The sequence below is a fragment of the Bacillus sp. FSL R5-0820 genome, from assembly GCF_038593385.1.
Taxonomy (GTDB): domain Bacteria; phylum Bacillota; class Bacilli; order Bacillales; family Bacillaceae; genus Bacillus; species Bacillus altitudinis.
This window is the reverse complement of the sequence record NZ_CP151991.1, coordinates 3,121,129-3,236,471: the sequence shown is the minus strand read 5'-3', so window position 1 is coordinate 3,236,471 and position 115,343 is coordinate 3,121,129. Positions and strand designations below refer to the sequence as shown.

Annotated in this window: 101 protein-coding genes and 1 other annotated feature (2 of these 102 only partly in view); of the genes, 77 read left to right on the top strand and 24 right to left on the bottom strand. The window is 40.6% G+C overall.

Annotated elements, in window-relative coordinates; all coding sequences use genetic code 11:
* Window positions 1–797: the 3' portion of a sugar porter family MFS transporter gene (locus tag NST15_RS16725; protein WP_100218329.1), read on the top strand. 568 nt of this gene lie to the left of the window's left edge; the window shows 797 of its 1,365 coding nt (coding positions 569–1,365); its start codon lies off the left edge, out of view; the stop codon is at window positions 795–797.
* Window positions 798–1,087: 290 nt separating this feature from the next.
* Window positions 1,088–2,485 (top strand): bifunctional glycosyltransferase family 2 protein/class I SAM-dependent methyltransferase, encoded by a 1,398-nt coding sequence (locus NST15_RS16720; protein ID WP_342498683.1) that lies wholly within the window; start codon window positions 1,088–1,090, stop codon window positions 2,483–2,485.
* 204 nt (window positions 2,486–2,689) lie between these two features.
* On the opposite strand, the gene NST15_RS16715 is transcribed toward NST15_RS16720, so the two are convergent.
* From NST15_RS16715 to kduI, 5 genes are all read right to left on the bottom strand, one after another.
* Window positions 2,690–3,835 carry a Ger(x)C family spore germination protein gene (locus tag NST15_RS16715; RefSeq protein WP_342498682.1) on the bottom strand — a complete coding sequence of 382 codons (1,146 nt, stop codon included), beginning with the start codon at window positions 3,833–3,835 and terminating at the stop codon, window positions 2,690–2,692.
* On the bottom strand, window positions 3,832–4,932 hold the full coding sequence (locus NST15_RS16710) for a GerAB/ArcD/ProY family transporter (RefSeq protein ID WP_007499883.1): 1,101 nt from the start codon (window positions 4,930–4,932) through the stop codon (window positions 3,832–3,834). The genes NST15_RS16715 and NST15_RS16710 overlap by 4 nt, the downstream gene beginning before the upstream one ends.
* 3 nt (window positions 4,933–4,935) lie before the next feature.
* Window positions 4,936–6,402 (bottom strand): spore germination protein, encoded by a 1,467-nt coding sequence (locus NST15_RS16705; protein WP_035389723.1) that lies wholly within the window; start codon window positions 6,400–6,402, stop codon window positions 4,936–4,938.
* 104 nt (window positions 6,403–6,506) lie between these two features.
* On the bottom strand, window positions 6,507–7,280 hold the full coding sequence (gene kduD / locus NST15_RS16700; RefSeq protein ID WP_008343242.1) for a 2-dehydro-3-deoxy-D-gluconate 5-dehydrogenase KduD: 774 nt from the start codon (window positions 7,278–7,280) through the stop codon (window positions 6,507–6,509).
* 4 nt (window positions 7,281–7,284) lie between these two features.
* Entirely contained in the window at window positions 7,285–8,112 is an 828-nt protein-coding gene (gene kduI / locus NST15_RS16695) for a 5-dehydro-4-deoxy-D-glucuronate isomerase (RefSeq protein ID WP_008343239.1), read from the bottom strand.
* Between the two features lie 257 nt (window positions 8,113–8,369).
* Here kduI and NST15_RS16690 point away from each other — a divergent pair, with 257 nt between their 5' ends.
* The 12 genes from NST15_RS16690 to NST15_RS16635 all read left to right on the top strand — a co-directional run bounded on the left by NST15_RS16690 (window position 8,370) and on the right by NST15_RS16635 (window position 22,620).
* Window positions 8,370–9,380, top strand: a complete 1,011-nt coding sequence (locus NST15_RS16690) for a LacI family DNA-binding transcriptional regulator (protein ID WP_008343236.1) — start codon at window positions 8,370–8,372, stop codon at window positions 9,378–9,380.
* Between the two features lie 86 nt (window positions 9,381–9,466).
* Entirely contained in the window at window positions 9,467–10,483 is a 1,017-nt protein-coding gene (locus NST15_RS16685) for a sugar kinase (protein WP_342498681.1), read from the top strand.
* Complete coding sequence (locus tag NST15_RS16680) at window positions 10,455–11,063, top strand: bifunctional 4-hydroxy-2-oxoglutarate aldolase/2-dehydro-3-deoxy-phosphogluconate aldolase (protein ID WP_342498680.1); 609 nt, start codon at window positions 10,455–10,457, stop codon at window positions 11,061–11,063. The genes NST15_RS16685 and NST15_RS16680 overlap by 29 nt, the downstream gene beginning before the upstream one ends.
* A gap of 109 nt (window positions 11,064–11,172) precedes the next feature.
* Window positions 11,173–11,628 carry a GNAT family N-acetyltransferase gene (locus NST15_RS16675; RefSeq protein WP_203143766.1) on the top strand — a complete coding sequence of 152 codons (456 nt, stop codon included), beginning with the start codon at window positions 11,173–11,175 and terminating at the stop codon, window positions 11,626–11,628.
* A 70-nt stretch (window positions 11,629–11,698) separates the two neighbouring features.
* Window positions 11,699–12,700 carry a sugar-binding protein gene (locus tag NST15_RS16670; protein WP_255234106.1) on the top strand — a complete coding sequence of 334 codons (1,002 nt, stop codon included), beginning with the start codon at window positions 11,699–11,701 and terminating at the stop codon, window positions 12,698–12,700.
* On the top strand, window positions 12,697–14,139 hold the full coding sequence (locus NST15_RS16665) for a sensor histidine kinase (protein WP_342498679.1): 1,443 nt from the start codon (window positions 12,697–12,699) through the stop codon (window positions 14,137–14,139). Before NST15_RS16670 ends, NST15_RS16665 begins: the two co-directional genes overlap by 4 nt.
* Window positions 14,133–15,554: a response regulator gene (locus NST15_RS16660; protein WP_342498678.1), complete on the top strand. Its 1,422-nt coding sequence runs from the start codon at window positions 14,133–14,135 to the stop codon at window positions 15,552–15,554. Before NST15_RS16665 ends, NST15_RS16660 begins: the two co-directional genes overlap by 7 nt.
* A gap of 99 nt (window positions 15,555–15,653) precedes the next feature.
* Window positions 15,654–16,922 (top strand): ABC transporter substrate-binding protein, encoded by a 1,269-nt coding sequence (locus tag NST15_RS16655; protein ID WP_342498677.1) that lies wholly within the window; start codon window positions 15,654–15,656, stop codon window positions 16,920–16,922.
* A 57-nt stretch (window positions 16,923–16,979) separates the two neighbouring features.
* Window positions 16,980–17,951 (top strand): sugar ABC transporter permease, encoded by a 972-nt coding sequence (locus NST15_RS16650; protein ID WP_192895873.1) that lies wholly within the window; start codon window positions 16,980–16,982, stop codon window positions 17,949–17,951.
* A complete protein-coding gene (locus tag NST15_RS16645; protein WP_039165373.1) occupies window positions 17,948–18,769 on the top strand; it encodes a carbohydrate ABC transporter permease in 822 nt (273 codons plus the stop codon). The genes NST15_RS16650 and NST15_RS16645 overlap by 4 nt, the downstream gene beginning before the upstream one ends.
* A 146-nt stretch (window positions 18,770–18,915) precedes the next feature.
* On the top strand, window positions 18,916–19,866 hold the full coding sequence (manA, locus tag NST15_RS16640) for a mannose-6-phosphate isomerase, class I (RefSeq protein WP_007499909.1): 951 nt from the start codon (window positions 18,916–18,918) through the stop codon (window positions 19,864–19,866).
* A gap of 123 nt (window positions 19,867–19,989) precedes the next feature.
* Entirely contained in the window at window positions 19,990–22,620 is a 2,631-nt protein-coding gene (locus NST15_RS16635; RefSeq protein WP_255234104.1) for an N-acetylglucosaminidase, read from the top strand.
* 17 nt (window positions 22,621–22,637) lie between these two features.
* Here the strand turns inward: NST15_RS16635 and NST15_RS16630 are convergent, their stop codons facing one another.
* On the bottom strand, window positions 22,638–23,825 hold the full coding sequence (locus tag NST15_RS16630) for a CDP-glycerol glycerophosphotransferase family protein (protein WP_342498676.1): 1,188 nt from the start codon (window positions 23,823–23,825) through the stop codon (window positions 22,638–22,640).
* A gap of 11 nt (window positions 23,826–23,836) precedes the next feature.
* On the bottom strand, window positions 23,837–24,607 hold the full coding sequence (locus NST15_RS16625) for a WecB/TagA/CpsF family glycosyltransferase (protein WP_108611029.1): 771 nt from the start codon (window positions 24,605–24,607) through the stop codon (window positions 23,837–23,839).
* A gap of 368 nt (window positions 24,608–24,975) precedes the next feature.
* On the opposite strand from NST15_RS16625, the gene tagD reads away from it, so the two are divergent.
* From tagD to NST15_RS16610, 3 genes are all read left to right on the top strand, one after another.
* Entirely contained in the window at window positions 24,976–25,365 is a 390-nt protein-coding gene (gene tagD, locus NST15_RS16620) for a glycerol-3-phosphate cytidylyltransferase (RefSeq protein WP_008343212.1), read from the top strand.
* Window positions 25,366–25,460: 95 nt separating this feature from the next.
* Window positions 25,461–26,930, top strand: coding sequence for an alpha-glucosyltransferase N-terminal domain-containing protein (locus NST15_RS16615; RefSeq protein WP_058213538.1), 1,470 nt, complete (start codon window positions 25,461–25,463; stop codon window positions 26,928–26,930).
* Window positions 26,931–26,977: 47 nt separating this feature from the next.
* Window positions 26,978–29,254, top strand: a complete 2,277-nt coding sequence (locus NST15_RS16610; protein ID WP_342498675.1) for a CDP-glycerol glycerophosphotransferase family protein — start codon at window positions 26,978–26,980, stop codon at window positions 29,252–29,254.
* Window positions 29,255–29,363: 109 nt separating this feature from the next.
* On the opposite strand, the gene NST15_RS16605 is transcribed toward NST15_RS16610, so the two are convergent.
* Window positions 29,364–31,901, bottom strand: coding sequence for a glycosyltransferase (locus tag NST15_RS16605; RefSeq protein WP_342498674.1), 2,538 nt, complete (start codon window positions 31,899–31,901; stop codon window positions 29,364–29,366).
* 291 nt (window positions 31,902–32,192) lie between these two features.
* On the opposite strand from NST15_RS16605, the gene NST15_RS16600 reads away from it, so the two are divergent.
* Complete coding sequence (locus tag NST15_RS16600) at window positions 32,193–33,020, top strand: ABC transporter permease (RefSeq protein ID WP_017368154.1); 828 nt, start codon at window positions 32,193–32,195, stop codon at window positions 33,018–33,020.
* A gap of 19 nt (window positions 33,021–33,039) precedes the next feature.
* Window positions 33,040–34,644 carry a teichoic acids export ABC transporter ATP-binding subunit TagH gene (tagH, locus tag NST15_RS16595; RefSeq protein ID WP_017368153.1) on the top strand — a complete coding sequence of 535 codons (1,605 nt, stop codon included), beginning with the start codon at window positions 33,040–33,042 and terminating at the stop codon, window positions 34,642–34,644.
* A gap of 27 nt (window positions 34,645–34,671) precedes the next feature.
* On the opposite strand, the gene galU is transcribed toward tagH, so the two are convergent.
* Window positions 34,672–35,553 carry a UTP--glucose-1-phosphate uridylyltransferase GalU gene (gene galU, locus NST15_RS16590; RefSeq protein ID WP_008343198.1) on the bottom strand — a complete coding sequence of 294 codons (882 nt, stop codon included), beginning with the start codon at window positions 35,551–35,553 and terminating at the stop codon, window positions 34,672–34,674.
* A 263-nt stretch (window positions 35,554–35,816) separates the two neighbouring features.
* Between galU and wecB the strand changes: the two genes are divergently transcribed.
* On the top strand, window positions 35,817–36,956 hold the full coding sequence (wecB, locus tag NST15_RS16585; protein WP_342498673.1) for a UDP-N-acetylglucosamine 2-epimerase (non-hydrolyzing): 1,140 nt from the start codon (window positions 35,817–35,819) through the stop codon (window positions 36,954–36,956).
* Window positions 36,957–36,989: 33 nt separating this feature from the next.
* Here wecB and NST15_RS16580 read toward each other — a convergent pair whose 3' ends face one another.
* Entirely contained in the window at window positions 36,990–37,910 is a 921-nt protein-coding gene (locus tag NST15_RS16580; protein ID WP_342498672.1) for a LytR family transcriptional regulator, read from the bottom strand.
* Window positions 37,911–38,092: 182 nt separating this feature from the next.
* Here NST15_RS16580 and NST15_RS16575 point away from each other — a divergent pair, with 182 nt between their 5' ends.
* The 15 genes from NST15_RS16575 to NST15_RS16505 all read left to right on the top strand — a co-directional run bounded on the left by NST15_RS16575 (window position 38,093) and on the right by NST15_RS16505 (window position 55,720).
* Entirely contained in the window at window positions 38,093–38,416 is a 324-nt protein-coding gene (locus NST15_RS16575) for a hypothetical protein (protein WP_017357851.1), read from the top strand.
* A gap of 25 nt (window positions 38,417–38,441) precedes the next feature.
* Window positions 38,442–40,550 (top strand): SpoIID/LytB domain-containing protein, encoded by a 2,109-nt coding sequence (locus NST15_RS16570; protein WP_342498671.1) that lies wholly within the window; start codon window positions 38,442–38,444, stop codon window positions 40,548–40,550.
* Between the two features lie 22 nt (window positions 40,551–40,572).
* The gene (locus NST15_RS16565) at window positions 40,573–42,063 is read left to right on the top strand and encodes an N-acetylmuramoyl-L-alanine amidase (protein ID WP_008348299.1); all 1,491 of its coding nucleotides are present in this window, start codon (window positions 40,573–40,575) and stop codon (window positions 42,061–42,063) included.
* Window positions 42,064–42,204: 141 nt separating this feature from the next.
* A complete protein-coding gene (locus tag NST15_RS16560) occupies window positions 42,205–43,695 on the top strand; it encodes an N-acetylmuramoyl-L-alanine amidase (RefSeq protein WP_048002910.1) in 1,491 nt (496 codons plus the stop codon).
* Between the two features lie 144 nt (window positions 43,696–43,839).
* Complete coding sequence (locus NST15_RS16555; RefSeq protein ID WP_200831194.1) at window positions 43,840–44,412, top strand: hypothetical protein; 573 nt, start codon at window positions 43,840–43,842, stop codon at window positions 44,410–44,412.
* Window positions 44,413–44,609: 197 nt separating this feature from the next.
* Window positions 44,610–45,269, top strand: a complete 660-nt coding sequence (locus tag NST15_RS16550) for an exopolysaccharide biosynthesis polyprenyl glycosylphosphotransferase (RefSeq protein WP_008348294.1) — start codon at window positions 44,610–44,612, stop codon at window positions 45,267–45,269.
* An 18-nt stretch (window positions 45,270–45,287) separates the two neighbouring features.
* Window positions 45,288–46,739, top strand: a complete 1,452-nt coding sequence (locus NST15_RS16545) for an MOP flippase family protein (RefSeq protein ID WP_342498670.1) — start codon at window positions 45,288–45,290, stop codon at window positions 46,737–46,739.
* The gene (locus NST15_RS16540) at window positions 46,736–47,920 is read left to right on the top strand and encodes a glycosyltransferase (protein ID WP_268390700.1); all 1,185 of its coding nucleotides are present in this window, start codon (window positions 46,736–46,738) and stop codon (window positions 47,918–47,920) included. Before NST15_RS16545 ends, NST15_RS16540 begins: the two co-directional genes overlap by 4 nt.
* 75 nt (window positions 47,921–47,995) lie before the next feature.
* A complete protein-coding gene (locus NST15_RS16535) occupies window positions 47,996–49,333 on the top strand; it encodes a UDP-glucose/GDP-mannose dehydrogenase family protein (protein WP_046344599.1) in 1,338 nt (445 codons plus the stop codon).
* A gap of 14 nt (window positions 49,334–49,347) precedes the next feature.
* On the top strand, window positions 49,348–50,277 hold the full coding sequence (locus NST15_RS16530) for an NAD-dependent epimerase/dehydratase family protein (protein ID WP_017368146.1): 930 nt from the start codon (window positions 49,348–49,350) through the stop codon (window positions 50,275–50,277).
* A gap of 39 nt (window positions 50,278–50,316) precedes the next feature.
* Window positions 50,317–51,783 (top strand): O-antigen ligase family protein, encoded by a 1,467-nt coding sequence (locus NST15_RS16525; RefSeq protein WP_058213546.1) that lies wholly within the window; start codon window positions 50,317–50,319, stop codon window positions 51,781–51,783.
* A gap of 61 nt (window positions 51,784–51,844) precedes the next feature.
* Window positions 51,845–52,522, top strand: a complete 678-nt coding sequence (locus NST15_RS16520; protein WP_212338527.1) for a hypothetical protein — start codon at window positions 51,845–51,847, stop codon at window positions 52,520–52,522.
* 24 nt (window positions 52,523–52,546) lie between these two features.
* Entirely contained in the window at window positions 52,547–53,302 is a 756-nt protein-coding gene (locus tag NST15_RS16515) for a glycosyltransferase family 2 protein (protein WP_342498669.1), read from the top strand.
* The gene (locus tag NST15_RS16510) at window positions 53,271–54,518 is read left to right on the top strand and encodes a glycosyltransferase (RefSeq protein WP_056702935.1); all 1,248 of its coding nucleotides are present in this window, start codon (window positions 53,271–53,273) and stop codon (window positions 54,516–54,518) included. Before NST15_RS16515 ends, NST15_RS16510 begins: the two co-directional genes overlap by 32 nt.
* A 134-nt stretch (window positions 54,519–54,652) precedes the next feature.
* On the top strand, window positions 54,653–55,720 hold the full coding sequence (locus tag NST15_RS16505) for an MraY family glycosyltransferase (protein WP_007499956.1): 1,068 nt from the start codon (window positions 54,653–54,655) through the stop codon (window positions 55,718–55,720).
* Between the two features lie 36 nt (window positions 55,721–55,756).
* Here NST15_RS16505 and NST15_RS16500 read toward each other — a convergent pair whose 3' ends face one another.
* Window positions 55,757–56,848, bottom strand: coding sequence for an LCP family protein (locus NST15_RS16500; RefSeq protein ID WP_025208065.1), 1,092 nt, complete (start codon window positions 56,846–56,848; stop codon window positions 55,757–55,759).
* Window positions 56,833–57,501 carry a YigZ family protein gene (locus NST15_RS16495; protein ID WP_017357860.1) on the bottom strand — a complete coding sequence of 223 codons (669 nt, stop codon included), beginning with the start codon at window positions 57,499–57,501 and terminating at the stop codon, window positions 56,833–56,835. Before NST15_RS16495 ends, NST15_RS16500 begins: the two co-directional genes overlap by 16 nt.
* A 221-nt stretch (window positions 57,502–57,722) precedes the next feature.
* Here NST15_RS16495 and NST15_RS16490 point away from each other — a divergent pair, with 221 nt between their 5' ends.
* The 24 genes from NST15_RS16490 (at window position 57,723) to NST15_RS16375 (ending at window position 79,807) form a co-directional block, all read left to right on the top strand.
* The gene (locus tag NST15_RS16490) at window positions 57,723–58,898 is read left to right on the top strand and encodes a sensor histidine kinase (RefSeq protein WP_035389673.1); all 1,176 of its coding nucleotides are present in this window, start codon (window positions 57,723–57,725) and stop codon (window positions 58,896–58,898) included.
* Between the two features lie 64 nt (window positions 58,899–58,962).
* Entirely contained in the window at window positions 58,963–59,652 is a 690-nt protein-coding gene (gene degU, locus NST15_RS16485; RefSeq protein ID WP_008348273.1) for a two-component system response regulator DegU, read from the top strand.
* 211 nt (window positions 59,653–59,863) lie between these two features.
* Window positions 59,864–60,706 (top strand): DegV family protein, encoded by an 843-nt coding sequence (locus tag NST15_RS16480; protein ID WP_024719242.1) that lies wholly within the window; start codon window positions 59,864–59,866, stop codon window positions 60,704–60,706.
* Window positions 60,707–60,825: 119 nt separating this feature from the next.
* Window positions 60,826–62,205: a DEAD/DEAH box helicase gene (locus NST15_RS16475; RefSeq protein WP_342499065.1), complete on the top strand. Its 1,380-nt coding sequence runs from the start codon at window positions 60,826–60,828 to the stop codon at window positions 62,203–62,205.
* Between the two features lie 64 nt (window positions 62,206–62,269).
* Window positions 62,270–62,563, top strand: coding sequence for a competence protein ComFB (locus NST15_RS16470; RefSeq protein ID WP_035701582.1), 294 nt, complete (start codon window positions 62,270–62,272; stop codon window positions 62,561–62,563).
* Window positions 62,564–62,664: 101 nt separating this feature from the next.
* Entirely contained in the window at window positions 62,665–63,246 is a 582-nt protein-coding gene (locus NST15_RS16465; protein WP_227820606.1) for a ComF family protein, read from the top strand.
* A 56-nt stretch (window positions 63,247–63,302) separates the two neighbouring features.
* Window positions 63,303–63,722 (top strand): TIGR03826 family flagellar region protein, encoded by a 420-nt coding sequence (locus NST15_RS16460; protein ID WP_017357864.1) that lies wholly within the window; start codon window positions 63,303–63,305, stop codon window positions 63,720–63,722.
* Window positions 63,723–63,801: 79 nt separating this feature from the next.
* Window positions 63,802–64,065 (top strand): flagellar biosynthesis anti-sigma factor FlgM, encoded by a 264-nt coding sequence (flgM, locus tag NST15_RS16455; protein ID WP_003213252.1) that lies wholly within the window; start codon window positions 63,802–63,804, stop codon window positions 64,063–64,065.
* Between the two features lie 18 nt (window positions 64,066–64,083).
* Complete coding sequence (locus NST15_RS16450) at window positions 64,084–64,566, top strand: flagellar protein FlgN (protein WP_007499977.1); 483 nt, start codon at window positions 64,084–64,086, stop codon at window positions 64,564–64,566.
* A gap of 15 nt (window positions 64,567–64,581) precedes the next feature.
* The gene (flgK, locus tag NST15_RS16445) at window positions 64,582–66,102 is read left to right on the top strand and encodes a flagellar hook-associated protein FlgK (RefSeq protein WP_017368142.1); all 1,521 of its coding nucleotides are present in this window, start codon (window positions 64,582–64,584) and stop codon (window positions 66,100–66,102) included.
* An 8-nt stretch (window positions 66,103–66,110) separates the two neighbouring features.
* Window positions 66,111–67,022, top strand: a complete 912-nt coding sequence (flgL, locus tag NST15_RS16440) for a flagellar hook-associated protein FlgL (RefSeq protein WP_017368141.1) — start codon at window positions 66,111–66,113, stop codon at window positions 67,020–67,022.
* A 46-nt stretch (window positions 67,023–67,068) separates the two neighbouring features.
* Complete coding sequence (locus NST15_RS16435; protein ID WP_035701576.1) at window positions 67,069–67,647, top strand: DUF6470 family protein; 579 nt, start codon at window positions 67,069–67,071, stop codon at window positions 67,645–67,647.
* Window positions 67,648–67,675: 28 nt separating this feature from the next.
* Window positions 67,676–68,110 carry a flagellar assembly protein FliW gene (fliW, locus tag NST15_RS16430; protein ID WP_007499985.1) on the top strand — a complete coding sequence of 145 codons (435 nt, stop codon included), beginning with the start codon at window positions 67,676–67,678 and terminating at the stop codon, window positions 68,108–68,110.
* Window positions 68,104–68,328 carry a carbon storage regulator CsrA gene (gene csrA, locus NST15_RS16425; RefSeq protein ID WP_008348252.1) on the top strand — a complete coding sequence of 75 codons (225 nt, stop codon included), beginning with the start codon at window positions 68,104–68,106 and terminating at the stop codon, window positions 68,326–68,328. Before fliW ends, csrA begins: the two co-directional genes overlap by 7 nt.
* Before the next feature lie 153 nt (window positions 68,329–68,481).
* The gene (gene flaG / locus NST15_RS16420) at window positions 68,482–68,823 is read left to right on the top strand and encodes a flagellar protein FlaG (RefSeq protein WP_007499987.1); all 342 of its coding nucleotides are present in this window, start codon (window positions 68,482–68,484) and stop codon (window positions 68,821–68,823) included.
* Window positions 68,824–68,843: 20 nt separating this feature from the next.
* Window positions 68,844–70,370: a flagellar hook-associated protein 2 gene (locus NST15_RS16415; RefSeq protein ID WP_017357869.1), complete on the top strand. Its 1,527-nt coding sequence runs from the start codon at window positions 68,844–68,846 to the stop codon at window positions 70,368–70,370.
* A gap of 17 nt (window positions 70,371–70,387) precedes the next feature.
* Window positions 70,388–70,792 (top strand): flagellar export chaperone FliS, encoded by a 405-nt coding sequence (gene fliS / locus NST15_RS16410; protein WP_008348247.1) that lies wholly within the window; start codon window positions 70,388–70,390, stop codon window positions 70,790–70,792.
* Window positions 70,789–71,130: a flagellar protein FliT gene (locus tag NST15_RS16405; RefSeq protein WP_008348246.1), complete on the top strand. Its 342-nt coding sequence runs from the start codon at window positions 70,789–70,791 to the stop codon at window positions 71,128–71,130. Before fliS ends, NST15_RS16405 begins: the two co-directional genes overlap by 4 nt.
* Window positions 71,131–71,143: 13 nt before the next feature.
* A complete protein-coding gene (locus NST15_RS16400; RefSeq protein ID WP_008348244.1) occupies window positions 71,144–71,524 on the top strand; it encodes a hypothetical protein in 381 nt (126 codons plus the stop codon).
* A 33-nt stretch (window positions 71,525–71,557) separates the two neighbouring features.
* On the top strand, window positions 71,558–73,243 hold the full coding sequence (locus tag NST15_RS16395) for a methyl-accepting chemotaxis protein (RefSeq protein ID WP_058213549.1): 1,686 nt from the start codon (window positions 71,558–71,560) through the stop codon (window positions 73,241–73,243).
* Between the two features lie 189 nt (window positions 73,244–73,432).
* Window positions 73,433–73,996 (top strand): ribosome-associated translation inhibitor RaiA, encoded by a 564-nt coding sequence (gene raiA / locus NST15_RS16390; protein WP_007499992.1) that lies wholly within the window; start codon window positions 73,433–73,435, stop codon window positions 73,994–73,996.
* A 198-nt stretch (window positions 73,997–74,194) separates the two neighbouring features.
* Window positions 74,195–76,720: a preprotein translocase subunit SecA gene (gene secA / locus NST15_RS16385; RefSeq protein WP_035701569.1), complete on the top strand. Its 2,526-nt coding sequence runs from the start codon at window positions 74,195–74,197 to the stop codon at window positions 76,718–76,720.
* A 67-nt stretch (window positions 76,721–76,787) separates the two neighbouring features.
* A protein-coding gene (gene prfB / locus NST15_RS16380; protein WP_098680723.1) for a peptide chain release factor 2 occupies window positions 76,788–77,889 on the top strand; the annotation gives its coding sequence in 2 pieces (ribosomal slippage) (window positions 76,788–76,859 and window positions 76,861–77,889; 1,101 coding nt in all).
* A gap of 124 nt (window positions 77,890–78,013) precedes the next feature.
* Complete coding sequence (locus NST15_RS16375; protein WP_035701566.1) at window positions 78,014–79,807, top strand: M3 family oligoendopeptidase; 1,794 nt, start codon at window positions 78,014–78,016, stop codon at window positions 79,805–79,807.
* 214 nt (window positions 79,808–80,021) lie between these two features.
* On the opposite strand, the gene NST15_RS16370 is transcribed toward NST15_RS16375, so the two are convergent.
* Window positions 80,022–80,756: an alpha/beta family hydrolase gene (locus NST15_RS16370; RefSeq protein ID WP_019743415.1), complete on the bottom strand. Its 735-nt coding sequence runs from the start codon at window positions 80,754–80,756 to the stop codon at window positions 80,022–80,024.
* A gap of 189 nt (window positions 80,757–80,945) precedes the next feature.
* Here NST15_RS16370 and NST15_RS16365 point away from each other — a divergent pair, with 189 nt between their 5' ends.
* The 5 genes from NST15_RS16365 (at window position 80,946) to NST15_RS16345 (ending at window position 85,501) form a co-directional block, all read left to right on the top strand.
* Window positions 80,946–81,794 (top strand): YitT family protein, encoded by an 849-nt coding sequence (locus tag NST15_RS16365; RefSeq protein WP_017368132.1) that lies wholly within the window; start codon window positions 80,946–80,948, stop codon window positions 81,792–81,794.
* 48 nt (window positions 81,795–81,842) lie between these two features.
* Entirely contained in the window at window positions 81,843–82,172 is a 330-nt protein-coding gene (gene cccB, locus NST15_RS16360; RefSeq protein WP_007500002.1) for a cytochrome c551, read from the top strand.
* Between the two features lie 382 nt (window positions 82,173–82,554).
* Window positions 82,555–83,241, top strand: a complete 687-nt coding sequence (gene ftsE / locus NST15_RS16355; protein WP_008348229.1) for a cell division ATP-binding protein FtsE — start codon at window positions 82,555–82,557, stop codon at window positions 83,239–83,241.
* Window positions 83,234–84,124, top strand: a complete 891-nt coding sequence (ftsX, locus tag NST15_RS16350; RefSeq protein ID WP_017368131.1) for a permease-like cell division protein FtsX — start codon at window positions 83,234–83,236, stop codon at window positions 84,122–84,124. Before ftsE ends, ftsX begins: the two co-directional genes overlap by 8 nt.
* Before the next feature lie 114 nt (window positions 84,125–84,238).
* Window positions 84,239–85,501 (top strand): M23 family metallopeptidase, encoded by a 1,263-nt coding sequence (locus tag NST15_RS16345; protein ID WP_008348225.1) that lies wholly within the window; start codon window positions 84,239–84,241, stop codon window positions 85,499–85,501.
* Between the two features lie 48 nt (window positions 85,502–85,549).
* Here NST15_RS16345 and NST15_RS16340 read toward each other — a convergent pair whose 3' ends face one another.
* Complete coding sequence (locus NST15_RS16340) at window positions 85,550–86,290, bottom strand: sulfite exporter TauE/SafE family protein (RefSeq protein ID WP_017368130.1); 741 nt, start codon at window positions 86,288–86,290, stop codon at window positions 85,550–85,552.
* A gap of 153 nt (window positions 86,291–86,443) precedes the next feature.
* Here NST15_RS16340 and NST15_RS16335 point away from each other — a divergent pair, with 153 nt between their 5' ends.
* The 3 genes from NST15_RS16335 to NST15_RS16325 all read left to right on the top strand — a co-directional run bounded on the left by NST15_RS16335 (window position 86,444) and on the right by NST15_RS16325 (window position 89,846).
* Window positions 86,444–87,892, top strand: coding sequence for a S41 family peptidase (locus NST15_RS16335; RefSeq protein ID WP_046344575.1), 1,449 nt, complete (start codon window positions 86,444–86,446; stop codon window positions 87,890–87,892).
* Window positions 87,893–88,236: 344 nt separating this feature from the next.
* Window positions 88,237–88,590, top strand: a complete 354-nt coding sequence (locus NST15_RS16330; RefSeq protein ID WP_007500014.1) for a swarming motility protein SwrAA — start codon at window positions 88,237–88,239, stop codon at window positions 88,588–88,590.
* Between the two features lie 83 nt (window positions 88,591–88,673).
* The gene (locus NST15_RS16325; protein ID WP_108611020.1) at window positions 88,674–89,846 is read left to right on the top strand and encodes a PDZ domain-containing protein; all 1,173 of its coding nucleotides are present in this window, start codon (window positions 88,674–88,676) and stop codon (window positions 89,844–89,846) included.
* 8 nt (window positions 89,847–89,854) lie between these two features.
* On the opposite strand, the gene NST15_RS16320 is transcribed toward NST15_RS16325, so the two are convergent.
* Window positions 89,855–90,220 carry a winged helix-turn-helix transcriptional regulator gene (locus NST15_RS16320; RefSeq protein WP_017357877.1) on the bottom strand — a complete coding sequence of 122 codons (366 nt, stop codon included), beginning with the start codon at window positions 90,218–90,220 and terminating at the stop codon, window positions 89,855–89,857.
* Window positions 90,221–90,441: 221 nt separating this feature from the next.
* On the opposite strand from NST15_RS16320, the gene NST15_RS16315 reads away from it, so the two are divergent.
* Both NST15_RS16315 and NST15_RS16310 read left to right on the top strand, forming a co-directional pair.
* The gene (locus NST15_RS16315) at window positions 90,442–91,116 is read left to right on the top strand and encodes an NAD(P)H-dependent oxidoreductase (protein WP_008348217.1); all 675 of its coding nucleotides are present in this window, start codon (window positions 90,442–90,444) and stop codon (window positions 91,114–91,116) included.
* Window positions 91,117–91,207: 91 nt separating this feature from the next.
* Window positions 91,208–91,432 (top strand) — a binding site (T-box leader).
* 75 nt (window positions 91,433–91,507) lie between these two features.
* Window positions 91,508–92,857, top strand: coding sequence for an amino acid permease (locus NST15_RS16310; RefSeq protein WP_008348215.1), 1,350 nt, complete (start codon window positions 91,508–91,510; stop codon window positions 92,855–92,857).
* A gap of 48 nt (window positions 92,858–92,905) precedes the next feature.
* On the opposite strand, the gene NST15_RS16305 is transcribed toward NST15_RS16310, so the two are convergent.
* The 8 genes from NST15_RS16305 to NST15_RS16270 all read right to left on the bottom strand — a co-directional run bounded on the left by NST15_RS16305 (window position 92,906) and on the right by NST15_RS16270 (window position 104,112).
* Window positions 92,906–93,898, bottom strand: coding sequence for a glycosyltransferase family 2 protein (locus tag NST15_RS16305; protein ID WP_017368127.1), 993 nt, complete (start codon window positions 93,896–93,898; stop codon window positions 92,906–92,908).
* 31 nt (window positions 93,899–93,929) lie between these two features.
* Window positions 93,930–96,044, bottom strand: coding sequence for a glycosyltransferase family 39 protein (locus NST15_RS16300; protein WP_046526816.1), 2,115 nt, complete (start codon window positions 96,042–96,044; stop codon window positions 93,930–93,932).
* A gap of 148 nt (window positions 96,045–96,192) precedes the next feature.
* On the bottom strand, window positions 96,193–97,611 hold the full coding sequence (locus NST15_RS16295) for an ATP-binding protein (RefSeq protein WP_046526817.1): 1,419 nt from the start codon (window positions 97,609–97,611) through the stop codon (window positions 96,193–96,195).
* Window positions 97,608–98,294: a response regulator transcription factor gene (locus NST15_RS16290; RefSeq protein WP_024719907.1), complete on the bottom strand. Its 687-nt coding sequence runs from the start codon at window positions 98,292–98,294 to the stop codon at window positions 97,608–97,610. Before NST15_RS16290 ends, NST15_RS16295 begins: the two co-directional genes overlap by 4 nt.
* Window positions 98,291–99,274: a YncE family protein gene (locus NST15_RS16285; RefSeq protein ID WP_050826649.1), complete on the bottom strand. Its 984-nt coding sequence runs from the start codon at window positions 99,272–99,274 to the stop codon at window positions 98,291–98,293. The genes NST15_RS16290 and NST15_RS16285 overlap by 4 nt, the downstream gene beginning before the upstream one ends.
* Window positions 99,275–99,542: 268 nt before the next feature.
* Window positions 99,543–100,877, bottom strand: coding sequence for an MFS transporter (locus tag NST15_RS16280; protein WP_019743411.1), 1,335 nt, complete (start codon window positions 100,875–100,877; stop codon window positions 99,543–99,545).
* Window positions 100,878–100,917: 40 nt separating this feature from the next.
* Window positions 100,918–101,490, bottom strand: coding sequence for a TetR/AcrR family transcriptional regulator (locus NST15_RS16275; RefSeq protein ID WP_025208046.1), 573 nt, complete (start codon window positions 101,488–101,490; stop codon window positions 100,918–100,920).
* A gap of 90 nt (window positions 101,491–101,580) precedes the next feature.
* Window positions 101,581–104,112 carry a PEP/pyruvate-binding domain-containing protein gene (locus NST15_RS16270; RefSeq protein ID WP_342498668.1) on the bottom strand — a complete coding sequence of 844 codons (2,532 nt, stop codon included), beginning with the start codon at window positions 104,110–104,112 and terminating at the stop codon, window positions 101,581–101,583.
* A 285-nt stretch (window positions 104,113–104,397) separates the two neighbouring features.
* On the opposite strand from NST15_RS16270, the gene NST15_RS16265 reads away from it, so the two are divergent.
* The 3 genes from NST15_RS16265 to uvrA all read left to right on the top strand — a co-directional run bounded on the left by NST15_RS16265 (window position 104,398) and on the right by uvrA (window position 109,803).
* Window positions 104,398–104,643, top strand: coding sequence for a CsbA family protein (locus NST15_RS16265; RefSeq protein WP_008348197.1), 246 nt, complete (start codon window positions 104,398–104,400; stop codon window positions 104,641–104,643).
* A 290-nt stretch (window positions 104,644–104,933) separates the two neighbouring features.
* On the top strand, window positions 104,934–106,919 hold the full coding sequence (gene uvrB, locus NST15_RS16260) for an excinuclease ABC subunit UvrB (RefSeq protein WP_017357886.1): 1,986 nt from the start codon (window positions 104,934–104,936) through the stop codon (window positions 106,917–106,919).
* Window positions 106,920–106,926: 7 nt separating this feature from the next.
* Window positions 106,927–109,803 carry an excinuclease ABC subunit UvrA gene (gene uvrA, locus NST15_RS16255; RefSeq protein WP_050826647.1) on the top strand — a complete coding sequence of 959 codons (2,877 nt, stop codon included), beginning with the start codon at window positions 106,927–106,929 and terminating at the stop codon, window positions 109,801–109,803.
* Between the two features lie 33 nt (window positions 109,804–109,836).
* Here the strand turns inward: uvrA and NST15_RS16250 are convergent, their stop codons facing one another.
* Complete coding sequence (locus NST15_RS16250) at window positions 109,837–110,067, bottom strand: hypothetical protein (RefSeq protein ID WP_008348188.1); 231 nt, start codon at window positions 110,065–110,067, stop codon at window positions 109,837–109,839.
* 197 nt (window positions 110,068–110,264) lie between these two features.
* Here NST15_RS16250 and NST15_RS16245 point away from each other — a divergent pair, with 197 nt between their 5' ends.
* From NST15_RS16245 to NST15_RS16225, 5 genes are all read left to right on the top strand, one after another.
* Entirely contained in the window at window positions 110,265–110,600 is a 336-nt protein-coding gene (locus tag NST15_RS16245) for a hypothetical protein (protein ID WP_024719900.1), read from the top strand.
* A gap of 11 nt (window positions 110,601–110,611) precedes the next feature.
* Window positions 110,612–111,703 carry a DUF4097 domain-containing protein gene (locus NST15_RS16240; protein WP_007500040.1) on the top strand — a complete coding sequence of 364 codons (1,092 nt, stop codon included), beginning with the start codon at window positions 110,612–110,614 and terminating at the stop codon, window positions 111,701–111,703.
* A 6-nt stretch (window positions 111,704–111,709) separates the two neighbouring features.
* On the top strand, window positions 111,710–111,904 hold the full coding sequence (locus tag NST15_RS16235; RefSeq protein ID WP_008348183.1) for a PspC domain-containing protein: 195 nt from the start codon (window positions 111,710–111,712) through the stop codon (window positions 111,902–111,904).
* Window positions 111,905–112,291 carry a phage holin family protein gene (locus tag NST15_RS16230; RefSeq protein ID WP_007500042.1) on the top strand — a complete coding sequence of 129 codons (387 nt, stop codon included), beginning with the start codon at window positions 111,905–111,907 and terminating at the stop codon, window positions 112,289–112,291.
* Window positions 112,292–112,385: 94 nt separating this feature from the next.
* Window positions 112,386–115,343, top strand: the 5' portion of a protein-coding gene (locus NST15_RS16225; protein WP_342498667.1) for a metallophosphoesterase. 897 nt of this gene lie beyond the right edge of the window; only the first 2,958 of its 3,855 coding nucleotides appear in the window; its start codon is at window positions 112,386–112,388; its stop codon lies beyond the right edge, outside the window.

The following is a 115,343-nucleotide window of genomic DNA, read 5'->3' as shown; positions in this document are numbered from 1 at the left end:
TCCAAGGACAGGCGGACCGGGCGAAAGAAATATTGTCAAAACTTAGACAAAGTAAGCAAGAAGTTGAAGACGAGATTGCGGATATTCAAAAAGCAGAAAGTGAAGAAAAGGGCGGTCTTAAGGAATTACTCGAACCATGGGTGCGCCCAGCTTTAATTGCTGGTGTCGGTTTAGCCTTTTTACAGCAGTTTATTGGGACAAATACGATCATTTATTATGCACCAAAAACATTCACAAGTGTCGGCTTTGGCGATTCAGCAGCCATTTTAGGAACTGTAGGAATTGGTGCAGTCAATGTTGTCATGACGTTTGTTGCGATTAAAATCATTGATCGTGTCGGGCGGAAAGCGTTACTCCTATTTGGAAATGTAGGGATGGTTCTTAGTTTGATAGTTCTAGCAGTGGTCAATCGTTTTTTCGAGGGATCAACAGCTGCAGGGTGGACGACGATTATATGTTTAGGACTTTTCATCGTCATTTTTGCTGTCAGCTGGGGCCCGGTCGTATGGGTGATGCTGCCGGAGCTGTTCCCAGTACATGTCCGGGGAATCGGTACGGGGGTATCGACCTTCCTACTGCATACAGGGAATTTGATCATCTCGCTCACATTCCCAGCCTTGTTAAGTGCAATTGGCATCAGTAACCTTTTCCTTATTTATGCAGCCATCGGCATAGGTGCCTTCTTATTTGTGAAATATTTAGTCACAGAAACGAAAGGGAAAAGTCTTGAAGAGATTGAAGAAGATTTAAAAAAGAGAAACCGTGCCGTCGTGAATGACGAAGGGGAAACGGTATGAAAAAAGACCAGCTGCATGAGGCAGCTGGTCTCAGCGTGTAGACAAACCCTCGCATTCGGTGTCAGTCCTGTGTGTCGGTGCTCACGAATCTCTCATTCGCTCCGCTCCGATACTCGTCCTTCCTAGACTGCAAAGGTTTTCTATCACGCTGAAAAGAAGACAAAGGGCTAAAAAATTCATTTTAGCCCTTTGTTAAACAAACGTTTAATCAAGAAAGGACAATCACTCATCTTCTGAACGTGCAGCCTATGACATACATATGGAACAGGCGGGCGAAAGGTGGAAATGAGATGAAAGGAAAAACGAGCATCGTGATGCTGACGTACAATGAACTGCACCTAACGAAAAAATGTATCGACAGTATCAAGAAGCATACTCGGCGTGATGAATATGAACTCATTATCGTGGATAATGCTTCATCAGACGGAACAAAGGAATATGTGAGACAACTGGAAGATGTCGTGTTGATTGACAACGAGAAGAATCAAGGCTTTGCTAAGGGCTGTAACCAAGGGGCGAAAAAAGCAACAGGAGATAGTATTCTTTTTTTAAATAACGACACGATTGTTACCGAAAACTGGCTTTTACCATTAAAAGAAGCCCTTTTTGCATCAGATCGTATTGGTATGGTAGGCCCTGTTTCCAATTATGTGAGTGGTCCTCAGCTCGTTCAGCCATCTTACACAGATGTGAAGGAGCTTCCTGCCTTTGCGAAGGCATATACGGCTTCGAGAAAAGGCCAAAGGACATATGTGCATAGACTTGTTGGTTTTTGTTTGCTGGTCAAAAGAGAGCTGATCGAGGATGTCGGGTTATTTGATGAGCGGTTTGTATATGGATCATTTGAGGATGATGACCTTTGTCTGCGTTCGTTGCTGAAGGGATACCAGCTGCAAATCGTCCATGATTCATTTGTACATCATCACGGTCATGCCACATTCAATGCCAATGAAGAAACGAATATCTCTACATTGTTTGCGGAGAACAGGCTTCGATTTTTAGATAAATGGGGTATTGATTTAAACCTGATCTCCCCCCATCCATATTTTGCAGCACTGCTCCCTGAGGATGCCAGATGTGTGCTGGATGTTGGCTGCGGTGCTGGGGCGACAGGGCTTGAACTGATCAACCGGCAGTCCGCTGACATGTACGGAGTAGAGGCGGATGCATTAAAAGCAGAGATAGCAAAGGCGTATTACAAAGAAGTGATTGAGACAAAAGCGGATGAGTATCCTTGGTCAGAGAAAGAAGCTTTTTTTGATGCTGTGATCTTTTCTGATGTGTTAGAGCATGTGTCAGATCCATGGCAGATGATTGCTCAAGCGCATGCGTCTTTAAAACCAGGTGGCGTGATCATTTGCTGCTTACCTAATATGATGCATGCGGAAGTACTGCTGCCTTTAATGGCAGGTGATTTTACGTATCAAGATGTGGGGATTTTAGATCGAACACATATGAGATTTTTCACACCAAATACAATGCGGGCGCTCTTTCCAGACCATTTGTTTCATCGCGTGATTGAACAGCCGATCAATGTGCCAATTGATCAAAACGTTCAATTGTTTTTTGACGAAGTGGCGAGAGTAGGAGAGTCACTTGGATTTCAAACAAAAGCATTATCTGATCAAGTGACGCTTTATCAGCTTTTGATCGTTGCACGTAAAAAAGGCGGTTCCCCCTCCGGGTAATCCACCTCAGCGTGTAGGCAAACCCTCGCATTTTTTGTCAGTCCTCTGCACCGGTGCTCGCGAATCCTTCATTCGCTCTGCTCCGGTACTCGTCCTTCCTAGACTGCAAAGGTTTTCTATCACGCTGAAAAGAAGACAAAGGGCTAAAGCAAAGTTCATTTTAGCCCTTTGTCAGCCATCTAAGGCGGATGACCGCCTTTTGTGCTACCATTTAAAGCTTTTCGTTGCGCCTTCTGCACCAAAATTCAAAATGCTGACTTTTACGTCATATGCAATGTCTACTTCTTGAAATAGTGTATCCCATTCGTTGCGGTGCTGATCCCAAAAGTCTGGATACTTGATGCGCACCTGCCGATTTAAAAGGATCGGGTCAACACCAACTTCTTTTTGCATGTGGTGGACAGCTTTTTGAATGCGCTCTTTGATTTTGCGTTCAAAAATGCGCTCAAATCGTTTGATGTATTGCTCATCGTATGAGTTTTCAGGGGGATATTGATCTTCTGATAGTTTCCCGTTTGTTTGTACACTAATTTTAAAGGAAATCTTTCCGTTCTTCAGATAGGGTTCAATCTTGGACTTTGCTTTCTTGATTTCATACGTAATCGGAAAGCCTTTGTAGGTGGCAGGTACGACTCCGCCTGAGATGCGATTCATGACCCAGTTTAAAGATTGGACATCCTTTGCTGGTATGAATCCTATCAGCTTTCGCGTTTTCCCATGGATAATGCCTGCACCATCATAGGTGAGTTCCCCGTTTACGACATCCACACTTTGGACAAGAAAGCTTGTACCCATCTGAAAGTAATCCGACGCTCGGCCAATACGTGTTGGCAGTAAAATCTTCCCGTTAAAGCTCCGGTTTTTTGATGTTTCAAAAATATGCTCGACTGGAACCCTTTGCTGTGATTTTAATTTTTGATTGATGACTTTTGAAGCCTCATGGCGTGACACTAAGAGGTAGCTGCTTCTTCGAACCTCATCATCTCGTATAAAGTGGTTGAGTGTCCCTTGAATATCATGATGTTCAGCTTGATCTTTGCCAAACAAAAAGATTTTGAGGTGATCACTGTAAATCGGCGGGTCCTTCAAAGCGACATTGCTGACTGCTTCCAGTACATTTTTCCCCTTTGAGACGACATTCACATAGCCAGGGGAATCTGCTTCTTGTGTTCCGCCCATTTTAGGGACAAGGTTTTGATAGGTGAGTTTGACTCCGTTATCATCTTCCTCGTCAATGCCAACACCGCGCACAAACGATAATTTCTCAATATCTTTTAAGTCCCAGCAACCTGTCGATAAAAGCAAAAGGCAGGAAGACAGAAAGATGAGCCATAAACGCCGCCCTTTCATGCAGATCGACCTCCCCATTTTTTACGTATCATGAGCAGAATAGCTGTTATAAAAGGAATCGCTAAAACAGCGAATAATGCATAGCCGAGTAAAGTCGAGTAGTAAAAGACTTCATTGATATTTCTCGGAAAAAGAGAGAGAGCTGAGGTCAGCAAAAACAGCAACCATAGCAGTCTCGTTAAATTGGTTGTCTTAAACACCGTTTGACATCCTTTAATCGCAAATTGGAAAAAGCCAAGCATACAAATAAACTGCTGGCACGTCCAGATCGTCAGTAAGAAAATATCAAAGCGTTCAATGAAGACCCCTTCTAGTTCTAGCGCTTGAATGAGGGAGACAGTGGGCCAGGTGAGTGATTTCGTTTCTCCAACCGTCATGGAACCAATCACAATAAAGAGCGTGAGGGAGTAAATAAGTGTGGTGATCCCTACCCCGATCGCTGCGGCCCATTTCGCTTTTGACCATTTGTCTTTATAGATAAGCGGTACGACAAACAAAATGACTTCAAAGCCTGTAAATTGAATAAATGTTTGAGAGAACAAATTACTAAAATCTTTAAACCCGTGAGCCATGACCGGGCGTAAATAATCAAAATCAAATATTTTCAAACTAAACAGCATGAGCCCAATGTAAATGATCATGGTCATCGGATAAATATATGTCACCATTTTCACTACCGGAAAAATGCCGCTTTTTAAATGATAGATCGCCACCAGTAAAAAAATCATCACAATCACTGTCATCGGGGTCGATTGCAACAGGAAAAATTGAACCACTTCCCCCAGTACACGCGCCTCAAAGCCAACAATGGCTAGTAAATAACCGATCAGCATTAGGTTAAAGATCGTACCAAAGAAGGCACCGGCTCCTTTTGTATTCGATTCAAAAATGGTATCCGGTGCATTCTTCTCCGCAATCCAACCTAGCAAAAAAGCAACGAAAGCAAAGATGACTCCCTGTATTAATACAATGATCCAGCCATCAGGGAATCCTGAATTGGCAGAACTGCGAGGAATGGTTAAAATTCCAGCGCCTATCATTGTAGAACTGCACAGAATGGTGACTTGTAACAATGATAGCTTCTCAGCTCTGTACATCGTTTACTCTCCTTGTCTTTTGAGATTTTTTGTCTTGGCTGTTTTCGGTCTCGATTTAAATAGCCCTATTGGTAAACGAACGTACGTATCTTTTAAATCTGAAAACGGTGAAGACAAAACAGGTGTGAAATAGTCAAAACCAAAGGTCTTTAGCTGCATCAAGTGACAAAGTACAAATAAATAACACATGATGAGGCCGTATAATCCAAACATGGCTGAACTGAAGATCGCCATAAACCGCAGGATGCGTAAGGGAAAGCTGAAATCATATGATGGAGCAGTAAAATCGGCTAGTGCCGTCAGAGACACAATAATCACCATTAAAGCACTGACAATATTGGCTTGGACAGCCGCCTGTCCAATAATGACGCCGCCAATCAGTCCAATCGTCTGCCCAATCGCCCTAGGAAGACGAAGTCCAGCTTCCCGCAGCAGTTCAATCGTAAACGACATCAAAATGGCTTCCACTACAGGAGGAAAGGGCACATTTTGCCGGCTGCCTGCGATGGTCAGTGCCATTCGTGTTGGTAATAAACCAGGATGATAGGAAACAAGGGCGATATAGAGTCCCGGTAAAAAGATCGTCAAAAGAACGGCAATATAACGGAGCAAACGCAAAAGAGTCGCACTTGTCCATCTTTGATAATAATCCTCCGGTGATTGCATCAAGGCAGTGAGAGTCATCGGCATAATGAGGGCAAACGGCGTCCCATCGAGCAAAATAGACACCTTTCCTTCGAGCACAGAGGCAATCACCCGATCAGGACGTTCTGTATTTTGAATCTGTGGAAAAATAGAGACATGACTGTCTTCAATCAACTGTTCAATATAGCCGGACTCAGGAATATCATCCATTTTGATTTGCTTCATACGAGAGAATACATCATCTACTAGTTTGGGGTCTGCGATATCACGAACATACACAAGAGCAGCAGATTTCTTGTTACGAGTACCTATGTTTACCTTTTGAATGACAAGGTTCGGATCGTTTGCTCTTTCACGAAGCAATGCCGTGTTTTTTTCAAGATTTTCAATAAATCCAATCCGGGGTCCTCTTACAAGGACTTCTGATTGCGGCTCCTCTACTTCTCTAAATTGAAAAAGATTCGTATGGAGCGCAAGCGCTTGAGTGGCTCTATCCACAAATAAAATAGCCCTGCCGCTGTATAACTGCTCGATGGCAAGGTTCATATCTTCCAGCACATCATTTTGAATACCAAAGAACGTTTTAGAAAGGGAAGAAAGTGTGGTGTGGTCGACCTCGGTGATGGTCAGTTCCTTTTGCATAGGTGAAATGATTTGTTTGGAAAGCATCTCAAATTCTGTGAGTCCTTCAACGTACACGAGACATGCAGAGACAGCGGAAGGACCAAATGAAAACGAGTGGAACACGATATCATCACTTTTGCCGGCAAAGCTTTTGACACGCTGAATGACGGACTCTATATCTTGTTCAATACGACTTTTCATAATACCTCACCCTCATGTCTTTTTTTATAGAGTGACTCGGAAGGAGAAGAATTATGCAAATAGAAAAAAGAGAATCCCCTAAAATAGGAATTCTCTTCACATGTTTATCTCGCCAGCCAGCCGCCATCTACGGCTAAAATATGCCCGTTCATATAATCAGAGGCAGGGGAGCTGAGAAAGACGGCGGCACCTGCTAGATCTTCAGGCCGTCCCCAGCGTCCAGCGGGGATTCGTTTCAGAATCTCTTCATTCCGGTTCGCGTCGTCACGAATGGCTTGCGTGTTATTGGTTGCAATATAACCAGGCGCGATCGCGTTCACCTGAATATGCTGACTTGCCCATTCATTTGCAAATGCTTTCGTCAAACCTGCGACAGCATGCTTACTTGCTGTATAAGCGGGAACAAAGACACCGCCTTGAAATGATAGAAGGGAAGCGATATTGACAATTTTCCCTTGCCCTTTTTTCAGCATCTGCTGTCCGACCTTTTGCGTGAGGAAAAAGAGACTGTTGATATTCACATCCATCACAGTATGCCAGTTTTCCTCTGAATATTGAGCGGCCTCTTCTCTTTTAATGGTCCCAGCATTATTGATCAAAATATCAATTGTGTGCTGCTTTAAAAGGGCATCAACATCCCGCTTTGCGGACTGAGGATCTGAAAAGTCTACTTGAATCGCATGAAATGATCTACCGGTCTGTTCGACAAGTTCTTTTGTTTCATCAAGCGGCGTATGGTGGTAGGTGCCGATGATATCTGCACCTGAACGGGCAAGCGCTACGGCAATACCTTGCCCAATACCAGTTCCAGGACCTGTGACAAGAGCTGTTTTGCCTTCGAGGGAAAAGAGGGACGCTACATATGATGTCGTCGTCATTTCATTACCTCAGCTGGTCCATCGGGACAAAGTCCATATCTTTAAACGTATAGTTTTCTCCCGCCATTGCCCAAATAAATGAATAATTTGCTGTACCTGAGCCTGAATGAATGGACCAGGCAGGTGAGATGACGGCTTCTTCATTTGCCACAACGAGATGTCTCGTTTCAGATGGCTCCCCCATAAAATGAAAGACACGTGCGTCTTCCTCTATATCAAGATATAAGTACACTTCCATCCGCCGGTCATGTATATGAGCAGGCATCGTGTTCCATGTGTTATTGGTTTCAAGCTGAGTGATGCCCATCATAAGCTGGCAGCTTTGGATGCCGTCTGCATGAATGACCTGATACAGATTCCGTACGTTCGAGGCGGATGCTTCCCCTAAATGATTCGGTGTTAATTCAGCGATCGCAGCCTTTTGTGTCGGATACGCTCTATGAGCGGTGGCTGACACAAGATAAAATTTGGCCTGCTCACCTGATGAACTAGCAAACTGTACATGTTCGTGTCCAAGTCCAATATATAAGAAATCTTTATGCTCCAGCACAAATGACTCACCATCGACTGTGACCGTACCTTGGCCGCCGACATTCACAATGCCAATTTCCCGTCTTTCAAGGAAATATTCTGTACGTAAAAAGTCGCCGGCATCCAGCTTGATCGGTTCTGATGTCGGCATAACGCCGCCAATCACCACACGGTCCTCATGCGAATAATACAGCTTCAATTCACCACTGACAAAAAGTATCGGAATATGAAAATGACGACGAAGTTCCTCTGTTGTAAAACGCTTGACCTGCTCAGGATGTACAGCATAACGATTTTCCATTTGAGATAAGCCTCCCTTTCCATCTGAAACATATAATTGTTTTATTTGGTATCGGTTTCAAGGAAAATTCTAGAGGAAAAAGAGAGCGGCGTCAACCGTTAATTTGAAATCGCTTTCTTTATTTGTATAAAAGCTTTTTTTCTTCATGTTCATGAAAAAAATCTTCTGATACAGCTTAACTTGTGGTATGCTTTTTTTAAGTTTATTTGAAATCGGTTTCGAAACAAATGAGAAGATCGATCTTGGGAGTTTTTTGTATGAAAGAGAAAAAGCAAACGAAAGTCACCATTAACGAAGTTGCAGCATATGCAGGTGTCTCAAAATCAACGGTATCCAGATACATCAATGGCAGAACAAATGAAATTTCTCCTGAAAAGGTAAAAAAGATTAAAAAAGCCATTGAGGAGCTCCATTATCGTCCGAGTCAGCTTGCCCAAGGATTGAAAGTAAGAAAGAGCAAGGTCATTGGTTTTATTGTGGCTGATATTACGAACCCATTCTCTGTTGCGACACTTCGTGGTGTGGAAGAGATTTGTGATGAATATGGATACAGCATCATGGTGTGCAACACAGATAATCGTCCAGAAAAAGAACGAGAAATGCTACTGAAGCTGCATGCTCATTATATTGAAGGGCTGATCATTAATACGACCGGTCAAAACAATGACATTTTGCAAGACTTTAAGCAAAACGGTGTACCGATTGTTCTTGTAGACCGTAAGTTACCTGAACTGAAGGTCGATACCGTCACAACGAATAACCGTGACATCACGGCTCGTCTACTTCACCAAATGTATGAAAAAGGCTACGAACATATCGCTTTCTTTACTGAGCCGGTCGATGGGATTAGTCCTCGTGAAGAACGAAAAGAAGCCTATGAACAGACGGCCATGAGTCAACATAAGAAACCTATGATTGCAGAAATCAATTTGAAGCATAAGGAACAAATGCGAGATGAGATTTGTCGTTTTTTACAATCAAACCATCAGAAAAAAGCGATTTTAGCAGGCAATGGATTACTCATGCTGAAACTCATCAGTGAACTCGTCGATCTTGGGGTGAAGATACCTGAGGAGATAGGCATTGCCGGATTTGATGATACAGAATGGTATAAGCTGATCGGGCCAGGCATCACTACGGTGGCGCAGCCATCTCATGAGATGGGGAAAGCAGCCATGCAAAAAATTATGACGCGTCTTGACGGGGATAAGAGTGCACCCCAGACCATTCAACTTGATGGAGAAATCATTGTGAGAAAATCTTTATAAACGTCAGGCAGAGAAGAGTATACATACGTGCATGCTCTCTCTTTTTCAACTGTTTTGAAACCGGTACCAAGAAAGGGGAGAAATGAGTGAAAGCATTGGATGTGATCACATTTGGGGAATCAATGGCGATGTTTTATGCAAAAGAAATTGGCGAGCTTCACCAAGTGCATACGTTTCAAAAAGCACTTGCTGGTGCAGAGAGTAATGTTGCGGTCGGCTTGGCAAGATTAGGCTTTAGCGTTGGCTGGATGAGCAAGGTCGGGGCGGACTCACTTGGTACATTTATTTTAGAAGAGCTTCAAAAAGAAGGGGTCGATACTGAGGCAGTGCTCCGTTCAAATGATGGGGCCAAAACAGGGATATTGCTTAAATCAAAAGTCATCGATGGAGACCCTGATGTGACGTACTACCGAAAAGGCTCTGCTGCGAGCACATTGAACGCAAGCGATTTCCCGTCCACTTATTTTCAGCAGGCAGGACATCTTCATATGACCGGAATCCCGCCTGCTGTGTCTAGTGAAATGAGAGCGTTTTCTTTTCATGCCCTTAAAGAAATGAAGAAAGCAGGAAAAACCATTTCCTTTGATCCGAACCTTAGACTTCAACTATGGGAAGAGGAAGAAGACATGATTCATACGGTGAACCAGATGGCTGCTCAAGTAGATTGGTTTTTCCCAGGGCTTGCAGAAGGTCAAAGACTCACAGGATGTCATGAGCCGGAAGCGATTGCGGATGTTTATTTACAAAAAGGTGTCAAGCTTGTGGTCATTAAACTGGGAGCAGAAGGAGCCTATTTCAAAAGTGCATCCGGCCAAGGTGTGGTGGATGGTTTCCATGTGTCTCATGTCGTGGATACAGTCGGAGCTGGTGATGGATTTGCAGTGGGAGTGATGAGCGGTCTGCTGGACGGATTATCATATGAAAAATCGGTAGCAAGAGGCAATGCCATTGGAGCACTTGCAGTCATGTCCCCAGGAGATCACGAGGGACTGCCGACTCGGGAAGAGCTTCAGGCATTTATAAAAGAAGCCAAACGATATCAAAGGCGACACGATATGAAGGGAGATGAGAGGTATGGGAAAGTCAGCAAGTATGAGCGTTAAAGAGAAGCTCGCAGCTTGTAAACTCATTGCGGTGGTCAGAGCAGGTAGTGAAGCAGAGGGGATAGAGATGATTGGTCGTTTAAAGAAAAAAGGGGTGCGGGCCATCGAAGTGACATATACCACGCCCAATACAGAGCGGATCATTGCATCTTACCAGCATGACCACGACTTGATTGTCGGAGCCGGAACGATTACAACACTTGAGCAGGCACAATCAGCCATTGAAGCCGGCTCTCAATTTATCGTCAGCCCGGGATATCTTCCTGTCATCGGAGAGCACCTATCTTTTCACGATACACTTTACGTGCCAGGTGTTTTGACCCCGAGTGAAATTATGCAGGCAAAAGCAAATGGATACAGCGTGTTAAAGCTTTTTCCGAGCGGCTCCTTCGGTTTGTCCTATATGAAAAATTTGCAAGGTCCGTTTCCAGAGATTGAGTTCATCCCAACAGGAGGCATTCATCCAGTCGATGTGCCAAAGTGGCTTGAAGCAGGAGCCGTGGCAGTAGGTGTCGGCAGCCAGCTTGAAAGCAGTACAGCAGAAGAATTACAGGCCGTTCTTTCTTCCACAATCATGTAGTTCACATAAACAACCGGCGGATGACTGCCGGTTGTTTGTTCGTTTATCTGACAAAAAAGCTCAGAAGACGCATCTTTTCACGTAAAATGAGCATAAAGGAGAGGTCGATATGTACATTCAACAAGATGAACTAAAAGATGGTCAAATTGAGCAATTGATTCAAGCTCATTTAGAAGAGATGAAAAAACATTCACCGCCAGAAAGCATTCATGCCCTTCCGTTAGACGATCTGAAAAAACAAGATGTCACAGTATGGAGTGCAAGGGATGGAGAGGCGCTTCTTGGCTGCGGAGCCATCAAGGAGCTATCAAGTGAACATGGTGAACTCAAATCGATGAGGACAGCAGCAGCCCATATGCGAAAAGGCGTGGCGAAGTATCTGTTGACTCACCTTCTCCAAGAGGCGAAGCGGCGGGGGTATAAAAGAGTCAGCCTTGAAACAGGTGCGATTGCTTTCTTTGAACCGGCAAGAAAATTATATGAAAGCTTTGGATTTCAATATTGTCCGCCTTTTGGTTCATACCAAGAAGATCCAAACAGTTTATTTATGACAAAGGAATTATAGAGGTCGAGAGAGTATGCTTTTATAAGCAGCTCTTTTTTTATGCGGCAACAATGGAAGGAGGGGAATGTGAATGAAATGGTCGAAGTTGTTCGGAATGGGCGCATTTCTCACATTTTGTGTCGTATCTGTTCTTTTTTTATCTGTATTAGGTCAAGATTTAGTTAAAATTGAGAGCGCTTCCGATGAGACGTTATCAACTTATCAATATCACTTTGTTCTTGTACCGGAGGAACTTGATAATGAATATTGGCAATTGGTGCAAAAGGGAGCTGCTGATGCGGCGGAAGTTCATCGGGTGTATCTTGAATACCTAGGTCCAAAGCAGGCTGATTTGGATGATCACCTGAAAACCATTGATATGGCGATTGCTGGTCATGTGGACGGCATTATGACACAAGGGCTTGATGCAAAGAAATACAAACCGCTCTTTCAAAAAGCAAGAGAGAAAGGTATAGATGTCGTCACAGTCGATACCGATGCAGAGGGGAGCAAGCGTCAAGTGTATGTCGGAACAGATAACTATTATTCCGGTTTTATCGCCGGACAGGCACTCATCGCTGATACAAAAGGCGAGCAGTATGTGGGCATTGTGACGGGACGGCTTGATGCGATTCACCAGAAGCTTCGCGTGAAGGGGTTTCGAGATGCCGTTTCTGGTGAGAAACGCATTCATATTGCTGGAATAGAAGAGTCGGCGATTACGAAATCAGGTGCTTCCGGTGCTGCGTATAAATTGTTAAATGATCATGCACAGCTCACCGCATTTTATGGAACAAGCGCATTAGACGGTGTCGGCATTATTCAAGCAACAGAGCAATATCATTCGTCTAAAGATGTTTATGTGCTCGCATTTGACACATTGCCTGATACGATTCAAGCGCTGGATAATGGGAAAATCGATGCAGTGATTGTACAGCACCCTTATGAAATGGGCTATCAAGCGGTTGAATCTCTTGTTCGTTTGCAGCAAGGGGATAAACAAGAACCGCTGCAGTACACAGGGACGAGTGTGATTCGGCGAGGAGACCTGCCCCTTCATCAAACGGAAAGACCACAGGGGGTTCAGCCATGAAGAGAATTCGAAGTAAGTTATTATTGGCTTTTTTAATTCTTGTGCTCCTTGGCAATGTGGCCGCTTTTTTTGTGTATTGGAGCAGTTCAAAAATCACATCAGAATATAGCAAGAGCTTTCGTTCCTTTCTCCTGCTGAATGATATTTCGACAGAGGCAAAAACGATGTATGAAAAGGTCAACGCCTTTGCCATCGAAAAGGATCAGGCGTTTGCCAAAGGGTATGCTGAATCAAAACAGAAAATGACATCATATGATCAAGCATTGCTCAAAGATGCAGGGCTTCATGCCGCCATCCCCTCCATTGAAAAATATCAATATATGATGCGGACGCTCATAAACGAAAGTGATGCGACAATGAATCATGTCAAAGAAGGGAAAATCAAAGAATATGCTGCAAGTGTGAAAGAAGTAAGAACCGTGTCCTCTTATATCCAAGAGCAGACAATGACTCTTTTGGATGATGAATTATCTGAGTATCAAGTACTCTACCAATCCCTTCAAAAAAGACATCAAACGTATGCGCTTTTTACTCTATGTCTGTTTACATTATCGATAGGCATCGCTTTATGGATGGCCTATATCATTGCGGGCGGAATTTCAAGACCGATCGTTCATCTATCTCGAAGTGCCAAAGAAGTATCAGAAGGAAATTTTGATGGTCCGAATTTGCATGTGTCATCAAAGGACGAAATCTCTGTGTTAAATCATGCCTTTGAGCGAATGCGGCGAGAGATGAAGGTCATGATTGAAGAGATGAAACAAAAGGCCGCTTTAGATCAGAAAATTAAAGACATGAAGCTGAAAACACTACAAAACCAAATGAATCCACATTTTTTATTTAATACATTAAACATCGTTTCACGTATGGCGTACTTAGAATCAGCTGATGCGACATCGAGATTGATACAATCCGTTTCTACACTGATGCGGTATTCGCTATCTCCTCTCAGCGCATCTGTTACGTTAGAACAAGAAGTGAAAGTGGTAAAAGAATATTTTCATATACAAGAAACAAGATTTTCCGATCGTATTACATGCAAAACGACCATAGATGAGTCGTGTCTATCTGTTCACATTCCGAGCCTTACATTGCAGCCGCTTGTCGAAAATGCCTTTATTCATGGGGTAGAACCAAAAGAGGAAGGGGGGCTTGTAGAGCTCTTTATTGATCGAGATGATCGCTTTGTCATGATTCGGATTCGGGATAATGGACTTGGCATCAGTGATCAAGAGAAAAAGAGATTGCTATCGCAAGAGGAAGAAGATCATTCAGACACACGTAGTAAAGGTCACTCGACAGGAATTGGTCTTCGAAATGTGATGTCGAGGCTGCGTTTGTTTTACGGAGTGCAGGATGCCCTTCAAATTGATTCAAAGCCAAACGAAGGGACCACCATTCAATTGACAATACCAATCAAGGAGGAACGAGCATGCTGAACGTGCTGATTGTGGATGATGAAAAAATTGAACGAATGGCGATGCGTAAGTTCATGACCGAATGGCTGCCAGACTGTCATATTGCAGGGGAAGCTGCGAATGGAAAAAAGGCGGTGGAATTGGCGCGGTCTAAGCCAATTGACCTTGTGCTCATGGATATTCAGATGCCAGGCATGGATGGACTCACAGCGATCAAACAGATCAAGGCAAGCTGTCCTCATACTAAATTTATTATGCTGACAGCCTACGATACGTTTGATTATGCCAAGCAAGCCATGCAGGAAGGGGTCAAACAATACCTTGTCAAACCAGCTGATAAAGACGAAACCATTACAGCGATTCGTTCTGTTGCGGCAGAAATTCAGCAGGAGGTCTCCCTGCGGCAGGCGGAGAAAGTCAATCAGCAGTCAAAATGGCTGGAAGCTCATGTGTTGAACGGTCAATCTTATTCCTCCACAGCGTTTGAGCGGCTGTTTCAGGATTTTCAAGCAGGTCTAGTGATCGCTGTTCAGCGGACAGGCGGGGATCAACTCCTGAATCATTTGCAGGAGTCTGCTCTTTTTCAAGCAGTGCCTATCAAAGTGAGCGGTGAGCTGTTTACATGCTTGATTTACAGCCGTCAATCACCTGGTCATCTAAAGGCGAATGTACTGCAAGCCATTCGCGCTGCCATGACAAGCGAGCAGCATTCACCTGTCATTGTTGGCATGGGTCATCCTGTCTCAAATCCACTTCAACTTCAGAAAAGTGCGGCAGAAGCGAAGCTTTCCTATTATCAGCGAAAAAAAGATGACGGTGCGGTTCGTTATGGCTTTTACTATACAGATAGACAATCTTACGTATTGATCAACTTGCCTGAGCTTGCCGATGACATGATGCTGGCACTAGAAGAAGGGAGAAGAGATGATGCTCTTGCTTACTATGATGCCTTCCAATTAGAAGGGGCAACCATTTCTCATGTGAAAGAGCTGCTCATTTTACTCAAATCACGACTTCGTGCAGATGTGCCGATTCTAGCTATCACTACAGAAACAGAATGCCGCCAATGCTGTGAACATTTATTTGATCTGTATGAAGCAAGAACCCAGACGGTGAATGATATAGAACGGGCGAAACGATACATTCAAACACATTTTTGCGAACATATTACGCTGGAGCAAACGGCCGCCTATGTTGATTTAAGTCCGACGTATTTCACCAAACGCTTTAAGGATGAGACAGGTCTGACGTTTAAAGAATATGTGACGACCTGTAGGATGGATAAAATGAAGAAGCTACTGAAAGAGAGTTCGCTTAGTTTAAAAGAAATCACCTATCAAGCAGGATATACTGATCCGAATTACGTCAGTCGTGTGTTTAAAAAAATGGTTGGCTGTTCACCAAAGGAATATCGAAAGCAGGTCGTAAAAAAATGAAGAATTTCATAAAAAAGTGAAGAAGTTTGCCTGAAAAAAGGCAAGGATCTGCCAGTATACTTATTTTGATAACGCTTACAAAATAGGGATGGGGGATCCATGATGAAGTTTAAAATAGGCTTTACTTTATTGGCACTCTGTATGCTGGTCGTCTCTGCTTGCAGTTCATCGACGAACTCAGATGCAAAAAAAGAGGGCGGAGCGGAGAAACTAGAAATTTTCTCTTGGTGGACTGGTGCAGGTGAGGAAGACGGACTGAAGGCACTCATTCAATTGTTTGAAGAGAAAAATAAAGACATTCCAATTGAAAATGCAGCTGTCGCTGGTGGTGCTGGTACGAATGCAAAGGCTGTTCTAACAAGCCGGATGCAAGGAGATGATCCGCCAGCTACTTTCCAAGTACACGGGGGAGCAGAGCTGAATGAGAGCTGGGTAGCCGCAGGTAAAATGGAGCCGCTGGATGACCTTTATGAGAAAGAAGGCTGGAAGGATAAATTTCCAGAATCACTGATTGACCTTGTGAGCAAAGACGGGAAAATCTATTCCGTTCCAGTGAATATTCATAGAGGCAATGTGCTTTGGTATAACAAAAAAGTATTTGAAGATCAGGGCTTAGAGCCGCCAACGACGTTTGATGAATTTTTCAAAACAGCCGATGCCTTAAAGAAAAAAGGGATTACTCCACTTGCGCTTGGGGATAAAGAACCTTGGGCAGCGACTCATTTGTTTGAAAGCGTTCTTCTAGGTGTACTAGGTGCAGATGACTATCAAAAACTTTGGGCGGGCGACTTAAAAATGGATGATGCAAAAGTGAAGGAAGCGGCAGACATCTTTGGACGTATGCTCGAATACGTCAACGACGATCATAGCTCGCGTAACTGGCAGGATGCCTCACAGCTCGTGGCAAAAGGGGAAGCTGCAATGAATGTCATGGGCGATTGGGCAAAAGGATACTTTGTAAATGATCTAGATTTGAAGGTGAATAAAGACTTTGGATACGTGGCTACTCCTGGTACGGAGCGCAGCTTTATGGTCATCACGGATACATTCGGACTGCCAAAGGGTGTCAAACAGCCAGAAAACGTGAAAAAATTCTTATCTGTCTTAGGATCTGTGGAAGGACAGGATGCGTTTAATCCGTTGAAAGGGTCAATACCGGCACGTGTGGATGCAGACGTATCAAAATATGATGAATATGGAAAATCGGCAATGAAGGCTTTTAAAGAGTCAAAGCTGGCACCGTCTCTTGCGCATGGCTCAGCTGCTGAAGAAGGTTTTGTCACGAAGGCGAACCAAGCCGTCAATATTTTCGTGACACAAAAAGACAGCAGTCAGTTCGTTTCTTCTTTAAAAGATTCAATGAAATAAAGATGAAAGAGGCGGCCGTTAGGCACCGCCTCTTTTTTAAAAAAGGAGTGTAGCTTCATGCGCATGGACACATCGCCGATCACAAAAACACCAGCAGCAAAAGTGAAACGTGTTCGGAAAAAATGGAATGGAGACCAGCTGCTTGCCCTGCTATTTTTAGCACCGTCAGCTGTTTTATTATTCATTTTTGTTTACGGCTTTATTGGCTGGACAGGATATGTTTCATTATCGAACTGGACCTCGCTTGTTCCTGATTTTTCTTTCGCAGGTATGAAAAATTATGTCATGCTGTTTCAAGATTTTCGCTTTCAGTCAGATCTTCGAAACACGGTCTTTTTTACATTATTCTTTATTGGAGCAGTCATTGCTTCTGGGCTTGTACTGGCCATTTTACTAGACCAGAAGATCAAGGGAGAATCACTTTTTCGGAATCTCTTTTTCTTTCCGATGGCCCTTTCCTTTGTTGTCACAGGTGTTGTGTGGCAATGGATCCTAAATCCATCAACTGGGGTGAATCTATTTTTAAAAACACTCGGCATCCAGCCCAAGTGGTACACGGATACGAACATTTTAGCTGGATTTGTCTGGGGAAAAATTGAGTTTGGTGTACCGGCAGCAATGATTGCAGTTGTCATCGCTGCTGTGTGGCAGATGACAGGGTTCTCACTTGCGATGTATTTGGCTGGTCTTAGAGGCATTCCAGAGGAAGTGAGAGAGGCTGCTAGAATGGATGGCGCAACTGAATGGCAAATCTTTTGGAAAATCATTTTCCCGCTGTTAAAACCAATCACAGCGAGCGTCGTCATTATCATGGCACATATTTCTTTAAAGATCTTCGATTTGATTTACTCGATGACAGGACCAGGTGCAAACTTTGTCACCGATGTGCCAGGTGTTTATATGTTTGAAATGACCTTTAGAGGAAACCATTATGCAGGTGGTGCCGCCATTGCGATCGTCATGTTGATTTCTGTTGCGGTCTTTATCGTGCCGTATCTCCTGTCTAGCCGGAAGGGGGCTTCATCATGACCGCAAGAGGGTTTGTCCGTCCAGTTCTTTATGCTTTATTAATACTGTGCAGTTTGTTTTTTCTCATGCCTGTTTATGTCATGATCGTCACAAGCTTAAAGCCATTAGGTGAAGTTACCCTTGAGCGAATGTGGTCGCTTCCATCTACACTTGATTTCTCAAGCTACAAAATCGCTTTTGAAAAGTTATCACCCAATTTAATGAATTCTCTTTATCTAGTCATTCCTGCTACCTTATTGTCAGCTGTATTAGGTGCGATGAATGGCTATGTGCTGTCTAAATGGCGCTTTAAAGGATCAGAAGTGGTGTTTACCTTCATGTTGTTTGGTATGTTTATTCCATATCAAAGTATCCTCATTCCACTTATTCAATTTTTGCGTGAAATCGGCTTGTATAACTCCATTCCGGGACTTGTGCTTGTTCATGTCGTATATGGCCTGCCAATCACAACACTCATGTTCCGCAATTTTTATGTAAGCATTCCTGATGAAATGATTGAATCAGCGAAGATGGATGGTGCCGGATTTATCGGGATCTTCAGACATATGATTCTGCCGCTTTCCATCACAGGGTTTGTCGTGGTTGCCATTTGGCAATTCACAAATGTGTGGAATGAGTTTCTATTTGCGGTCACTATGACCACGGCAGAGAATCAGCCGGTCATGGTTGCACTGCAAAATTTATCAGGCAGTCAAATTGTGCAATGGAATGTTCAAATGGCAGGTGCCATCTTGGCTGCGCTGCCAACACTTTTGGTCTATATTCTACTTGGAAAATACTTTGTGAAAGGGCTTCTTGCAGGCTCTGTCAAAGGGTAAATTGATTTTCTTGTTATCGTTTTCATTCGGTGTACTGAAAGGATTGACTTCTCTTTAGATAGCGTCATAATAAAAGTTGAGACTTGCTAGTTTTCATCTTGCTAGGCAAGGATTATAAAGGGTAGCAAAGGGAGGAGTCATCCTGAATGAAGCAGTCACCAATTTTTTTACTGCCTGAATTGAAGGAGAGAATATGGGGAGGTACAGCCTTAAGGGATCAATTTGGCTATGATATTCCTTCTGATCAAACGGGAGAATGCTGGGCAATTTCTGCTCATCCAAACGGACCAAGTGTCGTGCAAGATGGTCCATATAAAGGGAAAACGCTGATCGAACTATGGGACAATCACAGAGAATTGTTTGGGGGAATAGAAGGCGATCGCTTCCCGCTCTTAACAAAAATTTTAGATGCAAACCAAGATTTATCCGTTCAAGTTCATCCAGATGATGATTATGCGGAAAGACATGAAAATGGTGAGCTTGGGAAAACAGAGTGCTGGTATATCATTGACTGCAAAGAAGGCGCAGAAATGATCTACGGTCATAATGCAAGGACGAGAACTGAGCTTGTGACCATGATGAACAGTGGAGATTGGGAAGGCCTTTTGCGGCGAGTGAAAATTAAGCCGGGCGATTTTTATTATGTGCCAAGCGGTACCATTCATGCACTATGTGAAGGCACACTGGTTCTCGAAACGCAGCAAAGTTCAGATACGACCTATCGGGTGTATGATTATGAACGAAAAGACCAAAATGGCCATGAACGTGAACTTCACTTCACGCAGGCCATTGATGTCACAACGGTTCCTCATGTAGACGGTTATGCAGATGAATCAGTAGAAACTCGTCCAGGGGTGACCATTAGAACATTTGTAGAAGCAGAATATTTCTCTGTGTATAAATGGGAAATTGATCAAAAAGTAGAGCTATCGCAAGATTATCCGTTTTTGCTGTGCAGCGTTATTAATGGGGAAGGGTCCTTAGAGCATAATGGACATACATATCCGCTGCCAAAAGGAGCCCATTTTATCCTGCCGGCTGAAACTGGGAACTTCACCATTGAAGGATCTTGTGAACTGATTGTGTCACATATATAAAGAAAAAGAGGACTTCGAGAGGTCCTCTATTTTTCTATTGCATAAAGGACTTGAAAGAGACTTGTTTTTGTCGATAAAGAGATTAGTAGACTATTATGCAAAGTTAAGAGAGGGACAGGGAACGTGAAAAAAACCATCAAGATTATGTTACTCGCAGCTGCCTTTGGTATGACATTACACACAGGCAAAGAAGTGCAAGCAGCCTCCTATGTCGATCAATCCATTTATACGATTAGCACCTCAAAAGTATTTACAACAGAAGCAGAAGTGAAAAAAGCGGTTGACACGTTGAAAAAGGATAAGAAATGGACAGCCACTTATCAAACTTCAGGAAATACATCGACTTATCAACTGACTGCCTCAGGATATGACTCACAAGTAGCAGCGAGTGCAAGTGCCGCTGCATTAAAAAAAGAGTTAGGCATGAGCGGTACGGTGTCTCCAGTAGGTGACCGCCTTCCTTTACAGAAAATCGTATCTGATCCAATCAACGATGAAAGTCAGGCGAAAAAACTGACGCTCGAGCTGACGAAAACATCAGGACTCAATAGCACGTATGAAGCTATCAATCAAAGCAGACCATCTTATCAGGTCATTTCAGGAGCCATTGATTCTGAAACGAAAGTCAAAAATATTCAAACCGAACTACAAAAACAGGCCGGAGTCACGAGTACATACCAAACTGAAAACAAGGCCGGCACCGTGTATCAGCTGATCTCAGGCAATATTGTTGGACAGAGTAAGGCAAATACCATCCTGCAAGGTTTTCAAAAGGAATCTGGTTTAAAAGCAGTACTCCAAACGGTAGCAGCAGGCAAACCGTATTACATCGTCACATCTGCTGCACAAACGAATCAGTCTAAAGCGCAAACCCTTCTGACCCAGCTGCAAAAAGAAGCGAAAATCAGCGGAAAGATTCAGAAGGCTGGAGCTGTTAAAAATGTATATAGCATGGAATCAGGCTATTTCAAAGACAGTAAGCAAGCAGCCTCAGCGGCGTCTCAGATTAAAAAACAAGCTGGTGCGTCAGGTACTGTGCAGCGAGTAGGAAAAACGAAAAATTATATCGTAAAGCTCAATCAATTAAATGACACAACTTACGCAAAAACAGTTGCCTTTTTCAAGAAAAAGAAATGGCGCTATACATCTAAAAAGATCTCCTCTACACAGCCATATCAAGTAGTGACTGGGAACCTTTTGGGCGATGATCAAGCGAAAAAAGCAACGGCATTTTTCCAAAAGAAAAAAGTATCCGCCACAACGAAAAAAACAGGCAAAGCATCTGACAGCACGTATCGACTTGTTGTGAATCAAGCAACGGATCAGACAAAAGTAAATAAAGGTGCTGCATACTTAAAAGCACAAAAGGTGACAAGCAGCATCACAACAGGCAAGGGGCAAGCCGTCAGTAAAGCATACAGCCTGATGACAACTCCTGTATATGATCAAAGCAAAGTAAAGCAGGCGCAAGAGATCATGAAAAAAAATGGAGTTGCCAGTAGTACAAAAACATTAACAGAAGCTGTTAAGCAATACCGTATTACGACAGAGGCAACTGTGAATCAAACAAAGCTGAATCAAGCCTTAAGTTATTTAACCAAACAAAAAATGAAAGCAGCCGCTCAAAAAACGGGAGCAACTGATTATGGTCAATATCAGATCAAAACAGGGGTTATTTCAACTGCTGCCTTAAGAGATCAAGGCATGACATTCTTCAAAAAACGAAATGAACCAGCTGCTTATACAACAACGACAAAACCGGCATATAAAATCAACATCACACAGCAGTTTACAGGGTTACCAAATGCGAATGCGGCCATTGCTTTTGTGAAAAGCCAATACGGCTGGACAGCCACAGCGACAAAAATCAAAAACGGTCCAATGGTGATGCAGACGAATTATAACCTCACTGTCAATGAGATGGTAAACAAACAAATGAAGGTATCGCCGCAGACAGATGGTGCAGCATATGTCTATGCGACATATGTAGACCCAGCGACATCCACAGTGAATACAGACGGGCTAAATGTACGTTCTACACCTGATTCAAGTTCGGCTAGCAACATCGTCGCACAGCTGAACAAAGGAACAAAAGTGAAGCAGCTTGGAAAAGAAGGCAACTGGATCAAGATCAGCCTCGGCTGGAGAAATGCGAGTTCAGCAGAAGTATTAAAATATGTAGACCCAGCGAATATCGCGGAGGGCACTCAATCTTATTTTCAATTTCTCAAACTCTCTGAAGCTGCAAATCTCAACCCGACTGAAGTGAATACGAAGATTTTAGCAGGGAAAGGCATTCTTGCCGGAAAAGGACAAGCCTTTATCACAGCAGCGAAAACGTATCATATTAACGAAATCTATCTCATTTCACATGCATTGCTTGAAACAGGCAACGGCAGTTCCATTTTAGCGAACGGTACGAAGTTTAATGATAGAATCGTGTATAACATGTATGGCATTGGTGCATATGACAGTAACCCGAATTACCTCGGTGCAAAGTATGCGTATGAACAGCAATGGTTCACACCAGAGGCAGCCATTATTGGCGGGGCAAAATTCATTGGCAACAGCTATATCAATAACGCCACATACAAACAAGATACCATTTACAAAATGCGGTGGTCTGCGACAGCGACTCACCAATATGCAACAGATATTGGCTGGGCTTCTAAACAGGTCACTCGTATGTATAGTTTGTATAACTTACTTGATAACTATACGCTGTATTATGATATCCCCGTGTATAACAAATAAAAAAACGTCCGTGCTTCTTAATGAGAAGCCGGACGTTTTTTGTGTAAGAGCTGATGTTCAATAAAGGAAAGAAGCTGCTGACTTGATTTCCCTTTTGAATATTGGTTCCATTCCTCAGCAAAGGTTTTCAATAAGTCTTGATTGGCTGATTCGTTTAGCCCCTTAAGCTCCTTTAAGAGCATATCTTGTGTGACGCAAGCCTTTCCTGGAATAATGTCTTCATAACGTTCGACTAAACCGCGTTTCATGCGATAAGTCTCTAGATCGTAAGTGAAGAACAAAACAGGCTTTCGGAGCAGCGCATATTCAAACACAATGGACGAATAATCTGTAATCAGGACATCGCATACAGAGAGCAATGGAAAGAGCGGCTGATCGGACACATCAAATATCCACTCACCATCTGTTTCTGCTTTGGCTAAATGTTTCACTGCAGGATGGAGTTTGACGAGCAGGATATAGTCACCATTCAGCTCTCTATGCAATTGTTCTTTAGAAAAAGGTAAGACAAGACCGTCCATTGCAAAGTCCCGATAGGTCGGCGCATACAGCAGCACTTTTTTGCCTTTTGGAAAAATATCCGTCTGAAAGGAAATAGGGCGCTCATCATAGTACGCATCTGTGAATGGTACACCTGTTGGCAAAAAACGATCGTCGTTGACGCCAAATGAAGTTTTGAAAATCTCGCGCATGTGATCTGAGCCTGTAACGATATAATCGAAAGACGCATAGACCCGCTTGAAACGCTGCAGATCACGAGAACTACGGTGATGATTTGAAGCGTCTTCAAGACCGAACTTTTTCAAAGCACCATTGGCGTGCCACACTTGAATACAAGTGGTAGAAGGTCTATTTCTTAGCACACTTGTCATCAGAAAATAATTATCTGTGACGACAACTTTGCTTTTTAGCATCGTATAGATACATTGAATGAGATGGAAGGGATTTTTTTCATGAAAATAGCGAAATGACACATGAGGCACGTCCTTTTCTATCACGGAAGCATGCTTCGTATAGAGGACAGTGAGCTTCATTGTCATATTCGCCTGTTGTTGATAAGTATCGATGAGAGCAGCTGCATTCTCTTGGAATGAAACAAGCAGCGTCACCTGATTGTCACGAGGTTTCACGCCGCTCATGAGCCACCCAGCAAAAGAAACAAAAGCTGCATAGCATGAGATGATCATTGAGCGTATATTCATCATGTATCAGTCTCTCACAGCTGCTTCGTCTGATCTTTTACTTGCTCAGGATAGTAGCGCTTTTTCCCTTTGTTTTCTTTTAATACGGCAAAAGCGTACTTTGGGATATTCAGCATTCGTTTCCATCTCCACGGATTGACAATGAGTCTGTACAGCCATTCCGTATTTGTTTTAATCATCCAGCGTGGTGCACGCTTCACCGTACCGCTAAATACATCAAAGCTTCCGCCTAAACCGATGCAAACAGCTTGCGGGAACAAATGACGGTATTCATAAATAAAGTTCTCTTGGTTTGGATAACCTAAAGCAACAAACACCATATCTGCTTTTGAACGAGCAATTTGTTTTGCCACAAATCGTTTATCCGCTTGATAACCATCACAGCTGCCTGCAATCACCACATTTGGATATTCCGTATCAATTCGCTGTTTGACAGCCTCGAGCACTTCTTCTTTCGCCCCATATAAAAAGATACTTTTAGATTGCTTGTTTGCAAGATCAAGCATAGACATGAACACATCAAAACCTGCAATTCTTGATTTCAATGGACTTTGCGTCATGCGTGACATCAACACAACACCTACACCATCCGGCAGTACATAATCCGCGGAAGAAACGACTTGATGATATGCATTATCCTTCATGACAGCATAGCCGATCTCTGGATTCACTGTCGCAATCATGGCGCCTCTTCTCTGGGAAATATGATGCTGGTTGATATAGCTAATAAATTCATCTAAGTCACCATTTACATAAGAAAGGTTAGAGACCACTTCTGTTTGCATTGTTCAGACCTCCTTTTTCATTTTGTTATCTATGAAACGTTCATTGTAAATTCATTCTTCGCCTACTCATCATTTTATCACAGTTGCTCCATGAAATATTAACAATAACTTTACAATCCTTTAAATTTCGTGACATTTTCATTAATTCATATGGACGATCCTTTGTGAAATATTGATTTCTCGGTCTTCTCCTCCTGCACCCAATAAATTGGAAATAGTTTGTCTTTACATTTTCTTAACCTTTCATAGGCGTTGTGATATAATGAAGTTCCGAAGAGCGAAAAAATGATCGATGATAATAGGATTACGGATAACATTACTGCTTGAAGCAGACGAATAAGGATGAAAGAAAGGAGTTCATGTTTGCAATGAAGAAAGTTATTACTTACGGTACATTTGATTTATTACACTGGGGGCACATTAAGCTGCTAGAGCGTGCAAAGCAGCTCGGAGATTACTTAGTGGTGGCCATCTCTACAGACGAGTTTAATTTACAAAAATCAAAAAAAGCTTATCATAGCTACGAGCATAGAAAGCTGATTCTTGAAACCATTCGTTATGTAGACGAAGTCATTCCAGAAAACAGCTGGGATCAAAAAGTCCGTGACGTGCAAGAGCACGATATCGATGTGTTTGTCATGGGAGATGACTGGGAAGGTAAATTCGATTTCTTAAAAGAACATTGCGAAGTCGTATACTTGAAGAGAACAGAAGGCATCTCGACAACTCAAATTAAGGAAGAAATTGCTGGACTTTAATAGATGAAAAAAGTACTTCTTATCTTTTGGTAAGAAGTACTTTTTCATGTAAAATACAATGAGTAAGTCAACAATATTATGAAGGAGAGCTTCCTTTGTTTCAAAATTGGATGAAGAAAAAAGTTGAAGATACATTGGATCAACCTGAACAACATGAAACAATGGCATCAGTGGACGACATGCCTGATATGGACTACTACGTTATTATGGGCGATGTACCAAAACAGGATGAGAGCTTAACGAAGTCTTTAAAGGCAAGAATAAAACCATTAGTTGATCAACATAAACGTACTGCAATTTTAACTTTGAATTATGATGTAAATGTGAAGGAACGTATTCACCACATGGAAGAGATTTTTTCTCCTGAGGTTGACATCTTGAATGTGTATGAACACTATATTCTACCGGAAAGCGGAAGTAAAAGACGTTACTCGGAATTTATTGTCGGTGAATCATCGCATTCGATCAATGAAGCAGTAATTCCAGCAGATACATCGACCATTCAGGTGACGAGATATAAACGGTCTTCTTCTCCCATTTGTTATATTGAACAATATAATGAAGAGAAGCAATTGGTGAAAAGGGAAGAATATAATTTTCATGGCGTTTTATGCAGAGTACAAAGTTTTGTTCCCCATACAGGTGCACTATACTTGGAGGAATTGATCAATGACGATGGCAGTATTTATATGGAGTTCATCTACCCTGGAGATGTAAAAAAGAATCCAGTCCGTCACATTAATTGGTATAAAAAAACAGGAATTCAAACATTTACAAAGAAGACGGATATAAAACAACAATGGCTATCCAGCATTCAATTACAAAATGACCGGTTAAAACTGATGGTCACAGAGGACCGGGACCAGGACCGCCACTTGTTTAAAATAGATCAACCGGAATCAACTTATTATGCTGCTTTTGTGCATGAAGCCCATTATGAGGAAAATCCGCTCCATATCAATTCTCAATATGGAGAATTATTTAAACAAATAAGAAAACAGCAAGTGGATGCCGTCTTCTTTGGCGATACTAAGCATAAAGAAGATGTTGAGAAGGTTTTAGGAGAACAAACTTATTTCTACCATGTGCCTTCTGATGAAATGTCAGCTTGGAAAACAGTACTTCATCAGATGCTGGAAAACCGTATACGTAAAGATGAGCTGAGAAAGATCGTGGATCGCACGAAATGGGTACTGCATGATCTTAGCTCTGAACACCATGTTCTTCATCTTCAGCTTAAGATGACAGACGAAATGAGCCAAGTGGATCATGTGGAAATTGATTTTGCAGGATATGATCGAGTGAATGGAGCTGAAATCATTTCTCAAACAATTGATGAGAATGATCAAGTCAGTTTCCCAATTGGTCATTTTCAAACAAAGAAAAACATCGAAACCAACCAAACAAAATTTGTGGATTTTTACATCCGCTTTAAAACAGAAGAACTTCAAGAAGTGTTGCAACGTCTAGAAGTAGAGGGAGAGCTCCTTACCAATAAACCATCTTCAATTGATGGTTGGTCGTATCAAACGAAACAGGGGAACTATTCTTGGAAAGTAAAATAATGATACAAATAACGGTAAGATTTTTGAACAGAGGAGATTAACGATTAATGATTGAAGAGGGAATCCATAAGAAGAGTGTCGTTGAAGGTTTAAAAAATCATCATGAAAAATTGGAAATGCTCGTTCGCATCTACGATGACATGCCATTAGCAGATAGAGAGTTTTATCTGTTTATGAGGGAAAGGGTCTCAAAACAAGAACTATTCCTCCCGCTTGTTCATCAAGAAGAGAATCTATTCAAATTGGTACTGAGTGAAGCATCGCTTCCGCTTGCGTTAGAGCAAGGCCAGACATACAACTTATATGTCACGGACTATCTGAGCGCAAACAAAGAAGAGGACGAAGACGAGCTCGAAGACTCAGCCTATGATTCTGATTCGGAAGAAGAGGATGAAGACGCAAAAGAAGCGGATACCAGCGCAACTTCCGAAATAGAAGAAAAAACACCATATTATAAACGTCGTTTGAAAATGGAAATTGAAACGCCAGAGCTGACATTTTTAGAAAATAAAGAAGCACTGTTGTATGTTATTCCATATCGTACAGACAAAGGCAATGCTTCATTGAAAATCAAACGGGAGCTCAAAGTTGTGAAATTCCATCATATCGAGCTCAACAAAGAATCCATGCTATCTTTATCTGGGTATGCAGGCGTTCTAAGTGCAGAGCATCCTTATCAGATCAAAGAAGTAAAGCTTCTATTGAAGAAAAATGGTGAGGAACCAGTTGAGCATCGTTTTCCTGTCACGATGACACATAAAAAAGATGAAGTCATTCAATATCGTGACGACCATCAAACACCACAACTGTATCAATTTTCAGCAGAAGTTCCTTTAGAGGAGTTAACCTATTCCTTAAACAAACGGTTTGTCTATCGCTTCTATTTTGAGTTTATTTGCGATGTTAACGGAGTGGAAGAAACGTTAACAACAACTTCTTTAGTGCTTGGAGATCGTTCAAACAAACTCAAAGGACTTATTCAAATTCATAAAAGAAACGATGTACCGATTCGATATGAAGTGTACAGAAAGAAAAAAAGACAAACTTTAGGCATCCGAATTAATGATTACACCATGAAGACACGTGCTAAGTACTACGTAAAAAGCAAGTGGAAGAAATTCAGGAAGCAAGTGGGTAAGATTAAAAAAGTTCGCAATCGCCTTGTGACAAGTACTTTCCAAACGACCTTTACACTGGCGAGTAAACTGTCCGTCAAAAAGAAAACCGTTATTTTTGAAAGCTTTAATGGGAAACAATTCAGCTGTAACCCGCGTGCTATTTATGAATATATGAAAGAAAATCACCCTGAATATACGCTGATCTGGAGTGTTAAAAAAGGGCATGAAGCACCATTTAAAGAAAAGGGCATCTACTATATCAATCGTCTGTCATTGAAATGGATTTTTGCAATGGCAAGAGCTGAGTATTGGGTCGTAAACAGTCGTTTGCCGCTATGGGTTCCAAAACCAGAACACACCCAATACTTACAAACATGGCACGGCACGCCATTAAAACGACTGGCGATGGACATGGACGAAGTGCATATGCCTGGAACAAACACGAAGAAGTACAAAAAGAATTTCACGAAAGAAGCATCGAATTGGGATTATCTGATTTCTCCTAATGCATACTCGACCGAAATCTTTACCCGTGCGTTCCAATTCCAAAAGACCATGATTGAGTCAGGATATCCGAGAAATGATTTCCTTCACAATCAAAACAATGAAGAAACAAAGAGAGCGCTCAAACAAAAAATGAACCTGCCGCTTGATAAAAAATTGATTTTATATGCACCGACATGGAGAGACGATCAATTTTATAAAAAAGGGCAGTACAAATTTGATTTAGACCTTGATCTGCATGAGCTACGAGCATCTATCGGAGAAGAATATATTATCATCCTTCGTATGCACTATTTAGTAGCGGAAAACTTTGATCTCGGACCATATGAAGGCTTTGCCTATGATTTCTCTCATTACGAAGACATTCGAGACCTTTATATGATTTCCGACCTACTCATTACAGATTACTCTTCCGTGTTCTTTGATTATGCAAACCTTAAACGTCCGATGCTGTTCTATGTACCAGACATCGAAACATATCGTGACAAACTGAGAGGCTTCTATTTTGACTTTGAACAAGAAGCACCAGGACCACTTGTAAAAGAAACATCACGCGTGATTGAATGGGTAAGAGAAACAGAACAGCCGACCTTTACACTACCAGAATCATTTGCACCGTTTTATGAAAAATTCTGTTACTTAGAGAGCGGGGAGTCATCGAAGCGGGTGGTTGAAGTAGTTTTTAATTCGCACCGCTTTTAATTGTTTTCTTATAGATGGAAAAACACCTTTGGAAGGTATCAAGTTCAATACTTGACCATTATCCAAAGGTGTTTTTAAATACATATAATTTTATTCTGTATATAAGTGGTTAATTAGTTTTAGTACAGACATTTTTGTAGAAGAGGTCTAGCGCCTCGCTATTATACTTTTCATAATCAAAGGATTTTTGTTCCATACTATTCTGGATAAAATCAGACATACCATTAAATAGCGCAGTTTCATTATTATCAACTAATAATCCGTATCCACCCTCTAAGACGGAATGTACTCCAGTTACATCGGTAGCTATAATTGGTTTTTTCAGAATCATTGCTTCCATTAGAACCAAGCCTTGCCCTTCATACTCTGAAGATAAGACAAAACAATCACATTCATCTAGTAAAGAAAATGGATTTTCGAGTTGTCCAACAAAAAACACGCAATGTTCTAGATGTAATTTTTTTGTGTGATCCTTTAACTCTCTTTTTAAAGGCCCTTCACCCACAATATACAATACAGCTTTTGGGTATTGTTTGTGTAATTGTGAAAAAGCAGAAATTAATTTCTTTTGTCCTTTTTCAGGGGATAATCTTCCAATAGTTATAAAGTTGATATAATCCTTATTAGGAAGTGGTATCCCAGATAAATTAAGACCGATGGATTCGTTTTTATCATTTTGGTGAGTAATTAAATATCTCTCATTATTAAATTCTATAATCTCTTTATTTTCTTTCATTTGAAGTACTTTGTTAGGCGAGATTACATTATTAACAAAAACCATTTTCTCTAAAGCATTAGGAACAAAAGGGCTTAAATTCAAGTGATTTTCTATGTTAGTCGATTCGGCAACTGAAACAATTCTATCGAAGAACTTGTAAAGTGAGAAAATGACTTTTAGGTTACCACGATGTTTATATTTGTGGTTCACTTTCTTGTTATATTCTTTCATCATGTCAGCATGAAGGAAAATACTTTTGACTTTAAAATCTCCGAATGCGAAAAGAAGAGTCCAGAACTTGTTATATCCTCCAAAATCTATTCCTACATCAAATTTCGTATTACCAATAATTCTCTTTAATTCTCTTTTATATGAGTTTACTGGAGTGTATTTTAACATTTTGTTATTGTATATACCACGGCGGAAAATTAGATTCTGTTTATATGTTTCTACTAATGTTCTATTAACAAAACCTGGTCTATAAATAATATGAACATTAGGATGAAGCTTCTGTATGTTCATCCATTTATCCTTATGATAATTTGAGTTATCAATGACGACAACTTCATATTTGTTGTAATCAATCTGATCAAATAAATTAGTCGCTGAAACGGTTATACCATTATTGTAGAAGCCCCCACAATAAAAAAGTAATTTTTGTTTATTGCTTTCAACCTTGATTAATTCATCTTGATTTTTCCCTTTAAATATTATGTCAATGAGTCGATCAGTAGCATTTCCGTCATCATAAGAGCAATATTCATCTAAAAACTCTTTGTATTGACTTTCAAACTGTTTATTGAAGTTATTTAAACTGTTTAGTTGACCTAAGCTGTCAATTAAATCAACTATACTTTCACAGATAGGTCCTGGAAGTTTTGTTATATCTAAATAAAAACCTCTCTCTGCTTCATATTCATGTAAGTCAGGCATATAGAAAAAGACAGGTCTTTTTAAAGGTAGGAAATCGAAAAAGATACTTGAATAATCTGTAATCAAAATGTCTATAGCTGATAAAAGTTCATTTGTATCAATCCAGTTTGGAACACAAAGATGTTCAAGACCACTCTGTTTAAAAAATTTATAAGAAAAGTAATGAGATTTTAAAAGTACTAAATAATTATCACCAAGCGCCTGCTGAATTTTCACAACTTCACTATGCAATGTATAGCAAGTATCCTCTTCGGCACCTATTGTTCCTCTCCATGTTGGAGCATAAAGTACAATTTTTTTATTAAAAGGTAGGTCTAATCTTTCTTTCACACTTTCACTGCTAGTGTTTAATGTTAAATCTACTCTAGGATAACCGATATTTGCAATTTTCCCGGCAAATATCCCAAAAACATCATTTGATTTTAGTAACTTTTCATACGTAAAAGTATTCGGGCTAATAAGGTAATCACAATGAAGCAAATTTCTTTGTATATTTTTATGACCAGACATTGATCTTTTATTAATATCTTTCCCTAAAGTTTTTAAAGGAGTTCCATGCCAAGTATTGATATAAACTTGCTCTTCTCTTTTAATAAAATAAAAAGGAAATGACGTATCATTAACTAAATATTTAGAAGTTGCTAAATATTTTAGATATTCGTCACTATCAACTTTAACAAAGGAAATATTAGGAGTTTTCTGCTTTAATTCTGTAATCATTGGATCATTAAAATCATTAATGACCCAAACGTGATGTAAATCTTTAAAAGTACTATCTTTCATCAATCCTAGAAAAATTGCATAACAATTTCCAGAAATACTTTTTCCATGATAAGCTTCATATAGAATATAATTACTTCTAACCGGATTTTTCTCTAAATAGGAGGTATATTTACTTCTAATACGAAGTCGTGAATCTCTGGAAAATTCAATTAGTGGATTTAAAATAAATTTAATCTTTCTTGTAACAATTTTTTTGAATTGCTTGATTCTCATTAATGTTAAGCCCCTTCATGTAATATATATAATAGGAAAATGATATTTATTTTGGAAATGCAATTATCCTGATAATTATATTCTAATGGCAATTATAAAGCAATGATATAATAAGGTAATTAGTAACCTAGAATAGCTGAATATACCAGCGTTTGTTTTGATCGAATTTCCCTACTAGTTAATATACTCATTCGATTTGAAAAGTGAAATATTTCTCAACATCTGTTACAATTATGAGCGGTGATTTTTTTAAAGAGGTAATCCCAAAACTAATATCTAAGGAAGATTAGAATGAACGCATTGTTTACAATATTAAGAGAGCAAATCAGCTCACTTCCGCTGATTATACGACTTGCTGTTTATGAAACAAAATCAAAATATCAGATGAATTATTTAGGTGTTTTGTGGCAGTTTTTAAATCCATTAATGCAGATGCTAGCTTATTGGTTTGTTTTTGGTATGGGTATTCGCGGAGGACAGCCAATTGCCATTGGAGACATGGAGGTTCCATTTATCATCTGGATGCTTGCCGGTTTAATCCCTTGGTTCTTCATTAGTCCAACCATTCTTGATGGATCAAACAGTGTGTTTAAACGCATTAATATGGTATCGAAAATGAATTTTCCGATTAGTGCGCTGCCGTCTGTGGTCATTATGTCCAACTTGTTCAGCTATTTTGTCATGATGGGTGTCTATCTTATTGTGCTGATTTCTTATGGCATATATCCTGACGCGCATTGGCTACAATATATTTACTACCTTATATGTATGATCGCGTTTATGTTTTCGTTTAGTTTGTTTAATTCAACAATTAGTGTACTCGTAAGGGACTATCAATTTCTTTTACAATCAGTGACACGTTTACTTTTCTTTTTGCTGCCGATTTTTTGGAATATCTCAGAAAAGCTCACTGGAGACAAAGCATGGATAGGAGATATTTTAAGATTAAATCCTCTTTTCTACATTATTGATGGTTTCAGAAATAGCTTGTTAAAGGGAGAATGGTTCTTCCATGATGTGAAATATACGCTTTATTTCTGGCTGATTACGCTTCTTCTTTTAACAGTCGGATCATTACTGCATATGAAATTTAGGGATAAATTTGTCGATTTTCTTTAAAAAGTAAGGAGATTATACGATGAAACTAAAGGTTTCGTTTCGAAACGTATCCAAGCAATACGTCCTATATAAAAAACAGTCGGACAAGATTAAAGGGCTGTTTTTACCTAATAAAAATGAAAAAGGTTTCTTTGCCGTTCGTGATGTGTCTTTTGATGTCTATGAAGGAGAGACGATTGGTTTTGTAGGGATCAACGGTTCTGGGAAATCCACGATGTCGAACCTTCTAGCGAAAATCATTCCACCGACAAGTGGTGAGATTGATATGGACGGCCAGCCATCGTTAATTGCCATTGCGGCAGGGCTGAACAATCAGTTAAGCGGTAAAGACAACATTCGTTTAAAATGCTTAATGATGGGTCTGACAAATAAGGAAATTGACGATCTTTATGAAAAAATCGTAGAGTTTGCGGATATTGGAGACTTTATAGACCAGCCTGTAAAGAGCTATTCAAGCGGAATGAAATCCCGTCTTGGTTTTGCTATTTCAGCACATATAGATCCAGATATCCTCATTATTGATGAGGCACTGTCTGTAGGAGACCAAACCTTCTATCAAAAATGTGTGGATCGCATCACCGAATTCAAAGAACAAGGAAAGACGATCTTTTTCGTCAGTCACTCCATTAGTCAAATCCAAAAAATCTGTGATCGGGTTGCTTGGATGCATTATGGTGAACTTCGTATGTTTGATGATACGAAAAAGGTTGTGAAAGAGTATAAGGAGTTTGTTGATTGGTTTAACAAGCTTTCTAAGAAAGAGAAAAAGGAATACCAATTGAAGCACAAGGAAGGTCGAAAAGGCGTACAAACGACAGAGAAAGTCACGAGGTATAATGACACTGGAAAACGACGTTCCTTTTTCGGACCGGCGTTTCAAGTCACCATAATAGCTGTTTTAACCATCTTACTTGCCCTTTCTATGTTTTCGGATCGTCCGCTACGTACACTGGCGACATTTGGTGCAATTCCTTCAGGTAAAACAGAGACGCCCCAGTCAACAAACCATGAGACGAAAGGTGCCCCTGATGATATGAAAAAGATTGACCAACAGGCCATAGTTAAGGCAGATCCAATGACGGTTTATACAGACAGGGCCATGAAAAAAAAGGCAGACGTCACATTATCGTTTGGACAAGAAGTAAAGGCTGTGGCTAAAAATAAAAAAGCCATTCAAATCGAAACAGCATCAGAGACGTATTATGTGCAACCTGATGCGCTACAAAACGCAGATGAATTGAAGCCGTTATCCATCGGACCAGCACAGTTCAATTCCTACGTATCACCCGCATCTGCAGGTTCGTATGAGTACTTACTTTCTTTCCTTGGAAAAGAAGAGTCTGTGCTGAAGCAAAGAATGCAAACACTTAGCTCGGTCAAAAGTGAGCAAGGTGATACCGTTGAGCGGCTGACCACTGAGAAAACCGATTATGTGATTCAAAATGGTCTGGCGAATACGATGGTGTTCCGCGAGATCATGCCTATCTCTCTTTCAACACTTGGACTAACAGAACAGAATGTCTGGATGAATGAGAAACAAACGAAGTTCGCAGTAAAGGGCGAACATAACCTGTTTGTCATTGATAATGAACAGCATACGCTGACCGTTTCAGCGACCAAATAAAAAAGCTGCCGATGCCGGCAGCTTTTTTTAATTCACTTCTTCTTTTTCAAGAAGTTGTTTCATAAATGGAATGAGTTTTTTCTTGAGCTCTTCATCTTGAAGGGCAAACTCTAGCGTCGTTTCAATGAAACCTTGCTTCTCTCCGACATCATATCGTTTTCCTTCAAAATCATAGGCAAATACACGCTGGATGTCATTGAGCTTTTGAATGGCATCTGTCAGCTGAATTTCTCCGCCTGCACCAATTTCTTGTTGATCAAGGTACATAAAGATCTCCGGCGTGAAAATGTAGCGCCCTAAAATGGCTAAATTGGATGGTGCGGTTCCTTGCGGCGGCTTTTCAACAAAGTTTTTCACTTGGTAGCGGCGCCCTTCTTGGGTAAGAGGGTCAATGATCCCGTAGCGATGCGTATCGCTGTCCGCTACCTGCTGAACGCCGATCACGGACGAAAGGGTTTTTTCATATTCATCCATCAGCTGGCGAAGTCCAGGTGTTTCGGCTTGGACAATATCATCACCTAATAAAACAGCAAAAGGTTCATCACCGATAAAGTTGCGTGCGCACCAAACGGCATGTCCGAGTCCTTTAGGTTCCTTTTGGCGGATGTAATGAATATCAGCAATATTAGAGGACTTTCTCACTTTTTCTAAAAGTTCACTTTTCCCTTTTTCTTCAAGGTTACGCTCAAGCTCTGGCGCAAAATCAAAATGATCCTCAATGGCTCTTTTCCCTTTTCCAGTGACAATAATAATGTCTTCAATTCCTGATTCTACAGCTTCTTCAATAATATATTGAATGGTTGGTTTATCAACGATTGGCAGCATTTCTTTAGGCATAGCCTTTGTGGCAGGGAGGAAACGTGTTCCGAGACCTGCAGCTGGTATTATGGCTTTACGTACTTTTTTCAATGAACTTTGCACCTTCCTTACATATAGAAAAAATGATGTGATCTTCATTTTTCATCTTTCATAAAGTGTAACTTACAAATGATAGAAATGACAAATGATTTACGAGAAAGATTTAAAACCAATTGTAAAGAACTTCTGTAAATATTCATGTTGAAAAGAGTAAAGGTGCTGTAAAGATTAAGAATAGAATGATTAGGATTCGTTCTTATTCTTTTGTATAATGAACAACATACAATAATTGAGAAGGAAAGAGGCATCGACTATTGAAAACATTACATGTAATGACTGTATTCGGGACGAGGCCTGAAGCGATTAAAATGGCACCCCTTGTCCTTGAGCTAAAAAAACATCCGCAAATCAAATCCTCAGTCACTGTGACTGCACAGCATCGGCAAATGCTTGATCAAGTGTTGAAAGCCTTTAACATTCAACCAGATCATGATTTAAATATTATGAAAGAACGCCAGACATTATCTGAAATCACATCAAATGCACTATTAAAACTAGATCAATTATTCCAAGAGGAAAAACCTGATATTGTCCTTGTTCATGGAGACACCACTACAACCTTTGCAGGAAGCTTGGCCGCATTCTACCACCAAATTTCTGTCGGCCACGTCGAAGCGGGTTTAAGAACTCACAATAAATACTCACCGTTCCCTGAGGAATTGAACCGCCAAATGACAGGCACTATTGCTGACATTCATTTTGCCCCTACGGCTGAGGCGAAGCAGAATCTTTTAGTAGAAAATAAAAAAGAAGAGACCATCTGTGTGACAGGGAATACGGCCATTGATGCCCTGCAAACAACAGTCACAGAACAATATCAACACCCTATTTTAGAGAAAATAGGCACAGATAAAATGATTTTGTTAACGGCTCATCGCAGAGAAAATCTCGGCCAGCCGATGAAAAACATGTTTAGAGCGATTAGACGTATTGTAGAAGAGTTTGAAGATGTTCAGGTTGTATATCCTGTACATTTAAACCCTGCTGTTCGTGATGCGGCTCAGACAGAATTCAGTGATCTTGATCGTGTGCACTTAATTGAGCCGCTCGAAGTAGTTGATTTCCATAACTTCGCTGCTGCCTCGCACTTTATTCTAACGGATTCTGGCGGTGTACAAGAGGAGGCGCCTTCTCTAGGGAAGCCAGTACTAGTGCTGCGCGATACAACAGAACGCCCTGAAGGTGTGAAAGCTGGTACGCTGAAGCTCGCAGGTACAGATGAAGAGACCATTTACAACATGGCAAAACAGCTTCTAGTCGATCAGAAAGAGTACGACAACATGTCAAAGGCGTCTAATCCATATGGTGATGGACAAGCGTCAAAACGAATTGTCGAAGAGCTTCTCCATCGTTATGGTTTAAGTGATGAAAAACCAGCCCCATTCCAATCATAAAAAAAGAAGACTACATTCCTGTAGTCTTCTTTTTTACTGCTCCAAACTATCCTTCAATTCCTTCTTCACTTTCACTAAACTGCTGTCATCAAGCTGATAGTAATAAATATTATTGATTCGTGCGCCTGTACCTTTCAGCTCGTGCTGTTTCACATTTTGTCTTGCATCACGATAATCATTCATCATCGTCCACATGTCGTCAAAGGACATATTCGTTTTCATGTTGTTTTCAACGACTTTAAACATATCGCCGAATTTCGTAATAGATGAAATGTTAGCGCCTTTTGCAATGATGCCTTCAATGACTTGACGCTGTCTTTGCTGACGGCCGAAATCACCTTTAGGATCTTGCTTTCTCATTCTTGTATAGGCAAGGGCTTGATCGCCGTTCAGGTTAATTTCTCCTGTACCAAATGAATGGCCATCATAGCTGAAAGCAAACGTGCTGTTCACTGTAATGCCGCCAAGTGTATCGACAATGTCTTTGAAACTTTCCATATTCACTTTCACAAAGTAATCCACAGGTACATCAAGCAGTTCCTCTACTGTATCTGCAGCCATTTGTGTACCACCGAAAGCATAAGAGTGGTTGATTTTATCCATTGTGCCTTTTCCGACAATTTTTGTATACGTATCACGGGGGATACTCACCATTTCAGTTGTTTTCGTTTTCGGATTCACTGTCATGTATATTAATGTATCTGCACGGCCTCGGTCATTCTTTCTTTCATCGACACCCATGACTAAAATGGAGATCGGGTCTTTTTTACTTAAATCGACATCTTTGTCACGCTTATCTGACTTCTTTAAGTTCTCTTGAATGCCTGCGACAGTGGATGCGGCTGTATTCCAAAGATGATACGCGTATCCGCCAGTGGCTAATACGAATAAGCCAATAATCGATAAAACAATCCAAAGAACCTTCTTTTTCTTTCTTTTTCTCTCAGCTCTCATAATGTCCCTCACCTTTTCTATCATTCTTCCATGATTATAGGTTTACGAATCTTGATAAACAAGTTATTTTTTTACTCTGAACCTAGATATAGACGTTGTAACAAAAAAAAGGTTTCAAAAAACCTTAAATTTACCTTAAAATATTAAGTTATAAGACGATACAAAGACATGAGGTGAAAAAAATGAAGAAAATCGTCGTTTTACCGTTCTTAATACTACTACTAGGTATCGTGCTCGCAGCATGTGGAACGGCTGAGCAATCCTCAGGAGAAAACAAGACAAGCAGTTCAACTCCTCAGGTGCTGGAAGAAAAAGCTGAATTTATTGGAATGGCTGATGCACATACAGTCGAAGTGAAAAAAGTGAATACGACTTTAAGCTATGAATTTACGGATAATTTTAAAGATGTATTAAATGAATTTAAACCAGGTGACAAAGTAGAAATCTCTTACTTTATCAATGACAGTGGTCAAAAAGAAATTCAGAAGATTGAAAAACAGAAGTAAAAAAAGATGGGCGGGATGAACAAAATTGAAGAAAACAGGCATTACACTTATCGTTCTCATGACACTGACACTACTAATTGCACCTTTTCAGTCTGCCATGGCCAGCTCGACAATTTCAGTAAAACTGTCTAACTATATCGGAAACAAAAACAGCATGGATTTCTCAACAACGGGGGAATACAAACTATCAGGATCAAATGTCGCTGTGACGAAAAGATACGACGGCAAAAATCGTTACGAAGTAGCCAATAGTATTGCTTCTGCAGGATGGAAAAATCCTTCAACCGTTGTGATTGTGAGCCGAGATGCTTTTGATCATGCTATTTCTGTATCGCCGTTAGCATACAAATTAGGCGCCCCAATTTTGTACACGAACATTGAAAAGCTAACGAAGACAACCGAAAATCAGTTGAAAAAGATGAATCCTGATAACATCTTAATTGTCGGGAATACGAAAAGTGTTTCAACAGCTGCTGAGAAATCAATCAAAAAGTATGGAAAAGTGAGACGCATTAGTGGGAAAGACAAATTTGAAATTTCCCAAAAAATCGCCAAAGAAATGGGTAACTATAAGCAAGCAATTGTTGTCGGCGGGAACTCATTCATGAATGGGATTGCAATTGCATCCTATGCATCGAGAAAAGGATACCCAATCCTATTAACAAAAAAAGATTCCATTCCGTCTTATAAAATGCCAAGTAAAGTCATTATCATCGGCAGTACAAAAAGTACGGGACAAAAAGTAGAAAATCAAATCAAGAAAACCTCACAGGTGACACGAATCAGCGGTGCCAATCGCTACGAATTATCTGTGAATATCATTAAAAAATTAAACATTAATGCAGATAAAGTGTACTTGGCAAAAGCCTCTAGCTATATTTATGCAATGCCTTTGTCGCAATTGGCTGCAAAATCTAACAGTACCGTTGTGTATGTGAAGCCGGATTCTGTCACAGCGTCATTAAAAGCATTGCTGAAAGAAAAAGGTACATATGCTTACCATCTTGCTGGTAGCACAAGTGCGATTACAGATAGTTTAAAAAATTCTTTAGCCAAACAAGTCTATCTGAAAAAAAATCAAAACTACCAATTGAATATTTCTAACGGAAAAATTTCATTAAAAGGCATTAAGACGTATAACACATTAAGAGTTGTTCCTGAGAAATATTCAACCAAAAATGTCCTTAAAATCGCAGGGAAGCCTTACTTAGGTAACGTCAACTTTGCCATTGAATCAGGATATATCAGGCCGACTAATGAAAATATTCCATTTGAAGACTATCTAAAAGGTGTTGTGCCAAACGAAATGCCTGCGAGCTGGCATGTTGAGGCATTAAAAGCACAAGCTGTTGCCGCTAGAACGTATTCAGTGAAAAGTATTGGAAAAGTCGTACCTGATACAACAGCCTTCCAAGTATATGGAGGATATAACTGGTACACAAATTCGACAAAAGCTGTGGATGCCACAAAAGGCAAGGTTCTGAAATACAACAATCAACTTATTTCAGCCACCTATTATTCTAGTAATGGCGGATACACTGAGGCGAGTGAAGAAGTGTGGGGGAATGCACTGCCATACTTAGTCGCCAAAAAAGACACAAAAGATCCTGTCAATGCGTGGACACTGAAGTTGTCTAAAAAGCAATTAGGTACTACGTTGACTGCAAGTACAGCAGCTTCTGAGTGGTCTAAGGCAAAAGAAGCCAATGCTGCCGACCTTGCTGGTCTAAAATCATGGCTGTTGAAAAATAAAGAAACAGCTGCATCTGACATGAGAATTGCATCTATTTCAAGCCTGACATTCTCAGGAAAAACAAAAGGTCAGCGTGCGAAGACCGTTTCAATCAAGCTGAATTACCATCTGAAAAACAAAACAGGTACGTATACAGTGAACAAAAGTACAACGGCAAGTATGAAAATGACAGAGTTTAGAACAGTCATGGGCGCAACAAAGGTGAAAAGTACGTTTGCGTCAGTAAAGAATAATACAAATGATTTCACGATTTCAGGAAAAGGCTATGGTCACGGCATTGGTATGAGTCAATACGGCGCCAAAGCTAGAGCTGAATCTGGAAACTCGTATTCTTCCATACTTTCGTTCTACTATCCAGGTACAAAACTAACAAACTATTAAGAATAAAAGGAGGACTTAGAAGATGCGCTCAATGATCAAAACAGCCATCCTCAGCCTCATCGCCATTTTCGTTATTGTTCCAACAGCTTCAGCAGATAACTCGGTCTCCCGAATTGATGGTGGGAGCCGGTATGCTGTAGCAGCAAACGTAGCGAAAAAAGGATGGGGAACAGCAAGTACAGTTGTTTTAGTGGGGAAAACTGCATATGCAGATGCAACAGCAGGAATTCCACTGGCACATCAAAAAAATGGACCAGTTCTTTACACAAATAGTACAAGCCTTTCTGGAGATACAAAAAAAGCCTTAACGGCTTTAAAAACGAAGACAGTTATTGTTTTAGGCAGCACATCAAGTGTGTCAAACAACGTGGTCAATCAAGTAAAGAAAATGGGCATCTCTACACAACGTATTTCAGGAAAAAACCGATATGAGCTATCGGCAAATATCGCGAAAAAAATGAAAACGCCAGCTGGCGTCGTTGTGGTTGAAGGGTCATTCTATGCACATGGAATTGCCATTGCACCTGTAGCGGCACAAAAAGGGTTCCCAATTCTATATACAGATAAAAAGGGCCTTCGTTCTGAAATCGCTTCTGTTGCAAAAGCAAGCAATGTGAAACAAACCATTGTCGTAGGCGGAGAGAATTACGTCACAAAAGCAGCTTATAATCAATTAAAATCTCCAACGCGAATCAAAGGCTCTACTCGATATGACGTGGCTGCGAATATTGTGAAAAAATACAATATGAGCACAAATAATACCTATGTAGGAAGAGGGTTTGGCTATGCCACTTCATCTTCTGCGGCAGGAATTGCAGCAAAGCAAAACAAAGCATTGCTCCTAACGAATGAAAAGACGCTGCCAAAGGTAACAAGAGCGACGATTAGCAGCAAAAAAATCACCAAATTTACTGTCGTTGGCAGTACAAATACAGTGACACCAACTGTCGTGAATCAATTGAAAAATCCTGTCGTTGGCAAAAAAGTATTCATTGACCCAGGTCATGGCGCTCATGATTCAGGAGCGGTAGGCTATGGATTATATGAGAAGAACTTAAACTTAGATGTAGCCAAACGTCTAAATACAAAGTTAAACAACGCAGGTGCACTTGTGACGATGTCAAGAACATCAGACACATTCGACAGTCTTCAAACACGGGTGAGCAAAGGTGCGTCAGCAAATGCAGATATCTTCATCAGTGTCCATGCGAACTCAAATGATAACAGCAGTGCAAATGGAACTGAAACGTATTATGACAAAACATATGCGGCAACAAACAGCTTGAAGCTTGCGCAAAATATTCAGCCTAAAATGGTCAGTGCATTAGGCACAAGAGACCGTGGCGTGAAGACAGCTGGTTTCTATGTGATTAAATATTCTAAGATGCCAAGTGTTCTCTTAGAAACTGGTTTTGTTTCCAGTCCAGTTGATTCAAATATTTTGAAATCTGCTACTTATAAAGATCGATTAGCGTCAGGTATTTCAAGCGGTGTTTCAGGCTATTTTAGATAAGAAAACATACAGATGAGGGGTGCCTAAGATACACCTCTTAGGCTGCTCGAGAAACGACTCTCGGCAGCCTTTTTTCAAAAGTACATGAAGTGTTTCCATGGGTTCCATGATGAAGGGTTCAAAACCAAGGAGGTTGACTTCATGCGTTCTTATATCAAATGTTTTGTTTTGATTGTGATTTCACTATGTTTATATGCACCATCAGCATTTGCGCAGCACAATGTATCGAAGATTGAGGGAAGTAATCGATATGAGGTGGCAGTTAACGCTGCAAAACGAGGCTGGTCGGCAGCACCTATAGTTGTTTTAGTAGGCGGTGAAGCTTATGCTGATGCGCTAAGTGCTGTGCCGTATGCCTTTCAGCAAGGAGCCCCAGTGCTGTTAACGAATACTAGCAGTCTTTCAGGTGCAACTAAGTCAGGTCTTCAGCAGTTGAAAACGAAGCGTGTCATCATTCTTGGCGGAACCGCAAGCATTTCGCAAAAAGTCGTAGCGCAGCTAAAAGCAATGAATCTTTCCGTATCGCGAATACAAGGAAAGAATCGATATGAATTGGCGGCAAACGTTGCTAAACAAATGAAGAGTGCTGATACAGCTGTGATTGTGAATGGTTCTGCTTATGCAGATGCTGTGGCGATTGCTCCATATGCTGCAAAACAAGGCTTTCCTATTTTATTAACCGATGCAAAAGGACTGCGGCAGGAAACAGCCAATCTATTAAAAAGCAAAGCGGTGAAACGGACGATTGTGATTGGCGGGGAAACAAGTGTCAATCAAGCAGCCTATCAAAAGCTGCCATCACCCGTGAGAATCAGCGGAGCCAATCGGTATGAAGTGGCAGCCCGAATTGCGAAAACATACCCGATGAAGACAACCCAAACGTATATGAGTAACGGTTATGCATATGCCGATGCGGCAGCTGCGGCAAGTACGGCAGCCAAGCAAGGGCAAACCCTTCTTCTTACAGACGCTCAATCAGTGCCAGATGCGATTCGTCGTGTCATTGGGTCTAAAAAGATTTCAACATTTACAGTGTTGGGCGGAACATCAACCATACGAACCAGTGTGATCACACAGCTGAAAAATCATGTGTTAGGTGAAACCATCTTTATTGATCCAGGTCATGGTGCGCAGGATGCAGGAGCGGTAGGAAATGGGCTGTTTGAAAAAAATGTAAATCTAGATATCGCGTTAAAACTGCAAGCAAGGCTCAAACAAGCGGGTGCGCTGACGGTCATGTCTAGAACATCTGATACATTTGATTCCTTGCAAACACGTGTAAGCAAAGGATCACAGGCTGGTGCGGATGTGTTCATCAGCATCCATGCCAATGCAAATGATCATAGCGGTGCAAATGGAACAGAAACGTATTATGATGCGACGTATGCTTCGGCCAATAGTTTAAAGCTGGCACAAAAGGTACAGCCCCAGATGGTGAAAGCCCTTGGAACAAGGGATCGTGGTGTGAAAACAGCAGGGTTCTACGTGATCAAGTATTCAAAAATGCCCAGCATCTTGCTTGAAACAGGGTTCGTAACCAGTCCGATTGATGCCAGTATATTAAAATCAACGACTGCCAAGGAGAGGCTGGCTTCAGGAATCGCAGCAGGTGTATCTCGATATTTTGAATAAAATAGATCGGATGAATGATATGTCAAGTTAAAAATACATTTCATTTCAGGTTATTTTTGTTATAATCGAAACATAGAGGGTGGATTTTTCACGTATTTGCCTTCCAATGACAGCAAATCGACAAATCATGAAGAGGTGACGATCTTGAAAAAATTAATCACAATGCCGTTTTTAGTCTTACTTCTAGGTGTAATGCTCACAGCATGCGGCACATCAAATCAGTCAAACGATAACAACAATACGGATAACAGCAAAAAAGAAACAACTGAAGCAGCAGATCAAAAGAAAGAAAATGCAACAGACGAAAAGACGGAAGACAAGTCTGCAAGTGAAAAAGCAGATGATGAAAGCAAAGAAACAGCTGCTCAAACAGAAGACCAAGCAGGTCAATCTGATGAAGATGCAAAAGAAAGCTCAAGTAAGGAAATCACAAAAGAAGAAACGACAAATGATCAGTCAAAAGCTGAATCTAAAACAAAAAAAGAATCTACAACGAAGAAAAATGAAGTCACCAAAGAAGGCACATATGTCGGTTTGGCTGATGGACATACAATTGCTGTCAACATTGATGGAAAAGAAGTAGCCATTCAATTCGGAAATACATTTTCTAAACAAGTGAACAGCCTAAAAGAAGAATCAAAAGTGAAAGTAACTTATACAAAAGATGCAAACGGAACGCTTAGACTGAAGACGATCGAATCCGTAAAGGCAAAATAAAAAAGACACGTAGACCCGCAGAATTGCGGGTCTTTTTTACGTTTAAAAGGGCATAACTTGATATAAGGGCACATTCTTAACACACTTTTACAAGACTTAACAGCCCATTTACATTTGCTTAATGTTGCTCTGCTAAACTGACTTTCATAGAACATCTCTTTACACAACAACTACTTTGAATGGTGAGGTGCAGGTCAGTGAGCGCAGAGAAAGCGATGAACCTTTACAGAGAATATGAAGTGAGACGAAACCACTCTTTTGCTTTAACAGAACATATGGTTCGATATTTATTTGCAAAACGTTTCATAGATGTCGTGTTCTCGTTCATCGGATTGATGTTGAGTACGCCAATCATTTTACTGTTTGCCCTTTTAATCAAGCTAGAAACACCAGGGCCAGCCTTTTATATGCAGGAAAGGGTCGGAAAAGACGGTGTCTACTTTAAATTATGGAAGCTCAGATCGATGAGAACCAACGCAGAAAGCGGAGGAGCGAAATGGGCGCAAAAAAATGACCCTCGTATCACCAAAGTGGGGGCATTCATCAGAAAAACAAGAATTGATGAACTGCCGCAATTTATCAACGTGTTAAAAGGAGAAATGAGTATTGTAGGTCCACGTCCTGAAAGACCAATGTTTACTGCCGAATTTAATCGGACGATTCCAGGCTTTACAAAAAGACTGACAGTGAAGCCGGGGCTGACAGGTCTTGCTCAAGTAAATGGGGGATATGAAATGAGTCCAAGTGAAAAATTATCACACGACTTACAGTATATTCAAAACTTGACATTTTCTCTCGACACGAAGATTATGGTAAAAACGTTAAAAGTCATCGTGACTGGGGACGGAGCCAGATAAGTAAAGTAGGGAAGAGAAATGGCAAGTATGAAAAATCGCCTGCTGGGCGGAGCAAAATGGACAAGCTTGTCCGCATTGATCATTACCATCGTCCAAATTGCACAGTTCGCCTTTTTAGGGAACGTAATGTCGCTGAAAGAATTTGGACTCGTTGGCATGATCACAACTGTCACAATATTTACACAGATTTTACTTGATCTAGGCATCGGTGCTGCGATCATTCAAAAGGAACAAACGACGAAACGTCAATTATCTACATTATATTGGATCAACTTGCTGACGGGAATTCTCTTGTTTTGTGTATTGATCCTCGCAAGTCCCTTGATTGCCGCCTTTTATGCCAGACCTGAGCTGGAAGGCTTGCTCAAGTTATTATCAATCATGTTTCTCATTGCACCAATTGGTCAGCAATACCAATATATGATGCAGAAAGATTTAGCCTTTAAAACCTTAAGTACGATTGAGACGATAGCGACGATCATTTCGCTGATTGTTCTACTTATCCTAGCCTTTTTTATCAATCCAATTGTGGCCTATGTGGTCTCTCAAGTGCTGCTTCAATCAGGAAAAGGTCTCATGTATGCAGCGGCTTATTGGAAGAAGTGGCGCCCAGCACCCGTTTTCGCATTAGGGGAAGTGAAAGAGTTTTTCTCCTTCGGGGCTTTCCAGCTTGCGTCAAGGCTTGTCAATCGGGCAGGCTCAAATATCGACATGATTTTAATTGGACGGTTTCTTGGAGCAGAGGCATTAGGGATTTACAGCCTGGCTTATCAAATCGTCACAATCCCGGTGCTGAAAATTAACCCGATTGTGACGAGAGTGGCTTTCCCAGTTTTCGCAAAAAGTCAGCGTGATCATTCTAGGCTGCGTGAGGGCTTCCTCAGTATGACGAATATGCTCGCACTCATTAGTTTTCCACTACTCATCGGTCTTGCTGCCGTATCAGATAGCTTTATAGAAGTAGTGTTTGGAGAGAAATGGCTAGTGGCGGTCCCGGTTTTGAATATTTTGTGCATTGTCGGTCTACTTCGTGTGCTGATGAATCCAAATGGTTCCATCCTTCTTGCAAAAGGGAGAGCGGACTTAGCTTTTTATTGGGATACAGGCATGCTCATCATATATGGATGCGCCTTATATGCAGGAGTCCATACGGGCGGTCTATTGACTGTAGCTTGGGTCTACTCAGGGGTCAGCCTGCTGAACTTCATTGTCGGCAGGTGGCTGATGGCTTATGTCATTCAGCTAGATATGAAGGTGTATGTAAAATCACTCGTAAAGCCTGCTGTCATGACGCTATTAATGGCCGGCTGCGCAGTGGCTGTTCATCAAGGGATGAAGCTGACATCAGCGGATATACTGCTTCAATTACTACTCACGATTGGTTTAAGTGCGGCTTTATATAGCTTGCTGCTTGTCAAAATGTATCCGCAGATGGCAGGGAAATTTTGGAGAAGAGGTCGTTCGTCATGAAGGTGCTATGGCTGACAAGTGTATATCCTAGTGAAAAACATCCAAGTGAAGGCGTCTTCCATGAAACGCAAGTGCAGGAGCTGGTCAAAAAAGGCGTAGAAGTGAGCGTGATTTGTCCTACTCCTGTCAATCCGCCTATCTTACGGATGCTTAAAGCTTCCTATCGTCAGAGAAAAGATCTTCCCGAGCAGGAAGTGAGGTGCGGCGTGCCGGTTTACAGACCGCTCTATACAGCGCTGCCTGGACAGCTAAAATGGGCTCAGCCGAGTAAACGAATCGCAGCTTCTGTCCTGCGCGCAATGGAGCGTTATGAACTGTCACCGGATTTCATCCATGCGCACTTTGCCATGCCGTCTGGCGGCGCAGCAGCTGTGATCAAAAAGGAAGCAAACATCCCTTATCTTCTGACCTTACACGGCAGTGATGTGAACGTCTATCCAACCTATAGCCAAGGGGCGCTTGCAGCCTTTAAAGCAGCAGTAAAACAGGCGTCTGCTGTTCTCACAGTGAGTGAAGAGCTGGCAAAGAAAACACATGACATGACAGAGGTGGATGCACAATGTCTTCCGCTGGGAATTCCGCTCAAGTCATTTTCTAGAACACCAGAGGATCAAACAGCCATCAGAAAGCAGATTGGTTTACCGCTTCACGACAAGCTCGTCGTTTTTGTCGGCCGTTTAGTCAAAGAGAAAGGTTTGCTTGAATTAGCGGAAGCTGTCAGCGGGATGGAGGGTGTAAAAGCCGTCTTTGTCGGAAAAGGCCCCCTCGCAAAGGAGCTGGCCGAACGGGCGGGAGAATCCATTATACTCCCGGGGCAGGTGCCGAATGAACAAGTCAAACATTATTTAATGGCAGCTGACCTGTTTGCCCTTCCATCCTACAGTGAAGGAATGCCGACTGTCGTCCTTGAGTCGCTCGCTTTAAAACTGCCTGTCATCGCAACACGGGTTGGTGGTCTCCCATCACTATTTTCTACCTATCAACATCTGCTCATTGAACCGCGTTCAACGAGTCAGCTAAAAGAAGCGATTCACGCTTATCTTTATGAAAACAGATGGAACGAGCAAGTGAAGAACGATCTTCACCACATCGTCCATACAGATTATTCATCATCACATAATGCTACGCTCCTGATTCAGCAATATGAAAAGGTGCTGAATCAATCAACATCCACCGTTTAAACAGGATGAAATGTGCAAAGACTGATAGATAAACAGTTTGGAACGACCAATATGCTTTTACTGAGAGGATGAAACATGTTGAAGAAAATTGCTGTGATTGGAACAGGATATGTCGGGTTAGTATCGGGTACTTGTTTTGCTGATATCGGAAATCGCGTCATTTGTTGTGACATCGACGAATCAAAAATCAACAGCTTAAAAAGCGGTCTCGTTCCAATTTATGAACCGGGCTTAAAGGAATTGATTGAGAAGAATACAGAAGAGGGAAGATTGTGTTTTACAACCAATATTCCCGCTGCAATTCGAGAATCAGAGATTATTTATATTGCGGTAGGAACACCAATGACACCTCAGGGGGAAGCGGATTTAACATTCGTGAAAGCTGTGGCTCAAACGGTTGGGGAACACCTGAATGGCTACAAAATCATCGTGAATAAGAGCACAGTGCCAGTTGGAACAGGACGTCTTGTTCAAGCCATTGTTCAAAAGGCTTCACGCAGTAAATATCCATTTGACGTCGTCTCCAATCCAGAGTTTCTGCGGGAAGGTTCAGCTATTCAAGATACGATGAATATGGAGAGAGCGGTGATTGGCTCTACAAGTGCACATGCATCCACGATCATTAAAAAATTGCATGATCCGTTTCAAACAGAAGTGGTTGAGACCAATCTAGAAAGTGCAGAAATGATTAAGTATGCGGCAAATGCCATGCTCGCCACAAAAATCTCATTCATCAATGACATTGCGAACATTTGCGAGAGAGTTGGTGCTGATGTGGAAAAAGTCAGCGAAGGCGTTGGGTTAGACAGCCGGATCGGGCATAAATTTTTAAAAGCAGGCATTGGATTTGGTGGTTCTTGTTTCCCAAAAGATACGATGGCTCTTCTCAAAATTGCCGAAACAGCTGGCTACCGGTTCAAGCTGATCGAATCTGTCATTGAAACAAACAACCACCAAAGAGCCCATCTTGTCAGCAAACTGATGAGTGTGTTCGGTGATATTAAAGGAAAAACGATTTCCGTTTTAGGGCTCGCATTTAAACCAAATACAAACGATATGCGTTCAGCACCAGCACTAGATATTATCCCAATGCTGAGAGAGCTCGGAGCTTTTGTCAAAGCCTATGATCCAATTGCTTATATAGAAGCAGAAAGAGAGCTTGGCCCGCAGGCGGTCTTCAGCAATGATCTCTATGAAACAGTGAAAGATACAGATGCTTGTCTCATCTTAACGGAATGGGATGACGTACAGAAGATGGATAAAGATCAGATCAAGCAGCTGCTTCGTTCTCCCATTTTAATTGATGGAAGGAATTTGTTTGATCCAGCAGAAATGAAAGAGAGAGGATTTATTTACCAGTCCATCGGCCGCCCAGGCGTATGGGAAACAGAATTGGTATCGAAGGCACAATAATAGGGGGAACTTGGATGAAGAAAGTATTGGTCACTGGGGGAAGTGGATTTATAGGATCTCATACGGTAGAGGCTTTATTAGAGAAAGGATATGAGCCTATCGTTCTTGATAACTTTTCAACTGGATCGAAGGAAAATATCGCTCATCTATCCGTACAATGCATTGAAGCAGATGTCACAAAATCAGAAACGGTCGATTTGATCAAACACATTGCACCAGATTATATCATTCATCTTGCAGCGCAAGTGAGTGTAGCCGTTTCGGTTCAACATTTCGTCTACGACGAAGAGGTCAATATTAAAGGCTCGCTGCATGTGATCAAAGCAGCGGCTGAAGCCGGGGTAGAGAAAGTGGTGTTTGCTTCATCGGCAGCAGTTTATGGAGACCCAGTCTATCTGCCGGTCGACACAGCTCATCCGCTACAGCCTGGTTCACCTTATGGCTTGTCGAAACTGACAGTTGAACGATACTTAGAGATGGCAAAATCACTCTATGATGTGGACTATTGTATTATGCGGTACAGCAATGTATATGGTCCGCGCCAAGACGCACTTGGTGAAGGTGGTGTTGTCTCAATTTTTTCTGATAAGTTTGCAAAACATGAGGCACCTTTCATCTTCGGAAACGGGGAACAAACAAGAGATTTCATCTATGTAGGCGATCTAGCCGCAGCGAATGTTGCAGCTTTAACAGCTCAATCAAACGTTTGTTTAAATATCTCATGTGGTCATTCCATTACGGTGAATGAGCTGTTTCAAACGATGAAGCGAGTCACGAGATCAGATCTTGAACCGATTTATAAGCCGCAGCGTGCAGGAGATATTGTGCATAGTACATTGGCAAATGAGGAAACGAAACAAGTCTTAGCATGGGAGCCTGTTGTGACTTTACAAGAAGGTTTGGCTCGTACCATTTCCTACTATGAACAGGAAGTAAAGGCTTAATCCCTCAAATCGGATGGGTTGCTTAGGAGGAAAATAGGTATGAGTGTGAAACAAACAGCATGGCAAATCATGATCGGATGTATGTTATTAGCAGCGGGTATAGGGCTTGTACAAATGGCATCCGCACAGCCTATCGGGTTAAAGAAGATGGTGGTCATTCCGGTTTTACTTGTGGTGCTCATGGCGGCTGCTATATGTATGAAGCTCTACATGAATGGTGAACACATATTCATGTCAGCCATTTACCTTTTAATTGCATTAACATTTCTCAATAATGCTTTTTTCTCTATTAGTGCCGGGTTCTTTAGTCTCTTTCTCTACCGCATCATGCTCTTGGCCGTCTTTGCTTTATTCATATGGCGGATGAGAGACAAAGGAACGTACATATCCCAGTGGCAGCAAATTCGTGTTAAAGGCATTCTTGGTTTTTTCGCTGCATGGTTTCTTTACGGGCTCATCTCACTGCTTTGGGCTCATTCGGTCACAGACGGCCTGAAATATATGTCTCTTCTTGCGATGGGAATGGGTTTTGTCTTTCTTGTGGTCATGTACATTCAGCGAATGGATCAGATCGTAACTTTTTATAGTATTTGGCTAGTCATGACTGTATTTGTTATGGGAATCGGGTTCTATAATCACTTGACCTTGAATCATTTACCGAATACCTCATTGTATCTTGGACCAGCGTACAAACAGCACTATCCTACGGCTGTCTTCTTTAACCAAAATGACTTTGCGACGTTTTTATCTATTAGCTTTTTCTTATATGTGGCGTGCATGCGCCAAATGAAAAATGGTTATATCAAAGCGTTCGGATTACTAGGAGCCATCTTAGCGCTGTATCTTATTTTGTTAACAGAATCGCGCGCCAGTTTGCTTGGCATATTAGCTGGAGCGGCAATCTATGTATGGCTACTGATGCCTCGCTTTTTAAAAAAGTGGTCTATCATGGCAGCAGGCGGGCTTGGTATCATCTGTATCGCCATTTTTTCAGCCAAAATCTATTCTGTCTTTTATGACTTGTTTCTCGCTTCTCAGGTCGCTCATTCTTTTAGCGAACCACTTCCGTCCAACATTGCCCGGGCGAATTTAATCAAAAACGCCTGGCATTTCTTTACGAATTCATATGGCTTCGGAGTCGGAGCGGGCAATGTGTCTTATTACTTAGCTCACTTTTCTATCTTTGATACAGATCAGGTCGTCGAAGTTCACAATTGGCTGCTAGAGGTGATGACGAATTTTGGGTTTGCCGTCATGCTAGGTTATATCTCAGTGTATGCCTATCTCATGTTCTCACTGTACAAACAATACCAATTGGCTGACACGAGATCAGCCAAGATGATCATTGAAGGTCTATTTGCTGCCATGCTGAGCTTTCTCGTCTCAAGTATCAGTCCGAGTTCGGTCTCGAATTTATATTTCCACTGGGTGTTTCTAGGGCTAGTGATCGCAGCGGTCAATATCATGAAAAATAAACAGCGCTTCAAGCCGTGGGCAAACGTGTGATGCTGAGTTTGTATGGCTACACTAGTGAAAAAGCAAATACGTCAATGTTGGGAGAATGAGCATGTCTGGTTTTATGTTAAGAATAGGGAAGCGAATGAAAAAATATATCGTCTGGCTTGTGCTGCTGCCTGTCGCATTAGCTGCTTTTGGTTTCTTTTTTGCCAAGGGGACAGTAGAACAGTCTAGTTACACAGCTGCTGTGACCTTGACGCTTGGGAAATATGACGACGGTGTGTATAACAATATGGAAGAAGTGACATCTCTATTAAAAAGTGATGCATTTCTGAATCAAGCACTCCGTGATGTAAAGGAAGAAGAAAGGCAGGATGTGAAAAATCGTTTGATTCTCACTAACCAGTCCGATACACAATTGCAGTTGTCGTTTACAGATGCTGATCAAGCTCGAGCTTTGGCGATAGTGAAACAAGTGTCAGATACATTTTTAAAGCAGGACAAAGCCTTATTTACGAAAAGACAGCAAGTCATTGAAAGGAGACTATCCGCTCTTGAAGATGAATCTGTCAGCAATGACTCCAAGGTCGATAAAGAACGATTTTTATATGAATTGGAATCGACAAAGCTCGGGATGAAGCAGGCAAAGATTGTCGATCCTGCCCAAGTACTTGATGAAGGGAACAAAGGGATGTCAGCGAAAAAACGAGCACTGCTTGGACTTGTCATTGGCCTTAGCATCTCGCTTATGTTTGTGGTGTTACCTGAAGTGTTCAAAGAATCTTAATGATGAACTGGAGATGAGTCTTAGGTGAACAATCAACCGTTAGTATCAATTATTACACCGGCGTATAATGCGGAACGTTATTTAACGGATACAGTTCATTCCGTCCTTGCCCAAACCTATTCCAACTGGGAGCTGATCATTGCAGATGATTGCTCAACAGATGGCACAAGGAAGTTGTTAGGGGAATTAAGTCAGACGGACGACAGAATCAACGTCATTTATTTAGAGGAAAACGGGGGAGCCGCTATTGCTAGAAACACAGCCATCAAACAGGCGAAAGGCCGCTTTATCGCTTTTTTAGATAGCGATGATATGTGGAAACAGACAAAGCTCGAAAAGCAGGTCAAGTTTATGTTAGAAAATGATCATGCCTTTACTTTCACGGCATATGACATCATTTCAGAAAATGGAGAGCCGTTACAAAAAACCGTCACAGCGCCGGCTCAGTTGAACTACAATGAAGCTTTAAAAAATACGATTATCGGCTGTTTGACGGTGATGCTCGATCTTCAGCAAGTAGGACACGTGGAAATGCCAAACATTCGAACAAGGCAGGACTTAGCCACATGGCTTTCTATTTTAAAAAAAGGATTTACTGCCTATGGAATGAATGAGCCGCTCAGTGAATATCGCATCGTGGGAAACTCGATTTCTAGTAACAAGTGGAAAGCAGCGAAAAAAACATGGTTTGTCTACAGAGAAATTGAGCAGCTTCATTTTGTGAAAGCATCTTGGTGTTTTATGCACTATGCCACAAATGCTGTCAAAAAGCGCTTATAAACAGAAGGGAAAAAAGGTGATAAAGGTGAAAGCAGAGTCGATCATACATGTGATTGTCGCAACGGGAGAATGGGGACACGATGGCCTAAGGTACAGACGGCATCGACTGGCGGAATTTCTTGCATCTGATCCAGAAACGAAAGAGGTCATCTGGGTATGCCCATCTGCCACTCGTCATTCAGCTCCCTTTCAGCCTATAACGGATCGAATGAAGCAAATGACCATTCCTGATGTGCTCAAGAGCAAGTTTTTTCGCTTTGGCCGTTATCAAGATATGTTTTATTTTCATAAATTATCTCCTCTTCTTGAACATTTGCGTCAAGAAGAAGAGCAGGGCATAGCCGTCTGTTTATGGTATACGTTTCCGGGATTTCCGCTCTTATCTTCTTTATTTGAATGGAAACATATTGTGTATGATTGCAGTGACCTGTGGGGAGAGCCCATCAGCGGAAAAAACAACATTCTCTCTTATATGAGACAGCGAGTCATTGTAAAAGCAGAAAACCGCATTATTAAATATGCACACAGCATTACATGCTCTTCACAATACTTACATGATCAAATCAAAAAAAGGCTCATGGGTGAACCGAAAGATGTCTTTACAGTCGAAAATGGCGTCGAGTATGATGTGTTTGCAAAAAGCAACCTCCCTAGCAGGGAAGACGTGCTAGAGGGAAGAGAGGGAACGGTTCTTGGCTTTATAGGTGGGATCAAGCCGAAGCTCGATTTTGACATGATCGCTCAAGCTGCTCGCATGCAGCCAGATTGGACATTTTTATTTGTCGGTCCGGATGGAACGAATGGAGATCCATCTTTTCAGCATGCACTCAAACTGCCCAATGTCCTATGGACAGGAGCAGTCGCACCAGAAGAAGTGCCTGCTTATATGAAATTAATTGATGTAGGGATGATGCCATACAAACAGTCTCCTTACAATCAAGCGGTTTTTCCGCTCAAGCTGTATGAATTTTTAGCTGCCGGAATACCTGTTGTTGGTTTAAATCTTCCATCAACGGAAAGGCTAAAAGAGAATGATGTGTATGAATATGTAGAGGGCGAAGATCCAGCTCTCTTCGTCGAAGCCTGCCAGAAAGTGATCAGTAAAAAAGATGACATGACATGCAGACATCTAAGACAAAGCCGGGCAAAGAAAAAAGATTGGCACGCACTGTTCACAAACATGGTGGAATTAACGAATATTAAAGAAAACGCATAATTCATTCAGGATTGTGCGTTTTTATTTGTTTCTTCTTCTTAGGGGGAGCTTGTGATCATCCTATATTCAATTGTATAATGGAAAGAGCGGCCAATATACAAAATACAGATTTCAATTTAGAAGGAGACTGACCTATGGATTACGAACGCGCCTTATTAGCGTTTTTTGTCTCTCTGGCTACAGTTTTAATTGTGACACCAATCGTCAAAAAGTTTGCAATTAAGATTGGTGCAGTGGACCAGCCGAATAAACGAAAAGTTCATGATAGAGTAATGCCTCGAATGGGCGGTTTGGCGATTTTTATTGGGGTAGCGGCTGGAGCACTAGCAGGCGGGCTGTTTCTACATAATAAAATTACAGCTATATCAGTTGGCGCTGTACTCATCGTCATTTTAGGTATATTTGATGATAAATATAATTTAAGTGCAAAATTTAAATTTCTTGTGCAAGTTCTCGTTGCTTGCTTAATCGTGAGCACGGGCTTAAAAATGGACTTTTTCTCTGTTCCTTTCTTAACAGATCGACTGGAGTTAGGATGGATGGCGTATCCCCTGACTGTACTATGGATTGTTGGGATTACAAATGCGATCAATTTAATTGACGGATTAGATGGACTGGCTGCCGGAATTTCGGTTATCGGTTTAACCACGATTGCCGTCATGGCATTTTCTGCGGACAAGATCCTGATTCTTTCGTTATCTCTTGTCGTCATTGGCAGTACCATCGGTTTTCTTTTTTATAACTTCCATCCAGCAAAAATATTTATGGGTGATACAGGGTCGTTATTTTTAGGCTATATGATCTCGGTCCTGTCACTTTTAGGATTGTACAAAAGTGTTACTTTGTTTAGTGTTGTTGTCCCTGTAATTATTTTAGGTGTGCCTATCTTTGATACGACCTTTGCGATCATCAGAAGAATATTGAATAAACAGCCTATCTCAGCACCTGACAAATCACACATCCATCATCGACTGATGGCCTTTGGCTTATCACATCGAATGGCAGTGATTGTGATTTACATGATTGGCTTAGTCTTCAGCTTAAGCGCGATTTTGCTGACAAGTGCCACCATTTGGCTGTCATTGATCATCATCTTTTTACTGGTTATGTTTATGCAAGTTATTGCTGAAGTCACTGGTTTGGTGAACGAAGAGTTTAAACCATTTACGAAATTCTACAAACGTATGGTCAAAAGACAATAAAAAACAGCCCGTTCCTCGGAAGGCGGGCTGTTTTTATTATTGTCCTGTTGTATTGCTCGAAGGAGTCGTGGTATCAGTTGTTCCTGTTTCACCAGAGGCTGGATTTGTTTGTGAATCTGTTTCAGATGATGACTCAGCAGGAAGCTTTAAATGTGTCCTTAACTCATTTTGCACCTCAGCCAAGTTGGTTTGATCTGGCTCAAAGAAGTATGTTCGATTTGGTCCTAGATAAAGGTCTGATCCTTTAATAGATAATGTTTCAGTATCGTCTCCTTTGAAACCACTGTAAATTTGCTGTAGAGCAAGTCCTTCTGTGATGCGGAAGTTGGTTGTTATATGATCACTTACTTCTTTTGCGATATTATCCACGTTTGCAATGTTATGAGGTTTCGCCATTTGATCAATCATGGCACGTAAGATTTGTTTCTGACGATCGTTACGCCCGAAATCACCACGTGGATCTTGTTTTCTCATTCGCGCGTAAGCAAGTGCCTCTTCCCCGTTTAAATGCATATTCCCTTTTTTAAAGTAAATCTTTTTCGATTTTTTGACGTCACTTTTTTCATTGAAGTCAAATGGAACGTCTATATCGATTCCCCCAACTTCATCAATGACATCCTTAAAACCGTCAAAGTCCACTGTTGCATATTTGTCAATTGGGATATGCAAGAATTGTTCGACAGTTTCAATCGTTTCGTCTTTACCACCTTTAGCAAATGCCGCATTGATCTTTACTTTATTTCCCGTTGTGTCACTAGCAAGCTGTACTCGTGTGTCACGGGGGATACTGACCATCTTCATCGTTTTATCCTGAGGATTAATCGTTGCGACGATGAGTGAATCTGAACGGCCGTGATCACCATTTGTGGCGTAATCCTCTATACCAACAAATAGGACAGAGAAAGGTTTTTTCTTTATATCAATGACAGCATCACGGAGTTTCGATTTCTCCCCGCGCTCTAATTCATCATAAGTTTTGTCAGCAGCTTGGAGTGTATTCACAATCTTATAAACTGCAAATCCGCCCATGCAGATGAAGAGAAGCAAAAATAAGACCAGAATCCGTTTGAAAATCTTTTTCTTCTTACTCTTTTTCTTTCGTACACGCACTTTTACTCGTTGTGCCATTCATCTGTCTCCTTTATCGGACCAACGTCCTTTTCTAAATAAATCAATTCGCCTTCTTTAGTAACACTCTTTCCATTAGTCAACTCAGTCATCCATTCAATGAACTGCTCTGTTTGTGTTTCTTCTACATACGTTTCAAAAATCACATCTTCTGCATAATGGATGTCTTTTAGCTGAAAAGATGAGGCTCTAAGCTCATTCTCTACCTTTCCAAGCCATGTATAATCTATTGTTGTGTGCATCGTACGCATTAAACAGCGTTCTACCATACCAACATGATTGATTGCTTCAGACACAGATTTTCCGTACGCGCGAATTAATCCACCGGCACCTAGCTTAATACCGCCGAAATAACGAGTGACGACAACAACTGTATCTTTCAGCTTGCGTTTTTTAAGCACTTCAAGCATGGGTACCCCTGCCGTACCGCTTGGTTCACCATCATCATTTGCTTTTTGAATCAGATCATGTTCACCGATCAAATAGGCGGAACAATTATGAGTGGCGTTCCAATGTTGTTTTTTTATGGATTGTATAAAGGCTTGTGCTTCTTCTTCTGAGACAGCACGTTGTATATGACAAATAAAACGTGATTTTTCAATGACGATCTCATGCTCGCCACGGCTTTTGACTGTGAGATAGCGGTTCAGCAAAAGACATACCCTCCTGACAAGCAAATTGTAAGGCTAGAGAAAATTTGCATTGGTTTTAGAATTTTAAAGCGTATTTTGTTATGATGATAGGAGCGGAAAAAGGGTCGTCATAAAAATTTCATGATTTATACGCATTCTTTCATTATAATTCGACATAAAATGCAGATCAATGACATTTATAATAAAAAAAGATGACATCACTGTTACGGGAGGGAAAAGCCATGACAACACCTAAAATGGATCCGAAGTTATTGGATTCAATCATCATGAAAATGCTAAGTACAGTTGATGGCAGTAAGGACGAAGTATTTAGAATCGGCGAACAGTCCCGTCAACAATATGAAAGCCTGGTAGAAGAGCTTAAGCAAATTAAACAGCAAGTCAACGAAGTCATTGATTTTGGGGATAAACTAGAAGTACATACGAGACATGCTAGAAATCGTTTATCTGAAGTCAGCAGAAACTTCAACAAATTCAGCGAAGAAGAAATACGAGAAGCCTATGAAAAAGCACATAACCTGCAAGTAGAATTGACCATGATCCAGCAGCGCGAAAAACAGCTGAGGGAAAGAAGAGATGATCTCGAAAGACGATTGTTAAGCTTACAAGACGTCATTGAACGTTCAGAAACGCTTGTGAGCCAGATCACGGTCGTCCTCAACTACTTGAACCAAGATTTACGTCAGGTCGGTGTTTTACTTGAAGATGCTCAGGCAAAACAAGATTTTGGACTAAGAATTATTGAAGCCCAGGAAGAAGAGCGCAAAAGGGTATCACGAGAAATCCATGATGGACCTGCTCAGATGCTGGCAAACGTGATGATGCGTTCAGAACTAATTGAACGGATTTTTAGAGACCGTGGAACAGAAGAAGGCTTTAAAGAAATTAGAAGTCTAAGACAGAATGTGCGAAATGCACTGTACGAAGTGAGAAGAATCATTTATGATTTAAGACCGATGGCTTTAGATGATTTGGGTCTCATTCCGACACTTCGAAAATACTTAAACACAATTGAAGAATATGATGGAAAAACCAAAATTACGTTCCAGTGCATAGGTGATACAGAAAGCGAAAGAATTGCTTCTCAATTTGAAGTGGCACTATTTAGACTAGCTCAAGAAGCTGTCACAAACTCTTTAAAGCATTCTGAAGCTGAAGAAATCTCTGTGAAGGTTGAAGTGACGAAAGACTTTGTAACCTTAATTATCAAAGACGATGGAAAAGGCTTTGATATGAAGGATGTTAAAACAAATAAAAACAAATCCTTTGGGTTACTTGGTATGAAAGAGCGCGTAGACTTACTAGAAGGTAAAATGACCATAGACTCAAAAATAGGTCTAGGGACATTCGTCATGATTAGAGTACCGTTAACATTACAAAATAAAATTGTAAAATAGAGACAAAAGACATATTGACCATAAAGTTCAGGTGTAGAACAATAAACATGGGGAGGCGTAGCTTGTGACTAAAGTAAATATTGTAATTATCGATGACCACCAATTATTCCGTGAAGGTGTCAAACGGATTTTAGATTTTGAACCTACTTTTGAAGTAGTTGCAGAAGGAGACGACGGTGACGAAGCTGCACGTATCGTAGAACACTATCATCCGGATGTTGTCATTATGGACATTAATATGCCGAATGTAAATGGTGTGGAGGCTACAAAACAGCTAGTAGAGCTTTATCCCGAATCAAAAGTCATTATCCTATCTATTCATGACGATGAAAACTATGTGACACACGCATTAAAAACAGGAGCAAGAGGCTACTTGTTAAAAGAAATGGATGCAGATACCCTCATTGAAGCAGTAAAAGTAGTAGCTGACGGAGGCTCTTATTTACATCCGAAAGTCACTCATAACTTAGTAAATGAATTCCGACGCTTAGCAACAAGCGGCGTTTCAGCACATCCACAGCACGAGGTATATCCTGAAATTCGCAGACCACTTCATATCTTAACAAGACGTGAATGTGAAGTTCTTCAAATGTTAGCTGACGGAAAGAGCAACAGAGGTATTGGTGAGTCGCTCTTTATTAGTGAGAAAACAGTCAAAAACCACGTGAGTAACATTTTGCAAAAAATGAATGTAAATGACCGTACTCAAGCTGTTGTTGTAGCAATTAAAAACGGCTGGGTAGAAATGAGATAATGTTCCGGACAAGTACTCCTTTTTCGCCTGTTTTTAGTTCTCTCACATTCAAGTTAGAGAGCAATGATAGGCAGGTAAGGAGTCTTTTTCGGATATAGCGGGCTTGCCTATTGATTAGGCAAGCTTTTTTGATTAGTATTATAAATCTAGTGAAAAACAATGATCATTCTTTTTTAAAAAGCAACTTAACGGATAAGGAAGGTATTTAAGAATGAAAATAGCCGTTGTAACAGACAGTACTGCTTATATACCACAAGAACTACGTGATAAACATCATATTCATATGATCCCTCTGAATGTCATCTTTGGTACTGAATCATACCGTGAAGAAGTAGAAATGGATTGGAAGACATATTATGAAGAAGTCAAGAAACATAAAGATCTTCCAACAACCTCTCAGCCTGCTTTCGGTGAACTTATAGAATTATATGAAAAACTTAGTGAAACATATGATGCTGTGATTAGTATACATCTGTCAAGCGGAATTAGTGGAACATACAATAGTGCGGCCTCAGCGAATGAACTAGTTGACGGAATCGACATTTATCCGTTTGATACAGAGACTAGCTGTATGGCGCAAGGTTTTTATGTGTTAGAAGCTGCTGAAAAAATCCAAGGTGGTGCTTCTCCAGAAGAAGTGATTTCCCATCTCAATTATCTGAAAGAAAATCAAAGAGCTTATTTTATGGTAGACGATTTAACTCATTTACAACGTGGCGGCAGATTAAATGGTGCTCAGGCTTTTATTGGAAGCCTCTTAAAGGTAAAGCCTATCTTGCATTTTGACAACAAGCTAATTGTCCCTTTTGAGAAGATTCGTACACGCAAAAAAGCCATTTCACGTATTTTTGAATTATTTGATGAAGATGCATCACGTGGTGTTCCAATGAGAGCAACTCTGATACATGGTAATAGAGAAGAAGAAGCAGATGAATTAATTGCGCACTTATTAGAAAAGTATCCTCATGTTGAATTTTATAAAAGCTACTTTGGTGCCGTGATTGGCACTCATCTAGGCGAAGGCTCTTTAGCACTTGGCTGGATCATCAGATAGATATCAAAATCCCCTTTTCTCATGGAAAAGGGGATTTGTTTTTCTGTTTTTACAATTAGACGAAAGGCCTTCTCTTTGTACATAATGGGTCAACATGAATGGAAAGGTAGTGCGTGAAATTGAATCTGGAAAAAGCAATGGAACTCAGTCACAAGCTACAATCAAGGCATCTTCTTCCTATTGAATGTCAATGTACACAGTCCGAATTGGAGTGGCTGGAGAATCAAGGATTGATCCATAGAACACCTGCTGTCAATAGGGTGGCGGGTGGTTTGATCTGCTGCCGGTGCGGTGTATCAAACAAGCGCTACTTTGCCCTCTCTCCGTGTGAAACATGTAAAAAAGACTGTGTATACTGTAGATCCTGCATCATGCTGGGAAAAGTAAGTGAATGTGGCTTTCTCTATGAATGGACGGGTCCACAAAAGAAAGAAACAAGACAAGTTGAATTAACATGGCAGGGAGAACTTTCTAAAGGGCAAAAGAGAGCGTCCGATAGGCTAGTAGAAGCAATCCAAAACAAATTTGATCTGCTCGTTTGGGCTGTTTGTGGTGCGGGGAAAACGGAGGTGCTTTTTCACGGAATAAAATATGCGCTAAATAACGGAATGAGTGTTTGTATTGCGACGCCTAGAACCGATGTTGTACTTGAGCTTGAACCTCGAATGAGAAAGGCATTTCAAGGACTGAATATAGCTGCACTTTATGGCGGGAGTTCTCAAAGATTTCAAATGGCACCGCTTATGATCGCTACAACCCATCAGCTAATGAGATATAAAAACGCTTTTGATGTCCTCATTGTAGACGAAGTCGATGCTTTTCCTTATTCAATGGATGAACGGCTTCAGTTTGCTGTTTTAAAGTCAATGAAAAAAACAGGAGTTAGAATTTACTTAAGTGCCACACCATCTAAAAAAATGCAAAAGGATGTTGCTTGTAGACAATTAGAAGCGATCAAAATTCCTCTGCGCTTCCACCAAAAACCGCTGCCTGTCCCAACATTTCAATGGGTTGGAGATTGGAAAAAGAAATTAAAAAGAAATCGGCTTCCAGCATCTACAATGAACTGGCTGCATGAACATATCACAAAGAAAAAAAGAGTGCTACTCTTTGTTCCTTCTATTTCTACTATGAAGAAGGTAACTCATATTCTTCAAGTTCAATGTGTAAATGTACAGGGAGTTTCTGCCGATGATCAAGAAAGGAAGCAAAAAGTCCAGCATTTCAGAGATCATAGATACGATGTATTGGTTACAACAACTATTCTAGAAAGAGGCGTTACCATTCAAGATGTTCAAGTGGGCGTATTAGGTGCGGAATCTCCTATTTTTACAGAAAGTGCACTTGTCCAAATTTCTGGTAGAGCAGGGAGACATCCAGATTTTTTTAATGGAGACGTGTACTTTTTTCATTTTGGTTTAACGAGAAGTATGAAACAAGCAAAGAAACATATCGTAAAAATGAATAATACAGCTGAAAAAGAGTTTTCTGAAAAATAGTGTGGGTTCAACTAAATCATGGTACATTATATTCACAAAACACAAATGGCAGGAGAGACAAAATATGCTACTCAACGCAAAAGAAATACTACTTAAAGAAATTCTCTATCAATATCTCAACCAATTAAACATGATTTGTCATTGTGAAAAATGTATAGAAGATGTATTAGCCATTTCTCTAAATCAAGTGAAACCGCAATATATAACAGATATCGATAAAATATCCTACAGTAAATCCGAGATGGTGGATAAACAGAAAAATACGGCGATGCTCGTCATTCTGACAGAAGCTGCTTCAACGGTCACAACATATCCAAGGTGCGAAAATCATTTGCCGTTGAACAAAGAAAATCGTTGATTTGTCCAATTTGTGAGAGCCATTTTGTGGCTGCTTTTACATGGAAATCATTCCTACTATTAAATGAAGATTGTTTATGTGTAGCATGTAAGGACCACCTGATGAAGATTCAATGTCCTACTTGTCCCAAATGCGGAAGAGCGCAATTAAATGATCAATTGTGTCAGGATTGTTCAAGGTGGAATAAACGACGGGATTTTGCTGAGATTCTTGTGATGAATCGATCTGTTTATGCTTACAACGACTTTATGAAAGATATTCTAGCTCGATTTAAATTTCGAGGTGATACGGCTTTAGCTGATCTATTTAAAAAAGATGTACAGTCAGCGTTTAAACGTTCTTTTTCAATCAAAGAACCGGTCCTTGTCCCAATTCCTTTGAGTAAAGAGAGATTAAAGGAAAGAGGATTCAATCAGTCAATGATGCTTGCTTCCATGATTGGCGGACCTATATTGGAGCCACTTATAAAAGTACATCAAAGTAAGCAGTCTAAGAAAAGAAAAAATGAACGTTTACATCAACAGAATTTGTTCCAATTAAGGCAGTCAAACCCGATCGTTCTAAAGGATGTCGTATTAATCGATGACATTTATACAACTGGGGCGACAGTCTATCATGCAGCAAAAATTTTAAAAGGAGCAGGCGCCAAAAGTGTTTCCTCTTTTACGTTGATTCGTAGTTAAAAATCATGACAATCAACCGATATTAAGAAAAGAAAATAACGTAAGGGGTTTTGGTTATGAATCAATTGGCAAACTGTCCACAATGTAATCAGTTATTTTTAAAAACCACCATCCAAACGGTTTGTAACAAATGCTTTGAAGAAGAAGAACGTTCTTTTGATATCGTTTATAAATTCTTGCGTAAGCAAAGTAATAGACAATCAACCATTGCTGAAATAGTAGACGCAACAGAAGTTGATGAAGAATTAATCCTGAAATTTATCCGTTTGAAAAGACTTCAAATTAGTCAATTCCCGAATATCAATTATCCTTGTGAAAGATGCGGCCAACCGATCAGGAAAAACAAGCTGTGTAGCCATTGTGAAAAGGATATAAAGACGCAAATCAGCCAAATGGACCAAGAAGAAGAGCGTAAAAGGGAGATTGAATCTAGGAAAAAAGACACCTATTATGCCATTAATCCTAAAAACGACTGATTCCCTAAACTAAGTTGCAGTTTGGTCGATAAAATGGATAGAATCAAGACAGACTGTAACGGAAAGCGAGAGGAATCCCGTGAAAATTAATCGATATGGAACACAACCAGTAAATCCTTACAAGAAAACATATGAGAAACAAACGTTGCAATCGAATCAAGCAAAATCAACTGACAAAGTCGAAATTTCTAAAAAGGCAATTGAAATGCAAAAGGTGCCGAATATCATGAAAGAACGTCAAGATAAAATAGACCAAATTAAAAAAAGCATTGAAGCCGGAACATATCAAGTAGATACAAAAGGCATTGCAGATAAAATGTTGAATTTTTATAAACAACAATAACAAAAGGGAGTAGCGTGAATGTCAGTAAAAATAATGATTGAAGAACTGCACCGTCTCTACGGATTACATGAACAGCTTCTAAAGCTGTCTAAGAATAAAACAGAAATGCTGAAAAATAACGAGATCGATGCTCTTTCAGAGGTTCTGAACCTTGAGCAAAAATATATTCAGGCCATTTCACAATTAGAAGAAAAGCGGATTGAAGCAGCAGTTCAATTTTTACAAAGTGATCAATCGCCGACAATCACCGCATGTATCGAAAAAGCTACAGGAACGGATCAAGAAGAGCTTATTTCGTTATATGAGAAGCTGAATGACATCATGGTGGAACTGAAAGATGTAAACGAACTGAACAAACAGCTTATTCAGCAGTCACTTCAATTTATTTCACTGACATTCGATCTTGTGAATCCTAACAAAGAAAATATGAATTACGGACAAAATGGTCTTGAGAGTTCAAAGCCTAAACAGCATAGGGCTTTGTTTGATTCAAAGGCGTAAACAAGGAGGATATCTATGGGTTCTACATTCATGGGACTAGAAACGGCAAAACGAGGAATCACAGCCCAGCGTGCAGGGCTTTATGTCACATCAAACAACGTATCCAATGCAAATACTGATGGCTACTCAAGACAGAGAGTTACCTTTAAAGCAGAGAATCCTTACCCAGTGATTTCAGTTTATGATGGCAAGACATACGGCCAAATGGGGACAGGTGTCCAAGTTGGAACTGTTGAAAGAATTCGAGACAGCTTTTTAGATCTTCAGTATAGAGATCATAACAATAACCTGTCTTATTATGCGACGAAGTCTGATGCTCTTTCACAAATGGAAGGAGTGATGAATGATTTAACAGATGAAGGCTTGAATAGAGCCTTTGATAATCTCTGGAAATCATTACAAGTCTTATCAGAATCGAAAAATGCTGATACTGCTTCAGCCCGTACAGTTGTTAAGACAAGTGCTCAGGCTTTAGTAGATCAATTCCGCCTGCTAAATTCTTCTTTAACAACGATACAAAAGAATTTGAAAACTGAACTCGATTCAACGGCAAAAAATGTGAACACCCTATTAACTCAAATTGATGAAGTGAATAAACAGATTGCAACAGTTGAGCCAAATGGTTATCTTCCCAATGATCTTTATGATACCCGAGACGCTCTTATAGATCAGCTTTCCTCACTTGTTGATATTAAAGTGAGCTACAACCCTTCTGGAGGAAATGCTCTGGAAATTGCTGAAGGAACCGTTAACATCGACATTATCGGTGCTAATGGACAATCTGCTGGTACAATTTTAAATGGCATTACCAATGAAAAATCTGAATTACAACTTTCCTATGATAATACGACAGGACTTGTTAACTCACTCCAATTTGGAACGACAACCATCGCAGCTGATCAATTACAAGTGAATGGTAAAGTAAAAGCACTTGTTGAGGCGTATGGCTACATGTCTAATGGAGCTGAAAAAGGCATGTACCCAGATATGCTTGCTGAGCTGGATGAAGTAGCAAAAGTATTTATGGATACTTTTAACGATGTCCATAAGCAAGGGTACACGTTAAATGGCACAAGTGGACAAGACTTTTTCGATATTGAGAATAACAATGATTTGAATAAAGGCTTGGCAGCACGTATCAAAGTGAGTGACGTGATTTTAGCATCGACAGATAACATTGCTGCATCTCTTAATCAAACGCAAGGTGATGGTTCGAATGCTACGAAATTAGCTAATATTCAAAACTTAAAGCTGCCAATCGGCGGAACTACCACAACGATTCAGGATTACTATCAGAATGTCATTGCCGAAATGGGGATACAAGCTAAAAAGAACATGACCCTTGAAAGCAGTTCAGCAGCTCTTGTGAATTCAGCCAATGAACGCAGGATGTCAACTAGTTCTGTATCTATTGATGAAGAAATGACGAACATGATCCAATTTCAGCATGCGTATAATGCAGCTGCAAGAATTATGACGTTACAAGACGAAGTATTAGATAAAATAATAAACGGCATGGGTGTCGTAGGAAGGTAGGGTAACTGATGCGAGTCACGCAAGGTATGATTTCTCAAAATTCACTTCGGAATATTAGTAAAAGTTATGAAAAACTCTCTAAAATTAATGAGCAGGCACAGTCTGGAAAACGTTTCACAAAAACGTCTGATGATCCTGTGGCAGCAGTGAAAAGTCTTCAGTATAGTACAGCCATGTTTCGAAATGAGCAATACCAAACTAATTTAAATGAGGCACGAAACTGGATTGATACATCTGAAACAAGTGTCACTGAAATAATTGATATCATGTCAAATATACGAGATAAAGTACTCGATGCGGCCAATGGAACAAAACAGCCAGAAGATTTAGCTGCTATCGGAGTGGAAATTGGTCAGATGAAGAATCAAATCATTGATGCAATGAACACGCAGATGTTAGGTAAGTTTGTTTTTAATGGGACGAATACAAATGTTAAACCAGTTGTAGAGAATGCAGATGGTACGTTTACATTTAACTTTGAAAACTATACAGATGCAAACGTGGTTCAATCGAACATTTCTGATGGAATCACATTAAATGTGAATTCAAATCCTCTTTCAGCTTTTGGTGGGCAATCTGCCAGTGGTCAAAATGTCATTGAAATGCTGACTGATTTAGAAAACTCATTAAAAAATGGAACGTTTACAAATTCTGATGATGCATTAGGAAATATCGATCAGTTTAAAGAAGTGATGAGTGCTGAGCGTTCAGATCTTGGGGCTAGATCCAATCGTATCGACTTAGTCGGGAGCCGTTTGACTTCGCAATTTGAAGTGCTGAAAAAGGCTAAATCAGATGCCGAAGATGTAGAAAGTGAGAAAGCCATTCTTGATCTTCTTCAACAAGAGACTGTAAATAGAGCTGCTTTAGCGACGACAGCTAAAGTGATTCAGCCATCCCTTGTCGATTTCTTAAGATAAGAAAAAGCATCCGTTGGGTGCTTTTTTGCATCATGGAGGTGAACCTATGCAAATCCCTAGATTGTTAATGGAGCAAACTTATGCAAAGCTGCAAATGTCGACAACCCCTTCCAGGCAAGAAGTAGAGCAGCCAAGAGCTGAGCTTGAGATTCAGCAGCCAAGAGCTGTCATGAATATCACAAGGACACCGTCGAAATTAACCATAGATCAAACCGAGGCATTTGCCGATATGGATATTAAGTCGATTTTTAGACGTTCAGAGGAATGGGCTGCGGAGGGGAAACGTGCGATTGGAGAAGGAATGGGGCGTAGAGCGGAAGAAGGAAGTGAACTCATCAAGATCGAGAATGGTGGGAATGCGATTGCTGAGTTTGCGAAAATCAATGGCAGTCCTCCAGCAAAACAATTCAACATCGGTGTGATTCCTTCATTTTTTAGTGTGAAAATTCACTATCAGCCATCTGAACTTAAAATTGATGTGGAGCCGCAAAAAGCTATTATAGAGGCAACACCTCATAAACCAATTGTTAACTACCAGCCAGGTAAAGTTCATATTGATATGTTACAATACCCAGAATTAAAAATAGAAGTTGACGAAACAGGTCAAAATGGTGATAAGGTATAGTTAAGAAAAATGAAAAAGGTCGTGAATTATGATCATTCAAACAAAATACCATGGTGAAGTGACGATTAAAGAGGAGCAAATCATTCACTTCTCTAATGGGATACCAGGATTTCTGGATCAAAAACAATTTGTCATTTTACCTTTATCAGAGGAATCCCCATTTTTAGTTCTCCAATCTTTGGAAAATGCGGAACTAGGCTTTATTGTCAGCAGCCCATTTTTGTTCTTCAATCAATATGAATTTGACTTAGAAGAATCGGTTGTAGACATTCTTGGGGTGGAAGATGCCAATGATGTGGAAGTCATGGTTATTTTAACAATGGGATCTTCTATTGAAAAAACGACAGCCAATTTAAGAGCGCCTATTATTGTAAATCGGAAAAACATGAAAGCCAAGCAGGTCATTTTGCATGATTCAGCCTATCATACAAAACATTTGCTAGAGGTGGCTTCCTCATGTTAGTTCTATCTCGTAAATTAAATCAATCGATTCAAATAGGCGACGATATTGAAGTCAAAATTATTGCGATCGAAGGCGATCAAGTAAAAGTCGGAATTGAGGCTCCTAAGCATATTGATATTCACAGGAAGGAAGTATACCTGTCTATTCAAGAAGAAAACAGCCGTGCTGCTAGCTTGTCCTTCGATTTACTTTCTCAATTATCCTCACAAAAAAAGTGAGGATTTTTTTATCCTATTTGTCGATCCTCCTCCGTGTGAAACCGTAGAAGTACACCATCTATATGAAACTTTAACAAATCGGTCCATCTATATTTAATTTAATAATTCAAAGCCGATATAAAAGATAGATTAAAGCACAGGAGCTGAATAACTATGTCTGTTGGTAAGTTGACTTCGCTAGAGCCACTGATTGATGCATTTCAAACCCGTGTTACGAATCATCAAAATGACAATGCAAACACTGATTTACAAGCAAATGGAAAAGTCGTTTCAAAAGAAGAAATTGAGAAAACGCTTCAAGGAGCAAATAAGCTGATTGAACCTACTCAATTTCATCTTCAATTTGAATTGCATGAAAAACTCAATGAATATTATGTCAAAGTCGTAGATAACCAAACCGAAGAAGTCATTAGAGAGATTCCTTCCAAAGAATGGCTTGATTTCTATGCGGCAATGACAGAAATTGTCGGTTTATTTGTCGATAAAAGAATGTAATTGAAGGGAGAACATAAACCATGGTTAATCGAATTACTGGATTTTCAAATGTATTTGATATTGATGAAATCGTCTCAAAGCTAATGAAAACTGAGCAAGCACCACTTGATAAAATGACACGACAGAAACAAACACTTGAATGGCAAAGAGACAGCTACCGCGAGGTCAATTCAAAGGTCAAAGAATTAGATGATCTCATTGCCAAACTAAATTTAACATATCCGAGTACTTATGGCGCAAAAAAGGTCACCAGCTCCAATGAATCTGCTGTCACAGCAACTGGCTCAACAAATGCTACCTCTGGCTCGATTAATGTGACCCAACTAGCGACAGCATCCGTATTCAAATCTTCTGGCACATCTGGATTTACTGCTGCAAACGGTACGTTCACGTTTGAGGTGACGACACCAGATTCTACAACACCTAAAACAGTGACCATTAATACAACTGATACAGATACCCTTGATTCAATCGTGTCAAAATTGAACAATGCTCAACTAGGTGTCACGGCTTATAAAGGCCAGATCTTTGATGGAACCAACTACGTAGATACGATCGCTCTGACTTCGCGTACGACTGGTGAAGGTGTCAGTATTAAGGCAGCAGATGGCAATTCCGCTTCATTTTTAACGCAATTAGGCTTCCAAGTGGATGGAGATAATAAATTAGTTGCGACTACTCAAGGGCAGAAAGCGCAATACGAAATTAATGGTCTCAAAATGGAAAATAACAATAATACCTTCACGCAGGCTGGTATCACATATGAGCTGAAAGGAACAACAGATAAGCCTGTCAGCTTGAACGTTTCAACAGATGTCGATGCCATCTTTGATAAAATTAAACAATTTGTTGATAAATACAACGAACTCGTTGAACTGGTCAATGGTAAAGTGAATGAAAAGCGAAATAGAGACTATCAACCATTAACGGCTGAAGAGAAAAAAGCCATGTCTGAAAAAGAAATTGAGTTATGGGAAACAACCGCTAAGTCTGGCTTACTGAGAAGTGATTCTATTTTACGAGCTGGTGCCTCTAAAATAAGAAGTGATTTTTATGCTGATATTACGACAAGTGATGGGAATAAAATTCACATGACACAAATCGGTATTTCTACTTCATCCTCGTATAAAGATGGCGGGAAGCTTGAATTAATTAATATTAATGGAGTAGAGAAATTAAAAAAAGCCATTGAAGAAGACCCAGAAAAGGTAAGACAAATGTTTATCTCTGGTTCTTTAAATGTTGATTCTAAAGACAAAGACAAAGCACAGCAGCAATATAAAGAACAAGGAATCATCTATCGCGTCAAAAATTCCTTATCAGCCTTCACGAAGAGTATTCAAACAAAAGCTGGTAGTACAACAATGGAGCTAAAAGAATATGGACTTGGTAAGGATTTAGATTCTTTGACAAAACGAATGGATACATTCCAAGATCGTTTAAAATTAGTGGAAGCTCGTTACTACAAAAAGTTTAACGCCATGGATAGTGCGATTCAAAAGCTAAACAACCAATCTGGCTATCTTTCTCAACTGCTTGGACAATAATTGGAGGTTTATAACATATGGCAATTCAGAACCCTTATGCCGCCTATCAGAAAAATTCTATTGAGACCGCAACACCGGCCGAGTTAACGCTTATGCTTTATGAAGGATGCTTAAAGTTTATTAGACTAGCAAAGCATGGCATTCAAAAAGAAGATGCTGAAATGAGAAACTTGAACCTGAAAAAGGCTCAAAACATCATTCAAGAATTAAATGTCACCTTAAATCGTACGTATGATGTATCAAAGAGCATGGCAAGTATGTATGACTACATTTATCGAAGACTGATTGAAGCCAATCTGCAAAATGACGAAGAGATCCTGAATGAAGTAGAGCAATATGTGACTGATTTCCGAGATGCTTGGAAGGAAGTCATTCAAACCGATCGAAAAGGGCGTCACCACTCTATTGGGGGATCTCTATGAGTATTGTGGACCAACTGCATGACCAAACGTTAAAAATGGCAGCGGAAATAGAGGCCAACCCGCAAAGCGAAACACTCGTTGAAGACTTTGATGCTTTTTTAGTTGAGAGAGACGAACTAATGAGAGACATTCAACATGAGCTTTCCGTTCAAGAAAAAGAGAAAATCAAAGAAATCATTCAAACAGATCAACTGATGGCCAAGCAATTAACGGAAATTCAAAATGGGATCAAGGCAGATATTCAAGCCATTCAACGTAAGAAAACAAAACAGCTGAATTATCAAAATCCGTATCAGCCCATGACAAGTGACGGCGTATACTACGATAAACGGAAATAAATAGGTGAGACCTGTGGCGTATCGTTCAGATGACTATATTTTATTAACCACATATTATGACCTTCTATATACGATAGAAGAGAGTCTAAAATATTTAGATGAAATTGAGAAGGATTTCGCTAAAACAGAAGGGGATCGGATCTTTAATGATCTGATCCATGCCTTCTTTCATTTAGAGACAACACACCCGCTTCTTCTTTCAATTATTGAAAATGAGCACTTTGCCAAGACGATTCGATCGTTTGACCAAATTTTTTTAAGTTTCGATATACTAGCTTTCTATACATTCCCTTCAAATCACTTCCAATCATTCCTTACATCGTATTTTATACCTGAATATAGAAAGTGGATGGATGAAATACATGCCTGTATGAGGCCGTATGTCATTCATTAATTTTTGTTCAATTCAGACCATTCGGAGGAATTTATGAGACTAAAAAATCAATTTTTATTTGGGCTTATTGTCATATGTGTATTGTTTGTCAGTATTTTGGGGTTTTCTAGTTTTATTTATTACAAAACAGATCAATCGTATAAAGCACTTCTCACCAAAGAAGTAAAGCTGTACCAGACCTCACTGGAATTAGAGGCACTGCTACAAAAGCAGGAAGCACAAATTAAAACGTATGTAGTTGTTCAAGATGCTGAAAATTTACAGAAGATTGAGCAAACATATGAAGAAATCAATAAGAAAACAACTGAAGCATCAAAAATGAGCACCGTTAAACAAGCAAAAAATCTGTTAGATCAAATTTCCGAAAAAAATTATCTTTACTACACCTCAACAAATCGATTATTTAATTCATTGAATATGCAAAATCAAAAAGAATTCAACACCCGCCTCAGTCAAGAATTACAACCTATCGAACAAGAAATACATACTTTTACAAAAGAATTTGCTCAAACACAATTGAAACAGCGTGATCAAAAAATCAGTCAGCTCAATGAAGAAAGTAACCAATTATTGCTGACGCTTATTCTCGTTAGCGCAGCGATTATAGTCGGCTTTTTAGTCATTGGCACAAGGTTTGTTCATCGTATGACAAAACCGATTGTCTCTGTCACACATGCAGCAAGAAGAATGGCAGATGGTGACCTCACACTTGAAGAGATTGAAGTGACCTCTAAAAATGAAATTGGCCAGCTCGGTACGGCTTTTAACCAAATGACCGCTCATTTGCGTCAGCTCATCTTACAGGTGCAAAACGGGTCAAGGCAATTAGCCGATTCAGCTACTCAATTTGAAGAAACCATCAGTCAAACCATATCGGCTAGTGAACAGACGTCTAGCTCGATTGAACAGGTCAGTGAAGCTTCACGTGAACAATCAGATGCAGTAGGAAAAGTAGCTTCTTCAATTCAAGAAGTTTCGACTGGTATGCATAATGCGGCTGAACATACGTCTGATGTTTCGGGTCACTCAATTTCAGTGACTGAAAAGGCTGAAGAGGGCGCATCCCTCATTCAACAATTTGTGAAACAAATGAGTTCTATTAAGGAATCTGTGAATGAACATCATTCTACAATGGCCAATGTACAAGTACAGTTTACCGGCATTCAAGACCTGCTGGGGAATATTCATGCCATTGCAGATCAGACAAATTTACTTGCTTTAAACGCAGCCATTGAAGCAGCAAGGGCTGGGGAACATGGACGAGGTTTTGCGGTTGTTGCAGATGAAGTCAGAAAGCTGGCAGAAGAATCAAGTCAACTGACTGATCAAATTAGTCAGTTACTCGCCAACGTGAACAAAGATACTGAAAGATCGTCTCAATCTATGACGAAAGTGGAACGAGATGTAGCAGAAGGTGTGAAAGTATCGCAATTGTCTGAACAGAGCTTTCAAGAAATTCTGGAATCCATCCGTGATATCTCGATGAAAGCAGAGGAGCTTTCTGCTACGACAGAGCAAATCTCAGCTAGTACAGAAGAAATTTCTCAAACAATTGGTGTTATTGAAGAAGGTGCTAAGCGGAATTCTGAGGAAACAGAGTACATGTCGGCGGCTGTTGAAGAATCACTAGCAGCGAATGAGGAAATGAAAGCAGCAGCGGAAGATTTAAAAACTTTGTCTCAATCACTGAAAACATCTATTTCATCTTTCAAGATTTAACAGCGCCATGGTCTTTTTCAAGAATCAATCGAATATATATTCATCACCTATCAAGTAAAAGCTGAAGCACCGCAGGATTCGACAAATTTCAATAAAAATTCACATTTTTTTTACGTTTGAGCAGGAGAAAAGGAGGGAAAAGTAGAAATAAGTTTACATATCCTTAATTTTAAAGGAGGCGTTCTTTACATGAATTACAATGTCCGAGGAGAAAACATCGAAGTAACACCTGCACTAAGAGATCATGTCGAGAAAAAAATTGGAAAGTTGGAGCGTTATTTTGAGTCAGATGTTGATGCTTCAGTCAACGTGAACTTGAAATTTTACAACGATCAAGAATCTAAAGTTGAGGTTACCATTCCAATGACTGATCTAGCACTTCGAGCAGAGGTGCATAATGAGGATATGTACAATGCAGTAGACCTAGCAACCAGTAAATTAGAACGTCAAATTAGAAAACATAAAACGAAAGTGAACCGTAAATTCCGTGAGCAAGGTGCGAAAAAGCATTTATTTGCTGGAGGAAACGGTGCTTCCGAAGTAGCAGTTCAAGATGACGAAGAAATTGATGAAACAGAAATCGTCAGACAAAAACGCTTCAATTTAAAACCAATGGATAGCGAAGAGGCCATTCTCCAAATGAACATGTTAGGTCACAGTTTCTTTGTCTTCACAAATGCTGAGACAAATTTGACCAATGTGGTATACCGCCGAAATGACGGCAAATATGGACTCATTGAGCCGAACGCTTAATCATTCGTTCCTTTTGATCCGAAAATGACCTAAAAAAAGTAAACCCGTTCCCTTCATAAGGGGCGGGTTTTTTGTGCTAAATCATTGCAAATTCTTTGGAAATCAAGGAAGGTATGGTATGATAAATGCAGGTAAATATGGACCTGTCAAACTTTTGGACATGCCGAAAAATTGCATGAAATAGAGGAGCGTTATTATATGCTTGGAATCTTAAACAAAGTGTTTGATCCTACGAAACGTACGATCAGCCGATATGAAAAAAAGGCAAATGAAATCGAAGCTCTCGCTCAAGATTTTGAGAAATTATCTGACGAGGCTTTACGAAATAAAACGATCGAATTTAAAGAAAAACTTGAAAAAGGACAATCTGTAGACGACCTTTTGGTTGAAGCATTTGCAACGGTTCGTGAGGCTTCCCGCCGCGTGACAGGAATGTTCCCATTTAAGGTGCAGCTCATGGGGGGGATTGCCCTACATGAAGGGAATATCTCTGAGATGAAAACAGGTGAAGGGAAAACGTTGACATCAACGATGCCTGTTTATTTGAATGCTCTTTCTGGAAAAGGCGTCCACATTGTGACAGTCAACGAATATTTGGCAAGCCGTGATGCAGAGGAAATGGGCAAGATTTTCGAATTTCTTGGATTAACGGTTGGCTTGAACTTAAACAGTTTAGACAAAGATGAAAAAAGAGAAGCGTACGCTGCTGATATCACGTATTCAACAAACAATGAGCTTGGCTTTGATTATTTACGAGATAACATGGTGCTGTACAAAGAGCAAATGGTTCAAAGACCACTTCATTATGCCGTCATCGATGAAGTTGACTCCATCTTAATTGATGAAGCGAGAACACCTCTTATTATTTCTGGACAAGCTGCAAAGTCGACGAAACTTTACGTACAAGCAAATGCCTTTGTTCGTACGTTAAAAATAGAAGACGATTTCACTTATGATATTAAAACAAAAAGTGTACAGCTGACTGAAAGCGGAATGACGAAGGCGGAAAAAGCATTCGGCATCGAGAACTTGTTTGATGTCAAACATGTCGCTCTTAACCATCATATCGCGCAGGCTCTTAAGGCACATGTTGCGATGCAAAAAGACGTTGATTATGTTGTGGAAGATGGACAAGTCGTTATCGTTGACTCCTTCACAGGACGTTTAATGAAAGGACGCCGCTATAGTGAAGGTCTGCACCAAGCCATTGAAGCAAAAGAAGGTCTTGAAGTGCAGAATGAAAGCATGACACTTGCAACCATTACGTTCCAGAACTACTTCCGTATGTATGAAAAGCTATCTGGTATGACAGGTACAGCGAAAACGGAAGAAGAGGAATTCCGTAACATTTACAATATGCAGGTTGTCACAATCCCAACCAATAAACCGGTTGTGCGTGATGACAGACCTGATTTAATTTACCGCACAATGGATGGCAAATTTAAAGCAGTAGCTGAAGACGTCGCACAGCGTTATATGACAGGACAGCCGGTCCTTGTCGGAACTGTTGCGGTTGAGACATCTGAATTGATTTCAAAACTGCTTAAAAATAAAGGCATCCCTCATCAAGTGTTAAACGCGAAAAACCATGAGCGTGAAGCACAAATTATTGAGGAAGCTGGACAAAAAGGTGCCGTCACAATTGCGACAAACATGGCGGGACGTGGAACAGACATCAAGCTTGGCGAAGGTGTGAAAGAACTAGGCGGTCTTGCTGTTATTGGGACAGAGCGTCATGAATCACGCCGTATTGATAACCAGCTCCGTGGTCGTTCTGGTCGTCAAGGAGACCCAGGGATTACTCAATTCTATCTCTCAATGGAAGATGAATTGATGCGCCGATTTGGTGCAGAGCGGACAATGGCGATGCTTGATCGCTTCGGTATGGATGACTCTACTCCAATTCAAAGTAAAATGGTCTCAAAAGCTGTTGAATCTTCTCAAAAACGTGTTGAGGGGAATAACTTTGATTCCCGTAAGCAGCTTCTGCAATATGATGATGTTCTTCGTCAACAGCGTGAAGTCATTTACAAACAGCGTTTTGAAGTCATCGATTCTGATAACTTGAAATCGATTGTGATCAATATGATTCAATCGTCTATTGAGCGGGCTGTTGGATCTTACACGCCGAAAGAAGAACTTCCAGAAGAATGGAAACTAGATGGTCTCGTTGAATTAATCAACACGAACTATTTAGATGAAGGTGCCATTTCGGTCAAAGATATCTTCGGTAAAGAAGCAGATGAGATCACCGAATTCATCATGGAGCGGATTAAAGAGAAATATGATGCAAAAGAAGAGACATTTGGCGATGAACAAATGCGTGAATTTGAAAAAGTCATCGTTCTTCGTGCAGTAGATTCGAAGTGGATGGATCATATCGATGCAATGGATCAGCTGCGTCAAGGAATCCATTTACGTGCATATGCACAAACCAATCCGCTTCGTGAGTATCAAATGGAAGGATTTGCGATGTTTGAGCATATGGTCGCTTCAATTGAAGATGACGTCGCTAAATATGTGCTAAAATCAGAAATCCAAAACAACCTAGAACGTGAAGAAGTCGTTCAAGGACAAACAACTGCTCATCAGCCTCAAGAAGGCGATGAGGAGAAAACAGTGAAAAAAAAGCCGGTGCGTAAAGTGGTGGATATCGGAAGAAACTCACCATGTCACTGCGGAAGCGGCAAGAAATATAAAAATTGTCATGGGAAGACAGAATAAGTAATGGAAAGAGGTGAAAACCTCTTTCTATTCATGTCAGCCCCCATACATCTATGAGGTGAAGGATATGGAATTAGTAGAAATTAGACAAGAGCTTGAAAATATGGCTAGCAGGCTAGCTGATTTTAGGGGGTCTCTTTGACCTCGATACAAAAGAAGCGAAAATTGCAGAGCTTGAGGCCACGATGTCAGAGGCTGACTTTTGGAATGACCAGCAAAAAGCGCAAGGTGTCATTAATGAAGCCAATGCACTGAAGGATTATGTGAATACATATCATGAGCTCAGTGAATCTCATGATGAGCTGCAAATGACGCATGATTTATTAAAAGAAGACTACGATGAGGATCTTCATGCAGAGCTTGAAAAAGAGCTGAAGAACTTAACAAAACAATTTAACGAGTTTGAATTGCAGCTTCTTTTAAGTGAACCGTATGACAAAAACAATGCCATTCTTGAGCTTCACCCGGGTGCAGGTGGAACGGAATCACAGGACTGGGGATCGATGCTCCTCAGAATGTATACCCGCTGGGCAGAGCGCAGAGGTTTTAAGGTTGAAACCCTTGATTATCTTCCAGGGGATGAAGCGGGAATTAAGTCTGTGACATTGCTGATTAAAGGACATAACGCTTACGGTTACTTAAAAGCAGAAAAAGGTGTCCATCGTTTAGTCCGTATTTCTCCATTTGATTCATCTGGCCGTAGACACACATCTTTCGTTTCCTGTGATGTCATGCCAGAATTTAATGAAGAAATTGATATCGATATTCGTACAGAGGATATTAAGGTGGATACGTATCGTGCAAGTGGTGCAGGGGGTCAGCACGTCAATACGACGGACTCTGCGGTTCGTATCACACACATCCCAACAAATGTCGTCGTGACGTGCCAAACGGAAAGATCCCAAATCAAAAACAGAGAACGTGCAATGAAAATGCTGAAATCTAAGCTTTATCAAAAACGGATCGAAGAACAACAGGCGGAATTGGATGAAATCAGAGGAGAACAGAAAGAAATTGGCTGGGGAAGCCAAATTCGCTCTTATGTCTTCCACCCATATTCCCTTGTAAAAGACCATCGTACCAACACGGAGATGGGAAATGTTCAAGCGGTGATGGATGGAGATTTAGATTCCTTTATCGATGCGTATTTACGTTCAAAATTATCATAAAAACTCGGCTTCTTGCCGGGTTTTTTTAATTGTGAGAAAATATAATGAATATAAAGGAATACATATGCCATACTGACTCTATATCCTTTGTATGATGAAATTAGCAATTAAAGGGGGAAATAATTTGGGATTAAAACCATTACAAGAGACGTGGGATTTAGATGCCTTTTTTAAAGGAGGCAGTTCTTCATCAGAATTTATCACATACTTAGAGCATATACAGCAGCTATTAGATGAGTTACGACAAAAGGTAGATGCCTTTTCAAAAGAAGATACACAAATTGAAAAAAAGTTAACAGCTGTCCTTGAAACGTATGAAATCACATATAAAAAATTAGCACAAGCAGGTTCATTTGTATCCTGTCTACAATCTCAAAATACAAAGGATATGAAGGCGGGCAGCCTCCGAGGGTCTATTGCCAAGCTGGAAGCTGAATTAGGAACCATTCTAGCAGGGTTTGATCAATCACTTGCTGCGATTCCTACTAGCCAGTGGGAAGAATTAATGGATTCAGCCGCTTTTTCAGATGTTCGTTACATATTAAATGAACGAAGAGAACATGTGAAAGATCAACTGCCTGTTGAACAGGAAACACTCATTCAAAAACTAGCAGTAGATGGGTATCATGCGTGGGATGAACTTTATTCTAGCTTGGTGAACAAAATTACCATTCCATTTGAGCAAAATGGTGAAACACAAATGATCTCTGTAGGCCAAGCAGAAAATGCGATGGATGATTCAGACCGTGAAGTGAGAAAAGCCGTCTATCATAATTTAGAACATGCATGGACACAGGATGAACATTTGTTTGCAAGCACACTCAATCATCTCGCTGGTTTTCGTCTACAAGTATATGAAGCCAGAGGATGGGATCATATATTAAAAGAGCCTCTTGATATTTGCCGGATGAAACAAGAGACGCTCGATACAATGTGGTCTGTCATTGATGAACATAAACAGCCATTCATTGAATATTTACAACGTAAAGCTGACATGCTTGGGGTTGATAAACTGAGCTGGTTTGATGTGGGAGCACCTATTGGAAGTGAGACAAAGACCTATTCTTATCAAGACGCAGCCGCTTTTATTATCAAGCATTTCGCAGGGTTTGGAAAAGAGCTTGCTGCTTTTACTGAAAAAGCTTTTAATGAACGCTGGGTAGAAGCTGAGAATCGCCCAAACAAACGAGTGGGCGGTTTCTGTACGAATTTCCCTGATAGCGGAGAATCACGTATTTTTATGACCTTCTCAGGGACTCCATCCAATGTAGCGACACTAGCACATGAGCTTGGTCATTCGTTCCATCAGGAAGTCATGCAGGATGTTCGGATGTTGAATCGTAAATATGCGATGAATGTAGCTGAAACTGCGTCGACATTCGCTGAAATGATTGTGGCAGATGCTTCATTAAAAGAGGCGGCCAATGAACAAGAGCGTCTCAGTTTGTTAGAGGATAAGCTGCAGCGCAGTGTGGCATTCTTTATGAATATTCAATCACGCTTCTTATTTGAACAACGTTTTTATGAAGAGCGCAAACAAGGAGAAGTGCCAGCTGACCGCTTGAATGAGTTGATGGTAGAAGCACAGAAGGAAGCCTTTGGCGACTCTTTAGATGAATACCATCCGCATTTCTGGGCGTCTAAACTGCATTTCCATATTACAGGTGTCCCGTTTTATAACTTCCCTTACACCTTCGGGTACATGTTCTCGCTAGGTATTTACGCGAAAGCATTGCAGGCTGGGGCATCATTTGAAGAGAAATATATTGCGCTATTAAAAGATACAGCGTCAATGACTGTAGAAGATTTGGCATATAAGCACCTAGGTGTCGACCTTACTCAAAAAGCATTTTGGGAAGAGGCCATTTCACTGGCTGTGGCAGATGCTGAAGAGTTTTTAGAAGCGACGAAGGCATAAAAAATGAAAAGCTCCCATTATGGGAGCTTCAGCGTGTAGACAAACCCTCGCATTCGTTGTCAGTCCTGCGCTTCGGTGCTCACGAATGTCAAATTCGCTCCGCGCCGATGCTCGTCCTTCCTAGACTGCAAAGGTTTTCTATCACGCTGAAAAGAAGACAAAGGGCTAAAATCAAGTTCATTTTAGCCCTTTGTCAACAATCTGGCAGCTCCCATTACGGGAGCTTTTTTGCTGGTTTTACCCATTCCAGCATCGTCTGAACGATGTCTTTTTGTTGCGTGAGGACTGGAATGTCTGCAGGCTGATCCCCTTTTTGTTTGCCATACATGCCAAATTGAGCATGATTACCACCTTTTATCTCATGATACACCGTTTGAGAAGGCAGCTGCTTTTTCGATTTTTTGATTTTTTCTCGTGTTGCGAGACCATCTTTTTCGCCTGAAATAGATAATACTTGCAAGGAAGCCTGTTTCAAATCATCTGATGCAGGATAGGAGGCAAGGAAAAAGAGGCCGTCCAGCTTGCTTTGATTTTTCTCTGCATACATAGCGGCAGCTGTTCCGCCTAGCGAATGTCCGCCAATGTACCAATGCTTGATGGCCGGATGACTTTTGAGGATATCGTCTGCTTTCTTCGTATTAAATATTGCGAAGGAAAATGGCATGTCTGGGATAAAGACCGAATAGCCTTTCTTCATCAGCGCATTCCCAAGATAGGCATACGCAAGAGGTTCAACTTTTGCCCCAGGATATAGAATGATGCCAGTATCGCTTTTCGATGCTTCAAATGAATATACCCCGTTTTTATGATCGACCTGCTCAATGTTCATCTGCTTTTTTAACGCTTCCGATGGTCCATATGTAAAGCGGCTCCATGTATAGAAAGCACCAAAAGCTAAGATGATGAGTGCAAGTAATGTAATACCGGTGATCTTCAGTATTTTCTTCATCGTATGTCCCTTCTTTCTCATGTACATATTAAATATACCATCATTTACTCTTCTGCCAAACGGCAAGTACGCTGATCCGGCTGTGTGATAAAGTATTAATCCATTAGCACTGCATTTGGCTGTTATTTACAATCCGAATGAGAGGGCTTAAAATAGGTGTGCATTCAGAAGTAACGGAGGAAGAAAGAAATGAAGCAGGAACATTCTCAATTTTGGATTGAAGTGAAAAATTATTTACTCATTTTAATAGGATCAGCTATCGTAGCGGTTGGCTTTAATACGTTATTATTACCAAATCAGATTGCTGCTGGCGGTGTGAGTGGAATCAGTACCATTATGCAATCATTCGGTTTTGAAGCTGCATATGTACAATGGGGTCTCAATATTCCGCTCTTTATCGCAGGCTTTTATTTATTAGGTGGAACATTTGGGGTAAAAACGCTCGTTGGTTCTGTCTTTTTACCTTTAATGGTGTTCTTAACAAGACACATTGCTCCTGTCACCCATGAAGCACTGCTCGCCGCAATATTTGGCGGTGTAGTGATTGGGATCGGGATTGGGCTCGTTTTCCTCGGCAATGGTTCAACGGGAGGAACGGCTCTTGCGGCCAAAATCATCAATAAATATACAGGGCTGACGTTAGGTACTTGTTTAGCGATGATGGACGGTTTGATTGTTTTGGCGGCCATGACTGTTTTTGGGATTGAAGAAGGACTGTACGCTGTGATCGGAGTGTTCATTTCTAGTAAGACGATTGATGTCGTGCAGGCTGGCTTTAGTCACTCGAAGATGGCCATGATTATTACGGGTCATGAGGATGAGGTCAGACAGGCGGTGTTTGATCAAATTGATCGTGGTGTAACGAAGATATCAGCAGTAGGTGGGTACACCGACCATGACCGGCCTATTTTAATGTGTGTTGTAGGGCAGTCACAATTCACAAAGTTGAAACAAGTGGTAAAAGCGATCGATGCATCAGCGTTTGTCATCGTCATGGATGCAAAAGAGGTGCTTGGTGAGGGTTTTAAAAGGGCGTAAACAAGGATATAATAACGTTGACCAAATGATTGTAAGGGAGGGAAATACATGAAAAAGAGCGGATTAACGCTTCTTTTTGTCGCTATGCTTTTTGTACTTGCGGCCTGTGGAGGAAATTCAAGCAGCAGTGACAAAGAAGGCAGTAAAAGTGCTTCAAATGTGAGCAGTGGTGAAGAGATTTATCAGCAAAACTGTATTGGCTGTCATGGAAAAGACTTATCTGGTGGAGGCGGCCCAAGCCTGAAAGAAGTCGGAAAGAAATATAATGAAAGCCAAATTGCAGATATTGCCCAGAACGGTAAAGGATCTATGCCAAGTGGAATGGTAGATGAAAAACAAGCAAAAGAAGTCGCCAAATGGCTTGCAGAGAAAAAATAAAACCTTTGTCTAATCGACAAGGTTTTTTTATTTTCTATTTGTAGAAAAAGACTTTTGAATAGTATGAAAACGTATTATATTAAATTTTATTTAAAAAATAAGGGTAAAAAGACACGTTTTTCGGTTTTGATTGCTCTATTTACCTTTTATTTATAAGTTTTGAAATATAAATGTAATACCATTGCGTCGATTCATGACGTATAATTGGAGTTGTTGAAATTTAGACGATTCAATTTTTTCATCTTTTTGGATGAAAAGGACATAAATTGCTTGTGCGTATCGAAGGGTATGTGCGTGACCATACATAACGTTTTTTGACGAGAAGTGTCAGAACATCATGATAAGCTGTTTGACAGCGAATAAGAAAAGATTAGGTGATTACATGATTGAAATGAAGGAAGTCTATAAGATCTATCCTAATGGTGTAAAGGCGATCAATGGAATCAATGTCTCTATCCATCCAGGAGAGTTTGTGTATGTTGTTGGTCCCAGTGGCGCTGGTAAATCCACGTTCATTAAAATGATGTATCGTGAAGAGAAGCCAACCAAAGGAAAAATCTTAATTAATAACAAAGATTTAGGCTCGATGAAGGAAAAAGAAATTCCTTACGTGAGAAGAGAAATTGGCGTAGTATTCCAAGATTTCAAACTACTTCCAAGTCTCACGGTCTTTGAGAACGTGGCATTTGCTCTTGAAGTCATTGGTGAACAGCCAAGTATTATTAAGAAAAAAGTGCTTGAAGTACTTGATTTGGTGCAATTAAAGCACAAAGCTCGTCAATTTCCAGATCAGCTTTCCGGCGGTGAACAGCAGCGTGTATCGATCGCTCGTTCGATCGTCAATCATCCTGAGGTTGTCATTGCAGACGAACCGACAGGAAACCTTGATCCAGATACTTCATGGGAAATCATGAAGACGCTCGAAGAGATTAATAACCGCGGAACAACAGTCGTCATGGCGACACACAACAAAGAGATTGTAAACAGCATGAAGAAACGCGTCATCGCAATCGAAGATGGAATGATTGTGCGTGACGAAGCAAGAGGGGAGTACGGAATTTATGATTAAAACTCTCTCGCGGCATTTACGTGAGAGCTTCCGTTCACTTGGAAGAAACACGTGGATGACATTTGCATCAATTAGTGCGGTCACTGTCACATTGATTTTAGTTGGGGTTTTTCTTGTCATTATGCTCAACTTGAATAACATGGCATCGAACGCTGAGAAAGAAGTAGAAGTAAAAGTTCTCATCGATTTAACTGCGAATCAAAAGCAGCAGGATGAATTAAAAGCAGAAATTGAGAAGATTCCTGAAATCAGTGATGTGAAATACTCATCCAAGGATGATGAACTAAAAGCACTGATTAAAAGCTTTGGTGAAAATGGACAATCTATGGGACTGGTTGATCAAGAAAATCCATTGAATGATGCGTTTATTGTGAAAACAACAGATCCCCACGATACACCAAAAGTAGCGAAGAAATTAGAAAACCTAAAAGGGACGTATAAAGTCACTTATGGAAAAGAAGAGGTCAGCCGACTCTTTAATGTTGTCGGAGTGGCGCGTAATGTCGGCATCGCACTTATTATTGGGCTTTTATTTACAGCGATGTTCTTGATTTCCAATACGATCAAAATTACGATTTTTGCTAGACGTAAAGAAATTGAGATTATGAAACTAGTAGGTGCAACGAACTGGTTTATCCGCTGGCCGTTCTTCATCGAAGGATTACTACTTGGTGTATTTGGCTCGATTATACCAATCGCTGTATTGCTTGGCACGTATCAATATGCTGTCGGCTGGGTGGCGCCAAGGGTACAAGGTTCATTTATTTCAATGCTTCCATACAATCCGTTTGTCTATCAAGTATCACTGGTCCTTCTATTGATCGGTGCCATTATCGGTGTGTGGGGAAGTTTAACGTCCATCCGTAAATTCTTGAAAGTATAAATCTATTTATATTGATGGCAGCACTCGAGGATTCTATAGAAGATGTGACCGGTTGATCCAATTCATCCGGTCGACTCTTCATGCAGGCAGTTGTCATGGGAGGGGAATATCGTTTTGAAAAGAAAGCTGATGATGGCTGGAATGGCAGCGTTTATTGGAACAACGTGGCTATACATTCCAGGGAACGAAAATCGTGCATTCGCATACGAAGACCTAGATCAAAAACGTCAACAAATTGAAGAGAAAACATCGAAGACTGAATCAACCTTGAAGAAAAAGAAATCAGAACTGGCAAAGCTTGAAAAGAAAGAATCAAAGCTAAAGCAAGAAATTGAAAAAATTGACCAAAAAGTAAGTGCCGCAACTGAAAAAGTCGCTGAAAAAGAAAAAGAGGTCAAACAGACGAAACAAGAGATCAAAAAACTAAAAAAAGAGATTGAAGTCATCAACGAGCGAATTGAAAAGAGAAAAGCGATTTTCAAAGATCGAATTCGTTCTATGCAAAAAAGTGGCGGTACAATCAACTATTTAGATGTGCTGCTAGGTGCTCGTAGCTTTAGTGATTTTGTCAGTCGTGTGGGAGCTGTTACAACCATTGTCGAAGCAGATAAAGACATGATTACAGAACACGAAAATGATTTGGAGCTAGTGGAGCAAAAAGAAGCAGAGCTAAATAAACAGCTAAGTGGACTTGAAACATCTTTGAAAGAGCTTGAAACGTTGAAAAAGGACCTATCTAAACAGCAAAAAGAAAAAGGAAAAGTCCTTGGTCATGTAACGGAAGAAAAAGAACATGCACATGATGAACTAGGAAAGCTTGAAAATGAACAAGAAATTCTAGCGAATCAAAAAGCGGCGGTAAAGTCTGAAGAGGCACGTCGTCAAAAAGAAGAAGCGAAGAAAGCAGAACAAGCAGCTGCTGAAAAAAGTGCACCTGCACCAAGTGGAGGATCTGATCAAGTGTCAGATACACCAGCAAGTAGCTCAGGTTTCATTAAACCAGCTGCAGGCCGTTTCTCATCAGGCTTTGGCGGACGTTCTGGCGGACAGCATTACGGATTAGATATCGCTGCAAAAGGCACTGTATCTGTCGTTGCAGCCGCATCTGGAACAGTCACGAACTCAAGCTACTCGTCGAGTTATGGGAACGTGGTGTTCATTACACATAACATCAATGGCCAAACGTATCAAACGGTATACGCTCATCTTTCAACAAGAAGTGTGTCAACAGGTCAAAGAGTCGAGCAAGGTCAATTCCTTGGATATATGGGCAACACAGGTCAGTCTTATGGCCAGCATCTTCATTTTGAAATTCATAAAGGATTATGGAATGGCGCGAAATCAAATGCAGTCAATCCAGCGCAATATATCCGCTAACAAAAAGCCGATAACAGCATGTTATCGGCTTTTTTCATGTAGATGAAATTAAAATAACAGCAGTAATCCGGCAATAATAGGTGTTAAAAGCACAGCGGATTTTAAGAGAGGTTTCGGCGCAAGGCGTGTAAATTTTGCCCCAATAAAAGCCCCTAATACGGTACCGATTAAGATCTGAACGAGCAGGATAAAGTCAACATAGCCTTCTGAAATATAACCAATTCCACCGCCAATAGAGATTGGAATAATCACTAGCATCGTTGTGCCAACAGCTTGTCTAATAGACAGCTTCAGCAAAATCAAAAGCCCCACTTGAATAAATGGTGCTGATCCGATACCGAACATCCCTGAAAGCATCCCTGATACAAGGCCTAATATAATGCCCCTGATCAGCAATTGGCGTGAAGAAAGCGGCTGCTGTTCAGCATCTTCTTTTAGGACAAACAATTTGATCATCATAAAAACAGCAGATAAAAAGAGCATACCAGCTGTTAAATAGTGCAGGCTATCCTCTGGAATAAAAGGAGCCACTTTTGCTCCGGCAAATGAAGCAATACATGCTAGTGCACCGACAATCAAACCTGATTTGAGCTGAATATTTCCTTCCCGGTAGTGGCTGTATGCACCAGATAAAGTCGTAAATGCCATAGCAGCTAAAGATGTTCCAAGTGCAGTATGGATTGGTACATCAAAGATTAACGTCAGCAATGCGATGACAAAACCAGCCCCGCCAGCTCCTACAAACCCTAGTAAAATTCCTAATAAAAGCATCGTCAATATAATATACATAGCGAAGACTCCTTCTCGATTGTAACAAAATAAAAATTACACCTAATGAAATGATTAGTCAAGCCTCCTTAGGAGAATGTCTTTACATGAAATCCCTTCTTCTGGCATATAATAACTCAGGTCATCAGGAAGAGTTGAAGAAGGAGGCCAAATATGAAAAAACAAATCGCATCCATCATGGCAAGTGTCATTCTCATCATCAGTGCAGGGGTTATGACGCATAAAGAGGCGACTCAAGCGGAGTCACCGAAAGCGGCTGCTGCAGTGGCTGGACAAGCTCAATCAAGTGATCGAGCGAAGGAAAACGGAATGGAGAAAATTGAGAAAGCCTATGACCTCATTTCGAATGAATATGTAGAGGAAGTGGATCGTCAAAAGCTGCTTGAAGGTGCCATACAAGGAATGCTTTCAACCTTAAATGATCCGTATTCAGTATACATGGACAAGCAAACCGCAAAGCAATTTTCGGATTCACTTGATTCCTCATTTGAAGGAATTGGGGCAGAAGTTGGAATGGATGAAGGAAAGATTATCATTGTCTCTGCCTTTAAAAAATCCCCTGCGGCAAAGGCGGGTCTGAAACCGAAAGATGAAATCATCAGCATTGACGGTGAGTCGATGAAAGAAAAAAGCCTAAACGATGCTGTACTGAAAATAAGAGGAAAAAAAGGAACGTCTGTCGCCTTGAAAATCAGACGAAATGGAATTGAAAAAGAGCTAACATTCCATATCAAACGAGAAGAAATCCCGCTTGAAACCGTAACGGCTTCAATGAAAGAGGTCAATGGTCATAAAACAGGCTATATTGCGATCTCTAGCTTCTCTGAAGATACGGCGAAGGATTTCACGGCAAGCTTGAATAAGCTCGAGAAAAAGGGCATGGAAGGCCTTGTGCTGGACGTGAGAGGAAATCCTGGCGGCTATCTACAAAGTGTGGAAGACATTTTGAAACATTTTATCACAAAGGATCAGCCATATATTCAAATTGCAGAACGGAATGGCGATCGAAAACGATATTTTTCAAAACGAAAAGAACAAAAACCATACCCGGTCAATGTCTTAATTGATAAAGGAAGTGCATCCGCTTCTGAAATTCTGGCTGGTGCCATGAAAGAAGCAGGGAAGTATGAAGTGGTAGGTGACGTTTCCTTTGGTAAAGGAACTGTACAGCAGGCGGTACCAATGGGAGATGGAAGTAACATTAAATTAACGCTGTATAAATGGCTGACACCGAAAGGGAATTGGATTCACAAAAAAGGCGTTGTGCCGACCATTGCGATTCATCAACCAGATTACTTCACCGTTGGCCCGCTCCAACTGAAAGAACCTCTTCAGCTTGATATGAACAATGAAGAAGTCAGACAAGCACAGACATTGTTAAAAGGGTTATCATTTGACCCTGGCAGAGTAGATGGATATTTTGACGAAGAAACGAAAAAGGCTGTACTCGCATTTCAAAGCACATACAATCTCGAAAAATCAGGTGTGATTGATTTAAAGACAGCGAAAATGATGAACAAGATGGTAGATGAAGTGAAATCTTATGAAAAGAATGATCTTCAGCTGCAAACTGCACTAAAAGCACTATATCTCAAAAAATAAAGAGGCGAATAAATGCCTCTTTTTTTTGGTTCATAAGTGTTACGAACATGTAATAATTTATTCTTAAAAATATATTATATCGAGAAATATATTCATTTATTTTACAAAAAACATAACATTCCTTCGAATTTACCCGATAACATATTTATATAAGAGACTTTCTGTTGATTTAAACATGTCATGAAAATGAAACTTTTGAAAGTTGTATGTTACATAAATAATTCTTACAATAAAAAGTAGCACTCATTTTAAATATTTTATTTTTTGCGGATATTCAGCTTAAGCATTGAGCTGTACCGAGGTTTGCGCTTTTCTTAAAAGAACTAGTAAATGGGGGTACACAATTGAAAAGGGCAAGTATTGTGAGAGAGAAAAAATATTACGAGTTGGTAGAGGAGCTTAAGAGTCGTACGAAAGATGTGACGTTTTCGGCTACAAAGGCATTAAGTCTACTCATGCTGTTAAGCAGGTACTTGGTCAATTACACAACGGTAGAATCAGTCGACGAGATCGATGAAGACTGTGCTGAGATATACTTCAATTATTTAATGGATAATCATAAGAGACTTGGTATAAACTTAACCGACATCAAGAGGTCCATGCAGCTTCTCGGCGGCATACTAGATGTAGATGTGAATCACTATTTAAAAGATTTTTCACTGTCGAATGTCACACTTTGGATGAATCAGGAGAAATAAACCTGATGTCAAGCATCGATTTATTTGATAGAATAAGAGAAAATGCTTGACTTGGGCGGTGAACGATAATGAGCTCGGAGTGGATGGGAGCCGGATTAAAAGCGGTCGGTCTGTTTTTAATCCATCCTCTTTTTTATTTTATGGTATTAATCAGCCTATTATATGGCTACATCCGCGTAAAGCGGGAGAGAAAAGCGTTTCAAACAAGAATAGAAGATGTTTACGATGAACTGAAATTTACATATTCAAAGGGATGGGTTCCAGGAATTTGTCTATCGATCATATCTGTAGGCTTAGGGATTTCCCTTCCGCCTGGATTCATTGTGCTGATTGCAGTGATGACCATCGTTTTCTCTTTATTCTTTAAGGCGAGTGCGCTTTCGTCTGCATACACACTCGGTTTCAGTTTTATTGCGGCATTTGGATTGATGTCTGTTCAAGTGAGCCATTCTTGGCTGCCGCAGCTTTCAATGATGAATGCATCAGCCGTTGTGATCCTGTTAGGGCTACTGTTAATGACTGAAGGCATGTTAGCCTATCGAACGGCGCATTTACGTACATCGCCTGCAATGGTGATGAGTGCGAGAGGACTTTTGATCGGCCAGCAGCGAGCAAACCGTCTGTGGCTTCTACCACTTGTTTTGCTGATGCCGGCAGGTGAATGGACTTCTTCTCTGCCATGGTGGCCTGTGCTTCAAGTGCACGATCAAAGCTTTTCATTTATTGTGATCCCGTACATCATCGGCTTTGGCCAGCGTATTCAAGGATCGCTGCCAATTGTCAGTATTCAAATTACGTCACGCCGAATTATGATGCTCGGTCTAGCTGTTGCTGCAGTAGGTGCGGCAAGTATTTGGTTTGAGCCGATTGCGTGGGGAGCTGTTGTTCTAGCGATTGCAGGAAGAGCTTTTCTATCATGGAAGCAGAGGGCGAATGACAACGCTGCACCATTCTTTTTCTCTAAGCGGAATCAAGGGCTTATGGTGCTTGGTATCATTCCGAATACCCCTGCGGCTGATTTAAAGCTTGAGATCGGAGAAATGATTACAAAGGTCAATGGAATCGAGATCAAAACCGTTTCAGAATTTTATGAAGCACTACAAACCAATCGTGCTCTGACAAAGCTTGAGATCATTGGTCTCAATGGTCAGACAAGGTTTGAGAAACGCGCCTCTTACGAAGGGGAGCATCACCAGCTTGGTATCCTGTTTGTGAAGGACGATCCTCAGCAAGAGCCAACGGCGATTTCATCTTAAAAAAGCTGCTAGAGATGGCAGCTTTTTTCTTTTGGGCGCGTTTCTCTCCCATAGGATTCGCCCCATTCACGCATGGCAAAGATAATGGGCTTTAACGTATTTCCAAGAGAAGTCAGTGAATACTCGACACGAGGAGGAACTTCCTCATAGACTTCACGGTGAACAATCCCGTCTTGTTCAAGTTCTCGTAATTGCAACGTCAGGACACGCTGCGAAATTCTTGGCAGAAGCCGGCGTATTTCGTTGTAACGCTTTGGACCGCAAGTCAAATGATAAAGGATGACGCCTTTCCATTTCCCTCCGATGACATTTGTAGTGATAGACACGGGACAGCCATGATTCACAATACTGACTGGATTGGATGGTGCACTCATCTCAACATTCCTTTCTTAAACGAAAATGGTCATAAACGAACATGTTTGTACCTAACGAACAAAAATGTGCGTACTTGAATCAATGGAAGCTTTTCTTTTACCATAGAGATAGGACATCACACATTCGGGTTGTTTGTTTTCCTATCATAACAATTTCTATGAGGGAATGGAAAGAAATTGGATTGTGAGAACACACCTGTTCATTAGAAAGGATGAATAAAATGCGAGACAAAGAGCAGTTAAAAAAAGAAATCATTGAGGCGTATGAATTCCGTCATGCGACAAAAGAGTTTGACCCAGCGAAAAAGATTCCAGAGGATGATTTTGCATTTATTTTAGAAACAGGAAGACTTTCTCCAAGCTCTGTAGGGTTTGAGCCTTGGAAGTTCCTCGTTGTTCAAAATGAAGCATTCAGAGAAAAATTAAAAGAGTATACATGGGGGGCGCAAAAGCAGCTTCCAACTGCCAGCCATTTTGTGATCATCTTGGCAAGAACAGATGCCCGCTATGATTCAGCATATGCAGAATACATCAACAAGCAAATCAAAGGAATGACAGACGAAACGTTTGAAATGGTCAAGGGGCGCTACAGAGAATTCCAAGAGAACGATCTTCATCTGCTAGAAAATGACCGTACATTATTTGATTGGGCTTCAAAACAAACGTATATTGCCTTAGGTAACATGATGACAGCTGCGGCACAGATCGGCATTGATTCATGCCCAGTTGAAGGATTTAGCTACGATCACATCCATCGTATCTTAGAAGAAGAAGGGTTACTGGAGGATGGTCAATACGACATCTCTGTCATGGCAGCCTTTGGTTATCGTGTCACTGAGCCAAAACGCGGCAAAACACGTCGCCCGATGGATGAAGTAGCTGTTTGGATTCGTTAATCGCTGTTTGTCTGAAAAAGGCTGTTGACAATTGCGTGGTTAGTCAGTATATTTAAAAAATAAAATCTTTGACGAATATACAAATTTGACTATAAACGCTTTGACTTGAGAATAGTAAATGAACATCCGTTTTTTAAGAGAGCTGCGGGTCGGTGCAACGCAGTAAAACGAATCATTGAACTCGCTCAAAGAGCGGTAAGACTGAATGAATAGTAAGTCTTTACGTGTGACCTCCGTTATCGGGTTTTAAGTTGGATTCAGCCATGGCTGAATCAATAAGAGTGGTAACGCGGTTGCAAGGTCAGTCGTCTCTTCCAGGAGATGGCTGGCCTTTTTATATGCTTTTATCTCATATTTGTCTGAAGATTCAAATTTAAAGGAGCTATAGAAAATGGAAAAGGAACATGTGCAGTTAAAACGAACAATGACATCAAGGCATATTATGATGCTTGCGCTTGGCGGTGCCATCGGTGCTGGTCTGTTTAAAGGAAGCAGTTCTGCCATTGATATTGCGGGTCCTGCTGTCATTTTGGCATACATGATTGGTGGTCTTATTTTATTATTTATTATGCAAGGACTTGCCGAAATGACCGTTGCACGACCTGGAGCAAGAACATTCCGTGACTTGATTGAACCTGTGTTAGGAAAATATCCGGCCTATTTCTTAGACTGGATCTATTGGAAAATGTGGGTGCTGAATATTGCAGCAGAAGCGATTGTGTCAGCCATCTTTATTCAGTACTGGTTCCCACAAGTGCCAATCTGGATGCTTGTGTTAATCATTTCACTTGTAGTCACAATCATTAATGTTTGCTCAGTCAAAATGTTTGCTGAGACAGAGTATTGGTTAGCTTCTATTAAAATTGCTGTCATCATCTTATTTATTATCATTGGATTCACCATGCTATTTGTCTCATTCGGACAGCATGCAGCACCTGGATTGTCTAACTTAACGGATCACGGTGGATTTTTCCCAAATGGTACTGGCGGATTAATTGCAGCAATGCTGGTTGTCGTGTATTCATATGGTGGGACGGAGATGATTGGGGTCACTTTAGCAGAAACAAAAAACCCTGAAAAAGTCATACCAAAGGCCATTCAAAGTACGTTTGTACGCATCATCGGTTTTTATGTACTGCCGTTCTTTATCATTGTCAGCTTAATCCCTTGGAATCAAGTAAACAATGAGCAAGTAAGTCCATTTGTGACAGTGTTTGCAACGATCGGAGTACCGTATGCCAGTGACATCATGAACGGCATTATCTTACTAGCGATTTTGTCTTCTATGAACTCTGGCTTGTATGCTTCATCACGGGTGCTTTATACACAGGCAATGGATGGCCGTGTATGGAAAGGATTCTCCAAGCTGTCAAAACAGCAGGTGCCTGTTCGAGCCATCCTTGTATGTACATCTACTTTGTATGCAGCTGTATTGATTTCTCTTTTTGTAGGAAGTCAAACGTTTAATTACTTGATGGGCTCTTTAAGTTACACAGTTCTATTCATCTGGTTTATCATTGCCGTCGGTCATTTGAAATCTCGAAGCGTCGCACAGCCAGGGGGATATCGCGTGAAGCTGTATCCTTTCACAACGTGGTTTTCCGTTATTGCGATCATGGCCATTTTTGTCGGCGTTGTATTCAATACACCAATTGTTCAAACGCTGGTCACAATGGGCATTTATTTAATCATTACACTTTCTTTCTTTATTAACAGAAAACGGTTTGAAACAGCCGTCTAATTTATTAAAAAGCGTGCAGGACCTTCTGAAGGGTCTCGCACGCTTTTTTTAATACTGTTTATATTGCTTGAAATGGACAGGGGATTGAACGGGATGTGGCTTTGCCTGAAGGCCATAGCTCTCCCTGACGATATAAAGCGGCCGGTCCTTGGCTTCATCGTAGATTCGGCCGATATACTCTCCGATCATGCCTAACATAAAGAGGGTGATCCCGCTAAAGAATAGCTGAATGACAATTAATGAACTCCAGCCGGTGATGGTGCTGTTTGTAAAAAGCTTTAAATATAAAACTAGAAACATCGAAATGAAGCCAATAGCTGAAAGGGTAATACCTGCCACGCTGGCTAGCTTTAAAGGTTTGTAAGAAAAAGATGTGATCCCATCCATCGAGAGCTTGAGCATCTTTTTGAGAGGGTACTTTGTTTCTCCTGCCAACCGCTCATCCCGAACATATTCTACCGCAACCTGTTTGAAGCCAACCCAGCTCACTAATCCGCGGACAAATGGGTTTTTCTCGCGTATTTTTCTCATTTCATGACACACTTTACGATCCATCAATCTAAAGTCGCCGGTGTCAATAGGAATATCTACTTCGGTGATTTGACGTAGCACTCGGTAGAAAAGGGAAGCCGTGTACTTTTTGAAAGCTGTTTCGCCTTTTCGTTGCGTGCGGACCGCGTATACGACCTCATAGCCTTCCTTCCATTTTTCAATCATGTCTAAAATCAATTCAGGTGGATCTTGTAAATCCGCATCAATCACTACGACAGCTTCTCCCTTTGCATAATCCATTCCCGCTGTAATGGCAATTTGATGCCCAAAGTTACGAGAAAAATCAATAAGTCTCACATGCGGATCAGTCTGGCAGTACCCTTTAATCAGTTCAGCTGTTCGATCCATACTGCCGTCATTGACGAAGAGAAGCTCATATGCTTCTCCCGTCGAATCCATGACGGTCTTGAGGCGCTGATACGATTCATGGATCACAAGTTCTTCATTATACACTGGGACTACAACAGAGTATTGTATGTTCTTTTCCATCAGTCATCGTTCCTCCCTTTTAATAGATGAATTAATCAACGGATAGTTCATAAAGAGTACCGCTCTCCATTCCGCCCATTCGTCCATTTGACTGATCATTTTGTTCGGATTGTTGGCTGCCTGTTTGCTGGTTCGTTTTGGATGTAGAGCTATTCTGCCATTTAGAAGCAGTTACTTCTTTGCCATTTTTTTGAATCCAAGTAAGAATGTCAGAGCTGCCGCCTCTCATACCAGAAAGATAGAAGTATTTGATTTTGCCGTCTTTAACGAGCTGTTTGAATTCATTAAGCGTGAGAATGTTATCAGATCCACTAAATCCACCTAATGCCATAACAGCTTTTCCTGTTTTAATAATGTAAGGCGAAGCAGTGGTTGCATCTGTTGTCCCGAATAGGAATTCTTCTCCCGTATTGTTTTTCTCAAGATAGCTGATCAGCTTTTCATTGACTTGTGAACTCATGCTGCCACTTGAAGTTGCAAGCTGAGGACCAGCCTCTGGCAGCATACTGTTTCCTCCGTAAAGAAGAGGTGTGCTTGCCCAGTATAGTGGTGCGATCAGCATCCCAAGGATGGCAATGAGAGACATGAATTGTTTTAGTTTTTCTTTCCCTTTTACCAAGAGTAGAGAAAGGGTGCTTCCAACACCAATGATACCGACTGCAATGCTTAGTCCAAGACCGATCGTGCTTGTAAAAGTGGATAGGATAAAGATTTCAAATGCGGTTGTGACGAATATCGCAATTGGCAGTAGCCATTTTTTAAAGCCAGTTCCCGTTTGAAACAATTGAGTCATAGAAACCCATCCGGCTCCTGCTAATACAGCAATTGGCGGTGCCAGCATGATTAAATAATAGTGATGGAAAAATCCAGCTACACTGAAGAATGCAGCAACAGGTATAAGCCAAGCTAACCAAAATAGTGTTTCTTTTTGTTTTGTATTGAGACGTCTTCTTTCAAAGGCTGTCGAGAAGAAGATACCAATCGCACCAAAGAGCGCAAATGGAAGCAGCCAGCTGATTTGATCGGACAGTTCAGATTGGAACAGACGTAATGGCCCTTTTGTTCCTGTTCCAAACATGCCAGAACCATTTCCCATTTTTCCGCCCCCGCCATTTGGCGGTCCATCACCATTACCGCCTGAAGGCATATCAGGTGGTGTTGTGCCGTTTGCATTGCTTGGTGGTCCTTGCATTGAAGGCTGTTCCTGACTGGATGATTGGTTTGAATTATCTGAGTTGTTTTGAGTTCCATTTGATGGCGGCTGAGGCATGGTGGATGAATTATTGTCATTTTGCTGATCACCCTGCTGTGAAGGTGGCTGTCCCTCACCCTGATTTGTGCCGCCTCCTCCGCCAGACTGTTGACCAGTCAACCGCTGCAGACCATTGTAACCAAAGGCTAATTCTAGTGCTGAGTTCGATTGGCTTGATCCCATATAAGGACGATTGTCTTTGGAAGTGAGATCAACCGCTATAGACCATGAAGCAGATACACCTAAAAGAACAATCATCGAAATCATCAGCGATAACAACTTTTTCTTCCATGTCGTTCGATAGGCAATGATGTAAAACAGGACGAGAGCCGGTACAATCATATACGCTTGTAGCATTTTTGTATTAAAACCGACACCGATCATTGCAAAAGAAGCAATCGCCCAAAGCACTTTCTGCTGTTTCACAGCCTTGAACATCATGGCTGTTGCGAGTAAAAGAATAAAGACGAGTAAGCTGTCAATGTTATTTGTACGAGATACAGCAACTGCGATTGGTGTACACGCCATAATGAGTGCTGACAGTCTTGCTGCAGCCTGGCCAAATGTAGGTTTGACTAGGCGGTAGATTAAATAAACAGATCCAATGCCAGCTAAAGCTTGGGGTAAGATCACACTCCAGCCATGCAGGCCGAAAATTTTGGCGCTGATCGTTTGCAGCCAGAAGGCGAGCGGTGGTTTATCCACCGTGACATAACCTGAGGGATCGAACGAAGCAAAGAAGAAATTATGCCAGCTTTGCATCATACTTGTGACCGCCGCTGTATAATAAGCGTTCACCGTATCGTCGTTCCAAATGTTATAAATGTTTAAAATGGCAGATAAAATCAATATGAAAAATAAATAAAGATCAAATTTCTGAAAGCGTCTAATCAAAAGCTTGTCACTCCTTTTTCTTAACTTGAAAAAAGTGTAACAAGCAAATATGAATAAATTGTTAATAAAAAAAGGCCAATTCTTTATTTTTCTGTTGAATAAAAACAGCTCTAGAAAAGAGCTGTTTTGTTTAAGATGTCATCTTATTTTATGAGGAGACAGGCGGAGTTTCAGTGCTCTCTGCACTTGGTAATTGTATAACAGCGGTCGTACCTAGGCCTTGTTCAGATTGAAGAACGAACGTGCCACGATGTTTTTTTATAATTTGATAAACAATGGCTAGTCCAAGACCAGAGCCGCCATCTTTTCTTGTGCGGGCTTTATTCACTCGATAAAAACGCTCAGAAACATGAGGGAGATCTCCTTTTGGAATTCCGCTGCCTTCATCTGTGATTCTCAATTCAGCAGTTTGTTGGTGAACGAATAATTCAATCGAAATCGATTTTCCTGATGGCGTGTAATGGATGGCATTGTCCAATAAATTACGAACGACTTGCTCAAGTCGATCGCTATCACCATAAATAATACAATCTTCTTCGAGTTCTCGGTTGAACGAGATTCCCTTTTGACTAGTAATGAATGTCATTTGATCAAGAACATCATGAATAAGCTGCGCAAAGACGATTGGTTCCATCGTTAGTGGGTAAGATTCCCCCTCTAACTGTGCGAGATCAAGAAGGTCATGGACGAGCCGGCTTAATCGTGTGGATTCGTCTTGAATAATCTGCATGCCTTTCTTTTGATCAATAATGCCTTCTTCAATTCCTTCAGCATAGCCTTTCATATAACTTAAAGGCGTTCTCAGTTCGTGGGAGACATTGGCAAGGAACTCTCTGCGATGTTGTTCAACTTTTTCTAAGGTAGAGGACAGTTTATTAAAGGAACGGCTCAGCTGATTTAACTCATCCCCTTTTTTGGTCACAGCCATGCGTTTTGAAAAATCACCAGATTCCATTTCCATTGCAATTTCTTTCATTTGATTGATCGTCCTTACGACTTTATTAGAACTTTTATATCCAATAAAGAAAATCAAAAGCAGGATAATTAAAATAGAGATGCCAAGCGTTAATCGAATTTGAACAAACGGTTCATACACATCAGATAAAGGCATAGAGAGGAAAATGGTTCCTGATAAATCATTTTTGTTTGAGAACACAGGGATGGCAATCCCGAGAATATCTTGATGAAACTGGGGGTGTTCTCTAATTAACACAACTGTTTTCCCCTGAAGAAGCTTTTGGCGTTCTTTAAACGTAATGAGGTTATCGTTTGTATTCGTATCAAAAGGAATACCGCTTGAAAGCTCCATAGGATCATCAGTAAAAATAACACTTGCCTGACTTGAGTCATTTGCCCACTTCATTCTGTCAGTAAAATATGTGTCTTTCCCGTGTTTGTGATAGATTTCTGCCAGTTTCTTTCCTTGTAAACTTAAAGAGTCAATCTGTTTATCTATATATAAGTGCTGGTATAAGTAATAAGTCAGGGCAAGAGCTGAGGCAGCAACGATGCCTATAACTGAAAGGATTAAGAAAAGCACTTTCCTTTTAATAGATAATGGCTTCATTTGTCCTCCTCAAACTTATAGCCGACACCCCAAACGGTTTTAATATACCGTTCCGCTTCCTTTAATTTCAGTCTTAGTGTTTTAATATGTGTATCGACTGTTCTTAAAGAGCCACTAGGTGAGTGTGATTCCCACAATTTTTGATAGAGCTGTTCACGGGAAAAGACTTGGCCTTGATTGAGCAGAAGAAACATAAGTAAATCAAATTCTCTTCTTGTTAAATTGATGGGCTTTTGCTTGAGATAGACTTGTCTGCCGTCTTGATCGATCTCCAAGTCACCAATCATGATTCGACTGCGCTTTAAAGAAAGACCTCTAATTCGTCTTAATGTCGTTTCAATTCTAGCTGCAAGCTCACGTAGACTAAAAGGCTTCATGATGTAGTCGTCTGCTCCAATTTCCAGCCCCTTAATGCGATCTTCTTCATAACTTCTAGCTGTTAAAAATAAAATGGGGATTTGGGAGGTTTGCCTGATGCGCTGGCAGACTTCGAATCCATCCATATCTGGCATCATAATATCCAATACAACAAGGTCAATGGCCTCTTTTTCAAGCTGATGTAAGGCGCCCGTGCCATTATTTGCAGTTATCACGTGAAAGCCTTGTCTCTGCAAAAAGGATCCGATTAACTCAAGCATATCTAATTCATCATCTACTATTAAAATATTCATCTGTTCTTTCATTTCTTTTCCTCCAACATGATAGCATAAGGTCCTGCTGGGATGTTCAGTCGGTTCTTCAACATAAATGTATGTTTGTCGATGACGGATACTGAATTGTCATCTAAGTTACTGACATATATAGATGAGGAATCAGCAGTGATATAATTCGGATTTTGACCGGTCTCAACAGAGGAAAGCAGTTTGTTTTTCTCGGTATTTACTTTATATAGTGTGTGGTCTCCATGACATAATACATATAAAGTAGAAGAGTTTTTTTCTGAAAAAAATGCGACTGGCATAACACCTAGTTTGATTTCTCGCTGTTTTTTACCTGTTTTAGGGTCGTAAGCAAAAATGCTCTTATTTAATGTGCCCGGTTTACCGTGCCCTCCAACCCAAATGGAATGCCCATCAAAATGAATGCCAGATGGCCGTTCTAGGACGGAAATCGTTCGTATCTTTTTTTTCTTTTCAATATCAATGACTGAAACAGAATGACTTTTTGCATTTAAAACAAACAACGTTCCTGAAGAAGACAACGCCATAGAAGAGGGTAATGTCCCGGTCTTCACAGTTGCTTTTATTTTCTTGTGCACTGTATCGATAAAATAAACGACATTTTTCTCTGAATCGGTCACAAGTAAAGTGTTGGTATCCGCATCATACGCAAGTGAAGTCAGACCTTTATTCATATCCATATAGTCCGCTGCTGTTCCTTTTTTTAAATTGATTTCTATAAGAGATTGTCCTTCCTTACTTGATGCAATGATCACGTCTTTGTTGATGTGAACAAGATCAGTGAGAGGATGTTTTAAATCAACGGAAGAGACAATTTTATTTTTTTGTAAATCAACGATTGAAAAGGAGGCTTTTTTTAGTTGAGAAATGACAGCAATTGATTGAGAGCTGCCAGGTGGCGTAAATTGCTGGTCTTTTCCGCAGCCTGCTAGGAAAAATAGTAGAGCTGACAAGCATATTAAAAAATATTTCACTCGTTTCATCCTTCTGCTCCTTTGGTGCTCTATTTTCAAAAAGCATAACACAAAAATTGTGAAAAAAAATCGAAGTTATGAATGCTGGAAGATATGAAAAGAAGTTTTTAGGTGGGGAAGTAGAGTTGAATGAAAGTTGAAATTTCTTTTTCGTTTATTCATATGACATTTTTTCATGAGTAAAAGATCATTTTCACAGTTTGATCATTGTATCCATAATCGGTTACAGTAACAAATAATCATAGCTCCCCCGCCCTAAATAGAGCGAAGGGAGTCATTAAGCAGAGTGTTCAGATGAATGAGAAGTGGGTTTCGTTTTTAGACGATGAGAGAGGAGGAAACCAAGAATACCTGCGCCCATTAATACGATAAATAAAGATTGAAAACCACTTAATATACCAATTAAAGTAGATGAAATGATACTTCCGAAATATCGAAAGGTAGAAAAAATCCCAGATGCAGAGCCGGATAAACTCTGATCAACAGATGTTAAAGAAGCCATCTGCATGCTAGTCATGCCAATACCTGATGAGATCCCCCCAGCGACTAATGTGATGATAAGGAGTGGTAAATTTGGGTAGCTGCTTAGTGTGATCAGCATAACACCGGATAAAGTAAGGCATAGAAATGAAAATCGAATCATTTTTTTGGCACCTTTTATTGGATGGAGCTTTGCTCCGAGTAATCCACTAATAGACATACAGAGTGAAAAGATCGAAAGGAAAATCCCGCTTTGTGTATGAGAAAGCGCGAGTTTTTGCTCCATAAACAGCGGCATGATGAGAAGAATCGCGTACATCACAAAATTACTAAGCATGATAGAAAGGTTAGCGTTCGTAAAAGTACTGTTTTTAAATAGTGTCAAATCAATGATGGGATTTGTAACTTTTCGTACGTGTTTGAAAAATAAAGGAATGGAAATGACCGCTAGAACGCCATAGATCATGTATTCGTTTAATACTTGGCTTTTAGTAAACAAAATGAGTGTGGCGATCCCGATTGTTAAGTATAACGAACCGATGATATCTACATTGGCTTGTAAACGTGTATGTTTCATCTTCGGAATCATAAAAACGCCTGTCACAAGTGTGAGAATCAAAAATGGTATATTCACTAGGAAAATGGAATGCCAGTCAAAGCTCTGAATGAGAATAGAGCCGATAAAAGGTCCAAGTGCGGCACCAATTCCCGCTCCAAAACCGAAAAAACCCATAGTTTTAGAAAGCTTTTCATGTGATACTGTTGCACGAATTAAAGCAATGCTGTTCGGCGTTAATATAGCTCCGCCTGCCGCTTGAATTGATCGGAAGCTAATAAGAAAAGCAAGATTAGGTGCGAAAGCACATCCAATGGAGCCAATCAAAAAGAGTATCACACCAGCTAAATACATGCTGCGGTGGCCGTATATATCTCCCAGCTTACCCGCAATAGGTTGAGTGACTGCCATGACAATTAGATAAATCGTGACCACCCAAGTAATGTTTGATATGGATTGATCGTAATAAGTTGATATAGATGATAGAGCGACTGCGATCATGGTTGAATTGACTGGAACTAAAATAGCTCCAAGCAGCAAAGAATAAATGATCAAGTTCTCTTTTTTAAGATTCAATGTGTTTACCACCTTTGTAAAAAAGAAGAATTTCACCCAATTAAGTGGGGGAAATTCCTCTCATGAAAATGTGTGTGCATGTCTCAATAAAGTCTTCTTTTTTTGTTAAAACAAGCTGAATGTCTTGCTCTAGCTGTTGAATGAAAAAGCCAAAATACGTGCTAATAAATATATCTGCATAGATGTCTTCTTTTCCTTCTAATACACGATGCTGAGCACCCATTTTTTTGAAATAATGAATCAGCATGTCTCTCAATTCTTGAGGATAAATTTTTTCATGGTCTGTTAAATCTTTAAACATAGCGGGTTCTCTCATGCTGATATAGATAAATTCTTTTTTTGAAGTCAAATCTTCAAGGAAATAGCTACCGAGAAATTTTAAATCGGTGTATAAATCGTCTTTAAATTCTGCTTCAAGGGTTTTGGTCGGTGTTGATTTCATTTTCATAATGGCAGCAATCACGCCGCGTTTGTTTTTAAAGTTACGAAAAATTGTCGCTTCACTTACATTCGCTTTTGTCGCAATTTCTTTTGTCGTTGTTTTTTGATAGCCCTTTTCAGACAATAATTCCATTGTTGCGCGAATGATCCGTTGATTTGTTGATTTTAACAAGCATACTCACCTCAGGTTATGAATGTGTTTGCAACAAAGTAAGTATACCGATAAAATCTGTGACCGCCAATATGATTCAAACAGTGACGACTATGTCCGTGAATGCTGATTTAATAACTGGATACGCCCATTGGCTCCATCTACTGTCACGAGGTCACCGGATTTTAGTTTTTCAGTTGCGATCCGTGTACCTAGGACAGCCGGTATCATATATTCTCTAGCGATAATAGCGGAATGGGACAAAATGCCGCCAGAATCGGTGATGACTGCTTTTGCGTCTCTAAATAAGCTGGTCCATAAAGGTGTCGTTGTTTTACAAACTAAAATGTCATCTTTTTCAAATTGTGAAAATTCATCAGCAGATGTAATGACTCTGACTCTTCCAGAAGTAATGCCGCTAGATGCACCAATTCCATAGATTGCATCGTCTGTGTTGTTTTCATTTTCCCTTAGCGAACCGAGCATTCTTTCTACTTGCTGTAATTCAGCTTCAGAAGGCGTTCCTGTATAAGCTGGTGGTTGGATGGATTCATTTTCCTTCATTTCAATTTTTCTTTGCTGAATGATCGAATCGTATGTGGTCGAAGTTGTGAGCGCATTGAGTACTTCATCATCGTAAAGATACCAAAGGTCTTCTTGATGAGGGATCGCTCCTTTTTGAACAAGAAGTTCACCAATTTTTAAGAGATAGAGTCTCGCTTTTGCATCTAACATGGCATCAATGTAAAAGTGATGATCATCTCGAATATTGGCTGCATGGAGTGCAAAATGATAAAGTTCCTCAAATTTTGTTTTAAACGCTTCATCTGTCACTTGACTGATAAACTGTTCATACGTTTCTTGCCTTTTGATCACGGCTTGTGCAAATTCTTCATCAAAATCAGATTGGTACCGAATGTTGTTTCTAATGATGTCCAAGACAAATTCAGGATTTTCCACCCATGTTTCCTCTGTGAAATCATGGCTTTTAACAGACCGCCAACCATAGACTTGGAGAAAATCTTCTACTTTGGAAATGAAGTTTTTCCCTTTTTCTGTATGATTGAGTGCATATAATAGTTCATCATTCGCTGAATGATCGGTAAATGCCTGAAGAAGTTCCGAATCTTGAAGGACGTCTTTTGCCAAGTGAGATAGCTTTTGATCTGTTTCAAGAGACTTGTTCATCACACCTATCATCATTTCATGCAACAGGACGACTTGTGTTTGATCGCCAGCATATGAGACAAGCATGTCTTCAATGATTCCTGATAGAATGACTTGAGGTATGACAATGTCAAAATGGTCGTCATACGCTCTTAGATAAATCTCTTTTAATTCTTGAAAGCCATTAATGGCTTCATCAATTGTCAGCGATTGAGTGATTTGCCGATCAAGTTTTTCGTATAATGGGAACAAGTTTTGCTCTAAAATGCGATACATTCTTTCGCTTAAACGAGGAAACAGTTCGAATAGGCTCTCGTCAAAAACTGGTTCGGCTACCACTTCTGCTTCTGGCATAGACGGTGAAGAATACAAATGGCCTCTATAAAGCTTGATATCTTTAATATTAAGGTCTGGTACTTGATACTTCTCTCCGATTTTCTTCATCCCGTTTTTTAAAGCAGGTATGATCAAACTTGAAAAAAGAGGACTTGTGGGTCCAGGCATATGATCGTCCATTGAAATCCAGAAGTCTTGCAGCTCTTCAGGTTTCATTTGAAAGGATGCACCTGAGGAGCCATTTGCTGTATTGGTAAAAGCAGCAGTAATCGGTCTTGCTTGAAGTAAATAAAAAGTACCATTTGACATGCCGAATTCGATATCTACTCCATGTCCATAAAGTTCTTCTACTTGTTTTGTCATTTTCGTGATTTGGATCAATTGATCATCTCGAAGACAAAATTGGCCAGCCATCTCCTCACCTACGGGTTGTTCAATGACGCCCTCTTGACAGGGAACAATTTGCACTTCTTTTGTTCCTAGTGATTTTTCAATAGAGTACGTTTCTTTGTTTACAATAAATGTATCTGGCGTCACAAGACCGGAGACGATGGCTTCTCCTAGTCCATAGCTTGCAGTCATCATGACTTCGTTTGTTTTTCCTGATACAGGATTCTCACTAAAGATGACACCAGAGATGTCAGAATGGATCAATCCTTGTACAACAACAGCCATGAGCGGCATCTCTTCCTCGTTCTCAATCATCTCTTCCTTATATTCTGTGACTCTTGCTGCGAAGTAAGACGACCAACATTCTTTGACGGCTTGCAAGAATTCTTCATTTGTTTTGATATTTAAATAGGTCTCGTATTGACCTGCAAAGGAGGCGCCTTCGAGATCTTCCGCAACAGAAGAGGATCGCACTGCAACGGATGGATATGTTTTCAACAATGATTGAAAGGATGAAAGTAATTCTGTCTCCATTTGTGAAGGAAACGAAGCTTCTGTGATTTTTCGGGCAAGGTTTTGATCAGTTGGATGGAAATTGTGATATGAAAGAAAGCTTGCAAAGCTGTTCGTTTTAATAATAAATCCATCTGGAACTGGCAGTCCGTGATTGTTTAATTTAATTAAATTCACGCCTTTTGCCCCTGCGAGTGATGCGGATTCTTCAGCCGCATGAAATAATACTGAATACATGGGAATGCCCCCTTATCCAAATAGCCAATGGTTTCATTTGTCTCTTTTTGTTTTTTTGAATGATAGTGCGCACTATCATTTTCATCATAGAATTTATTGGATGTAACTGTCAAAGACGTAAAGACCTATCTTTAGAAAGGGGACGTTTTCACTAATTTTCCTCCTCATCTATATCAAAAGTCTTCACCCGAGAAGAAAAAAAGCTGAAATCGAAAACTGTGAATTGTTCATTATGCCAATCTTTACTATAATCAAGGGAGTAGACCATGTAGAGGGAGGGTTTTTGTGATTACAAAAGCCATATTTGCACTTGTTTTTCCTTTCTTGCTCGTTATTTTATTTTCAAAGGTTACTTATAATCATTACGTTGGCATTGCATTAACAGCAGCGCTTTTATTTGCTTCGTATATGAAAGGCTATACAGAAACCTACTTTATCGTAGGATTAGATATTATTTCTTTAGTGGCCGGGGCATTGTTTATGGCCAAGAAAGAAGTCGAAAAAAGAGAGAAGGCTGAAAAACATCATTGATGTGATCCCTCTTGATGAAAAGAAAATGTTTTTGATACAGGAGCTGTGCTTACGATTTCTAGTGAGTGCAGCTTTCTTTTTTGTGGTTTTTCTGCTGATCGAATATCTCACTCCAAAATGTTCCATACTGAAAGGAAGGTTTCTTTAGAGGGTTATGAGCCACGGCAGAGAGGGTATGGTTGTATTGGAAATAAAAATCAAGTCAGACACGAACTTTAGTTCGTATTTTTGTGTTCTTTTATGATAATATATTCATTAGATAGATTTCGTAACGAAACGGAGGCTTTGATGTGAGTGACCGCTTTGAATTAGTTTCTAACTATCAGCCCCAAGGGGATCAGCCAAAAGCCATTGAAAAGCTTGTGGAGGGCATCCATCAGGGGAAACAGCATCAAACGCTGTTAGGTGCTACAGGTACGGGAAAGACCTTTACTGTATCCAACCTGATCAAAGAAGTGAACAAACCAACCCTTGTCATTGCGCATAACAAGACACTTGCCGGACAATTATACAGCGAGTTTAAGGAATTCTTTCCGAATAATGCTGTCGAATATTTTGTGAGTTATTATGATTATTACCAGCCTGAGGCGTATGTGCCTCAAACTGATACATTTATTGAAAAGGATGCCAGCATTAATGATGAGATCGATAAGCTAAGGCACTCCGCCACATCCTCATTATTTGAGCGGAGAGATGTCATCATCATTGCCAGTGTGTCCTGTATTTATGGCTTAGGTTCTCCTGAAGAATACAGAGAGCTTGTGCTGTCTTTACGAACTGAAATGGAAATTGAACGCAATCAGCTGTTGCGTAAGCTTGTGGATATTCAGTATTCTCGTAATGATATAGATTTTCAGCGCGGAACCTTCAGAGTTCGAGGAGACGTCGTTGAAATTTTTCCTGCTTCACGAGATGAGCATTGTATCAGAGTGGAGTTTTTCGGTGATGAAATTGAACGTATTCGTGAAGTAGATGCTCTCACTGGAGAAATTCTCGGTGATCGTGACCACGTTGCTATTTTCCCAGCATCTCACTTCGTCACAAGAGAAGAAAAGATGGAAAAAGCGATTATTAATATTGAAAAAGAGCTTGAGGAACAGTTGGAAAAGCTTCGTGAAAACGGGAAATTGCTTGAAGCACAGCGTCTTGAGCAGCGGACAAGGTATGACCTAGAGATGATGAGAGAGATGGGCTTTTGTTCAGGGATTGAGAACTACTCAAGACATCTCACCCTACGTCCGCCTGGTTCAACACCTTACACATTGCTTGATTATTTTCCGGATGATTTTATGATTGTTGTCGATGAGTCACACGTGACCATCCCGCAAATTCGCGCCATGTACAATGGGGACCAGGCAAGAAAACAAGTGCTTGTTGATCATGGATTCCGTCTGCCGTCAGCACTTGATAATAGACCACTCACATTTGATGAGTTTGAAAAGCACATTAACCATATTGTGCATGTATCTGCAACACCTGGCCCATACGAGCTTGAGAAAACGCCAGAGGTTGTGGAACAAATTATTCGTCCAACCGGTTTGCTTGATCCAATCATTGAAGTCCGCCCGATTGAAGGACAAATCGATGACTTAATTGGGGAAATTCATGCAAGGGTTGAGAAAAATGAGCGTGTGCTTGTGACGACTTTAACGAAGAAAATGTCTGAGGATCTGACAGATTATCTGAAAGAAATCGGAATCAAGGTCAATTATCTGCACTCAGAAATTAAGACACTAGAGCGGATTGAGATTATTCGTGATTTACGTCTCGGAAAATATGATGTGCTTGTTGGGATCAACCTTCTTCGAGAAGGTTTGGATATTCCAGAGGTGTCGCTCGTGACGATTTTAGATGCGGATAAAGAAGGCTTTTTACGTTCAGAAAGATCCCTCATCCAGACGATTGGCCGTGCTGCAAGGAATGCAGAAGGCCGGGTTATTATGTATGCAGACAATATGACGAAATCAATGGACATTGCCATACAAGAAACAAAGCGGAGACGTGAGCAGCAAGAAGCGTATAATGAGAAATTTGGTATCACTCCGCAAACGATCCATAAGAAGATTCGAGATGTGATCAAGGCAACAAAAGTACATGAGGATTCGGAAGAATACGAAACAAAAGCAGCACCAAAGTTGTCAAAAATGAGCAAAAAAGAACGAGAAAAAGTGATCGAAAACGTCGAGATGGAAATGAAAGATGCAGCAAAAGCGCTTGATTTTGAAAAAGCAGCAGAATTAAGAGATCTATTGCTAGAGCTAAAAGCGGAAGGATGAATGCCTGATGGCTATGGAACGAATAGAGGTGAAAGGGGCAAGAGCCCACAACCTTAAAAATATTGATGTCAATATCCCGCGCGATCAGCTAGTGGTCATTACGGGTTTATCTGGTTCGGGAAAATCGTCGCTTGCCTTTGATACCATTTATGCAGAAGGTCAGCGTAGGTATGTTGAGTCACTGTCAGCCTATGCACGTCAATTTCTCGGTCAAATGGACAAACCAGATGTAGATGCGATTGAAGGGCTTTCTCCAGCGATTAGTATTGACCAGAAAACGACAAGCAGGAACCCTCGATCAACCGTTGGGACTGTTACAGAAATTTATGATTACTTGCGTCTATTATATGCTCGAGTCGGAAAACCGATTTGTCCTATTCATGGGATCGAAATTACATCACAGACGATTGAGCAAATGACAGACCGCATTTTAGAGTATCCAGAACGAACGAAACTACAAGTGCTTGCTCCGGTCGTATCTGGACGTAAGGGAACTCACGTGAAAGTACTTGATCAAATTCGGAAGCAGGGCTACGTTCGAGTCAGAGTTGATGGCGAGATGGAGGACCTGTCAGAAGAGATCGAGCTTGAAAAGAATAAAAAGCATTCCATTGAAGTGGTGATTGATCGAATTGTCGTGAAAGAAGGCGTGGCGGCACGGTTGTCTGATTCTCTTGAAACGGCACTCCGACTTGGTGAAGGCCGTGTGATGATTGATGTGATTGGACAAGAGGAGCTGTTATTTAGTGAGCATCATGCTTGTCCGCACTGCGGATTCTCTATTGGGGAACTTGAGCCAAGAATGTTCTCGTTTAATAGCCCTTTCGGTGCCTGCCCAAGCTGTGATGGGCTTGGTTCTAAACTAGAAGTAGATCCAGAGCTTGTGATTCCGAATAAGGATTTGACTTTACGGCAGCATGCCATTGCCCCATGGGAGCCTCAAAGCTCACAATATTACCCGCAGCTTCTTGAGGCCGTATGTACACACTATGGAATTGACATGGATATTCCAGTAAAAGATATCCCGACGCATTTATTTGATAAAATTTTATATGGCAGCGGCTCTGAGCTGATTTATTTTAAATATGAAAATGATTTTGGCCAGGTCCGTGAAAATGAAATCGAGTTTGAAGGTGTGCTTCGTAACATTGAACGGCGTTACAAGGAAACGAGCTCCGATTATATTCGGGAGCAAATGGAAAAATATATGGCCAATCAGCCATGCCCGACCTGTAAAGGATATCGCCTGAAAAAAGAAACGCTTGCGGTTCTCATCAATGGCAAACATATCGGAGAAATGACCGATTTGTCTGTATCTGATGCCCTTGATTTCTATAAGAAAATTGAGTTGTCTGAGAAAGATTTGCAGATTGCTCAGCTCATTTTACGTGAAATCAAAGAGCGCTTATCCTTCTTAAATAATGTCGGATTAGATTATCTGACATTAAGCCGGTCTGCTGGCACATTATCAGGCGGGGAGGCGCAGCGGATTCGTTTGGCGACACAAATCGGATCAAGACTGACAGGCGTTCTTTATATTTTAGATGAACCATCGATTGGTCTGCATCAACGGGATAATGACCGGTTGATTGGGACATTGAAAAACATGCGTGATATCGGAAACACACTGATTGTCGTAGAACATGATGAAGATACGATGCTTGCCGCTGACTATCTCATTGATATTGGACCAGGTGCAGGGGTTCATGGAGGAGAAGTGATTTCAGCTGGAACGCCAGAAGAAGTCATGAAGGACCCAAAATCGTTGACTGGACAATATTTATCTGGTGAGAAATTCATCCCGCTTCCGATTGAGAGACGAAAGCCTGACGGCCGCTTCATTGAAATTAAAGGGGCAAAAGAAAACAATCTTAAAAACGTGAATGCGAAGTTTCCTTTAGGTGTCTTTACCGCTGTGACAGGTGTGTCAGGCTCAGGGAAAAGTACACTTGTGAATGAAATTTTATTGAAATCCCTTGCCCAAAAACTGCACAGAGCAAAAGCGAAGCCAGGACAGCACAAAGAAATCAAAGGAATGGATCACTTAGACAAAGTCATTGATATTGATCAATCTCCAATTGGCCGTACACCAAGATCCAACCCTGCTACGTATACAGGTGTATTTGATGACGTGCGGGATGTGTTTGCGCAAACCAATGAAGCGAAGGTACGAGGCTATAAAAAAGGGCGATTCAGCTTTAACGTGAAAGGTGGACGCTGCGAAGCATGTCGTGGAGATGGCATTATTAAAATTGAAATGCACTTTTTACCTGATGTATATGTGCCTTGTGAAGTGTGTCATGGGAAACGTTATAACCGCGAGACGTTAGAGGTCACGTATAAAGGGAAAAATATTTCCGATGTTCTTGAAATGACGGTAGAGGACGCACTTCAATTTTTCGAGAATATCCCGAAAATTAAGCGGAAGCTGCAAACGATCTTTGATGTTGGATTAGGATACATTACACTTGGGCAGCCTGCCACGACATTGTCTGGTGGAGAGGCGCAGCGTGTGAAATTGGCATCTGAGCTTCACCGCCGTTCAAACGGAAGATCCTTGTATATTTTAGACGAACCGACAACCGGTCTTCATGTGGATGATATTGCTAGGTTGTTAAAAGTGCTCCAGCGCTTGGTCGAAAACGGGGATACGGTATTGGTCATTGAGCACAACCTTGATATTATTAAGGCTGCCGATTACCTTGTTGATCTAGGACCAGAAGGCGGTGCTGGTGGAGGAACGATTATTGCTTCAGGCACACCTGAACACATTGCTAAAGAAGAAGCTTCTTACACCGGTCGATACTTAAAACCGATTTTAGAGCGTGATCGTGAGCGAATGAAACAGTTAGTCAAAGAAACAGAAAGTGTGACATCCTCATAAAGAAAAACCCCTCGGAAAAGAGGGGTTTTCCTTTTATTGCACATCTTCCTTTGGCATTAAGTTACTGAGGTGCGTTAAATCCTTTAAAATATGAGTGCTGCTACTATCGAGCAGTACTTTTAAATAACGGATATCACCATACTTCGGATGAGACGGATGAATGGCCTCTAGCTCCTTGATCATATCGCTGTTCATGCTTTTCTGTTTCTGTATAAGGTCTAAAAGCGTTTGTGCCGTGTGGTTAGCATTATGATGATCTGTCAAAATAATTACCCCCTATAATGATAATCACCATCTTTTCAACATATTTTAAAGGGTAATCCATGAAGAATCTACACTTAGGTGCAAAAAGAAATAATTTGTGTCTAAGGTCATATGTAAATCGAATGAGTTTGAAACTTTTTATACGCCATAAACGTATGAGTTAGAAAGGAATTTTCATCATGAAGGAGCGAATATATATGAACAGAGATCAGTCGATCATTGCATCTATTTGTTATTTTAGTGTATTTTTCATGCCGTTTATTGTACCAATCGTGGCATATTTTGTAGTGGATCAAAAGGAAACGAAACGGCATTCGCTGCGTGCATTGTGGTCACATGTTTTGCCAGTCGCAGCGTGTGTGCTGCTGGTTTTTGGATCTATCCCCTTTTTATTGACGACACAGGCAAGCGACTCACTCGTTCCAGTGTTCACCGTACTTATCTTGTCCTTTTTAGTCGCCATTGGCTTTTTGATCTCTGTCATTTGGAATATCATTCAAGGTATTAAAGTGCTTCAATCCATCAAATCGTAGGAGGGCTTTGTATGAATGAAAAAGAACGCATTTTAAAATTAGTAGAAGACGGGACATTATCTGCAAAAGAAGCAATTACGCTACTTGAAAAATTAGAAGAAAATCAGTCCATTTCACTAGAAAAATCAACGGCTGATCATACCTTTCATGAAGAAAAAGCTGGCACAGAGAATAAAGGAACTGGTACTGAAAACCTCGGTGCAAAGCTGTTTGGATGGTTAGATTCGGCGGTGAAAAAGGTCAAAGATGTAGATCTTGATTTGAACTTTGGACAGTCCGTCGACGTTGAACACATTTTTCAATTCAAAGACGCTGCACTGTCCCATTTAGATATACAATTGGCAAACGGCAGTCTCAATTTGATGCCTTGGGATGATGGGGATGTTCGGGCAGAGTGTCATGCGAAAATTTACCGTGCAGAGGATGGAGAGCAGGCCAGACAGCAATTTCTTCAACATCTGGATTGCGGGCTTGAAGGGGACAAATTTTTTATCCGAACTGAAAAGAAGACCATGAAGGTCAATGTCACCCTGTATGTACCTCGTATCCAATACGATAAGATCAAAGTCAAACTGTTTAATGGACCGATTCGCGGGGAAAAGCTAAAGACAAAAGAACTGGCTGCAAAAACAACAAATGGCGTCGTCTCTTTTGCCTCTTTACAAGCAGAAAAAGTCGGAATTGAAACAGCAAATGGACAAATCAAACTGGCTGATCACGAGTGTGGTATGATTGAAGTAGAAACCATTAATGGGCTCATTGACCTGCGTGGGAAAAGTGAATCAATTGATGCACAGAGCTTCAATGGGAACATTGCTGTTCAGCTGTCAGATGAGAAATGCCGTTCGATCTATGCAAAAACGACAACAGGCAGTGTGGACGTTCAGATTCCGCGTGCTTGTGCAGTGACTGCGGAGCTGAAAAGCAATCTCGGATCGATCTCTCATGAGCTGCTTGATGCAAATATGATTAAAGAGAAAAATGAAACGCTGCAAAAAGAGAAAATGATTAAAGCCAATCAACAGGCGGAGCACAATATATCCATTTTTGCAGAAACAAAAACAGGCTCAATCCAAGTAAAGCACCAATCAGACAAGGAGTGATTCTACATGAAGAAGCTTTATCGTTCAGCGACAGATAAAAAAATAGCGGGTGTTGTCGGTGGACTTGCTGAATACTTAAGTGTCGATGCATCCCTGCTTCGTATTTTAACGGTGATCATCGGATTTATGACAGCATTTATGCCGATATTCTTGATCTACTTCATCTGGTATTTTGTTGTTCCGGAAGAAGGCACTAACTAAATGCTTAGATGGATCGTTAGTATTTTCGTCAATGCATTACTTTTAATCGTCATTGCTGGATATTTTGATTCAGGCATTTTGCCAGGCCTTGGTAGTGTGTATATTGAAGGCTTTGGCGCAGCGATTGTAGCAAGTATTATTTTGTCCTTGCTCAATATTTTAGTGAAGCCGTTTTTGATCATTTTAACGCTGCCAGTGACAGTACTTTCACTAGGATTGTTCCTCTTTGTCATTAATGCCATCACACTGATGATGACCTCAAGCTTTATGGGAGATAGTTTTAACATTGATGGGTTTGGAACGGCCATTTGGATGGCTGTCATTTTATCCATTTTCCATCTGCTCATACAGAAAGGAATCGTGGAACCGTTAGCGAAAAAAAGCTAACGGTTTTTTTGTGTGAATTTATATCGTTTCCCCGTTCCATCTGTCATAAAAACCGTCTTCAGGAGACACAATATCCGAAGGGAGGCGGTGCACGATGGTGAATGTGAGCAGACAAATCATTCTTTTGCTTTTTTTGAGCATTCTTTTTTGTTTCAGTCAGCCTGCTTCAGCAGGATCTTTGACACAAACACAAGTGAACATACGAAATAAGCCCTTTTCACCTTTTATCTTTGATCAATTTCAAGTAGATGTCCGTCCGGTTCAAGGAAAAAAACGTGATCTTCAATTTCGGGCATCTATTAGTCAGTCAGAGCAAATTTTGTCTGCAAACTTGTACTATAAACAGAGTGATGAACTAGGATATCGATTGATCCCAATGGAACGATTGCCGGGGATGAAACCAGAATTCACAGCGAAAATCCCGACAGATCAATTGTGGAATCCAACAGTTCATTACTATACAGAATTCTTGACGCAGAAGTCTGTCATCAAAACAACCGAACAAGCAGTTCACTTAAATGGATTTGAAGAGGATCTCTCACAGATTCCTGAGCTATTGATGACAGAAATCGTCGTGAATTCAAAAAACCGCAAAGGCAAGGATGCTTTTGAATTCATCGAGGTGTATAACACAACACATGCACCCATTTCACTTCGACATTACCAGCTTCGCTATCGCAATCCAGCGCAAGGCGTGGAGATGGATGATATATATTCATTCCACACAAGTCCTATCACCATTTCTCCTGGAAAACCGTATGTATTTTGGCTTAGAAAAAAAGGGCAGGAGCATTTAACGGTAGCGGACTTTAATGCGATGTACAAAAGTCATTTAAAAGAGGGCGAGCAACTATCGGTCATTGAGAGTAAAGGATTGTCCAATTCTAAATCCCGCCTTGTTTCTATCACAACAAATATAGGAGAAGAGGTATCGTCGGCATCCTATCGTTTAAAGCCTTCATTGTTTAGCGAGCACAGATCGTTACTGTTCAAGTATCCAATGGATGGTACGACACAAATGAAGCTGATCTCGAAAGTGGAGGAAGAGCCGACACCTGGAAAAGTGTTAAAAGCCCAAATTCCAATTGAAAAAAAAGAAATATCACAAGATGTTCATAAACCTGTGATTGAAGATATGACAGATAATCAACCGATAAAACCAACTGAAGGCATTGAACTGAAGGCAGATGTGCAGGATGATCAGTCCGTCAAAACGGTCAAATTGCGATATCGAACCAATCGTCATGAAGATTTTAAAGAGGTGCTGCTTCAAAAGGATCATAATGATCGGCTGTTTCACTATATTATTTATTCACCTGAGCTCATCGGTAAAGATCGATTGGAATATCAGATTGAAGCGTCTGACGGCGAAAATCAAGCAATGACAATGAAAAAAACAATTGATGTGGAACAAGTAAGCAAGGCTCACGGCCTTCGATTGAATGTAGAAGAAGGAGATACGGTTTCAGGCGTATTTCACTTAAAAGCAACAGCAGATCAGAAAAAAAGCATACAATTAATGATAGATGGGAAACCGATTCGACAAGTATTCCCTGCACTTGAAGCAGATCCATATCTTGCATTTGATGTCAAAGGGACAAATTTATATTTTAAGAATGGTGTGTCTATAGGTAAGCACTTACTTTCCATTTTTGATGATTCGACAAAAGTGTATCGCACCTATACGATGCCAATACCAGAAAAACACTTAGAAAAGGCAGGTCCACAAACGATATCATTCCATGCTGGGACGAAGTCATCGCCGTTTGACCGATTTCCTGGAGAAAATCACGATGATTTTGAATTGAAAAATGTCCAGATGATTTTATCGAATGGAACTCAAATTCTGCCTCTAAATGCGAGCCGGCATGAGGAATGGAAAATGGGTGACGGTGGAAGCGCTAAGAAAGTAAGAGCATTTCAGTTTCAAATCCCGAAGCAAGCATATGCTTCAAGCTATATTCAGTGGGATACAAGAAGGCTGAAAGAAGGAGTACATGTTGTTCAGGCTAAAACCGCAGACGAATCTCAATCTGTACGTGTGAAAGTCGATAACACGGGTCCGAAAATCAAGAGTAATATACAGGCAAAGGACCAATATAAAGGCGTCTTTACGTTAAGGGCAAAGGTGACGGATCGTTGGAGTGACATAGCGGAGATGAAGGCATATTTAGATGGAAAACCGATCTCTTTGCCTTATCAGACGTCCTCTAGCGAATTAGAACCTGGGGAGCACACATTGAAGATAAAAGCAAAAGATGCCGCTGGAAACAAATCAACTTTGAAAAAGGTTTTTAAGACGGTACATGAACACCCTGAAACGCCAGAGAGAGTGTCAGATAGGACAAAAAAGGAATCATCTAAGCAAACAGTGCTAACCAATGATCCTACTAATGATCAGTTAGATTACTCCTTTTACCGTGCCTATCAATATACATCGCTGCATCCGTCCATGAAGATTTTCAAATATGCAGCGGAAACAGAGCCGCCAAAACATTTAAATGAAACAGGGGAAATGATTTTTTCTGATCGAGAAAGAAATCGCATTGCATTTGCTGATGGTAAATCAGTGGAAACGAAAGATCTACAGCATTTTCCTTATCATCGCTTTCAAATCAAGGTTCATCACGATGTACGTGAAAAGGATGTTGTCGAGGCTGTATGGAAAGGAAGCTCATTATCAGGGAGAAAGGTAACGATGTACGCTTGGAATCATCAGCAAGAAAAGTGGGATAAAATCACTCATCACTTTGCCAAGGATGAAAAGGAATTTTACCTGAAAGGGCTGCTGTCAGTCAGACAGTATATGAAAAATCAAACGTTTGATTTGCTTGTACAAGATGAGGTCAGTAAGACGTTAAAGCCTTATAAGATGGTGTGGATGTCTGATACTCAATATTATGCCAGAAGTTATCCTCACATCTTCAAAAAAATGGTCGAGTGGATCAGAGATCAAAGGGACCCATTAAATATTCAATATGTGTTCCATACAGGTGATATTGTGGATGATTCAAAGGACAAGCAGTGGAATCGTGCCGATACATTTATGCGT

Coding starts and splice junctions, on each gene's coding strand:
- NST15_RS16720 (WP_342498683.1), top strand. CDS start 1,088: ATGAAAGGAAAAACGAGCATCGTGATGCTGACGTACAATGAACTGCAC.
- NST15_RS16715 (WP_342498682.1), bottom strand. CDS start 3,835: ATGAAAGGGCGGCGTTTATGGCTCATCTTTCTGTCTTCCTGCCTTTTG.
- NST15_RS16710 (WP_007499883.1), bottom strand. CDS start 4,932: ATGTACAGAGCTGAGAAGCTATCATTGTTACAAGTCACCATTCTGTGC.
- NST15_RS16705 (WP_035389723.1), bottom strand. CDS start 6,402: ATGAAAAGTCGTATTGAACAAGATATAGAGTCCGTCATTCAGCGTGTC.
- kduD (WP_008343242.1), bottom strand. CDS start 7,280: ATGACGACGACATCATATGTAGCGTCCCTCTTTTCCCTCGAAGGCAAA.
- kduI (WP_008343239.1), bottom strand. CDS start 8,112: ATGGAAAATCGTTATGCTGTACATCCTGAGCAGGTCAAGCGTTTTACA.
- NST15_RS16690 (WP_008343236.1), top strand. CDS start 8,370: ATGAAAGAGAAAAAGCAAACGAAAGTCACCATTAACGAAGTTGCAGCA.
- NST15_RS16680 (WP_342498680.1), top strand. CDS start 10,455: ATGGGAAAGTCAGCAAGTATGAGCGTTAAAGAGAAGCTCGCAGCTTGT.
- NST15_RS16675 (WP_203143766.1), top strand. CDS start 11,173: ATGTACATTCAACAAGATGAACTAAAAGATGGTCAAATTGAGCAATTG.
- NST15_RS16670 (WP_255234106.1), top strand. CDS start 11,699: ATGAAATGGTCGAAGTTGTTCGGAATGGGCGCATTTCTCACATTTTGT.
- NST15_RS16665 (WP_342498679.1), top strand. CDS start 12,697: ATGAAGAGAATTCGAAGTAAGTTATTATTGGCTTTTTTAATTCTTGTG.
- NST15_RS16660 (WP_342498678.1), top strand. CDS start 14,133: ATGCTGAACGTGCTGATTGTGGATGATGAAAAAATTGAACGAATGGCG.
- NST15_RS16655 (WP_342498677.1), top strand. CDS start 15,654: ATGATGAAGTTTAAAATAGGCTTTACTTTATTGGCACTCTGTATGCTG.
- NST15_RS16650 (WP_192895873.1), top strand. CDS start 16,980: ATGCGCATGGACACATCGCCGATCACAAAAACACCAGCAGCAAAAGTG.
- NST15_RS16645 (WP_039165373.1), top strand. CDS start 17,948: ATGACCGCAAGAGGGTTTGTCCGTCCAGTTCTTTATGCTTTATTAATA.
- manA (WP_007499909.1), top strand. CDS start 18,916: ATGAAGCAGTCACCAATTTTTTTACTGCCTGAATTGAAGGAGAGAATA.
- NST15_RS16630 (WP_342498676.1), bottom strand. CDS start 23,825: ATGATGAATATACGCTCAATGATCATCTCATGCTATGCAGCTTTTGTT.
- NST15_RS16625 (WP_108611029.1), bottom strand. CDS start 24,607: ATGCAAACAGAAGTGGTCTCTAACCTTTCTTATGTAAATGGTGACTTA.
- tagD (WP_008343212.1), top strand. CDS start 24,976: ATGAAGAAAGTTATTACTTACGGTACATTTGATTTATTACACTGGGGG.
- NST15_RS16610 (WP_342498675.1), top strand. CDS start 26,978: ATGATTGAAGAGGGAATCCATAAGAAGAGTGTCGTTGAAGGTTTAAAA.
- NST15_RS16605 (WP_342498674.1), bottom strand. CDS start 31,901: ATGAGAATCAAGCAATTCAAAAAAATTGTTACAAGAAAGATTAAATTT.
- NST15_RS16600 (WP_017368154.1), top strand. CDS start 32,193: ATGAACGCATTGTTTACAATATTAAGAGAGCAAATCAGCTCACTTCCG.
- tagH (WP_017368153.1), top strand. CDS start 33,040: ATGAAACTAAAGGTTTCGTTTCGAAACGTATCCAAGCAATACGTCCTA.
- NST15_RS16580 (WP_342498672.1), bottom strand. CDS start 37,910: ATGAGAGCTGAGAGAAAAAGAAAGAAAAAGAAGGTTCTTTGGATTGTT.
- NST15_RS16575 (WP_017357851.1), top strand. CDS start 38,093: ATGAAGAAAATCGTCGTTTTACCGTTCTTAATACTACTACTAGGTATC.
- NST15_RS16565 (WP_008348299.1), top strand. CDS start 40,573: ATGCGCTCAATGATCAAAACAGCCATCCTCAGCCTCATCGCCATTTTC.
- NST15_RS16560 (WP_048002910.1), top strand. CDS start 42,205: ATGCGTTCTTATATCAAATGTTTTGTTTTGATTGTGATTTCACTATGT.
- NST15_RS16545 (WP_342498670.1), top strand. CDS start 45,288: ATGGCAAGTATGAAAAATCGCCTGCTGGGCGGAGCAAAATGGACAAGC.
- NST15_RS16540 (WP_268390700.1), top strand. CDS start 46,736: ATGAAGGTGCTATGGCTGACAAGTGTATATCCTAGTGAAAAACATCCA.
- NST15_RS16535 (WP_046344599.1), top strand. CDS start 47,996: ATGTTGAAGAAAATTGCTGTGATTGGAACAGGATATGTCGGGTTAGTA.
- NST15_RS16530 (WP_017368146.1), top strand. CDS start 49,348: ATGAAGAAAGTATTGGTCACTGGGGGAAGTGGATTTATAGGATCTCAT.
- NST15_RS16525 (WP_058213546.1), top strand. CDS start 50,317: ATGAGTGTGAAACAAACAGCATGGCAAATCATGATCGGATGTATGTTA.
- NST15_RS16520 (WP_212338527.1), top strand. CDS start 51,845: ATGTCTGGTTTTATGTTAAGAATAGGGAAGCGAATGAAAAAATATATC.
- NST15_RS16510 (WP_056702935.1), top strand. CDS start 53,271: ATGCCACAAATGCTGTCAAAAAGCGCTTATAAACAGAAGGGAAAAAAG.
- NST15_RS16505 (WP_007499956.1), top strand. CDS start 54,653: ATGGATTACGAACGCGCCTTATTAGCGTTTTTTGTCTCTCTGGCTACA.
- NST15_RS16500 (WP_025208065.1), bottom strand. CDS start 56,848: ATGGCACAACGAGTAAAAGTGCGTGTACGAAAGAAAAAGAGTAAGAAG.
- NST15_RS16490 (WP_035389673.1), top strand. CDS start 57,723: ATGACAACACCTAAAATGGATCCGAAGTTATTGGATTCAATCATCATG.
- NST15_RS16480 (WP_024719242.1), top strand. CDS start 59,864: ATGAAAATAGCCGTTGTAACAGACAGTACTGCTTATATACCACAAGAA.
- NST15_RS16470 (WP_035701582.1), top strand. CDS start 62,270: ATGCTACTCAACGCAAAAGAAATACTACTTAAAGAAATTCTCTATCAA.
- NST15_RS16465 (WP_227820606.1), top strand. CDS start 62,665: ATGAAGATTCAATGTCCTACTTGTCCCAAATGCGGAAGAGCGCAATTA.
- NST15_RS16460 (WP_017357864.1), top strand. CDS start 63,303: ATGAATCAATTGGCAAACTGTCCACAATGTAATCAGTTATTTTTAAAA.
- NST15_RS16450 (WP_007499977.1), top strand. CDS start 64,084: ATGTCAGTAAAAATAATGATTGAAGAACTGCACCGTCTCTACGGATTA.
- flgK (WP_017368142.1), top strand. CDS start 64,582: ATGGGTTCTACATTCATGGGACTAGAAACGGCAAAACGAGGAATCACA.
- flgL (WP_017368141.1), top strand. CDS start 66,111: ATGCGAGTCACGCAAGGTATGATTTCTCAAAATTCACTTCGGAATATT.
- NST15_RS16435 (WP_035701576.1), top strand. CDS start 67,069: ATGCAAATCCCTAGATTGTTAATGGAGCAAACTTATGCAAAGCTGCAA.
- fliW (WP_007499985.1), top strand. CDS start 67,676: ATGATCATTCAAACAAAATACCATGGTGAAGTGACGATTAAAGAGGAG.
- csrA (WP_008348252.1), top strand. CDS start 68,104: ATGTTAGTTCTATCTCGTAAATTAAATCAATCGATTCAAATAGGCGAC.
- flaG (WP_007499987.1), top strand. CDS start 68,482: ATGTCTGTTGGTAAGTTGACTTCGCTAGAGCCACTGATTGATGCATTT.
- NST15_RS16415 (WP_017357869.1), top strand. CDS start 68,844: ATGGTTAATCGAATTACTGGATTTTCAAATGTATTTGATATTGATGAA.
- fliS (WP_008348247.1), top strand. CDS start 70,388: ATGGCAATTCAGAACCCTTATGCCGCCTATCAGAAAAATTCTATTGAG.
- NST15_RS16405 (WP_008348246.1), top strand. CDS start 70,789: ATGAGTATTGTGGACCAACTGCATGACCAAACGTTAAAAATGGCAGCG.
- NST15_RS16395 (WP_058213549.1), top strand. CDS start 71,558: ATGAGACTAAAAAATCAATTTTTATTTGGGCTTATTGTCATATGTGTA.
- raiA (WP_007499992.1), top strand. CDS start 73,433: ATGAATTACAATGTCCGAGGAGAAAACATCGAAGTAACACCTGCACTA.
- secA (WP_035701569.1), top strand. CDS start 74,195: ATGCTTGGAATCTTAAACAAAGTGTTTGATCCTACGAAACGTACGATC.
- NST15_RS16370 (WP_019743415.1), bottom strand. CDS start 80,756: ATGAAGAAAATACTGAAGATCACCGGTATTACATTACTTGCACTCATC.
- NST15_RS16365 (WP_017368132.1), top strand. CDS start 80,946: ATGAAGCAGGAACATTCTCAATTTTGGATTGAAGTGAAAAATTATTTA.
- cccB (WP_007500002.1), top strand. CDS start 81,843: ATGAAAAAGAGCGGATTAACGCTTCTTTTTGTCGCTATGCTTTTTGTA.
- ftsE (WP_008348229.1), top strand. CDS start 82,555: ATGATTGAAATGAAGGAAGTCTATAAGATCTATCCTAATGGTGTAAAG.
- ftsX (WP_017368131.1), top strand. CDS start 83,234: ATGATTAAAACTCTCTCGCGGCATTTACGTGAGAGCTTCCGTTCACTT.
- NST15_RS16340 (WP_017368130.1), bottom strand. CDS start 86,290: ATGTATATTATATTGACGATGCTTTTATTAGGAATTTTACTAGGGTTT.
- NST15_RS16335 (WP_046344575.1), top strand. CDS start 86,444: ATGAAAAAACAAATCGCATCCATCATGGCAAGTGTCATTCTCATCATC.
- NST15_RS16325 (WP_108611020.1), top strand. CDS start 88,674: ATGGGAGCCGGATTAAAAGCGGTCGGTCTGTTTTTAATCCATCCTCTT.
- NST15_RS16320 (WP_017357877.1), bottom strand. CDS start 90,220: ATGAGTGCACCATCCAATCCAGTCAGTATTGTGAATCATGGCTGTCCC.
- NST15_RS16315 (WP_008348217.1), top strand. CDS start 90,442: ATGCGAGACAAAGAGCAGTTAAAAAAAGAAATCATTGAGGCGTATGAA.
- NST15_RS16310 (WP_008348215.1), top strand. CDS start 91,508: ATGGAAAAGGAACATGTGCAGTTAAAACGAACAATGACATCAAGGCAT.
- NST15_RS16305 (WP_017368127.1), bottom strand. CDS start 93,898: ATGGAAAAGAACATACAATACTCTGTTGTAGTCCCAGTGTATAATGAA.
- NST15_RS16295 (WP_046526817.1), bottom strand. CDS start 97,611: ATGAAGCCATTATCTATTAAAAGGAAAGTGCTTTTCTTAATCCTTTCA.
- NST15_RS16290 (WP_024719907.1), bottom strand. CDS start 98,294: ATGAAAGAACAGATGAATATTTTAATAGTAGATGATGAATTAGATATG.
- NST15_RS16285 (WP_050826649.1), bottom strand. CDS start 99,274: ATGAAACGAGTGAAATATTTTTTAATATGCTTGTCAGCTCTACTATTT.
- NST15_RS16270 (WP_342498668.1), bottom strand. CDS start 104,112: ATGTATTCAGTATTATTTCATGCGGCTGAAGAATCCGCATCACTCGCA.
- uvrA (WP_050826647.1), top strand. CDS start 106,927: ATGGCTATGGAACGAATAGAGGTGAAAGGGGCAAGAGCCCACAACCTT.
- NST15_RS16245 (WP_024719900.1), top strand. CDS start 110,265: ATGAACAGAGATCAGTCGATCATTGCATCTATTTGTTATTTTAGTGTA.
- NST15_RS16240 (WP_007500040.1), top strand. CDS start 110,612: ATGAATGAAAAAGAACGCATTTTAAAATTAGTAGAAGACGGGACATTA.
- NST15_RS16235 (WP_008348183.1), top strand. CDS start 111,710: ATGAAGAAGCTTTATCGTTCAGCGACAGATAAAAAAATAGCGGGTGTT.
- NST15_RS16230 (WP_007500042.1), top strand. CDS start 111,905: ATGCTTAGATGGATCGTTAGTATTTTCGTCAATGCATTACTTTTAATC.